The 115,343-nt window shown below is 42.1% G+C and carries 108 protein-coding genes, 4 tRNA genes and 1 other RNA gene (1 of these 113 only partly in view); 61 read left to right on the top strand and 52 right to left on the bottom strand.

Going from position 1 to position 115,343, the window contains the following annotated elements:
• From EHO59_RS03095 to EHO59_RS03085, 3 genes are all read left to right on the top strand, one after another.
• On the top strand, positions 1-2,773 hold the 3' portion of the coding sequence (locus EHO59_RS03095; RefSeq protein ID WP_135584632.1) for a SpoIIE family protein phosphatase. It extends 413 nt beyond the left edge of the window; the window shows 2,773 of its 3,186 coding nt (coding positions 414-3,186); its start codon lies beyond the left edge, outside the window; it ends in the stop codon at positions 2,771-2,773.
• Positions 2,770-3,705 (top strand): hypothetical protein, encoded by a 936-nt coding sequence (locus tag EHO59_RS03090; protein ID WP_135584630.1) that lies wholly within the window; start codon positions 2,770-2,772, stop codon positions 3,703-3,705. The genes EHO59_RS03095 and EHO59_RS03090 overlap by 4 nt, the downstream gene beginning before the upstream one ends.
• A gap of 188 nt (positions 3,706-3,893) precedes the next feature.
• Complete coding sequence (locus tag EHO59_RS03085; protein ID WP_135584628.1) at positions 3,894-7,085, top strand: SpoIIE family protein phosphatase; 3,192 nt, start codon at positions 3,894-3,896, stop codon at positions 7,083-7,085.
• 15 nt (positions 7,086-7,100) lie between these two features.
• On the opposite strand, the gene dcd is transcribed toward EHO59_RS03085, so the two are convergent.
• Both dcd and EHO59_RS03075 read right to left on the bottom strand, forming a co-directional pair.
• Positions 7,101-7,631, bottom strand: coding sequence for a dCTP deaminase (gene dcd / locus EHO59_RS03080; RefSeq protein WP_135584626.1), 531 nt, complete (start codon positions 7,629-7,631; stop codon positions 7,101-7,103).
• A gap of 71 nt (positions 7,632-7,702) precedes the next feature.
• On the bottom strand, positions 7,703-8,476 hold the full coding sequence (locus EHO59_RS03075; RefSeq protein ID WP_135584624.1) for an enoyl-CoA hydratase/isomerase family protein: 774 nt from the start codon (positions 8,474-8,476) through the stop codon (positions 7,703-7,705).
• Between the two features lie 125 nt (positions 8,477-8,601).
• Here EHO59_RS03075 and EHO59_RS03070 point away from each other — a divergent pair, with 125 nt between their 5' ends.
• The gene (locus tag EHO59_RS03070; RefSeq protein WP_135584622.1) at positions 8,602-9,336 is read left to right on the top strand and encodes an LIC10067 family putative lipoprotein; all 735 of its coding nucleotides are present in this window, start codon (positions 8,602-8,604) and stop codon (positions 9,334-9,336) included.
• Between the two features lie 68 nt (positions 9,337-9,404).
• Complete coding sequence (locus EHO59_RS03065; RefSeq protein ID WP_135584620.1) at positions 9,405-9,605, top strand: hypothetical protein; 201 nt, start codon at positions 9,405-9,407, stop codon at positions 9,603-9,605.
• 83 nt (positions 9,606-9,688) lie between these two features.
• Here the strand turns inward: EHO59_RS03065 and EHO59_RS03060 are convergent, their stop codons facing one another.
• The 3 genes from EHO59_RS03060 to EHO59_RS03050 form a co-directional block, all read right to left on the bottom strand.
• The gene (locus EHO59_RS03060) at positions 9,689-10,060 is read right to left on the bottom strand and encodes a VOC family protein (protein WP_135584618.1); all 372 of its coding nucleotides are present in this window, start codon (positions 10,058-10,060) and stop codon (positions 9,689-9,691) included.
• 115 nt (positions 10,061-10,175) lie between these two features.
• Positions 10,176-11,339 (bottom strand): hypothetical protein, encoded by a 1,164-nt coding sequence (locus EHO59_RS03055; protein ID WP_135584616.1) that lies wholly within the window; start codon positions 11,337-11,339, stop codon positions 10,176-10,178.
• A complete protein-coding gene (locus EHO59_RS03050; protein ID WP_135584614.1) occupies positions 11,339-12,943 on the bottom strand; it encodes an NAD(P)-binding protein in 1,605 nt (534 codons plus the stop codon). The genes EHO59_RS03055 and EHO59_RS03050 overlap by 1 nt, the downstream gene beginning before the upstream one ends.
• Positions 12,944-13,060: 117 nt before the next feature.
• On the opposite strand from EHO59_RS03050, the gene EHO59_RS03045 reads away from it, so the two are divergent.
• The gene (locus tag EHO59_RS03045) at positions 13,061-13,816 is read left to right on the top strand and encodes an HAD family hydrolase (protein ID WP_135584612.1); all 756 of its coding nucleotides are present in this window, start codon (positions 13,061-13,063) and stop codon (positions 13,814-13,816) included.
• A 119-nt stretch (positions 13,817-13,935) separates the two neighbouring features.
• On the opposite strand, the gene EHO59_RS03040 is transcribed toward EHO59_RS03045, so the two are convergent.
• The gene (locus EHO59_RS03040) at positions 13,936-14,796 is read right to left on the bottom strand and encodes a class I SAM-dependent methyltransferase (protein ID WP_135584610.1); all 861 of its coding nucleotides are present in this window, start codon (positions 14,794-14,796) and stop codon (positions 13,936-13,938) included.
• A 153-nt stretch (positions 14,797-14,949) separates the two neighbouring features.
• Between EHO59_RS03040 and dapF the strand changes: the two genes are divergently transcribed.
• The gene (gene dapF, locus EHO59_RS03035) at positions 14,950-15,819 is read left to right on the top strand and encodes a diaminopimelate epimerase (RefSeq protein ID WP_135584608.1); all 870 of its coding nucleotides are present in this window, start codon (positions 14,950-14,952) and stop codon (positions 15,817-15,819) included.
• Here dapF and EHO59_RS03030 read toward each other — a convergent pair whose 3' ends face one another.
• From EHO59_RS03030 to EHO59_RS02990, 9 genes are all read right to left on the bottom strand, one after another.
• Complete coding sequence (locus tag EHO59_RS03030) at positions 15,820-16,530, bottom strand: lysophospholipid acyltransferase family protein (RefSeq protein ID WP_135584606.1); 711 nt, start codon at positions 16,528-16,530, stop codon at positions 15,820-15,822.
• A gap of 18 nt (positions 16,531-16,548) precedes the next feature.
• On the bottom strand, positions 16,549-16,830 hold the full coding sequence (locus EHO59_RS03025; RefSeq protein ID WP_135584604.1) for a hypothetical protein: 282 nt from the start codon (positions 16,828-16,830) through the stop codon (positions 16,549-16,551).
• 401 nt (positions 16,831-17,231) lie between these two features.
• Positions 17,232-17,717 (bottom strand): WbuC family cupin fold metalloprotein, encoded by a 486-nt coding sequence (locus tag EHO59_RS03020; RefSeq protein ID WP_135584602.1) that lies wholly within the window; start codon positions 17,715-17,717, stop codon positions 17,232-17,234.
• Complete coding sequence (locus tag EHO59_RS03015; RefSeq protein ID WP_135584600.1) at positions 17,701-17,880, bottom strand: hypothetical protein; 180 nt, start codon at positions 17,878-17,880, stop codon at positions 17,701-17,703. The genes EHO59_RS03020 and EHO59_RS03015 overlap by 17 nt, the downstream gene beginning before the upstream one ends.
• A 262-nt stretch (positions 17,881-18,142) precedes the next feature.
• A tRNA-Arg gene (locus EHO59_RS03010) sits at positions 18,143-18,219 on the bottom strand.
• Between the two features lie 10 nt (positions 18,220-18,229).
• Entirely contained in the window at positions 18,230-18,661 is a 432-nt protein-coding gene (locus EHO59_RS03005; protein ID WP_135584598.1) for a hypothetical protein, read from the bottom strand.
• On the bottom strand, positions 18,615-19,061 hold the full coding sequence (locus EHO59_RS03000) for a hypothetical protein (protein ID WP_135584596.1): 447 nt from the start codon (positions 19,059-19,061) through the stop codon (positions 18,615-18,617). Before EHO59_RS03000 ends, EHO59_RS03005 begins: the two co-directional genes overlap by 47 nt.
• Positions 19,062-19,102: 41 nt before the next feature.
• Positions 19,103-19,191 (bottom strand) — tRNA-Ser (locus EHO59_RS02995).
• Positions 19,192-19,203: 12 nt separating this feature from the next.
• A tRNA-Ser gene (locus tag EHO59_RS02990) sits at positions 19,204-19,289 on the bottom strand.
• 54 nt (positions 19,290-19,343) lie between these two features.
• Between EHO59_RS02990 and EHO59_RS02985 the strand changes: the two genes are divergently transcribed.
• The 5 genes from EHO59_RS02985 (at position 19,344) to EHO59_RS02965 (ending at position 24,916) form a co-directional block, all read left to right on the top strand.
• Positions 19,344-20,594: a class I SAM-dependent RNA methyltransferase gene (locus tag EHO59_RS02985; protein WP_135584594.1), complete on the top strand. Its 1,251-nt coding sequence runs from the start codon at positions 19,344-19,346 to the stop codon at positions 20,592-20,594.
• Between the two features lie 122 nt (positions 20,595-20,716).
• The gene (locus EHO59_RS02980) at positions 20,717-21,721 is read left to right on the top strand and encodes a patatin-like phospholipase family protein (RefSeq protein ID WP_135584592.1); all 1,005 of its coding nucleotides are present in this window, start codon (positions 20,717-20,719) and stop codon (positions 21,719-21,721) included.
• Between the two features lie 87 nt (positions 21,722-21,808).
• The gene (locus EHO59_RS02975) at positions 21,809-22,744 is read left to right on the top strand and encodes an ABC transporter ATP-binding protein (RefSeq protein WP_135584590.1); all 936 of its coding nucleotides are present in this window, start codon (positions 21,809-21,811) and stop codon (positions 22,742-22,744) included.
• Positions 22,741-23,808, top strand: coding sequence for an ABC transporter permease (locus EHO59_RS02970; protein ID WP_135584588.1), 1,068 nt, complete (start codon positions 22,741-22,743; stop codon positions 23,806-23,808). The genes EHO59_RS02975 and EHO59_RS02970 overlap by 4 nt, the downstream gene beginning before the upstream one ends.
• Positions 23,809-23,818: 10 nt before the next feature.
• Positions 23,819-24,916 carry a quinone-dependent dihydroorotate dehydrogenase gene (locus EHO59_RS02965; protein WP_135584586.1) on the top strand — a complete coding sequence of 366 codons (1,098 nt, stop codon included), beginning with the start codon at positions 23,819-23,821 and terminating at the stop codon, positions 24,914-24,916.
• Positions 24,917-24,998: 82 nt separating this feature from the next.
• On the opposite strand, the gene EHO59_RS02960 is transcribed toward EHO59_RS02965, so the two are convergent.
• Positions 24,999-25,673 carry a hypothetical protein gene (locus EHO59_RS02960; RefSeq protein ID WP_210413017.1) on the bottom strand — a complete coding sequence of 225 codons (675 nt, stop codon included), beginning with the start codon at positions 25,671-25,673 and terminating at the stop codon, positions 24,999-25,001.
• Between the two features lie 78 nt (positions 25,674-25,751).
• On the opposite strand from EHO59_RS02960, the gene EHO59_RS02955 reads away from it, so the two are divergent.
• A complete protein-coding gene (locus tag EHO59_RS02955) occupies positions 25,752-26,246 on the top strand; it encodes a SixA phosphatase family protein (protein ID WP_135584584.1) in 495 nt (164 codons plus the stop codon).
• Entirely contained in the window at positions 26,243-26,785 is a 543-nt protein-coding gene (hpt, locus tag EHO59_RS02950; RefSeq protein WP_135584582.1) for a hypoxanthine phosphoribosyltransferase, read from the top strand. Before EHO59_RS02955 ends, hpt begins: the two co-directional genes overlap by 4 nt.
• Positions 26,786-26,895: 110 nt before the next feature.
• Here the strand turns inward: hpt and EHO59_RS02945 are convergent, their stop codons facing one another.
• A complete protein-coding gene (locus EHO59_RS02945) occupies positions 26,896-27,510 on the bottom strand; it encodes a hypothetical protein (protein WP_135584580.1) in 615 nt (204 codons plus the stop codon).
• Here EHO59_RS02945 and EHO59_RS02940 point away from each other — a divergent pair.
• Positions 27,497-28,600, top strand: coding sequence for a hypothetical protein (locus tag EHO59_RS02940; protein ID WP_135584578.1), 1,104 nt, complete (start codon positions 27,497-27,499; stop codon positions 28,598-28,600). The two genes, EHO59_RS02945 and EHO59_RS02940, sit on opposite strands and share 14 nt — an antisense overlap.
• A gap of 5 nt (positions 28,601-28,605) precedes the next feature.
• Here the strand turns inward: EHO59_RS02940 and EHO59_RS02935 are convergent, their stop codons facing one another.
• Positions 28,606-29,829 (bottom strand): citrate synthase family protein, encoded by a 1,224-nt coding sequence (locus EHO59_RS02935; protein ID WP_246052627.1) that lies wholly within the window; start codon positions 29,827-29,829, stop codon positions 28,606-28,608.
• 99 nt (positions 29,830-29,928) lie between these two features.
• On the opposite strand from EHO59_RS02935, the gene EHO59_RS02930 reads away from it, so the two are divergent.
• The gene (locus tag EHO59_RS02930; RefSeq protein ID WP_135584573.1) at positions 29,929-31,062 is read left to right on the top strand and encodes a citrate synthase/methylcitrate synthase; all 1,134 of its coding nucleotides are present in this window, start codon (positions 29,929-29,931) and stop codon (positions 31,060-31,062) included.
• 47 nt (positions 31,063-31,109) lie between these two features.
• On the opposite strand, the gene EHO59_RS02925 is transcribed toward EHO59_RS02930, so the two are convergent.
• Complete coding sequence (locus EHO59_RS02925) at positions 31,110-32,225, bottom strand: M23 family metallopeptidase (RefSeq protein WP_135586453.1); 1,116 nt, start codon at positions 32,223-32,225, stop codon at positions 31,110-31,112.
• 89 nt (positions 32,226-32,314) lie between these two features.
• Positions 32,315-33,241 (bottom strand): alpha/beta fold hydrolase, encoded by a 927-nt coding sequence (locus EHO59_RS02920; RefSeq protein WP_135584571.1) that lies wholly within the window; start codon positions 33,239-33,241, stop codon positions 32,315-32,317.
• Positions 33,242-33,634: 393 nt separating this feature from the next.
• Between EHO59_RS02920 and EHO59_RS02915 the strand changes: the two genes are divergently transcribed.
• The 6 genes from EHO59_RS02915 (at position 33,635) to EHO59_RS02890 (ending at position 39,054) form a co-directional block, all read left to right on the top strand.
• Positions 33,635-34,171 (top strand): flagellar protein FlgN, encoded by a 537-nt coding sequence (locus EHO59_RS02915; RefSeq protein WP_135584569.1) that lies wholly within the window; start codon positions 33,635-33,637, stop codon positions 34,169-34,171.
• A 27-nt stretch (positions 34,172-34,198) separates the two neighbouring features.
• The gene (gene flgK / locus EHO59_RS02910; RefSeq protein ID WP_135584568.1) at positions 34,199-36,109 is read left to right on the top strand and encodes a flagellar hook-associated protein FlgK; all 1,911 of its coding nucleotides are present in this window, start codon (positions 34,199-34,201) and stop codon (positions 36,107-36,109) included.
• A 33-nt stretch (positions 36,110-36,142) separates the two neighbouring features.
• Complete coding sequence (locus EHO59_RS02905; protein ID WP_135586451.1) at positions 36,143-37,408, top strand: flagellar hook-associated protein 3; 1,266 nt, start codon at positions 36,143-36,145, stop codon at positions 37,406-37,408.
• Positions 37,409-37,505: 97 nt separating this feature from the next.
• On the top strand, positions 37,506-37,955 hold the full coding sequence (gene fliW / locus EHO59_RS02900) for a flagellar assembly protein FliW (protein ID WP_135584566.1): 450 nt from the start codon (positions 37,506-37,508) through the stop codon (positions 37,953-37,955).
• Positions 37,956-38,216: a carbon storage regulator CsrA gene (gene csrA, locus EHO59_RS02895; RefSeq protein ID WP_135584564.1), complete on the top strand. Its 261-nt coding sequence runs from the start codon at positions 37,956-37,958 to the stop codon at positions 38,214-38,216.
• On the top strand, positions 38,167-39,054 hold the full coding sequence (locus EHO59_RS02890; protein WP_135584562.1) for an SHOCT domain-containing protein: 888 nt from the start codon (positions 38,167-38,169) through the stop codon (positions 39,052-39,054). Before csrA ends, EHO59_RS02890 begins: the two co-directional genes overlap by 50 nt.
• Positions 39,055-39,126: 72 nt before the next feature.
• On the opposite strand, the gene EHO59_RS02885 is transcribed toward EHO59_RS02890, so the two are convergent.
• The 3 genes from EHO59_RS02885 to EHO59_RS02875 all read right to left on the bottom strand — a co-directional run bounded on the left by EHO59_RS02885 (position 39,127) and on the right by EHO59_RS02875 (position 44,653).
• The gene (locus EHO59_RS02885; protein WP_167882056.1) at positions 39,127-40,296 is read right to left on the bottom strand and encodes a hypothetical protein; all 1,170 of its coding nucleotides are present in this window, start codon (positions 40,294-40,296) and stop codon (positions 39,127-39,129) included.
• A gap of 507 nt (positions 40,297-40,803) precedes the next feature.
• The gene (locus EHO59_RS02880) at positions 40,804-41,688 is read right to left on the bottom strand and encodes a M48 family metallopeptidase (protein ID WP_135584560.1); all 885 of its coding nucleotides are present in this window, start codon (positions 41,686-41,688) and stop codon (positions 40,804-40,806) included.
• Positions 41,678-44,653 carry a DUF2339 domain-containing protein gene (locus EHO59_RS02875; RefSeq protein WP_246052625.1) on the bottom strand — a complete coding sequence of 992 codons (2,976 nt, stop codon included), beginning with the start codon at positions 44,651-44,653 and terminating at the stop codon, positions 41,678-41,680. Before EHO59_RS02875 ends, EHO59_RS02880 begins: the two co-directional genes overlap by 11 nt.
• 227 nt (positions 44,654-44,880) lie before the next feature.
• Here EHO59_RS02875 and EHO59_RS02870 point away from each other — a divergent pair, with 227 nt between their 5' ends.
• The gene (locus EHO59_RS02870) at positions 44,881-48,807 is read left to right on the top strand and encodes a PAS domain S-box protein (protein WP_135586446.1); all 3,927 of its coding nucleotides are present in this window, start codon (positions 44,881-44,883) and stop codon (positions 48,805-48,807) included.
• Between the two features lie 3 nt (positions 48,808-48,810).
• Here the strand turns inward: EHO59_RS02870 and EHO59_RS02865 are convergent, their stop codons facing one another.
• Entirely contained in the window at positions 48,811-50,622 is a 1,812-nt protein-coding gene (locus EHO59_RS02865) for a methyl-accepting chemotaxis protein (RefSeq protein WP_135584556.1), read from the bottom strand.
• A gap of 57 nt (positions 50,623-50,679) precedes the next feature.
• Between EHO59_RS02865 and EHO59_RS02860 the strand changes: the two genes are divergently transcribed.
• Together EHO59_RS02860 and EHO59_RS02855 are read left to right on the top strand one after the other, a co-directional pair.
• Positions 50,680-52,041 carry an alkaline phosphatase D family protein gene (locus EHO59_RS02860; RefSeq protein WP_425460200.1) on the top strand — a complete coding sequence of 454 codons (1,362 nt, stop codon included), beginning with the start codon at positions 50,680-50,682 and terminating at the stop codon, positions 52,039-52,041.
• Positions 52,038-52,895: an alpha/beta hydrolase gene (locus tag EHO59_RS02855; RefSeq protein WP_135584554.1), complete on the top strand. Its 858-nt coding sequence runs from the start codon at positions 52,038-52,040 to the stop codon at positions 52,893-52,895. Before EHO59_RS02860 ends, EHO59_RS02855 begins: the two co-directional genes overlap by 4 nt.
• Here the strand turns inward: EHO59_RS02855 and mtnP are convergent.
• The 5 genes from mtnP to acs all read right to left on the bottom strand — a co-directional run bounded on the left by mtnP (position 52,886) and on the right by acs (position 59,988).
• Positions 52,886-53,749, bottom strand: coding sequence for an S-methyl-5'-thioadenosine phosphorylase (gene mtnP, locus EHO59_RS02850; protein ID WP_135584551.1), 864 nt, complete (start codon positions 53,747-53,749; stop codon positions 52,886-52,888). The two genes, EHO59_RS02855 and mtnP, sit on opposite strands and share 10 nt — an antisense overlap.
• A gap of 79 nt (positions 53,750-53,828) precedes the next feature.
• Positions 53,829-55,430 (bottom strand): methyl-accepting chemotaxis protein, encoded by a 1,602-nt coding sequence (locus EHO59_RS02845; RefSeq protein ID WP_135584548.1) that lies wholly within the window; start codon positions 55,428-55,430, stop codon positions 53,829-53,831.
• 133 nt (positions 55,431-55,563) lie between these two features.
• Entirely contained in the window at positions 55,564-57,159 is a 1,596-nt protein-coding gene (locus tag EHO59_RS02840; RefSeq protein WP_425460215.1) for a methyl-accepting chemotaxis protein, read from the bottom strand.
• 67 nt (positions 57,160-57,226) lie between these two features.
• On the bottom strand, positions 57,227-58,024 hold the full coding sequence (locus EHO59_RS02835) for a cobalamin-binding protein (protein ID WP_135584544.1): 798 nt from the start codon (positions 58,022-58,024) through the stop codon (positions 57,227-57,229).
• Positions 58,021-59,988 carry an acetate--CoA ligase gene (gene acs / locus EHO59_RS02830; protein WP_135584542.1) on the bottom strand — a complete coding sequence of 656 codons (1,968 nt, stop codon included), beginning with the start codon at positions 59,986-59,988 and terminating at the stop codon, positions 58,021-58,023. Before acs ends, EHO59_RS02835 begins: the two co-directional genes overlap by 4 nt.
• A 237-nt stretch (positions 59,989-60,225) precedes the next feature.
• Between acs and EHO59_RS02825 the strand changes: the two genes are divergently transcribed.
• The gene (locus EHO59_RS02825) at positions 60,226-60,927 is read left to right on the top strand and encodes a lysophospholipid acyltransferase family protein (RefSeq protein WP_135584540.1); all 702 of its coding nucleotides are present in this window, start codon (positions 60,226-60,228) and stop codon (positions 60,925-60,927) included.
• 3 nt (positions 60,928-60,930) lie between these two features.
• On the opposite strand, the gene folE is transcribed toward EHO59_RS02825, so the two are convergent.
• Entirely contained in the window at positions 60,931-61,482 is a 552-nt protein-coding gene (folE, locus tag EHO59_RS02820; RefSeq protein ID WP_135584538.1) for a GTP cyclohydrolase I FolE, read from the bottom strand.
• 146 nt (positions 61,483-61,628) lie between these two features.
• On the opposite strand from folE, the gene EHO59_RS02815 reads away from it, so the two are divergent.
• On the top strand, positions 61,629-62,768 hold the full coding sequence (locus EHO59_RS02815) for a glycosyltransferase family 4 protein (protein ID WP_246052619.1): 1,140 nt from the start codon (positions 61,629-61,631) through the stop codon (positions 62,766-62,768).
• 35 nt (positions 62,769-62,803) lie between these two features.
• Here the strand turns inward: EHO59_RS02815 and EHO59_RS02810 are convergent, their stop codons facing one another.
• The 4 genes from EHO59_RS02810 to rocD form a co-directional block, all read right to left on the bottom strand.
• The gene (locus EHO59_RS02810) at positions 62,804-62,995 is read right to left on the bottom strand and encodes a DUF1289 domain-containing protein (protein WP_135584534.1); all 192 of its coding nucleotides are present in this window, start codon (positions 62,993-62,995) and stop codon (positions 62,804-62,806) included.
• A gap of 7 nt (positions 62,996-63,002) precedes the next feature.
• Complete coding sequence (locus EHO59_RS02805) at positions 63,003-64,778, bottom strand: cation:proton antiporter (protein WP_135584532.1); 1,776 nt, start codon at positions 64,776-64,778, stop codon at positions 63,003-63,005.
• 138 nt (positions 64,779-64,916) lie between these two features.
• Positions 64,917-65,246, bottom strand: coding sequence for a hypothetical protein (locus EHO59_RS02800; RefSeq protein WP_135584530.1), 330 nt, complete (start codon positions 65,244-65,246; stop codon positions 64,917-64,919).
• 27 nt (positions 65,247-65,273) lie between these two features.
• The gene (gene rocD / locus EHO59_RS02795; RefSeq protein ID WP_135584528.1) at positions 65,274-66,509 is read right to left on the bottom strand and encodes an ornithine--oxo-acid transaminase; all 1,236 of its coding nucleotides are present in this window, start codon (positions 66,507-66,509) and stop codon (positions 65,274-65,276) included.
• A 145-nt stretch (positions 66,510-66,654) separates the two neighbouring features.
• On the opposite strand from rocD, the gene EHO59_RS02790 reads away from it, so the two are divergent.
• The 3 genes from EHO59_RS02790 to EHO59_RS02780 are packed head-to-tail and all read left to right on the top strand — an operon-like array spanning position 66,655 to position 67,941.
• Positions 66,655-66,981: a TRL domain-containing protein gene (locus EHO59_RS02790; protein WP_425460214.1), complete on the top strand. Its 327-nt coding sequence runs from the start codon at positions 66,655-66,657 to the stop codon at positions 66,979-66,981.
• Positions 66,978-67,571 carry a hypothetical protein gene (locus EHO59_RS02785; protein WP_135584524.1) on the top strand — a complete coding sequence of 198 codons (594 nt, stop codon included), beginning with the start codon at positions 66,978-66,980 and terminating at the stop codon, positions 67,569-67,571. The genes EHO59_RS02790 and EHO59_RS02785 overlap by 4 nt, the downstream gene beginning before the upstream one ends.
• Positions 67,552-67,941 (top strand): DUF423 domain-containing protein, encoded by a 390-nt coding sequence (locus tag EHO59_RS02780; RefSeq protein ID WP_135584522.1) that lies wholly within the window; start codon positions 67,552-67,554, stop codon positions 67,939-67,941. Before EHO59_RS02785 ends, EHO59_RS02780 begins: the two co-directional genes overlap by 20 nt.
• 16 nt (positions 67,942-67,957) lie before the next feature.
• Here EHO59_RS02780 and EHO59_RS02775 read toward each other — a convergent pair whose 3' ends face one another.
• Entirely contained in the window at positions 67,958-68,605 is a 648-nt protein-coding gene (locus EHO59_RS02775; protein ID WP_135584520.1) for an NADPH-dependent F420 reductase, read from the bottom strand.
• 174 nt (positions 68,606-68,779) lie between these two features.
• Between EHO59_RS02775 and EHO59_RS02770 the strand changes: the two genes are divergently transcribed.
• Entirely contained in the window at positions 68,780-69,598 is an 819-nt protein-coding gene (locus tag EHO59_RS02770) for a PhzF family phenazine biosynthesis protein (RefSeq protein WP_135584518.1), read from the top strand.
• A gap of 48 nt (positions 69,599-69,646) precedes the next feature.
• Here EHO59_RS02770 and EHO59_RS02765 read toward each other — a convergent pair whose 3' ends face one another.
• A complete protein-coding gene (locus EHO59_RS02765) occupies positions 69,647-70,297 on the bottom strand; it encodes a TetR/AcrR family transcriptional regulator (protein ID WP_135584516.1) in 651 nt (216 codons plus the stop codon).
• A 119-nt stretch (positions 70,298-70,416) separates the two neighbouring features.
• On the opposite strand from EHO59_RS02765, the gene EHO59_RS02760 reads away from it, so the two are divergent.
• From EHO59_RS02760 to EHO59_RS02745, 4 genes are all read left to right on the top strand, one after another.
• Entirely contained in the window at positions 70,417-70,842 is a 426-nt protein-coding gene (locus tag EHO59_RS02760; protein ID WP_135584514.1) for an ABA4-like family protein, read from the top strand.
• Positions 70,829-71,623: a hypothetical protein gene (locus tag EHO59_RS02755; RefSeq protein WP_135584512.1), complete on the top strand. Its 795-nt coding sequence runs from the start codon at positions 70,829-70,831 to the stop codon at positions 71,621-71,623. The genes EHO59_RS02760 and EHO59_RS02755 overlap by 14 nt, the downstream gene beginning before the upstream one ends.
• A 132-nt stretch (positions 71,624-71,755) precedes the next feature.
• Complete coding sequence (locus tag EHO59_RS02750; RefSeq protein ID WP_135584510.1) at positions 71,756-72,304, top strand: DUF1801 domain-containing protein; 549 nt, start codon at positions 71,756-71,758, stop codon at positions 72,302-72,304.
• Complete coding sequence (locus EHO59_RS02745; protein WP_135584507.1) at positions 72,304-72,630, top strand: YnfA family protein; 327 nt, start codon at positions 72,304-72,306, stop codon at positions 72,628-72,630. Before EHO59_RS02750 ends, EHO59_RS02745 begins: the two co-directional genes overlap by 1 nt.
• Before the next feature lie 8 nt (positions 72,631-72,638).
• Here EHO59_RS02745 and EHO59_RS02740 read toward each other — a convergent pair whose 3' ends face one another.
• Together EHO59_RS02740 and EHO59_RS02735 are read right to left on the bottom strand one after the other, a co-directional pair.
• On the bottom strand, positions 72,639-72,977 hold the full coding sequence (locus EHO59_RS02740) for a hypothetical protein (RefSeq protein WP_135584505.1): 339 nt from the start codon (positions 72,975-72,977) through the stop codon (positions 72,639-72,641).
• Between the two features lie 3 nt (positions 72,978-72,980).
• Positions 72,981-74,507 carry a carboxypeptidase M32 gene (locus EHO59_RS02735; protein WP_135584503.1) on the bottom strand — a complete coding sequence of 509 codons (1,527 nt, stop codon included), beginning with the start codon at positions 74,505-74,507 and terminating at the stop codon, positions 72,981-72,983.
• A gap of 62 nt (positions 74,508-74,569) precedes the next feature.
• Here EHO59_RS02735 and EHO59_RS02730 point away from each other — a divergent pair.
• A tRNA-Gly gene (locus EHO59_RS02730) sits at positions 74,570-74,641 on the top strand.
• 200 nt (positions 74,642-74,841) lie between these two features.
• Positions 74,842-75,567 (top strand): endo alpha-1,4 polygalactosaminidase, encoded by a 726-nt coding sequence (locus EHO59_RS02725; protein WP_167882054.1) that lies wholly within the window; start codon positions 74,842-74,844, stop codon positions 75,565-75,567.
• Here EHO59_RS02725 and EHO59_RS02720 read toward each other — a convergent pair.
• Positions 75,564-77,357, bottom strand: a complete 1,794-nt coding sequence (locus tag EHO59_RS02720) for a monovalent cation:proton antiporter-2 (CPA2) family protein (protein WP_135584499.1) — start codon at positions 77,355-77,357, stop codon at positions 75,564-75,566. The two genes, EHO59_RS02725 and EHO59_RS02720, sit on opposite strands and share 4 nt — an antisense overlap.
• A gap of 227 nt (positions 77,358-77,584) precedes the next feature.
• Between EHO59_RS02720 and EHO59_RS02715 the strand changes: the two genes are divergently transcribed.
• Entirely contained in the window at positions 77,585-78,976 is a 1,392-nt protein-coding gene (locus EHO59_RS02715; protein WP_135584497.1) for a porin, read from the top strand.
• On the opposite strand, the gene EHO59_RS02710 is transcribed toward EHO59_RS02715, so the two are convergent.
• Entirely contained in the window at positions 78,966-79,319 is a 354-nt protein-coding gene (locus EHO59_RS02710; RefSeq protein WP_135584495.1) for a thioredoxin domain-containing protein, read from the bottom strand. The two genes, EHO59_RS02715 and EHO59_RS02710, sit on opposite strands and share 11 nt — an antisense overlap.
• 239 nt (positions 79,320-79,558) lie before the next feature.
• Here EHO59_RS02710 and EHO59_RS02705 point away from each other — a divergent pair, with 239 nt between their 5' ends.
• From EHO59_RS02705 to EHO59_RS02695, 3 genes are all read left to right on the top strand, one after another.
• Positions 79,559-80,044: a glutathione peroxidase gene (locus EHO59_RS02705; RefSeq protein ID WP_135584493.1), complete on the top strand. Its 486-nt coding sequence runs from the start codon at positions 79,559-79,561 to the stop codon at positions 80,042-80,044.
• Entirely contained in the window at positions 80,041-80,490 is a 450-nt protein-coding gene (locus tag EHO59_RS02700; protein WP_135584491.1) for a MarR family winged helix-turn-helix transcriptional regulator, read from the top strand. Before EHO59_RS02705 ends, EHO59_RS02700 begins: the two co-directional genes overlap by 4 nt.
• A gap of 68 nt (positions 80,491-80,558) precedes the next feature.
• Entirely contained in the window at positions 80,559-80,921 is a 363-nt protein-coding gene (locus tag EHO59_RS02695) for an LIC13410 family lipoprotein (RefSeq protein ID WP_135584489.1), read from the top strand.
• Positions 80,922-80,990: 69 nt separating this feature from the next.
• Here the strand turns inward: EHO59_RS02695 and EHO59_RS02690 are convergent, their stop codons facing one another.
• Complete coding sequence (locus tag EHO59_RS02690) at positions 80,991-81,767, bottom strand: LIC13411 family adhesin (protein WP_246052618.1); 777 nt, start codon at positions 81,765-81,767, stop codon at positions 80,991-80,993.
• A gap of 277 nt (positions 81,768-82,044) precedes the next feature.
• Here EHO59_RS02690 and EHO59_RS02685 point away from each other — a divergent pair, with 277 nt between their 5' ends.
• Entirely contained in the window at positions 82,045-84,465 is a 2,421-nt protein-coding gene (locus EHO59_RS02685; protein WP_135584487.1) for a 1-acyl-sn-glycerol-3-phosphate acyltransferase, read from the top strand.
• An 18-nt stretch (positions 84,466-84,483) separates the two neighbouring features.
• On the opposite strand, the gene purT is transcribed toward EHO59_RS02685, so the two are convergent.
• Positions 84,484-85,647, bottom strand: coding sequence for a formate-dependent phosphoribosylglycinamide formyltransferase (gene purT, locus EHO59_RS02680; RefSeq protein ID WP_135584485.1), 1,164 nt, complete (start codon positions 85,645-85,647; stop codon positions 84,484-84,486).
• Between the two features lie 140 nt (positions 85,648-85,787).
• Positions 85,788-86,933, bottom strand: a complete 1,146-nt coding sequence (locus tag EHO59_RS02675) for a FecR family protein (protein WP_135584483.1) — start codon at positions 86,931-86,933, stop codon at positions 85,788-85,790.
• 179 nt (positions 86,934-87,112) lie between these two features.
• Between EHO59_RS02675 and EHO59_RS02670 the strand changes: the two genes are divergently transcribed.
• Complete coding sequence (locus EHO59_RS02670; protein ID WP_210413016.1) at positions 87,113-87,844, top strand: hypothetical protein; 732 nt, start codon at positions 87,113-87,115, stop codon at positions 87,842-87,844.
• A 4-nt stretch (positions 87,845-87,848) separates the two neighbouring features.
• Here the strand turns inward: EHO59_RS02670 and EHO59_RS02665 are convergent, their stop codons facing one another.
• The gene (locus tag EHO59_RS02665) at positions 87,849-88,784 is read right to left on the bottom strand and encodes a glycosyl hydrolase family 18 protein (RefSeq protein WP_135584481.1); all 936 of its coding nucleotides are present in this window, start codon (positions 88,782-88,784) and stop codon (positions 87,849-87,851) included.
• Between the two features lie 115 nt (positions 88,785-88,899).
• On the opposite strand from EHO59_RS02665, the gene EHO59_RS02660 reads away from it, so the two are divergent.
• From EHO59_RS02660 to EHO59_RS02635, 6 genes are all read left to right on the top strand, one after another.
• A complete protein-coding gene (locus tag EHO59_RS02660) occupies positions 88,900-89,796 on the top strand; it encodes a fructosamine kinase family protein (RefSeq protein ID WP_135586440.1) in 897 nt (298 codons plus the stop codon).
• 66 nt (positions 89,797-89,862) lie between these two features.
• Positions 89,863-90,552, top strand: a complete 690-nt coding sequence (locus EHO59_RS02655) for a TetR/AcrR family transcriptional regulator (protein ID WP_135584479.1) — start codon at positions 89,863-89,865, stop codon at positions 90,550-90,552.
• Positions 90,549-91,211, top strand: coding sequence for a rhomboid family intramembrane serine protease (locus EHO59_RS02650; RefSeq protein ID WP_135584477.1), 663 nt, complete (start codon positions 90,549-90,551; stop codon positions 91,209-91,211). Before EHO59_RS02655 ends, EHO59_RS02650 begins: the two co-directional genes overlap by 4 nt.
• Positions 91,212-92,795 carry an MDR/zinc-dependent alcohol dehydrogenase-like family protein gene (locus EHO59_RS02645; protein WP_135584475.1) on the top strand — a complete coding sequence of 528 codons (1,584 nt, stop codon included), beginning with the start codon at positions 91,212-91,214 and terminating at the stop codon, positions 92,793-92,795.
• Between the two features lie 34 nt (positions 92,796-92,829).
• Positions 92,830-93,297 (top strand): NUDIX hydrolase, encoded by a 468-nt coding sequence (locus tag EHO59_RS02640; RefSeq protein WP_135584473.1) that lies wholly within the window; start codon positions 92,830-92,832, stop codon positions 93,295-93,297.
• Positions 93,294-94,340, top strand: a complete 1,047-nt coding sequence (locus tag EHO59_RS02635) for a hypothetical protein (protein WP_135584471.1) — start codon at positions 93,294-93,296, stop codon at positions 94,338-94,340. The genes EHO59_RS02640 and EHO59_RS02635 overlap by 4 nt, the downstream gene beginning before the upstream one ends.
• A gap of 8 nt (positions 94,341-94,348) precedes the next feature.
• Here EHO59_RS02635 and EHO59_RS02630 read toward each other — a convergent pair whose 3' ends face one another.
• Positions 94,349-95,449 carry a hypothetical protein gene (locus EHO59_RS02630; protein ID WP_135586438.1) on the bottom strand — a complete coding sequence of 367 codons (1,101 nt, stop codon included), beginning with the start codon at positions 95,447-95,449 and terminating at the stop codon, positions 94,349-94,351.
• Positions 95,450-95,472: 23 nt separating this feature from the next.
• The gene (locus EHO59_RS02625; RefSeq protein ID WP_135584469.1) at positions 95,473-96,096 is read right to left on the bottom strand and encodes a hypothetical protein; all 624 of its coding nucleotides are present in this window, start codon (positions 96,094-96,096) and stop codon (positions 95,473-95,475) included.
• A 40-nt stretch (positions 96,097-96,136) separates the two neighbouring features.
• Here EHO59_RS02625 and prfA point away from each other — a divergent pair, with 40 nt between their 5' ends.
• Both prfA and EHO59_RS02615 read left to right on the top strand, forming a co-directional pair.
• A complete protein-coding gene (prfA, locus tag EHO59_RS02620; RefSeq protein WP_135584467.1) occupies positions 96,137-97,201 on the top strand; it encodes a peptide chain release factor 1 in 1,065 nt (354 codons plus the stop codon).
• A 77-nt stretch (positions 97,202-97,278) separates the two neighbouring features.
• Positions 97,279-98,778, top strand: a complete 1,500-nt coding sequence (locus tag EHO59_RS02615; RefSeq protein ID WP_135584465.1) for an aminotransferase class I/II-fold pyridoxal phosphate-dependent enzyme — start codon at positions 97,279-97,281, stop codon at positions 98,776-98,778.
• A gap of 22 nt (positions 98,779-98,800) precedes the next feature.
• On the opposite strand, the gene EHO59_RS02610 is transcribed toward EHO59_RS02615, so the two are convergent.
• Positions 98,801-99,694, bottom strand: coding sequence for a hypothetical protein (locus EHO59_RS02610; protein WP_135584463.1), 894 nt, complete (start codon positions 99,692-99,694; stop codon positions 98,801-98,803).
• A gap of 216 nt (positions 99,695-99,910) precedes the next feature.
• Here EHO59_RS02610 and EHO59_RS02605 point away from each other — a divergent pair, with 216 nt between their 5' ends.
• Positions 99,911-100,840, top strand: coding sequence for an alpha/beta fold hydrolase (locus tag EHO59_RS02605; RefSeq protein WP_135584461.1), 930 nt, complete (start codon positions 99,911-99,913; stop codon positions 100,838-100,840).
• A gap of 21 nt (positions 100,841-100,861) precedes the next feature.
• Here the strand turns inward: EHO59_RS02605 and EHO59_RS02600 are convergent, their stop codons facing one another.
• A complete protein-coding gene (locus EHO59_RS02600; protein ID WP_135584459.1) occupies positions 100,862-101,488 on the bottom strand; it encodes a TetR/AcrR family transcriptional regulator in 627 nt (208 codons plus the stop codon).
• 45 nt (positions 101,489-101,533) lie between these two features.
• Positions 101,534-103,681, bottom strand: coding sequence for an MASE1 domain-containing protein (locus EHO59_RS02595; RefSeq protein ID WP_135584457.1), 2,148 nt, complete (start codon positions 103,679-103,681; stop codon positions 101,534-101,536).
• 210 nt (positions 103,682-103,891) lie between these two features.
• On the opposite strand from EHO59_RS02595, the gene pabB reads away from it, so the two are divergent.
• From pabB to EHO59_RS02570, 5 genes are all read left to right on the top strand, one after another.
• On the top strand, positions 103,892-105,568 hold the full coding sequence (pabB, locus tag EHO59_RS02590; RefSeq protein ID WP_246052615.1) for an aminodeoxychorismate synthase component I: 1,677 nt from the start codon (positions 103,892-103,894) through the stop codon (positions 105,566-105,568).
• Complete coding sequence (gene thpR, locus EHO59_RS02585; RefSeq protein WP_135584453.1) at positions 105,565-106,101, top strand: RNA 2',3'-cyclic phosphodiesterase; 537 nt, start codon at positions 105,565-105,567, stop codon at positions 106,099-106,101. Before pabB ends, thpR begins: the two co-directional genes overlap by 4 nt.
• Positions 106,102-106,103: 2 nt before the next feature.
• Complete coding sequence (aat, locus tag EHO59_RS02580; protein WP_135584451.1) at positions 106,104-106,799, top strand: leucyl/phenylalanyl-tRNA--protein transferase; 696 nt, start codon at positions 106,104-106,106, stop codon at positions 106,797-106,799.
• A gap of 81 nt (positions 106,800-106,880) precedes the next feature.
• Positions 106,881-107,156 (top strand): hypothetical protein, encoded by a 276-nt coding sequence (locus EHO59_RS02575; RefSeq protein ID WP_135584449.1) that lies wholly within the window; start codon positions 106,881-106,883, stop codon positions 107,154-107,156.
• Positions 107,157-107,360: 204 nt separating this feature from the next.
• Complete coding sequence (locus EHO59_RS02570; RefSeq protein WP_135584447.1) at positions 107,361-109,418, top strand: AMP-dependent synthetase/ligase; 2,058 nt, start codon at positions 107,361-107,363, stop codon at positions 109,416-109,418.
• Between the two features lie 59 nt (positions 109,419-109,477).
• On the opposite strand, the gene EHO59_RS02565 is transcribed toward EHO59_RS02570, so the two are convergent.
• A complete protein-coding gene (locus tag EHO59_RS02565) occupies positions 109,478-110,332 on the bottom strand; it encodes an MBL fold metallo-hydrolase (protein ID WP_135584445.1) in 855 nt (284 codons plus the stop codon).
• A 110-nt stretch (positions 110,333-110,442) separates the two neighbouring features.
• Between EHO59_RS02565 and ssrA the strand changes: the two genes are divergently transcribed.
• The 3 genes from ssrA (at position 110,443) to EHO59_RS02550 (ending at position 111,459) form a co-directional block, all read left to right on the top strand.
• Positions 110,443-110,789, top strand: a transfer-messenger RNA (tmRNA) gene (gene ssrA / locus EHO59_RS02560).
• Positions 110,790-110,804: 15 nt separating this feature from the next.
• A complete protein-coding gene (locus EHO59_RS02555) occupies positions 110,805-111,104 on the top strand; it encodes a nucleotidyltransferase family protein (protein ID WP_135584443.1) in 300 nt (99 codons plus the stop codon).
• A complete protein-coding gene (locus EHO59_RS02550) occupies positions 111,097-111,459 on the top strand; it encodes a HepT-like ribonuclease domain-containing protein (protein ID WP_135584441.1) in 363 nt (120 codons plus the stop codon). Before EHO59_RS02555 ends, EHO59_RS02550 begins: the two co-directional genes overlap by 8 nt.
• Before the next feature lie 26 nt (positions 111,460-111,485).
• On the opposite strand, the gene EHO59_RS02545 is transcribed toward EHO59_RS02550, so the two are convergent.
• On the bottom strand, positions 111,486-111,842 hold the full coding sequence (locus tag EHO59_RS02545) for a transmembrane 220 family protein (RefSeq protein ID WP_246052614.1): 357 nt from the start codon (positions 111,840-111,842) through the stop codon (positions 111,486-111,488).
• Positions 111,843-111,897: 55 nt separating this feature from the next.
• Positions 111,898-113,835: an adenylate/guanylate cyclase domain-containing protein gene (locus EHO59_RS02540; RefSeq protein WP_135584439.1), complete on the bottom strand. Its 1,938-nt coding sequence runs from the start codon at positions 113,833-113,835 to the stop codon at positions 111,898-111,900.
• A gap of 100 nt (positions 113,836-113,935) precedes the next feature.
• Between EHO59_RS02540 and EHO59_RS02535 the strand changes: the two genes are divergently transcribed.
• On the top strand, positions 113,936-115,201 hold the full coding sequence (locus tag EHO59_RS02535; RefSeq protein WP_135584437.1) for a pyridoxal phosphate-dependent aminotransferase: 1,266 nt from the start codon (positions 113,936-113,938) through the stop codon (positions 115,199-115,201).
• Positions 115,202-115,343: the final 142 nt, after the last annotated feature.

Below are 115,343 nucleotides of genomic sequence, written 5' to 3'. Positions count from 1 at the left end.
TGCCCATCACTGGGATTTTAATGCGTTCGACGCAAGTCGCTATCTCGCTATCGTGATCGCTCTATTTTGCTTTATCGGATTTATCATCGTTCCTGCTTGGAGAGCGATCTTCACTAAGGATAAGAGAAGACTTGCTCTTCTCATGTTCACGATCGGATTTTTAATAGCAGCGGTTTATCCGAATATCTCGAATTTCTTAAGTAGAGATGGAGAGATGGAGCGTTCGACGTACATGACCTCGAACGTGATCTCCTTCGTTACGGCCTTCTCCTTTATGGTGATCGCGTTCATCAATAACAGCGCCGAACGCACCACCTTTATGGTAAAGATCGTTGGGATCACTCTTTTTACTATCTGTTTGATCATGCAAGCCCTCGTTTATATTTCCAGCCAAGAGAAGGATGCGGAATATGATAGCTTACGCATGGTAAATATAGAAAGAGCCCTCGAGAACGGAGTAAAATCTCAGGACATAGAATACACATTTCATTGGAAGGAAAACAAGGATGACTTGGATACTTCCGAATATGATTCCAAAAAAGAACTGAATCTAAGACAGGTAGAAGCGGACTTACAGAACGTAACCATCTACGAAGAAATTAAGAATCTAAAAGATTCGAACTTCAGAGGATCCGTAAATTCTTTATTAAATAAAAGTCATACATACTTCGGCGGATACAAACGTTTTATCCGTGAATTGTTGGATGCAAATCCTCAACTTTCTCCTGCAGAAACCAAGGCGCTGATCATAACAAAAGCGGAGAATTGGAACAAGAGAGCGTTCGTAACCACCAACAAATTAGAAGGTTTAGTCGGTGGCTCCTTCTGTAAGAAGGGCCGCGCCTTCCTCAATGGGCTGGGCAGCGCTGAAAAAGGCTTTAAGGACGAGATATTCTCCCATTGGTCCGAAGATTGTCTTTGGGACGGAAGGGATCTTAGCGATGAGGAACTCCGTGCAGAGATACTTTGCTATTTCCGATATTTCAAGCCGAGCGAGACCAGGCACTACAGAAGAAGCAAAGATGGTCTAGGGCATTATGTTGCCTTCATGAAATTCATACCTGAGAAGCAGGAGATGAGCGAGGTAGGATTCTCTTACAGAGTGTATCGAGAATTCATGCACCCTACTGCGGTGAAACAGACTGCGATCTTACTCATCGTGATCTTCGTGGTCCTCGCATTATTCCCTCTATTCTTTAAAAACAGCTTAGTGGATCCTTTGAATAGCTTACTCTCGGGGGTGGAGAAAGTGAACAAAGGAGACTTGGATGTGGTCGTGCCGGTTAAAGTAAGGGACGAGATCGGATTCTTGGCTGACTCCTTTAACGCGATGGTGGCTTCCATCAAGCAAGCTAGGAGAGAGTTGCAGGATTACGCAGAAAACCTGGAAGAGAAAGTTCGAGAAAGAACTAGAGAAGTACAGGAGAAAATGGAAGAGGTCCAACGCCTCAAAGTGCAACAGGACGGTGACTACTTCCTTACATCCTTGCTTGCGAAGCCTCTTTTCTATAATGCGAATAAATCCAAGCTGGTAAAAACGGAATTTATCATACATCAGAAGAAGCAGTTCGAATTCAGAGGAAAACATTCAGATCTAGGTGGCGATATATGCGTTACCGGTAATTTACGTTTGGGTCGTCCGGATTCGTTCAAGAGATACACAGTTTCCATGAACGGTGATGCAATGGGTAAGTCCATGCAAGGAGCGGGTGGAGCTCTTGTTATGGGAGTCGTGATGAACTCTATTCTCGCTCGTTCTGCCGCTAATAATAGGATTTTGGATGCTACACCGGAGCAATGGTTAGCAGAGATCTATAATGAGATCCATGCAGTCTTTAAATCCTTTAACGGATCCATGGTGATCTCCGCTTCCTTATATCTGATCGAAGACGAGACGGGAATGTGTTGGTACTTCAACGCTGAACACCCGTATTCCGTACTTTATAGAGATGGAAAAGCAAGCTTCATCGAAGACGGTCTTACTCTACGAAAACTCGGCTTGGATTCCGAGTTTGAATTTAAAGTCCACAATTTCCAATTGAAGAAGGGTGATATCATCATCCTCGGTTCGGACGGAAGGGACGACGTGGATCTAACTCCAGAAGAAACGATCCGTACGATCAACGAAGACGAAATGCAGTTCCTTCGTCATGTCGAAACCGCTAAGGCAAATCTAGAAGATATCGAGATTGAGATCCGCAAGACAGGAGAGCTTACGGATGACCTTTCGTTATTGAAGATAGAATTCCAAGGCGAGCCTAAGAAGGACGAGATCGAAGATATTTTCGAGTCTTCCGATCATATAGACAAGGCACTCAATACCGACTCTGTTTATGAGGAAGCTAAGAAGATGTACAAGACCGGTCGTTTGGATGAGGCCTTGGATCTTCTCAAGACGGGCTACTTGCATGATAGCGCTAATCAAAGGCTGAACAAATTGCTGGGTCTTTTAAGTTTCAAAGGCAAAGATTACGCAACTGCGGTCGAAGTTCTGACCAATTACCTTGGTATAGATCCAGATCTGCATGAGTATTGGTTCTATCTTTCCATCGCAAACAAGAAGATGGGTAAGTACGACCAAGCACTTGCTGCCAGCTTGAAACTATTGGAAGTAGATCCTAACAATCTCTCTAATTTGATCAATCTTTCTGATATTTATCGTTTGATGGAAATGTATGATCGTGCCGAAGAATACGCTCGCAAGATCATGCAGCAAGAACCTGCAAACGAAAACGCTCACAAATTGATCCGTTTGATCGAGAGAGATCGTTGATATTTTTCAGAAAACCAAAGGTAGGACAGATCCTGGGGATTCTCGGGATCTGTTTTATCCTGACGATCTTTGTCCTTCCGACCTTTTCTCAAGCAAATAAGAAATCCCAGACAAAATCCGTTCAAAGCAATTTCCCTTTAATCTTAAGAGGAGGAGAAGTTCAGGTAGTCATCCGCAACGAGACCTCGGAAAAGGATTGGAACCAATACGCTTTCGAAAAGACCAAAGGCCTTTTAGACGCTTACGAATCTTTTATTGGAGTAAGTTTTCACCAAGCTGCGGCTCCGATCTATAAATCCCTTCCCGAACCTGAAAAGAACAAGGTCAAACTCATCTTGAAAGAGGCAGTCTTTCTGAATGGAACTCGGATCGGAGGATATAATAATGTCTCCGGGGATTTGGGAAAAGATCTAGGAATTTTTATGGAGCCTGGAATCGTTCCTCGAGGTTACCCAGCACTTTTACTACATGAACTCGGTCATTTCTATTTCACGGAACCATCCTGGTTAAGCGAAGGGATCGTTTCCTTCTTGCCTTATCTTTTAACTAAGAAAGGAACTTTGAAGCTCGATTCAGAAGAATTATCAGCAGTCATGGACGAATGGAGTTTAGAAGAAGCAAGACCTCCAAAAGACCTTCCTTTGTCTCAAGATTTTCGCACTTTGGATCCTTCTCTGGGGCTTTGGTTTTATTCCAAGGCAGTTAGAACTCAGATGATCCTATACAAGGAACTTGGAAATGCCGGATATAAGAGTTTTCTGAAACAGGTTACTCTTGCAGAGACTTTGAATACGGAAGGAGTTTTTAAAATCTTGAATAAGATCCAAAAGAAGAATTGGGATCATATATTGCAAGGTTGGGTCCTGGCGGGACCTTATGCTGTTTATCCGGTGAATTCCTTTTTGCAACTGAAAGAAATTGATAAACTTTAGACTTGCTTTTTACATTGCACGTGTTATACAAAAAAGGCGATTTGGCAGGAAATTCTTTTTTCGTTTGATCGGATTGGTTCCAGCTTTAATATAATCCATTTATAAGAGCCTTTTCTTGGTCCGATCCATTTCACTAACAAAATGCGCTCGGCCGAATCGCTATCAGGACCGATCCGACTTTTAAGCGCATGGAAATTCTATCAATCTTACAAAACGACGTACTTCTGAACTATTACTCTTTCGGAAGCTTGTTATCGATCCTCGCATTCCTATTTACTTCTCTCTTCTTTCTTTTTGTTAAGGAGAAGACTCCAAGTACATTTCACCTTGCTTTGGGTGCGTTATTCTTCTCCTTCTTTTGCACCGGATATTTCTTTGCCGCGTTCTTATATCATCCGAACGGAGCCTACCATCGATGGTTAACCGTAGGTTTTATTCTCCCTGCACTGACTCACTTAGGACAGTTCATGTCCAGGTATCCTCAGAACGCTCATCCTAAGTTTAATCGAAACTTATTGATCGTATTATATTCGATCATGGTGATTGGAGTTTCTTACTTCTTTTATATCACATTAAACGCTCCTAAGAAGTATCACTTTACCGCACATCATTGGGACTTCAATGTAGAGGCAGCGTCTAGAAACGTCGCTATTCTGATCGGGATCTTTGTCTTGGTCTGCTTTTTGATCGTTCCGGTCTGGAGAATGGTAAAAACTTCCGGAAGCATTCGCTTTGCAATCGGCGGGTTCATGGGTTCGCTTTTGATCGGAGGGGTGATCCCGGCCGTTACGAATATTCTTAGCCGAGACGGATGGATCGAAAGATCTACTTACTTAACCTCTATTGTACTTTTGATGACCTTGGGTCTTTTCTTGATCCTTGTGATCTTCTTGAATTTCAGCGAAGAAAAGACCACTTTCATGGTCAAGATCGTAGGGATTACTTTCGTAACTTTGATGCTGATCATGCAGGCACTTGTCTTTATTTCTAACCAGGATAAAGAAGCAGAGTATGATACTAAGAGTATCGTTAATATGGCTCGAGTCCTAGAAGGTGGAAAGAAACCGTCTGAATTGGAATACGTAATCAACTGGGCCGGCGGTTCGAACAGTCTCGACTACTCTCAATATGATAATAAATTCGATCTTCGCCTTCCTCAATTAGAGATAGACTTTAAGAATACGATTATCTTCGAGCATATCAAACTTCTTCCAGAGGATACTTTTAGGGAATCACTGAAGAAGACCCTTGCGGGGACTCACGAATATTTCAGCGGATATAAGACTTCCATCCTTAAATTCCTGGAGAGAAATCCGAATCTAGAAGGCAAAGAATTAAAGACCAAGCTATTCGATTATCTTACTTCTCTGAATACCGCTGTCTTTGTGACTTCGAATAAATTGGATTATATCTTTCCTAAAGAATTTTGTGTCGACGGAAGAAAATTCCTAAAAGGTGCGAGCGGCGACGTTTCTTATTTTAAAGATCACCTTCTCTCCAAATGGAAGGAGAAAGACGGAAGTTGTACTTTCGATGAAAAGGATCTTCTCATCGGTCATCTGAAAGCGGAAATACTTCTCTACTTCCGCCCCTTCCAGCCTGCGCTTTCCAGACATTATAGAAAGAGCTTAGACGAATACCAACATTTCGTTACTTATATAAACTATGATGTGAAGAAGGATATCGTAAGCGAAGTAGGTTACTCGTATCGCAAGTATAGAGAATTTATGCACCCAACTGCAGCAAAGCAAACTCTCATCCTGGGAGTAGTGCTTGTGGTTGTCTTCTTAGTATTCCCGTTATTCTTCCGCCAAAGTTTGGTTTCTCCTTTGAACCGTCTTCTCTCCGGAATGGAAAGAGTGAACGAGGGAGCTTTGGATGTGGAAGTCAAGGTGGACCTAAAAGACGAGATAGGATTCTTATCCGATTCCTTTAATAACATGGTGGCTTCTATTCGCAAAGCAAGAGGAGAGTTGCAGGACTATGCGGAACACCTTGCTACAAAGGTGAGAGAAAGAACGAGAGAGCTTTCCGAAAAAATAGAAGAATTACAAAGATTGAAAGTACAGCAAGATGGAGACTACTTTCTCACGTCTTTGCTTGCAAAACCGTTATTCTATAATGCGAACAAGTCCACTAAGGTAGGAACTCAGTTCATTCTTCGCCAAAAGAAACAATTCGAGTTCAAAGGTAAGAGCGCGGATCTAGGCGGGGACATTTGCGTCACAGGAAATCTTCGTTTAGGAAAACCGAACGACTTTAAGCGCTACACCTTTGCTATGAACGGTGATGCGATGGGAAAATCCATGCAGGGGGCCGGTGGTTCCTTGGTCATGGGGGTCGTGATCAATTCGATTCTAGCGCGTTCTGCCGCAAATGATCGTGTATTAGATACCACTGCTGCCGATTGGCTAACAGAGATCTATAGAGAGATGCAATCCGTATTCAAATCCTTTAACGGATCCATGGTAATCTCCGGAACATTCGTGATGGTTGAGGATGATACAGGTAAAGTCTGGTACTTCAACGCAGAGCACCCCTTCTCCGTAATGTATAGGGACGGAAGAGCAGGTTTCTTAGAAACAGGATTAACTCTTCGTAAGATTGGTTTGGATTCGGAATACGAATTTAAAGTCCATACCACTCGATTGGAACCTGGAGATGTATTGATCGTCGGTTCGGACGGTAAGGATGATCTGGACCTGACTCCGGAAAAAGAAGTCAGAACGATCAACGAAGATGAGATGCTCTTCTTGCAACTCGTGGAAAAAGGCCAAGGTGATCTTACCAAGATCGAAGAAGAGATCATGAATTCAGGAGAATTAACGGACGACCTTTCTCTTCTTAGAATAGAATATTTGCCTATCAATTCTCCTGAAACGGATTCTAAGCCGGATTCTCTCTCTGATCCTATCGATTGGAAATTCATCTATAAGAAAGCAAAAGAAGATTATATGGGCGGCCGCTTGAGCGAGGCATTGGTTTCTCTCGAAGGATTATATAAATCAGATCCGCAGAATACCAAGGTCACTAAACTCCTCGGACTTCTTAGCTTTAAAGGAAAGAACTACGCAAAAGCAGTAGAGGTATTGAACAAATACTTGGGTGCCGATCCGGATCTAGTGGAGTATTGGTACTATCTTTCCTTAGCAAATCGAAGGATCGGAAGAATGGACGAGGCTATTCTTGCCGCTAAGAGAATGGAAGAGTTGCAGCCGGACAACCCTATGAACCTGATCAATCTTTCGGATCTATATCGCCAAACCGAGCAATTCGAATTAGCTTTAGAATACGCTCACATGGCCTTGGAAAAAGATCCCGAAAATGAAAATGCTCAAAAATTAGTAAGATTGATCCAGAGAGACAGCAGAGCTACTTAAAAGTATTATAGATTCTTAATACTTTCCGTTCTCGAAATCTTTATAAAGCATCGAGGTCTGAATCCCTTTGTTTCCTTGGTATTTGCCGGATTTATATTCTGTGATCTCGCCTTCGACAGTGTGGTAGAATATCTGACAGATCTCTACATTCGGATAGATAACAAGAGGCTGGATTACGGAAATCTCCAAGGTCCAGAATCCTTTGAAGCCCACATCACCGAATCCTGCAGTCACATGCACATACATTCCTAATCTTCCGATAGAGGAACGCCCTTCAAGCATAGGAACTAGATTATGAGTTTCAGTATATTCAAGGGTGCGTCCCAAATAAAGAACGCCCGGTTGCAAGAGTAATCCGTTCTCCGGGATGATTAGGTTTTCGGACGGATTGGACTTCTTCATGTCCAAAGGAGTTTCCGTATAGCGAACCAGCTCGTTATGAAGTCTTAGGTTATAAGAGTTCGGATTCAACCTGTTATCGGAATAAGGCTCGATGACTATGTCCTTGTCTAATCTATTCTTAATTTCCTTTCCAGTTAGAATCATTCGATTTTCCGATGCTTAGTTTTTTCCTATTTTTGCGGCCCAGCTTTGGGTCGCTTCCATTTTTCGAATTTCTATCTTCCCTTAAATTCGGGTTTTCTCTTTTCTTTGAAAGCCTTTAAGGCCTCGATCCTGTCCTCGGTTTGCAAGGTCTTATTATAATGTTTTCTTTCTATCTTTAAGGCTGTCTTGATATCTTTACCTTCTCCTTCGTTGATTGCTAACTTGGCCAGCTTCAAAGAAATGGGAGCCTTTTCAGAAAGTAGCAGTGCAAGCTTCTTTCCTGCAGTGAAGGCAGAATCATGCCAAACTGAATTTGCAAGTTGGATCTCTAACGCAGTCTCTGCATTGATCACCGAGGCAGTGAGGATCAGTTCTAAAGCTTTAGTTCTTCCGATTCTTCTCGGAAGTCTTTGAGTTCCTCCCGCACCTGGAATAATTCCTAAACCGGTTTCAGTGAGTCCCACTTTGGCTTCGTGGCTCATCAAAATGAAATCGCAACAGAGTGCCATTTCTAACCCGCCACCATACGCGTCTCCATCCAAGGCTGCGATGGTTGGAAAAGGGAGATTTTCCAGTGCCTGAAAACAGACACCTACCTCATCCAAGAAACGATGTACTTCTTTCTCGGACATGTCCGCTCTTTCCTTCAAATCGGCTCCCGCGCAGAAAACGGAACCTTCTCCTGATAAAACCAGTGCACGTATTTTCGGGTCTTTGTTTGCCTTTTCAATACAAGACATAAGTTCTCGGAGCAATTGCCTGGAGATTGCATTTCGTTTTTCGGGTCGATTTAAGGTAATAATACATGTATAATCTTCGATCGAATAAAGAACGGTTTCGCTCATATTTGCCTGCTGGAAAAATCTTATTCCCGGACGAAGTATTTCTTCCGATAATTGGGTAGATTGTCTGGTTTTTCTAAATCGGCAAGCAAAACCGGTCGGCTCGAGCGGTTCTAGGTTAAGTAAAAATGCGGTCTTTGATGCGAGCTCTTATTTTCATCCTGCTCATTTCCATACTTGGGGTCTATTGTTCGAATAGCAAAAGCACGGATTTGGCTAGCGAGTTGGGGATTGGGGATCCAGTCATCACCTCGATCGATCCTCCTTCCGGAGCGCCTCCCATTGGCACGAGTCCAGGCACATCCATAACTATAAACGGAAGGCTTTTCTCAGCAACTGCGAGCAATAATACGATCACATTCAATGGAGTATCCGGAACTGTATTGACTGCGACCTCGACCGAGATCACGACTGTAGTTCCGTCGGGAGCATCCTCAGGGACCTTATTCCTTTCTAAATCCGGTTCCGGTCCTATCGTCTGCGATAAGAATAACAGCAGCAGTGCAATGAACTGCTACGGCACTCCCTTCTATATAGATTGTTATAAGTCGTTTAATAACCAGTACGGAGATGAGATCGGGGTTACTTATCCGAACTCAAAGACATTCGCAATTACGGGTCAGACTGGAACAGTCGCTCTCAGGATCGATTTGAATACTGAGGGAGCCACGAATGTTAAATTAGGTTGTGATACCTATCTGGTGTATTCCAAGTTTTCCAAGTCTTGTGGAAGGACGGATGTGGGAGATCCCAACAATACAGCCACTTGGATCTACCAACCTACGATTACTTTCCCGAGTTATTATACCGTTCAGATGTTCGTTACAGCGGGTAAGGGAAACTGCGAAATCTCTTTTCCTTAATATAAGGGCCAAAAAAATACTTGGTTTATTCTTAATATTGGTTTAGCATTCGGTTAAGGGAGGATCAAATGAGCACAATTACTGCAGCATTTCTTGGATTACCGGACAAGCCTTCCTCGGATCCTCGCAAGATGCCTAAAATGGAAGGAGTTGCTAATAAGCCTTATGAGAATAAGCAAGCAGACACCTTCGATCAAAAGGCTATGAATCCGAGTTATGCGGGTGATATCTATAAGATCAAAGGCGCTTTTGTAGATAAGCTTTCCTAAACGATCTCAGCTTTATATAGTGAGCCAAATAAAAAAGCCCGGGATTGCCGGGCTTTTTGCTTTTATAGATTAGATCTGAAAGATCAGTCTTCTTTATAATTGATCTCGAGAATGTTTCCGGATGGATCCAAGAAATGGAGAAATTCTCCTCCGTCTCTAGCTTCTGGTCCTCTTACGATCTGAACCGACTTGGACTCGAGCTCTACGATTGCTTCAGTGAAGTCATCCACATCCAAAACGAAGCTTAGAACAGGAGACTTTACTTCGGTCAGGGAACTTTTCGCACCATTCGTATTGAGGAGTTTGATATTCACTGAATCGAGGCCGATGATCGCGAACTCGTTTCCTTTCTCCTCTAAGGTCTCGAAATCGAAGAGTTCGGAATAGAATTTAACCGAAGACTCGACGTCCCCTGTAGGTATTACAATATAATCAATTCCTTCTACGATGATCATTGAGGTAGATCCTGTTTTCCTTTTTCGTCATTATGAGAAGAAAACCGGGCTTGTCTATCGGAAAACCGTAGTAAGGCTGTTTTTCAGTCCTAGGAGGGGATTTAGAGCATTCTGATTAAGAATCGAGTTTTTGGAAACCCAAGAAGTCTCTTAACTCGTTATTGTCCTTACCTCCCTTCCACAGGAAGCCATCTAGAATATAGTGAGTAAACTGAGGAAGGAAGAAGAGAGGAACAAGGATGAATTCGAAACCCAGTCCCAATTCGGATCGTATTACGGATTTGTTTCCAAAAAGATCCGAATGTTCTCTCCAAACAAAACTATCCCAAAGCCATTCCTCGGAGAATGCCAATAAGACCAGAACGAATACAAACGGAAGAAGGACCAAAATGCCCTTTTGGAATGCGGAATAAAATAAAGAAGGAAGGCTCTTTCTACGAAAACTGGAATAAGCGAATACCAAGGCTATATAGGGAACACCGTGGTTGATTACGTTTGTAAGAGTGAAAGCGAAATCGTCATTTAAGAATACAATTCCCACATACCAAACCGAAGAGGTGTTCACTAAGAGTAAGATCTTTCCCCAAGAGATCTCTTTCTTGTTCAACAGAAAGTATACTTGGCTCAAGGAATATAGGAATACCCAGATCCAAAATAGAATATGGACAGATCTTGCTAAAATCTCATTCGGAAAATAGAAGAAGTCACCTTCCATAAACCATTCGAATCTTCTTGTGTCTGGAGTGAGGTGCCAATATAGAACAGGAAGAATAGTTACTGCATACAAAGTTATCTTATCCCAAAGAATAGAAATGCCTTGGGTGTTTTTTTCTTTGCGAATATACAGAGATAGAAAGCCGTACTGCTGTCGGATAAAATGAAATACTGCTAAGTAGGCGACCGCGCTCCAAAATACCAACTTTCCAAAAGAGTAAAGAATCAGTGCAAATACGAAACAGAACAAAGGAGTTAAGGTGAGAAGTGTCTTCTTACGAGTCCAAACCTCTCTATCCAAATATGCTCTAAATAAAGTGGAATATACATGAGACACATCCACTCCCGGAATCAGCAAGAGCCATAACCAAGGAGGTAATGCTTTTCCGTCCGTTCTTCCTGAACCTGGAATCACTTCTTTGGGAAAATCAAATTGATGAGCGATTAGAACAATAATTATGCTAACGAGCCCAGGAGCGATAAGCCAACTTAGATCATAGTTGCGAGAGATGATCCATTTTCCCTTCTTCTCTTCTTGCAAATTCACTTTTGAATTTTGATCCATCAGATCCTACTCTGAGTCTGTACTTTCTTAGAGGCTTCGAATCCTCTGTACAATGCTTCTTCGAAGATGGAGATCCCGCTTAGATCGCAATGAGCAAAGTGAATCCCCGATACTGACTGGGACAATTTCTCTCTTTGCCCGCTCCAAAGAAAACCTGGAACAGGACGGATCATTGCATGAGCATGGGTCATGATATCGATTCTTGAAACCAGTTGTTCTATATTTGGATGAGGCCGTTTTAGATCAGATAGGATCTCTTCCTTCCAATTTTCCCAATTCTTAGGAAGCATCGCTCTTCTCGCTGCGAGCGTATCCTTCTCCGCAAATGCAAGATAGTAAGTCAAAACCGATTGAGGCCGGAGAGCACGTAGATCTTGATGAGTAGACACAACATATCCAAGAGATCGACTTTTATAGATTACATTTTCCCAAGCGGGAGGATGACCTTTTCCTTGAGGCAACTCATCCACAAATAGATTTGCAACCAACCAAGGAGAATATTCTAAATTTTGAAGAAAGCTTTCCTTCTCTCCTAAAATATACTTTCGAGTAAACGAAGGAAGAGCATAGACCACCTGTTCCGCTTCGAATACAATATCTTTGCGCTCGTTCACATCGTACGCATTGATCTCCCATCTGTTTCCTTGCTTTCGAATCCGTTCTACCAGCGTAGAAGTTTTGATCTTTCCTTGAGAAGGTTTTTGTAGGAGTTCCAACAGGAAACCGTTTCCTTCCGGCCAGGTAAGCACGGGAGGAGATTCTTCTTCGTATCGTAATCGAGAACAGAAATAGTGAAGCCCTGCCCAAGCAGAAATAACGTCGGAGTTCCCACCGTAATCGTCTCTGGTGCAATAGTCTGCATACCATAACAGCTCAGGAGATTGGATCCCTTGCTCTTTCAAGTATTGGGAGAAGGAAACACGATCCAGTTTCAATATCTCAGGATCTCTGGAAGAAAGATCGATCGGAATGCAAAATGCCTTATGACCATCTCTCCCGATTCGATTTTGCCAATGATTGATGATCTTTCTAAATAGGAGTTCTTGTGCATCTGGTTCTCCCGACCTGCGAGGGACGAGGCCTGCCTGCCACCTTCCTTGATAATACAATCTTTCTTCTGGATCGAAACAGAGATATCTTTCCGGATAGATCGGATTTCCTTGGGAGTCCTTTCCTTCTACAAGTCCATTCTCTTCTAAGAATTTTCGGACGAGCACACTCTCCGGTCCCGGCTGGGGAAGATAATGTGCGCCCCAAGGATACTTGAGTGAATTGGTTTCAGAGTAACGAGAATTTCCTCCCGTTTGCTTTTCTAAATCCAAGATGAGATAGTCTTGGATTCCAAGCTTGGAGAGATAATAGCCGCAGGAAAGTCCTGAGATACCGGCGCCTGCAATGAGGACCTTTGTTTTAGTTCTTTCACCCTGAGGAGAAAAATCAGTTCTCGCAAGCCTGAGCCTGTGCCCTGTTTCTCTATCTGGTCCAAGTATAGAACCGAGGACCTTTTTCTTTCTCCAGCGGAAATAAGAACCGATCCCAAGCAATGCAAAGCAAAGTCCAAGGACTGAGAGAAATATCTTTCTAGAAAAACGATCTTCCTGCATAGAAAAGCGAATTGCAGATTAGTTTTTGCGGAAGAAGAAGCAAGGAAAAAGAAATTTACTTTTGGATTTCTAAAGCATTCTCCTTGGCTTTTGCACCTGGATCTGAATATTCATCCTATGGCAGTTCTTTTGGATTTAGACAATACCCTTTTCGATTCCAGCAAAATCTACGAGGCCACGATACGCAGTATGGAATTGAATGCTAAGTCCTTAGGCTTTTCTTCCGGAAAGGAATTCAAAAAACTTTATGATTCTGTACGAGCAGAAGTGAAGAAGGAACTCCCTGAGAATCCGGTCAATCGATTGAGGATCTTGTATTTCAAGAAGATATCCGAATTGCTGCACAGCGGGATCAACCCGGCTTTTATCTTAAAATTGGATGCTGCTTATTTTCGTTTTTTCTTGGAAGGCATCAAAAACTGGAAGAAGGAGAATTCTAAAGAGTTCAAAAGAATTCTTTCTTTGCTTAAAGAATTGCAAGCAGTACAAAACATCGTTCTGATCACAAATGAGTCTCTAAGAACTCAAGTACTGAAACTCTCTGTTCTGCTTCCAAAAGAGATTCGGTATAGCCTTGTAACTTCAGAAGAATCAGGAGCAGAAAAACCTTCGCCCATTATTTTTCAAAAAGCACTAAAGGGAGAAGATCCTAAAAAGTCATATCTGATCGGAGACTCTCTGCAAGATGATATTAAGGGAAGTTTATCACTCGGGTTAGAGACATTTCATTTAGAAGCTCCGATTGCTTCCGGCAAAAAAAGATCTGTTCTCGAAAAGAAAAGCTTAGATGGAAAATCGTACTGGCAATCTCCGGATCTGGCTTCGGCTTTGAATTATATTCTGAGCTTAGAGAACGGAAACTTGGTTCTTTGAGCTTGAGATTTCTTTAATACTCAAAACTTCAATTAAGACGCTATTACGTTTAGGTCTAAAACGGTTTTCTTTATTCTCTTCAGAAACCAGATCGAGTGATCGTATAAACGCGATTCTTATTACTTCTTTCTCAATAGAGCGAATAGAGTCAGATTCAAGTTTATCTGTTTAAATGTAAGATACCAAAGAAGAAGAGTTCCATAGTAAAAAGACTTTTTTAGAAAGATCCCGAGCTTTGCTTTCGGGCCGGAAACTCCTGAAACAGAAGCAATCGGTTTCAAGATCGAAAACTCCACAGAAGAGAAGCCGCATTGTTTTGCGAGAAGTTCTAGAGTCTTTTCTGTATAATCGTTTATATGATCTTTTGCTTCTAAGTAATGTCCGCCTTCTTGCATTCCTTTCATGGCGACTTTCAGTTTTGCTTTGAACAACTGAACTGGAAAATTCGGAGTTTGAACGAATAGGAATCCGCCTGGCTTTAATAAACCGAATAAATACTGAATGAGGCTATGAGGTTTAGGAATATGTTCGATCACATCCCAGAGAGTGATGATATCGAAACTCTCTTTCGGCAATCCACTGTCTTGCACGATGCCTGGGAATACTTGCTTCAGGCCGTTTTTTTCTCTCGCAAATTGGACCGCTTTTTCGGAGATCTCGTAACCGATTGCCTCCCAACCAGGGCGAGTAGTTCCCACAGTCTTTACAAAGAAGCCTAGGCCACAACCCACATCCAAGATCCTGCCTTTAGGAGAGTGGATGAATTTTTGAATGAAGTCTTGGTAGATATCTCTGTGAGCCACATCCCACCAGTCTAAATCATAACCGGTCTCGTCGTCCCAATATCCTTCATAATGTTCATCTTGTTCGTATGTGGAGAAGGCGTGGGTGCAATTCAGGCAACGCACGATGGAGATGCCGTTTTCGATGAAGAGTGTTTTGTTTTTATCGCTGCCGCAGAGGTAACAGATCTGGTTCAAGAGGGGGTCCGTTTAGGAGATGAGGTTTATCCTTGGGCGGTCCCGATCTAAATTCCAGTAAAAAACGAAGGCCTTTTGGGGCTTTTTGGATTTTCGAGGATGGGTTGGGCGAAAAGCATGGAACTAACCTCTTCGATTCGCAAGGAGAAATGTTTGGCTAAAGTACAGTTCACAAAAATGGAAGGGATAGGGAACGACTACGTATATGTAGACGCGACCAAAGACGATTTGCGTTTGAGCGCGGATCAAATCCAAAAACTTTCAGATCGTAATTTTGGGATCGGAGGAGACGGAGTCATCTTCATTCGTTCTTCTCAGAAAGGCGATTTCCAAATGGATATGTACAATGCGGACGGATCTTCTTCAGAGATGTGCGGGAATGGGATCCGTTGCGTAGGAAAATTCGTGTACGATCATGGTCTTACTAATAAAAAGCAGCCTAAGATCGAGACTGGAGCTGGGATCCTAGAATTGGATCTGAAAGTAAACGGTTCCAATAAGGTAGAACAAGTTTCCGTAGACATGGGCAAACCGATTCTTGTTCCTTCTCTCGTTCCAGTAAAATGGGAAAATGAAAATCCAATCGTGGATCAACCTTTGGCTTGGCTCACAGAGCAGCCTGGATATTCATCTTATCATTTAAAATTCAGCGCGGTCAGCATGGGAAATCCTCATTGCGTGATCTTTGTAGATGATCCGGATTCTTTTCCTGTGAGAGAGATCGGCCCTATGATAGAAAATCACACGGCATTGTTTCCTCGCAGAGTGAACGTGGAGTTCGTAAATCTAAGAGGAAAGGATCATCTTTACCAAAGGACTTGGGAAAGAGGAGCCGGAGAAACTTTGGCTTGCGGAACAGGTGCCTGTGCAGTCATGACAGCTTCTCATCTTACCGGCAGAACAGGAAAAGATGTACGCATTGATCTAAGAGGTGGAACTCTAAGAGTGCAGTGGTTGGAATCAGGGCATGTGCTGATGACTGGACCAGCAACAGAAGTATTCAGCGGAGTGATAGAAGTTTAATCAGGCTTCTGCGTAGCTGCCTTCCAGGAGTTTGGTCATTCTATCTCGGACCACTCCTGAAAGTTGCTTCATATTCTCGTCCAAAGAACCGGAGAGAAATTCTCTGTGGTCCACTTTCTCTCCGTAGACCACTTTTACCTTTTTATAAATAGAACGTTTCTTTATATCACAGACTTCTTTGGGCATTCCCATAAAACTGCGCACGATAGGCGGGATCGGAATATCGGAATAGTTTTCTTCCACAGGAATGATAACTGAGGGAAGAATATCTACCTTATTGCGGATTGAGAACGCTGAGAATCCGGTATGAAAGTCTACCATTCCCGATTTAAAATCGTTTTTGACCATATAGTCATGGCCTTCGGGGAAGATCCCTAAAACGTCTCCACGTTTGAAGACTTGTTGGATCATCTTAATGGAGCCGATGGAAATATTTCCGTCGATAGACATAGGAATACCTCCAGCGATCTTTGCCAAATCCTTGAAGATAGGAATTCTAAAAGTGTATTCTGCAGCGATCCAAGAAATGAATCTAGGAAATGTATAAGAAAGAATGAATGGATCCATATCGGATCTATGATTGCAAGTGAGGATGAGTTTTCCGTTGTTTACGATATTCTCGGTTCCGTACGCACTTATATTCACCGCCATTCCGATGAAGGGCGCTACGAAGTTTTTGATCCGAAGATATGTCTTTGCTTCTTTCTCCACACTAAGAACCTCTTCTTGCTACTCGCCTAAGAAAACGCTCCACCATTTTTTATCTTGGTCACCCTGCTTCGGAGAATTCGGTTCCGATCCGGAAACATTCGTCTCCGTTCTGTTAGGTCTTCCGTAATCTCTTTGTTTGCGCTTCGGTTGGACATTGGAGAGATTCTTTTTGATCTCTTCGTATTCCTTGGAAGCGTTAGAGTTCGAGCGTATATAATTTCGAATATCGTCCCATTCCGGGTCGTCTTCATTGCCATAAGCGGCATAGTTGAACAGATCGATCTGATCGAATTCAGGCATACTATTCCTTTCCGTTAAGGGGAGGTCCAAATAGATTTCGAGTAAAACGGCTTTTTACGCAATTCTACTCAAACCATTCGCATGTTTGCCCGGGAAAATACTATGGCAACAGTTTTCGTAAATTTCAAACCGGATTTTCGAGTTCGGATTTTAAAAAATCTCTCAATCAGAACTGAATTTGAGACTTTCACTTTCCGAATGATTAAGTTATGGAGAGAGAAAATCTCCCCCCTTTAAACAGACATAATTATAAAGAATCGGAAGACGATAGAGATACGAGTACGGCGACGAATCGGGGAAGAGTGATCCCATTTCCTTCTCCACCTGGAAGAAATTTGAAAAAGATCCGGGAATTGTACGAAATACTTTTCGATCCAAAGCGCTAGGACCGAGTTCTGATCTTAGAAAATCTCGAAGAGAGTTCTGAGATAGTTCAGATATTCGGTTTTCTCGATTTGATTTTCGGAAGGAGCCCAAGACGCAAACTCCTTGTCGGTGGCCGGATCATACGGTCCCGATTTTCCTTCGAAGCAAATGCAGGTATCCGAAAGGCATACTAGGGTGTGGTATACTCCCGGGCTCAGATCTATTCCGTAGACCGGTCCTTCGGATGAAAGAAGATGTTTTTCTCTGATGCTTCCATCCTCTTCGAAGAGAATGAATCCTAATTTTCCTTTTAGTACCAAAAAGGTCTCGGGTTTAGGTGGATTTCGATGTCGATGCGCTTGTACGTACGTGTCACGAGTCAGAACGTTTAGAAATCTTTGGTACGGTTCGTGTAGTTCGTGAAAATTGTGATTGGTCCTTCCTCTAGGAGAAGAGGAAGCGATTGGAAGGAGTTTTTGGAATAACTCCTGGTCTATGAGTTGTTTATCCGGCCGCGACAAGTTGTAGGTGCTGCTCACAATACGCGATCAGATAGTCTTTGCAAGCGGTGCAGGTGTCTGCGGCTCCGCAAGCCTTGACTACTTCGCGATAGTCTTTTCCTTCTTGTTTAGCAGTCTCTACGATTCTTTCAAACGTGATTTGAGCGCAATGGCACTTTTCCATTCGTGATTCCCGGTCTCTATTTCTAATACTATCGTTTTTGAGACTCATTATTAAAGTCAAGTTTTCTGGAGTAAAATTCAGGAATATTTTCATCCCTAAAGAGACATAATTTTATTTGAGATTTTATGCGAAAGAGATCGAAGCGTTATCCTGCGATGCGACAAGCAGGAAAGAAGAAGTTTCCGATTGGAATTGAGGAGTAGCTTGGTGCTTCGCAGATTTAAGCGGAGAGCTCGGTTCTCGCGAAGCGAGAATTCGCCAGTGGCGCGCCCAGAAGGATTCAAACCTCCGACCTTCTGATCCGTAGTCAGACGCTCTATTCAGCTGAGCTATGGGCGCGAGTTTTGGCTTAAAATAGCCTTTGTTCCAGTAGAGCTAAATGCTTTTCCGGAAGTTTCGGGACCAGTTTTTTTCCCTTAGTGTAATTGTATAGCAGGAAACCGGATAGGCCAAGATAGATAATCACTCCTGCAAGATGAGCCAAGTTTGCAAGCCAAGGGCCGGCAACTGGGATCATAGAGAAGAGCCAGGACAATATTAGAAATGAGATGAAGTAAAGAACGTTTAAGAATGAGAGTTTGGAATGTCTATATACTTCTGCTTCTTTGGAGAAGAAGGTAAAGCCTATAAGCCAATTTCCGAACAGAGGAAGAGTGACTAGATAGACTCTAAAGATCTCGGTCCTTGTAAAATCAACGGCTCGTTTCCAATAAGGAGAAACAAGTCCTAGGAGTTTAGCTTTGAGATCCGCGAATTTTGCTGAGTATTTTTCGAACTTCATTCTCTATTTCCGGAAAGAAAGGTAATACGAATAGTTTGCCTTGGTATGCTTGAAGGGCTCCTAAGATCCCATAACCCAAGAGGGAGAGCCAAGCGACATAGCTGATAAAATCCGTAACGACAGGATTCGCATGGATCCATCTAAGTATGGTGCTCAGAATAGGAAACTCTCTTAAGAACCAAACTAGAAGATATAAGAACACAAAACCGGAGTTGAGCTTGATGGCTTGGATTGCATGGAACTTGCAAATCTCTTGGCGTCTTCTGAAAAACCAAGGAAGAGCCCATCCGAAAAAAGGAATATAGGATATTGCGGCAAAAAGATTGGGATAATCATCCCCTTCTAACAAGCGCTTTGTCTCTTCCAGGAATTCCCGGGTATTGAATCTCTGGTCAGACATTCTTTTTTGTTCCCGCGATCAGGTTCTGTTTTGGAAATTTTCGGAGACGCAGGGATTCGAACCCTGGGTACAGGTTACCCCATACGACAGTTTAGCAAACTGCTCCTTTCGACCGCTCAGGCACATCTCCATGATTTCCAATCGGAGAAGGTAGGATTCGAACCCACGGTGGGAGTTACCCACGACGGTTTTCAAGACCGCTGCCTTAAACCACTCGGCCACTTCTCCGGTTAAGGATTACTTTACTGACAAGATGGGGGACCCTGTCAAGGTGATTTACCTATGGGTACGGAAAAGAACCGTGCGAAGAAGTCGGGGATCGGAAGAAAGAGATCTCAAAATTTTCACGCCAAGGTTTTTCAGTCTCGAGAAATTTCAGGACTCAGGCTGGAGAAATGGGCGAATCTAGGTACTTCTATTTCTCATGCGGAAGATAAAACCGTTTTTGTAAAAGCAGGAATTCCCGGCGAGACTGTCGATGTTCGGATCGATAAAGAAAATTCTAAACTGATTTGGGGAAGAGTGACTTCTGTCGAAAAGCCTTCTCCGCTTAGGATCGCATCCGATTGTTCTTCTTTTCCTGAGTGTGGAGGTTGTTCGTATCGCCACATTACTTACGAAGAAGAGCTTCGTATTAAAAAAGAGCTCTTGCTCGAAACTTTTTTACGAGCACTCAAGATTTCTAAGAGCGATATTCCTTCGATCGAGATCCTAAGTGGGCCGTCGGAAGGTTATAGAAATACTGCTCAGATCAAGATCCAGAAAACAAAAGGCAAGATCCAAGCTGGATTCTTTCAGGAGAATTCCAATTCTCTCGTTCCTTTTCCGGAAGAAGGATGTAAGAATCTTCCGAAAGAAATGAACGAATTCATTCATAAGAATTTGGAGAAGAGAGGATCCGTTTTCGGTTCTAAGGATTGGAAGCTTAGATATTCTCTGGGTACGATCTTGGAATATGATAGATCCGAAGTGAAAATAGGTCCCTTCTTGCCTGAAAATTTAGAATGGGCCATTCCTGCGGAAGGTTTTACTCAGGTGAATCGCTTTCTCTTGGAAGATTGGATGAAAAAGATCCGCTCTTGGATCCCGGAGAATACCGGCAAGGTTTTGGAATTTTATTGCGGAGCCGGTTTGATCAGTTTGGCAATCGCTTCTCGAGTCGGGGGCTTGGCAGGCTTCGAGTTATCTAAATCTTCTGTAGAAGCAGCAAAGAAGAATTCCGAGAAAGCAGGCTTTTCTCACTTGGAATTTACCGCGATGGATTTGGATTCTACTTTGCCTAAAGAATTGTCCGGATCCGGTTCTAAGCTTTGTATCTTGAATCCTCCTCGGGCCGGTGCGTCTGCTAATTTATTAAATTTCTTTAATAATCTTAAGCCGAATCGGATCATTTACTCTAGTTGCAATCATACTACCTTAGCTCGAGATCTGAGCCTTTTGGAAAGCTTCGGATACAGATTGAAAGAGATAGTTCTAACGGATTTTTTTCCGCGGACACAGCATTTCGAAGTTTTGGTTCTATTAGAGCTTTGATCTCTCGGATTTGTTTAGCTGAAGAAATAGAAAATCGCGCTTGAGCCTTGCACTTTTTTATTTTCGGAGCTTTTCCGTTCAAAAGAAATTGACTATAGATGCTATGCGAAGAGAAGAATTATATGCCCATCCTGGATGATTACGAACTTCCTTCTCGCAAACCCGATCCCACTTCTAAAATCGAAGGAGTGTTCCAAGGAATTTGGTTGGAGAATGAGATTTGCTTTGCGATCGCCGGCGGAGGTTGTAAGGCATTTTACGGTTTGGGTTTCGGTCATGAGTTGAAGTCTTGGGGGCTAAAGCTCAGACAGGTTTCCGGAGTTTCTGCCGGGGCCGCCATGGTACTTTGTCTTATTTCTGAAACGGAAGAAGAGACTGTTTCCTTCTTTGAAAGAATTGTTCGCAAGAATCCTCGCAATTTTTATTTCACTCGTTTCTTCAGAGGAGAGAGAGCGTTTCCTCATGAGGAAATGTATCGTAAAACAATTCGATTCGGGATGGATTTTCAAAAGATCATTCAATCCGGCGCAAAAGTTTTCATTCATACGATCAAAGCATTTCCTAAGGACGATGCGCATAAGAATACATTTCGTTTAGCAAGACTGATTGCAGAAACCGGCAAGGCGTTTATAGAGGACGAAAGGGATAGAGGCAAGGGTTTGCATACGGAGAGGACCTTTCGTGTTCTGAGAAATTGGAACATGAAGGAAGTATTATTTACCGAAGCAGACTTCAGGGATCCGACCGTGATCGAGCAGATTATCATGAATTCTTCTTCTCTTCCTCCTATCGTTTCTTTTCAAAACCATGGAAGGGAATATTATTTGGACGGCGGTCTTACGAATAACTTGATGTTGGAAGCCTTTCCTCCGAACGCAAAAGTGATCGGTATTCATTATGAACAAACCACTCTTGTAGGAAAGGATCCACATCTCTTGGATCGTTGTTTTTTGGTGACTCCTTCTAAACCTCTTCCGATTTCTTCTTTTGATTATACGAACGCAAAAGGAGTGAGAGAAGCTTACGAGCAGGGCAAATCGGATGCGTTTCGAAGTAAGGAAAGAATACTTGAGTATCTCAAAAAGGATTGGGTAAAGAAAGCGGAGAAACTTGCTCGTCCTTCCTGATTTCTAAAATTAAGATAAGGGAAGCTCTTCCCTAAATTTCTTGAAACCGAAAGCGCATCTCTCATTCTAAGCATTGGGTAGAGAACAGTGTCTGATCCTTCTTCGATTATATCCGTTAAAAATGTTACAAAAAAGTTCAAGGACGTGATTGCTGTCAGCGATCTCTCTTTGGAGATTCGCAAGGGAGAATTCGTTGGTCTTTTGGGACCGAACGGAGCTGGTAAAACCACTCTCATTGAAATGCTAGAAGGGATTCAAACTCCTGACTCTGGCCAGATCACTCTTTTGGGAACGAGTTGGTCCAAGAACGAAAAGTATTTACGTAGCAATATAGGCTTGGCTTTGCAAGAGACTCGATTTATGGATCGAGCTACTGTTTGGGAAACTTTGAAATTATTCGGAAGTTTTTATAAGGCTCCCGAATCCAGGCTTCATGAAATTTTAGAACTCACAAGATTAACTGAAAAGAAACAATCCTTCGTAAATAGTTTATCCGGAGGACAAAGACAGAGATTGGCTCTGGGTGTTTCTATTATGAATAAACCGGAGATCCTTTTCTTAGATGAACCTACTACCGGTTTGGATCCAGGAGCCAGAAGAGATATCTGGAAGATCCTAGAAGATCTTCGCGCGTACGGAACTACTATGATCCTTACCACTCATTATATGGAAGAAGCCGAAGTTCTCTGCGAAAGAATCATCGTAATGGACAAGGGAAAGATCTTGGACCAAGGAACTTTATCGGATCTATTGGGAAAATTAGGAGGAGGAGAGATCGTTCGCTTCTCCTTAGAAAACGGAGCAGATCCAGTGGGACATCTTCCCGAAAAAGGAAGATTCAAATTCACTTGGAATGGCGAATCAAAGGAAGGAAGAGTCTTCGTAGAAAGGATCACGGATTATCTTCCTGCTATGTTGGATTCCTTTTCCAGATCGGGGATCGTTTTAAAAGAATTGGAATGTCATAAGAAGACTTTAGACGACTTATTCCTTTCCATGACAGGAAGAGGTTTGGGAGAATGAAACAGATCTATCATTTAGTCACGATCCAATTAAAGGAATTTTATAGAGAACCCGGGATTCTGTTCTGGGCGTTTATTTTTCCGATCGCGATTGCGGGAGTCTTAGGACTTGCATTTGCAAATAAGGGAGTTCCTCTCACTAGAGTTGCGATTCTCTCTTCTTCTCATCATGCTGACCAACTTTCTTCTCGAATCGAGAAAGCATTCGCTCAATCTGTAGGTGGGAACTCCGACGGATTAGGAGTCATTCTTCCGAACGTACTGCAAGAAGAAGACGCAATCAAGGCTCTCAAGAGAGGAGAGATCAATCTTTTAGTAAAAGAAGATGCAGATGGAAATTTAGAATTTTCCTTCGATCCAAGTAATGCGAATGCACAGAGAGATTACCTTCTTCTTTCAAACGCTTTATTGTCGGAATCAGGTTCCGAGAAGAAGGTTTCGAATATTAAAAAATTAGATTCTAAGGGAACAAGATACATCGATTATCTAGTCCCTGGAATGCTTGCTATGGGAGTCATGAACTCCTGTCTTTGGGGAGTGGGTTGGAACCTGATCGAGATGAGATTGAAAAAGCTTTTGAGAAGGATGTCAGCGACCCCGATGAACAAACTTGCTTTCGTTCTTTCCTTCTTCTTTACTCGATTGGTAGTCACTATTGTAGAATCGATTATCTTCTTAACGTTTGCATTTACGGTCTTCGATACTGCATTCTTCGGATCGCCAATTGCAGGATTCTTGGTTTTTCTGACAGGTAATTTTGTGTTCGCCTGTATCGGGATCTTTGTGGGTTCGAGAGCGCAGAGTTCTCAGGTTGGAAACGGTTTGGTGAACGCGTTTACTTTTCCGATGATGGTGCTCTCCGGTATCTTTTTCAGTTATAAGAATTTTCCGGACGTGGTGCTTCCTGTTATCCGTCATCTTCCTTTGACTTTAATGGCGGATTCTCTCCGAGCGGTTTTCATCGAAGGTTCAGGACTTGCTGAGATCGTTTATCCATGTTTATGGATGATACTCATCGGTTTCGGTTTCTTGGGATTGGGACTTCGTATTTTCCGTTGGTCTTAAAGGAGAAGAAATGAATTCCAATTGGAAACAATGGGTCTACGAAAAAACTGCAAAGCCTTTATTCTTAAGTATTGATCCTGAGACCGCGCACTATCTGGCTCAGGGTTTGCTTTCTCTAACGCAAAGAGTTCCATTTGTATTTCCTATTTTAGAAAGCTTAACTTCTTATTCGAGTGAGAGATTGAGATCCAAGGTTGCCGGAATCGAATTCGCGAATCCGGTGGGTCTTGGTGCAGGATTTGATAAAACGGGAGAATTGTATCCTTTCTTATCCAGGCTTGGTTTCGGTTCTATAGAAGTGGGAACAATTACCGGCCAAGGACAGCCGGGAAATCCGAAGCCTAGGATCTTTCGCTACCAAGAAGACCAAGCGTTGATCAATCGAATGGGTTTCAATAATCCAGGAGCCGATCTTGCTGAAGAAACTCTGAAGAATCAAAAGAAGAACTCTGTTCGTGGAATCAATGTAGGAAAAACGAAACTAGTTTCTGAAGAAGATGCCGTACATGATTACGTTTATTCTTTGAAGAGACTCACTCCATACGCAGATTATGCTGTGATCAATATTTCTTCTCCCAATACTCCTGGCCTTAGAAATTTCCAAAAGAAAGAAAATCTAATACAGCTCATGCAAGGCATTCGAAGCGGTTTGGGTGGGAAGTTCCCCATTCCAACATTCGTGAAATTTGCACCTGATATGGAAAAGGAAGAGCTAAAGCCTTTATTAGAACTTATGCCGGAGCTTCAGCTTTCCGGGGTAATACTCACAAACACAACGATAGATAAGACTGTGCTTTCTCGTTATCCGAATGTGGAAAAAGAAGGTGGAGTTTCCGGGCGACCTTTACGTCAAAGATCCACTGAAATGATCCGTTATGGGTATTCGATCTTAAAGGGAAGTATTCCGATTATAGGGGTCGGAGGAATCGATTCGGGAGAAGCTGCTCTCGAAAAGATCCTGGCAGGAGCGAATCTTATACAAGTGTATACCGGTTACGTATATAACGGGCCGCTATTGCCTGTAAGGATCTTAGAATATTTGGATAAGACGATGAAAAAGGCAGGAGTGAATTCTATCTCTGAATTGGTAGGAAAGGATCGGATCTGAAATCCTTCGCTCTGCCTTGCTGTACGGATTTCTATTTTAAGAAAAAAGAATTTATTAGAGCAGAAAATCTCTCAGAGCGCTATTATTCGTCTGCGGATTTGCATCTTCCTCTATCATCCCATTCTGCCTTCCAATTTGCCGAGCCCTGATCTTTTACGAGTCGGACAACTATATCAGTGCAAATGGTTTTGTTTGTGTTTTCGGAAAACTCATATTCTCCTTCATAACGAAACCAGAATTGCTCTTTTGTAGGAGTTAGGTTCTGTCCGAACTCAGGCTCTTTAAGTCGAATCGCTTCAACTGTTTTGGATTTTCCTTTTTCTTCTAGGATCGCTTCTTCGACTACTTGGTAGACTTCATCCTTAGATGGAGGTTCTTTGCCAGGCTCAGTGACGACTACAGATCTGGCCATTCCCATATCTGCGAAGACCCAACCTCTTTCTCTAACGAATTGATAGATGACTCCCACTGGAGTTTTGGTGGTCTGTCCTTCTTTCTTACGACTTGTAACAAAGAATGAGAATTTATAACGAAGATCTGGATTGCCGCTTTCTTCGTTGGAAGCCTTTTCGATTAGTTTAGGTTTTCCTGTTGCTTGCACTTCCAGGATTTTGTCTCCTGGGAATTTCTTAGACCACTGGATCTGTAACTCCTTCTTAGCCTTTTCCTCATCCGGAGTACCTGCGATTTGGGCAAAAATACTGGGGCGGCAAATGAATAAAAGGATTACCCCGATTGCAAGATAGATCTTTGCCATAGATCCTGTGTTTTATCTCCGAGAAAGATCCTTGTCAATGAAATTCCAGATTAGATCTTATTGGAGGAGGTTCTCGGTTTGAAACAGATTCATCTCATTCGTCATTCTAAATCGGATTGGGAAAATTTATCTCTCAAAGATAAAGATCGTCCTTTATCTAAACGTGGTAGAAAGAACGCACGATTTCTTGCTAAATATATGGATAAGGTTTCGTTTTCGACGGATCTCGCCCTTGTTTCGCCATCTAAGAGAACTAAAGAAACTTTGCATATACTTGAAGAATCTAATTCTATTTCTAAAGAAACTCATGTAGTAGATGAGATCTATGAAGCGGATTACTCGGATCTGCTTCGCCTAATCAGAGGAGTCGATCCGAAAAAAGAAAGCGTTCTATGTATCGGTCATAATCCCGGATTCGAAGATCTGGCAAATTTTCTGTTACTTAAGGATCCTGAATCTTCTCTCTTTGAAAAATTTCCGACTTCTTCTTTTATTAGTCTCGTTTCCGATGCGGAATCTTGGGAAGATATCGGTATCCAAAAATGTAGATTGGTAAGGTTCTGGATCCCATGAAGGAAGATTCTTTACATTTAGATAATATTCCCTTTAGAGTCTTGATCGGAAAGCAAGAGATCGACGCAAGAGTTTCGGAAATGGGAACCCGGATCGGAAGGGATTATGAGAATAAGGATCCTCTTTTCGTATGCGTTCTACGAGGAGGAGTTTACTTCTTCTCCGATCTTACAAAGTCTTTACCATTTTCCGTTGAGCTGGATTTCATTCAGGCAAGATCCTACCAAGGAACGGAATCAGTAGGAGAAGTCGAATTGGTCAAAGATCTGGATTCAAATATAGAAAACAGACATGTGATCATTGTGGAAGATATTGTAGATACAGGAAAGACCCTGAAGTTTTTGATCTCTCATATTCTTTCTAAAAACCCCAAGTCATTAGAAGTTGCTGCTCTTTTATTTAAAGAAGGAGGAGAAGCAGTCGGATATCCAATTAAATACGTTGGTTGGTATATCGGTAAGGAATTTGTGATCGGTTACGGCTTGGATTACGACGGTAAGTTCCGAAACCTCCCCGGTATTTATCTATTTCAGGAATAAGCCTAAGTTAACTTTTAATAAGAAGCTAGATCTGCCAGAAGCTTGCATTCTTCATTTGCGAATTGTTTGATTCTGAAGAAACAGCGTACGGATAGATCGTCTTATTCTTTCTATTCAGAATGACCTGGTTGAATTCCCGATTTCTGGATCAAGGTCTTTAAGCCTGCAATAGATTCTTCTAGATCTTTTATCTTTGGTAAAAATCTTTCTCCATCTACGAAGCTTTTGGTTTCGTTTTTACTTAGATCGGAATAGATCTCCGCAGACAATGTATGATACGCCTTTTGCAAACTCTCAAATGAATATTCTAGGTTTTTAGGAGAAAGAGCTCTTTTCTTTGTACGGTATCTTCTTCCCCAAGAAATCATAAGTTTTACTAAGACAAAAAAATATGCGGGCAGAAGGAGCAAAATCGCCGTCTTGGAAACTGCAAATAGGTTCCAAGTTTCGGATATCGCGTGGCTTAAAAATGACCTCAGCCCTGAAACGAAAACGACAGCAATCGTATAATTGATCCTGGGCGAAGAGGGGGAGAGAGTATTGATGATATAAAGCAGGGGTATGGAAAGTATCAAAACCAAGATCAAATCGACAGGAAAGAGATTTGAAATCAGATCCAGAAAATGAACGATGGCGTTATAGGTTTTCACCAGATCGTCGACGGATTGGTTTAACCTGTCAAAGTCCGCCTTTAGATTGGAGAAAAACTGGGTGATCTGGTTCATTAATTTACTCCGCAAAATTCCAGGTTGGGAAAAGGGAACTGCTGCACTTCATAGGCTGCAAGAACTTTCCTTAACTCAAAAGCTCTTCCTTGTTTATTCCGTTTTTGCGATCTATTTCCTACTCTATCACGAGGCCCATCTTCCTCTTTTTTGGATGATCGGTCTTGCATTCGTGGGCTATATCGCTTCCGGGATCTTGTTTTGGGGAATCGTATACGCCTTCCGTAAATTGGAGACTAAAGTAGAGTTACCTGCGATTTTTGCGGAAGTTGGTATCGCTCGTCCTACTACCAAATTCGTTCCTTGGATTGAGGCATCTTTCTTTTTAATTCCTGTCCTGGTTTGCTTTTTGACAGGCTTTTTCGAGAATAGATCGGGGATCTTATTCTTAGCGGTTTATGCAGTCGGCGTCCTACTGATCCGACTGATCGAAAACAAAGTATATTATAAAATCGGATTATTAGGGATCTTGATCCTGGCTGCGGGCCTTTCCAGCTTTAAGGCGCTTCAATTGACCGAGGTTTGGGTTGCTTATATACAATTCAAACCTTCTTTCGAAGAAAAGGATTTGTCTAATTGGACATTCGATGAGCCTTCTCGCACTCTAAGTAATCCGGATTTGAAATTAAGTGTGCATCTTCCCGAAGACTTTTACTTTCACAATCCCAAGAACTTGAATTTAGAAAGTAAAACCGGTATAGGACAGATCGCAGGGATTATTTCTTCGAGCGATACGGATCCGAGTCGTTATCCTTCTATTCGGATCTTCTACTTTCCTCAGAGATTCGAAGATGATACTCAGTTAGTGAACGATTTCAAAAAATTCTTGGATTCACTTTTAGAAAGAGGGGATATACAAGAAGTTAACGAACTGGAAAGAGAAAGTTTCGAAGATCGATATTACGGAAAATTTTGGACCTTTTACGATGTTCTTAGACCAAGATACGCGAAAACAGGGATCTTTATATTAGAAAAACATAAGGAACCTTATACTCTTGTTTTTCTGATCTCTGAAAGCTTGATCAAGGGAAGAAAACACGAAGAAGCCGTAGAAAAGATACTTTCTAGCCTAGAAGTTCATAGCGAGTAGAAATCTTAATCCTGAGGCATTTTGCCGATGTACTTTGCTCGGGGACGAATTAAGCTCCCCGAGTCGTATTGCTCCATTGCATGAGCTAACCAGCCTGCACTTCTTGCAATCGCAAATATCCCGATCCCAGCTCCTTTAGGTAATTGTAATGCTTTGGAGGCTAAGGCAAGTCCTGCATCTACAGTAGGATAATCATCAATCAATTCTGAAATTTGCTGCACGAATTGTAAATGGATCTGTACATCTTCTCGGTCCGGAAAGAATCTCTTTACAAGATCTATGAGTTTCTTTCCTCTCGGATCTCCTTTCTTATATAGAGGATGCCCGAAGCCTGGAATACTTTCTCCGTTTCTTAGCTTTTCTTCTAAGAACAATCTGTCCTTTTTGGCAGAGCCGCTTGCTTGAGACAAGAGTTGGATCGCCTTCTCCGTTAACAGTCCATGCTTTGGTCCTGATAAGGCAGCAAGTCCTGCAAGAACTACTTGGTAGAGGGAAGCTTCGCTAGAGGCCACGCATCTTGCAGTAAAAGATGATACATTCAATTCATGATCAGCGGAGAGAATGAGGGCCGCTTCTAAGAGTCGGATCCTAGAGGAAAGATCCTTGGGCTCTTTAGATCTTTTTGAATCCGACCAACTCGAGAGTAGTGTCTCCGAAATGGATCCGGAAGAATAAGTCTTATCAGAAGCGAATAGGCTTAGGTATCTTAGGATGCTTGATCCTGTCTTTCGAAATGTTTTTGAATCTTTTCGAAATGCTTTCGGGTCTTCATATTCCAAAAATGGAATTAAGATCCTACATCGATCCAATATGGGCCGATCAGAGATCAGATTGATGATCTTTAAACATTCCGGAGAAAGGCTGGGCCATTCTTGCTGAAAGGGAGAAATATCTTCTGCCTCCCATAGTAGAGTAGCCGTTTCTTCGAAGCTGGAAGTCTCTGACAACTGAAGAGCGTCCTTGCCTCTGTAGAATAATGTTTCTTCTCCCAATAACGTGATAGAAGACTCTAAGACAGGTTGGCCTAATGAGAGAGCCGTCTTGGCAGTCTTTCCTGGTTGGCTTCTTTCTTCTCTACGTAGGAGCAATTGCTCTACATCTTCCCTTCTATAGCGTTTGCTTCTGTCCTTATTTCCCCCTGATTCAGAATGGAGCAAGCCGCGACTAACGTAAGCGTATATTGTTTGGATTTCGACACCCAAAACGGACGCTACTTCCTCTGCGCTCAAGAAAGGTTTTTTGAGAGAAAAACTCATATATTGACAATATAATCAACATTGACGAAGTAGTGTCAATCCACTAAACTCAAGGTAAAATAGGAGGAAACCATGATACTCTCTGAACAAGAAAAAGAGAAAATCTATAGTCCAGGTCTGGACGGGATCCCTGCTGCGAGGACCAAGCTTTCCTTAGTGGATGGCAAGGCCGGCAGATTGATCATTGCAGGCTATGATGTGGATGAGTTTGCAGGAAAGGCAGTCTTTGAAGAAACCATCTTCACTCTCTGGGATGATAGAAGGCCGAAGCCTACAGAAGTAAGCTTATTCGCAGAAGAGCTTAGATCATCTAGAAGATTTTCTAAGGTGATACGGACTATCATCGAGGAAGCTGTGTATGCGCATCTTCCCTTGATTGATATCTTGAGAATAGGCTCTGCAGCTCTTTCTTTAGGATCCGAAAAAGAAGATCCTAAAAAAGATGCGATGGCGGTGCTTGCTACTTTCCCTTTGATTGTTGCTTGGGCATTTCGTTTGAGCAAGGGAATGGCACCTATATTGCCGAGACAGGATTTAGATATAGCTGCAAATTTCCTATACATGTTGAAGGGAGTCGATCCGGATCCAAGAAGTGTAAGAGCATTAAACACTTACTTAAATACTGTTTGCGATCATGGATTGAATGCTTCTACCTTTGCGGCAAGAGTGATCATCTCCACTCAATCGGATATGATCTCTGCTGTGACCGGAGGATTGGGGGCCTTGAAAGGACCATTGCATGGAGGAGCTCCGGGGCCTGCGTTAGACACCGTTTTCGAGATAGGAACGCAGCAAAATGCGGAGAAGGTCCTGAGAGAAAAACTGAAAACGGGAGATCGACTCATGGGATTCGGTCATAGGATCTATAAGATGAGAGATCCTCGAGCCGACGTTTTGGCAAAGGCTTCTAAGATTCTATACGATACGGATGAGAAGAAGGATTTCTATGATCTGGCGATGCATGTAGAAAAAACTGCATTGGCCTTATTAAAGGAATATAAACCGGATCGAGTCTTGCAAACCAATGTGGAATTTTATACCGCTTTGCTTTTGCATGGATTGGATTTTCCTACGGAACTTTTCACACCGATATTTGCTATGGCAAGAGCTGCAGGATGGACCGCACATTGTTTCGAGCAATTGAAAGAAAGGATTCTCAGACCCGATGCAATCTATATCGGAGAAGAAGGAAAACTTTGGAATTGAAAAAATGAAGAAAGAATATTACGGACGAGTAGATATAAACTCGTCCGTTACTTCTTTACTGGCGCAGGTTTAGAACCTAATAACTCGGTTTGGACCACTGATAAAGGATCGATCATCGTTCCTAAGACTCGCAAGCCTAAATGCAAATGAGGTCCAGTTGACATTCCGGTGGATCCGATCTTTCCGATCAAATCTCCCTTTTTAACCTTGTCCCCTTGCTTTACCAATAGTTCTGACTGATGCATGTATAGAGAATACACTTCGAGTCCGTGATCGATGACAGTAAAATTTCCTTCATAGTACATGGATCTTGCAAGGATCACAGTGCCATCGTTGATCGCGTAAATAGGATCACCTACGCCACCCTTGAAATCCGAGCCTCCATGAGGACGACCCTTCTCTTTGTTATAGATCCTACGTTTATAAAATGGACTGTTTAAGATTGGATTTTGAACCGGATAAGCAAAATCCGAATCGATCTGAATTTCAGACTTGGATTGAAACGCTTTAGCCTTTGCTTCGGAACAATCCTTGATAAATGACTTTGTTTCCTCGGACAGCTCTTCTGTAGTATATTGTTTATCCATGGTAAGATGAGAAATCTTAGAAGTCGCGAAATTCGTCTTTTGAACAGGGATCTCATACTTCTTGGAATCGTTCTTGGAGAATAAATGTCTTTCCGTTAATTCTAAAACTCCGGTAGGTTTGGAGAACTCCGGAGAGATCGGAATAAACACTAAAAGATAACCATCTTTTTGAGAGAATGGGAGCTCAGTGCCTTCCCAAGTAATTTTAAAGTTTCCTAATTTATCTAATAATCTCGCAAGAGGTTTGATCTTTAAAAACAGAAGTTCACCTTGCGCAAATTTTCTGCCGGATAGAACGAAAGAAAAGAGCTCTTCTTTCTTCTCCACTTCTTCTCCATGAAGACGTTTTGGTCCTTTCTTACCGGCGCTTACTTTTTTTGAAGCGTTTACGGGCGGTTTTTTCTTTTCATCCTTCTTTACAGAAGAAGTCTTTTTAGCAGAGGAGATCTTTGGTAGAACCGAAGATTTTTTAGGCTCTTCTTTCTTTTTGGAGGTATCTTCTTTTGCATGAGAAGATAGGGAGAAAAAACAAACTAAGAATATACTAAAGATCGTTTTCAAAGAATAAGAGGACATACAAGAAGCGGACGGCAATTCAGATCTCATTCGCATAATGGAATAGGACGTTTATAGGTACAGAAATATTTTTCCTTTCTATCCAGAAACTAAGTTTCGTTCAAAAAGGATAATAGTTCCGGATTTAAGATCTCAGGGATCTCATGATGGATCCAATGAGTCGCTTTGGGAAAGAAACGGACTGATCCCTGCGAGAGCAGAGGAAGTGTTTCTAATGCCATTTCCTTGGATAAGAATCTATCTTTTTCACCCCAAAAGATCCGAGTAGGAACTTGGATCTTTCTGCTTCGAATGAGTTTGGGAGGATTCTTTGTCATGGCTCGATACCAATTCAACATGGATCTCACGCAATCCGGTTGGGACCAAGCTTCCTTATAAATAGAAATCTCTTCCGAACTGAAGGCTCCTTTTATAGAAGTCTTTGTCAAAGACCGTTCCAATTTTCGAAAGTTCTTTCTAGAAAGTAAGAATTCGGGCAACCAAGGAATACGAAAGAATAAGATGTACATGCTCTTCTTTCTTTGGGACTTATCTGAAAGTATTTTTCTCTTCATCACTGTCGGATGAGGAAGATTCAATACACATGCCTTTGTAAATCGATCTGGGAATTTTGAGATGGTCCAATACGTGACGGCTCCTCCCCAGTCGTGACCGATAATATCAACTTTGGAAAATTTATACGCATCTAAAATTGCTATCACATCTTCCGATAGACGATCCAGGCTATAGTCTGAGATCGATTTTGGTTTGGAACTTCTTCCATAGCCTCTTTGGTCCGGAGCGATCACGAAGTATCCTTGGTTAGCGAAGTATGCGATTTGGTGCTTCCAAGCGTAAGAGAATTCTGGAAATCCATGCAGAAGCAATAAGGGTCTTCCTTCTTTTTTTCCGGACTCTAACAAGAAGAATTTTTGTCCGTTCGCTTCAATATATTTCGAACGAACTTCGAATTCATTTTCTTGAAAAGGGAATTCGGGTAAGGATAAATTATGATTATTTAATGTACTGGTTTTCATTTAAAGCGATTTATGATACGTCTTGTAATCAGGAAACGCAAGTTTAAATTGAACAAAGTTTTGTAAACGTGTGTTCAAAGAATTTTAGAGAACAAACTTTTACATCTAATTCTAGACGAAAGCAAGGGGAATGAATTCAATTTAGAACTCTGAATTTGTACCTTTCTATAGGAGAGGGATCTTGGTTTTGGGAGGAGAAGGCGAAATTCAGGATTTGAATTCTTTTGGTAAGATATAAAAATTATGTCTCTTAAAACTTCTCTATTTTATCCGGAATCGCCTTTCGGTTAAAACATTCTCTTTCTTGAGAACTGTTCCGGGAAACTCTGCATTTTCAAAAAAACCCCTTATAAAAATCCGGAATCCGCCGAAACAAAGAACAGGGACCGGACAATGACATCAAACAAAGAGGAATGGTTGGATCGGATATGCTTTCTTTTCGAAGAAGAAATCCGTCTGTACTCCGAAATCCTGGAGTTAGAAAAAAATAAAACGGAAGCGGTGACCAAGGCTGACGGAAAGTCCTTGGAAGCCATTTCTAAAAAAACGTACGAGCTTATCGTTCATGCGAGCGAGTTGGAAAGAGTTCGTATGGTTGCCATTCAAGACGTTTACACTTCAAGTAATTTAGGAATTCCTAAAGAAGGTGAACTGACTCTAACTGATTTTTTAAATAAGATAGACCGTGATTCCGAGCACAGATTGAAACAGCTCGGCATGGGATTGAAAGACACGGTGCATCGGTTGAAAGACCGAATCAAGGCGAACGACAAGTTGATTCGCACCAGACAGGAATTTTTGACGGCTACCATAGACGCAATGCGTAACAACGCAAATAGCGGAGAAGTGGCTGTTTACGAGGATGAAAATTCTACTTCTACAAGAGGAAGAAAGAAACGTTCGTCTGTCCTCATGAACGCTTCGGCGTAACGGCATTTTGGATAGGAGGGAGATAGTATGGGATCCACATTCTCCGGATTAGAAATAGGCAAGAGAGGCTTAGCTGCGCATCAGCAAGCTTTGCAAACTACTGGTCACAATATTTCAAACGCGGACAATAAACATTATTCGCGTCAGAGAGTGGTATTGCAAGCCACGGATCCTCTCTATGAACCTTCTTTAAATAGAGCTCATCTTCCTGGTCAAATCGGACAAGGTGTTGAGATTGCTTCCATCGAGAGAGTCAGAGATTCTTTTATCGACGATCGTATTATTGAAACTTCTGGTGTGAAGGATTATTGGGCAGCTAAGAATGAATATCTGTACCAAACGGAGAATATCTTTAACGAGCCGAATGGTACGACTCTCAGAACCTTGATGGATAAATTCTGGTCTTCTTGGGAAGAATTAGCCAATTATCCGGAAGACAATGCACATCGTTCCGTGGTTTTAGAAAAGGCACAAGGCCTTGGAAGCAGAGTAGAAGATGTGTATCGCAAACTTTCTCAACTTCGCGACCAAGCAAATAGAGAGATAGAATCTCATGCGATGCACTTAAATACCATCGGAGAGAATATCCGTACTTTAAACGAAAGGATCGCAAAGTCCGAGGCTCTCGGAGATAAGCCGAATGATCTCTATGACAAAAGAGATTCTCTTTTGCAAGAGTTAGCTAGTCTTACGGACATCAATATAGGTAGAAGTGACGAAGACGAATTGATGGTCTTTATCGGTCAGCAGATCCTTGTGCAAGGCGGTAAGCTGAACAAGATCGATATATTAGGAAATCCTTCTAAAGACGGATTACTCGATCTGTATTGGCATGTTACAGGTGATCCTGTACTTCTTAGAAAAGGCCGCTTACAAGGTTTGATCGAGGTAAGGGACAAGATTCTTGGTGAAAAGATAGACCAAGTAGACTCTCTTGCAGTCAACGTGATGGATGTAATCAACGAGATCCATAAAGACGGATTTGGTTTGAATGGAAATACGAACCTGAATTTCTTCGATATTCGTTCTTTGTCCTTGAATACTTTTGGAGAATACGACTCTGACGGGGACGGACAAAACGATATCTCTGCGATCTTTAGGGTGACAGGAAAGAATACTTTGGATCCGGATCGTCCGATCGGGATCAGTGGGACCATGACTTTTCTACGTCCTGACGAAAAGGAAACTCCTGTTCTAGTTCCTTATTCTGCGAATGATACTTTGAACGGTATTATTAAGAGAATCAACGCTTCAAAGGTAGGCGTCGTGGCGTATATGAATCACGACAACCAGCTTGCTCTTAAGGCGACTGTTGCTGAAGATTCTCCTAAAAAGAATTTCGTTCTTAGACACTTAGAAGATTCAGGAGATTTACTAGTAGGTCTGACTGGGATTCTAATGGCTTCCGGTCCTTCCGGTGCTTATGATTATAAGCGATTGGGTGAGATCACTAAATTGCAGTCCAAGCCGGAAGACATTACTCTAACACCTCATTTTCATCCTTCTTCTCATTTTAAAATCAATGAGCATATAGCGAATAACGTGGCAAATATCGCTGCGGCTCGCGGTAAAGATGTGGGTGGAACAGGAGATTATAATTCTCCAGGCGGCCATAAGGACGGTCGCAATGCTCTCTTGGTAGCTTCTTCTCTTAGAAACAATCCTGTGATGGTGGATTATTCCAAGACCACGGATGATTTCTATAATAGTCTTATCTCTAAGTTAGGAACCGAAGCTAGAGAAGCAAAACAAGAATGGGGAATCCAAACCGATCTCATGACTGAACTAGAGAACATGAGACAATCGGTTATGGGTGTAAGCCTAGACGAGGAAATGGCCAATATGGTCCAATTCCAACATTCGTATAACGCGTCAGCTAAGATGATCAATACCATGAATGAGATTCTGGATACGATCATCAATAGGTTGGGCGCTTAATTCCGCGGGGAATAGCAAGGAGGCGAAGCCATGATGCGGATCACTAACATGATGCAAAATAACAGTCTGGTGAGGACTTTAAACCGTCACCAGGTGGCTATGGATGAAACCCAAAACCAATTGGGTACTGGACAAAGGATACGAATTCCTTCCGACGAACCTGGAAGAGCTACGAATCAAATGTTCTTTCGTTCTCGTTTGAATGAGTTGGATACTTTTCAATCCAATATAGACGACGGATTCGGCAGACTTCAACAGATAGATGGAGAACTGGATAGGATCGGAAATCTTTTCCAAAGAGCGAGAGTTCTTGCGGTCCAAGCTTCTAACGGTATTTATCAAGGTGATAAGGGCTTTGAATTGGAAGTCGCCGTGGGTAAGGAAATCGACGAGTTGCTTCGTGCGTTAGTCGATATTGCCAATACCAGAGATGCTACTGGAAGACCTTTGTTCGGTGGACATGTGATCGAAAGACCTCCGTTCGAGCCGATCGAATCCAAAATCAAAGGTCTCCAAGGTTTGGAATTAAAGAACCAATACATCGGTGTAGAATATCGCGGAGATATCGGAGAACAGATCCGAGAAATCGAGAAGGGCGAATATATTCCTGTCACTATTCCCGGAAATAAGGTCTTCTGGGGAACCAACATGAGTGTGACCAGCCGAGTAGATAACTCTGGCTATGTAGCAGTTTCGGATCAAAAGTTCAAAATAGATGGAGTAGAGATCCAAGTTTCAGCTGGAGATACGATCGATGATATCATCGACAAGATCAACAATTCTCCGATAGAAGCGAAGGCAAACAAACTAGCTCAGGATAATATCAGCTTAAGTTCCACTGCGCCTCATCAGATCTGGTTAGAGGATGTGGATGGAGGAACTGTACTCAGGGATATTGGTCTCATCGATCCTGCAAATTCCGAGCCTCCAAATAATTATAGCAAGTCTGCAACTGTAACAGGACTTTCTGTGTTTGATGTGCTCATCCAATTCAGGAATGATTTGATCCAAAAAGACCAAGAAAGGATCTCCGGAAGAGATATCCAAGATTTGGATCTTGCGCTGGAGAACATTCTTCGTTACAGATCTATTGTGGGTGCGAGAATGAATCGGATGGAAGAACATTCTCAAAGAGTTTCCTTTGATAAGTCTTATATGACTGAGTTGCTTGCTAAGAATGAAGGCATCGACTTCCCGGAGACGATCATGAATATGAAATGGTTGGAAACAATCCATCAGTATGCGCTTAACGTAGGTTCCAAGGTGATCAAATCCACTTTGATGGACTTTTTAAGATAAACCGATTTCCCGGCGGCAATTCTGCCGGGGAATTCTTGTTGTAGAGAATTGAAAAAGCAATAAACTAAGGGCGCTCTCGGCGCTAACAGGTCGGTCAATGGTTGAGATCCAAAGCAAACCTTTCGGGAAAATACAAGTTTCAGAACGACAACTTATTAAATTTCCTGAAGGACTCTTAGGTTTTAGCAATTATAAGAATTTTGCCTTAATTGAAGAGGACGAAGAGTCCGTATTCAAATGGCTTCAGTCGGTGGATGAAGTGGATCTTGCTTTCGTCGTCATCCCCCCAACTCTTTTTAAAAAAGAATACAAACCCTTGCTCAGCTCGGAAGAGATTTCTCAAATCGGGTTGCAGGATGTTTTAGAAGCGCTGATATTAGTCATAGTGACCATCCCGAACGACGATCCGGCTTCAATGACTGCGAATTTGCAAGGACCAATTCTGATCAATAAGCAGGATCTAACAGGTCGTCAATTCGTCTCTCGTAACGAAGTTCATTCGGTAAGAGAAAAGATCTTGGAAAGTGCCACTGTGGAGATGTCCTAAGTGCTCGTACTAGCTAGACGTACCAATGAATCCATAATCATCGGCGACGATATTGAGATCGTCATTGTGGATATCAAAGGAGACCAAGTAAAGATCGGGGTCAAAGCTCCCAAAGAAGTTTCTGTACACAGAGCCGAAGTGTACAGAGAGATCCAAGCTGAGAATAAGAAAGCAGCGGGAGCGAAAATTAAGCCGGAGGAATTGGGCAAAATTGGCAGCATGCTTAAAAAATCCGATTCGGGCAAAAAAGAAAAGTCCTGATCTATTTTCTTTCCTTCTCGTATTCGCATTCATAACGACCTCATGCCTTTCTTTGCAAAAGAAAGAAATGGCAAGTTCTTCCGACACGATCGTTCTCTTCTATTTAAAGAAGAGTCCCGAAACTCCTCTCTTTTTAGAACCTGATACTTGGTTGCCAATTGCGTCTACTGTTCTTACGGGAGCTGCGTTAGACGCTACGGATAAAACAGAATTCATATCTCGCTGGCAAAAGCTTTTTAAGTTTACTGGCATCCCCGAAACAGGAGTCATCTCCAGAGATCCGGTCAGAATTCTTACGGAAGAAGAGACTGCTCAGCTAGGCGAGTTGCTGTTTAAAGCGGAGGCTGATATTCCGGATGGCCTTCCCCACGCATATCAAGTTATTATAAAGAGAGAAGATCCTATTCGTCCAGGTCTTAGGATTAGAAGGACTGTATTCTATATCAGAAATCGTGCAGATGGTCTTATCTTAGAATTCTCGGAGATAGGACAGGTCTTGGATTTTCAAACTCCTTATTCGTTTAGGGAATGGACCTTGGTCCCTGTCATGAAACCGGAGACTTCTACCAGAAATGCAATTTACTTGCCCGAAATTCGTCCAGAAGGTTTGGACTTTCTTGTTTTCCCTTCGGGCCAAACGCAAGAGGCGAATCGCATCAGCGTGAAGCCTGGCTTTTGGACTTCTCAGGTGTTAAAAGATACAACAAATGAACCTAAGAAATCTTATCCAAAGACTGTCGAAGATAGGTTGAAGACCTTAAAAGAACTATTGGACAAGAAGTTGATCTCTAAGCCTGAATACGAAAAAAAGAAGGCCGAGATCCTAAAAGATCTATAATATATCAAAATTTTATAAAATTCCATAAGAAGAAATTCCTGAAATAGAACTTCTTCTTATGGAGAAAATGTATTAGAAGTTTTTAACGAGACCGAAGGTGGCTCCGAAATTCCCTAATTGTTTATTGTCTAGGGTAGAGGAAAGATTCTCTACTGAACCGATTTCAACCGGAGTGCTTCCAGGTGCGACATTGTATCCTTGAACGGAACCTACGCTGAAAGTACTCAACTGATAAAATCCTCCAACCCTAATTCCAAAGGTGTTAAAGATGCGGATCACGAAGCCTGTTTCAAAGCTCCAGGTAAATCCGCTGAGTCCTTCGAAAAAACCGTCCTTAGATTTGAAAATGGTGGCCTGAGCTGGAGCATAAGATCCTGCCGTGACTCCGGTGTCGGCGCCCGCCTGAAAAGAAGCCATACTCATATTTCCCCAGAACATAGTGAAGTCTCCGCGAAAATACCAGTTCAACCAGTCCCACATAGGAATAGCGACCCCATAATCGATTGAGAAATTTCGAATATTATATTTTAACTGTCCTGCCGCAAGCGCGTATCCACTGATCCCGTCAGAAGTTCCGCCCGAGATACCAGGAAGCTTTAAACCGATATTGCTATAATTTCCTGTCGTAGAAGAACTTCCATATCCGATAGAAAATTCATAGCTGAAGTCATTTCTAGTGAGAAGGTTCAACGGACCCCAACCGTATCTGATCTTCCATTCATTGGTAGTAGGTTTGATCGTATCTTCAGTGAAGCGGTTTGAAGTGCTTGTGGTAGTCGTCTTTGTTACAGATTTCTCCCCTAAGGAATAATTGAATCCTATGAAGGTATTATCCGAAAGCTGTTGGCTCAATCTGATCTTTGGAGTAATAGTTCCCACAGGAGTGGTAGAGGAGCTTTCCTTAAAAAATTCAGGCGCATCGCCGAGCACGCTGTTTGCAAGACGTACACTATTCAAGATCCCATTTACAGATTGAGGTCCTCCCTTTTCAAGTCCGCCACTCACTGCATCTAATTCTAAAATCGTTAACAATCCCGAATAGGTACTGCTCGAATCGTCGTTAGAAGAATTTGAACTCGAACCCTGATCGTTTGCATTCTGGATCGGAGGGTTGTTTTGATTCTGAGTGTTTTGGTTATTTGGAGGGTTTTTCTGAGGTTGCCGGTTTGGTCCTCCCGCTTGTGCGAAGAGAGAAATACCGAACAGGTACATTGCCAATATAGCTAATTTTCTTTTTTTCATTCTCATTCCTGAGTAATAATTTTTTTCCTAAATCATCAGGAAGAGGAGTTGAGAGCAAGAGAAAAACAAAAGACCGGAGCGGCCCCCGAAGAGGCCGCTCACGTAGTGAGAATAGTGAAGAGAATTGGATATATGTTAACTAACTACCGGTTATGGTACTTAGGTAACATTCCATAAATACCATACCTATAAAACGGGCTTAAAATACAGACCTTTTTCAATAAATTGCAGTTTTTTTAATAAGAAGCATACAAAGGAGAACTAAGCTCTTTGTATTAAGTTGATCTAAACAATTTCCTTAAATTTAAGGCCTAATGCTGAAAGAATAGAAGCGATTTCGTAAGAAATATTTTGAAAACGATGGTTCGGCCGTTTTAAATAAATTATTTCCAAGTGGTTGTCTTCGCTTAATCTTAAGATCCACACCTTCTTAAACAAAGTAACAGTGTAAGACCTTTCCGATTGCGAAAAAATTCCGTTTCAAAAACGTAATTTTACAAAGTTTGCTTAACGTTTTACGAATTCTTCTTCGTATTCATGCTCGTATCTAGACGAACGCTCGTTTAGGTTTTTTGCACCAAGATAATAGCTTCCCTCTTCTTCCTTTTTTGCCATTTCAGTAAACTTCTCTGAGCGATGTTCCAGATAGGGATGAGTCATAAAGTATTCTTCGATCGGAGAAAGAGTCCCTTCCCCGCTACCGGTGGCTTCTTTTAATCTTCGAAAGGTCCTACCCATAGCATAGGGGTCATATTTTTCTCTACGCAGAAGTTCATAACCGTATTGATCCGCTTCATCTTCTTGGTTTTTTCCGAAAGAAGGTTTTATGAAGAGTCCTACCGCGATATCTGCGAATTCTCCCAAGCTTGCAGCACCTATCTTTCTTGAGAGAAGCTCTCCTCTGACTCCATCCATGCAATGGGACAATTCTACGTGGCCAATCTCATGACCAAGAATAGCAGCAAGTTCGGCTTCGGACTTTACCATAGACAAAAGGCCCTTGGTCACGAATAGGACGCCTCCCGGCATAGCGAATGCATTCGGAGAAGAAGTATCCATTATAAAAACTCTATATTCAAAATTCTTGGAATTTCCTGCGCTCAGGTTATCGACTAGATTCTTTAAATAGATCTGGTCCGGATTTGTCGGATCGGAATAGGATTCATATCGTAAAGCGATTGAGTCTCCCAGCCGTTTTTCGTCCAGATCATTGATTGGAAGAAGTTTAGTTAAAGAGCGATCGATCGTTTTGATCGGCTTTCCTAACAACTGAAATGCCGAAGAAAGAGTGGCAGGCATTTGAACCGTCGCCTTGCTTTTAACGGCAAAGAAAGAAAGTAGGGCTCCGGAAGCCAAAAGAGATAGAAAGAAAAAGAGTCTGTTACGCAACATCGGATTTCTCCCTGTTTTTGAATTTTCCGTAAAGTGTATTCATTAAAATTAATATTCCTCCGACTCCCAGGAATACCAAGGCTCTGGTGATCGTAGATGATTTAGAGAGATCCCAAAAGATCAATCGTACCAGACAGATGATCATAGAGCCGAGAGAGACATATCTGAAATGTTCCTCTCTTAAGACTAACCCGATTACGAATACAATAAAGACTTCGACCATCCAGAGTAATGTAAGAAGGGAAGAATCGAAACTCCAATAAAGGAATAGAGCGACTGCGGCAAAGAGAGGATAGAAGATCACCACGTTGAATCTAGGCGATAGCTTTTCTGCAAGCTGTTGCACTTGGGCAGGAAATCTTTCCGTTTCCGAGGACTTGTAAGAAGGAAATTTATAAACCCTCACTAGATAAGCAGTTAATAGAAGAATAGCAATTAGTCCGCTCAACCATTCTTGGTCCGCCCAGTAGGAAGAAGGACTTGTGTTCGAACTTGAAACGAATCCTACGTGGATACAGGAATACCAGAAGAAGCAAAGGGAATAGAATCTGAATCTGGAAATCCTAGAAGAGAATTTATAGCCGAGCAACTCTAAGAAGAATGCCCAAAGGATCCAAGCTACTGCTAACCATTGATTCGGAATCTCTAATGCGATTGCGATCGTAGCAATAATTGCACTCAATTCCCAGAAGAAAGGAAGGATCTTGTTCCAAATTCCAGTGAATATCTGTGTAGAAGACTGACTGGTTGACCAATACAGAAAAACAGCGATTGCAAAAAATTGGATGAGCAATCTGATCTTAAATATCCCGAAAGAATATTCGGATTGAAGATGCACCAGGATATGAGCTCCCAAAAACAAAGCAACGAAGGAGATCGCAAATATTGCCCATATATTCTTGCTCGCGATAATAGAAGCCTTCCAAGAGTTCTGCCAGATATCTTCCTTCTTCTCAAAGAAAACTTTGGCTTCTAGATAGAAGACGGAAAGAAGAAGCCACAAAATTCCCGGCAGGAATGGAGAGATAGGATTCGTAACCCAATAGCTCAAGAATAGAATATGAGAAGAAAATAATACTGCTCCTGGCTGTGAGAAATACAAAGACTTGTCCGAATCTCTTTTGACTTTGGAAAGAGGAATGCAAAGGAAACTGAAGGCGATCGCAGGCAGATCTCGAAGTAGTATCTCCCATGGTTCTAGATGAGAGATCCTATAGATGACTAAAGAGTGTAGAGCGATTAAGAAAGGAAATAGCCCGATGCCGAGACCGCTCCAATTCCTGTTCTGGCGGATTGCTAATAATACGATTCCGAAAATAGGAAGATAGAATTCAGAATACTGCCAAGGAAATGCTAAGAAACAGATCGCAGAGGAAAATAGACCTATAAACACCCCAGACGGAGATATTTTATGATCTTCTAAAATACCGTAGATATCATCGATAGCTCTCGACGAATCCTTGTTTCGAACCGAGTCGTAGACTTGGATTGCGAATGAGAGCAATAACATTCCTAGGCAGCTTGCTAACGTAGAGAAGAATCCTACCTTATTTTCGGTGGACTGGTCTTCCATCAAAAGAAGTAGAAAGAAGGCCCAGGAGAAATGTAAAAGTCCCGCGCCTACTTTTTTCAAGAAGTCTTCCTTCTCTTCGGAAGCTACGATAAAGAAGATTGTGAACAATAGAGAAGAAAAGACTGTGATCGCAAATTTGTCGATCTCCAGACGGCTCAGAAGTAATACCCCTATGAACGCAATCCCGAGGGACACCAGACTATCTGTAAGATAGAGCCAACGAATCTTCTTCTTTTCTCTTGCAGTCCTTGCCCAAAAGAAAAGTACAACAGAGCTTACGATCAGGATCGGAGGATTCCAAACGGAACCGGTGGAATATAAGGCGAGCCCTAAACCTATTCCCGCCCAAGAGAATATATGAGTTATAAAAGGAAGAGTCTCGAATTTTTCGGAAGAATACACTTTTCTGTAATGAACTAATATGGAAGTGATTCCTACGAGCAAGGTTCCGAGTATTCCCCAAATCCTGGATTGATCCGAATTCAAGAGAGGACCTTGGATGGAGAAATGGGTCTTATAAATAAAGTTCAAAACTAAGAAGGAAAGCACCGTTTGTAAGAGATGAAATTCCCACTTGGCTCTGTATGCTAGAATCGCACTGAAGAAAGAAACTCCGACTCCCAAGAAAAAGATCAAAGTGCTAAAAGGTAGTATCGCAAGAGAGACTAAGCTCAAGATAATATGCAGACTCGCAAATCTTTGTTTAGAAGAGAACCAGGCCAACGTTAGGTTGATCGCTACACCTATCAGAATGAAGACTAACGCTAGAGATTCGCTTTGGATCCATTTCATTCCGGGAACGGACGTGGATGCAACGCACGCAAATAATACGATCGCTCCGGATCCGCTTCTTAACCAGTAGCCGATCTGTTCCCAAAAATCTTTTCTTACTAAGAAGACCGATGCTCCGAAGAGTGCGATTGCGATTCCAAGAATCATTAGGAATCTGAAAAAGGGAGACATATTCAGTGCGGCATAAATTCCTAAAAAGCCGACTCCCATCACTAAGATGATGGTTCCTAAGATACCGGTCCAATTTTCCGCAATCTGCTTTTCGAATCTTTGCCAAGCCTCTGATTTTTGCGCAGGCTCCGCGATCTTTGTGACTTTCTCTTGTTTCGGTGGGGAAGGGATTGGAGTAGCAGATGCAGCTGGTGCAACTACTGTCTTTGCAGTTTTTGGAGCTGCCTCTCGCACTTGGATTGGCTTCTCTTCTTTAGGAATCTGCTTTTCTTTTTCGATCGGGCGAGAAGGCGCAGGTTTCGCCTCTCCTTCTCCCAATCTTGTTTCTAATTCTCGAACCCTTTCGGTTAGCTCGCGAATACGAGAACTTAATATAAAAGGGAAGATTAAATAAAAAATGGCCGCGAGGATCCCAAAAAAACCGAGCATTTCCAACATAGGCGATTGAGTTCATCAGAGCCTGTCTCGATGTAAATTTATTTTTCAACCTCTTATGGGTTATAATTAAGGCGAATATTGGGCTAGGTGACGTTAAGTTAGCCGCTACCTATTAAAAAAACCTTTCTGATCGAAAAAAAAGAAAGAAGAAGAAAAATAGTTTCTACAGTTCTTGAGTCGATTAGTATTTGAAGGCCTCCTGGGTGCTGGTCAAAAGCTTGGAATCTTCCACTTCAAATCTACATTTTTTAAAGCAGTTTTTCGACCGAATGGAAGACGGTATTTTTGCGTTTTCTGGATCTGGAAAGCTGTTAGATCTAAATCCCGCTGCAGCCGAGCTTATAGGTTATACTCCTCAGGAACTTTTGAAGATCAGTTTCTCCAAGGTTTCCAATGTTGCGAACTCACTTCCTGAAAAACTGAAATTAAAGGAAAGAACTGAATGGTTCTTGGATACTTTCTCTTGCAAAGACGGAACTTCCAAGACGATGTTTTGTCAGGCCTTTCGCATCAAGGGAGAAGAAGGGCAGGAAACTTCTTACTGGTTGCATGTTCGACTTCCAAAATCGAGTGAGACTTCTGAAGTTCCCGGTTTAGGAACCGAGATCGGTTGGGAAGTATTGGAAAGATTCTTCGATATGAATCCTCTTCCGATGGCAATCACCGAGATAGAAACCGGAAAGTATCTTAAAGTAAATCAACAATTTTGCATACAGGTAAAGTATTCCGAAGAAGAGATCCTGGGCAGGTCAGGCGTGGATCTTGGATTTTGGTCTTCTCTTGAAACAAGAGATGAGGTCATGCATACGATCAAGAAGAAGGGATTTGTACGAGATTTAGAGATCCAATTTATGAATCGATTGGGAGAAGAATTTTGGGGCCTACTTTCCGCTCATCCTATCGAGTTCGGAGGATCTTTAAAATTATTAACTGTAACTGTTCCAATCACAGATCGAGTTAAGGAAGAATTCGAAAAACAAAAACTGTTAGAAGAATTCAAAGAAAACGAAGAGATCCTGACTCAGATCATTCGATTGAATCCCACAGCAATCACATTATCCAGATCCGATGGAACTTATCTGGAAGCAAACGATCTCTTCTTGGAGTTTGTAGGCAAGACGAGAGAAGAAGTGATCGGAAAAACTCCAGTAGAACTAGGTGTTTATTATGATCTAGAAGATCGAGAATTGATCCGAGGACTTCTGAGCCAAAAGGGATTAGTAGAAAATCTAGAAGTAAAGATGGGCAGCCCAGAAGGCAAGATCCGATCCATTCTATTTTCTGCACGTGTTTTGGAAACGGGAGGAGAAAGAAAGATATTAGCGATCGGACATGATATTACTCATATTAAAGAAGCTCAAGAAGATCTCAGAGACCTCGCTTCGGAATTGGAAAAGAGCAAAGAGTTATTCCAAAAATTATTCCAATTGATTCCTTCCTACGTTGTGCTCACCGATCTGGTCTCCAAGAAGGTCGTGGATGTAAATGAAAGATTTATGGAATTCGTCAAGGTCACTCGAGAAGAAGTGGTGGGTAAGGAAACGATAGAGCTTCCGGTCTGGAATAACGATCCGGAAACAAGGGCCAAGATCTATCAGCAACTTCTCGAGAAGGGAGAGATCAATAATATAGAGACCATATTCACTTCAACTGACGGTACATCGATACCTGTACTTTATTCCGGAAGGGTAATCAATCTGAATGGAAGACCACATGTGATCTCTTTGGGTACCGACATTTCAGAAAGGACCAAGGCAGAAGCCGAGGCGCAAAGATTAAACGAAGAGGTGCAGCATAATAAAGAACTCTTCGAGAAGATCTTTCATATGAATCCCGCGGCAGTTTCCTTATCGGATCTGGCAACTGGAACGTATATGCAGGTCAACGAGGCCTACTGCGAACTGATCGGTTATACAAAAGAGGAGATCATAGGCAAGACTTCATTTCAATTGGGAATATGGAAAACCAATTTGGATAGAGGTAAAATCCTTAAGGAGCTCCAAGAAGTGGGTTGGTCCAAGAATGTGGAGGCCGCGATCAATCATTCTGACGGTACCGAAAGACATGTGATTTCTGGAAATAGAGTGTTTATGGTCGGAGATCGAATGGTCCTTCTTGCACTTCTTATCGATATTACCGACAAGAAGAAGGTTGAATCCGAAAGGGACCAATACCTCGCTCAATTAGAAGAGAGTAAGGATCTCTTCGAAAAAGTGTTCGATATGAACCCAGACACAGTCACTATTTCTGATCTGGAAACGGGAAAATACATCAATGTAAACTCGATGTTCCACGATTTAATGCAATACAATAAGGAAGAAGTGATCGGCCGAACCGTTATGGACCTGGGAATTTGGGCCGATCCGGAACAAAGAGGAAAGCTCGTTAAGCAGCTCCAAGAAACAGGGATCCTCAGGGATATAGAGGTTACATTTAAAAAGAAAGATGACAGCACCATAGACACGATCTTCTCAGCAAGGACAGTGAATTTATTAGGAAGACCTGCGTTAGTCGCAATATCTAAAGACAATACCTTAGCGAAAGCAGTCGCGAGAGAAAAAGAAGAGGAAGGCAAAAGACTTTCCGAGCAAACTAGAATGCTCCTGAATATGGCAACCGACTCGGACTTCGCTTCCGGGAATATGGAGTCAGGACTCAAGAATATCGTGCAAATGTGCACGAAAACTCTGGATTGCGATCGTGCTTCGGTTTGGCTCTTTAAAGGTAAAGAAAGGGAAACTCTTACTTTGGCGACAGGCTGGGACAGAAAGTACAACGAATTTATGGAACCTTCTTCCTTGGATCTTTCAGATTGCCCTAGTTATTTCTCGGCGATCACAACGGAAAGATTCGTGGATGCGATGGATGTGATTCATGATCCTCGCACTAGCGAATTTGCGGATTCATATAGTATTCCATTAGAAATAGATTCTTTATTGGATTCTCCTATCTTCTTAAGAGGAGAATTGCATGGAGTAATTTGCTTAGAGCATAGAGGCGGCAAAAGAAGATGGAAAGGTTACGAACAACAATTCGTGGTTACTGTAGCCGAGCAGGTCACTCAGCTAACTCTTAACTCCGAAAGAAGAGAAGCCAAAGAAGAATTAGAAGTGGCAGTACGTACAAGGACTTCGGAGCTTGCATCTGCATTAGATAATTTAAGAAAGACCCAGGACCAATTGATCCTTTCCGAAAAGATGGCTGCCTTAGGACAGTTAGTGGCAGGTATTGCACATGAGATCAATAATCCGTTAGGCGCTATTTCCGCATTGAGCGGCGAAGTGAGAGCTTATCTGGATTCTTCTCCGGAACGTTTGCAAAAGTTAGGGCCGCATTTTGCGGGTGCCGAGCCGAGCTTTATTAAGAGGCTCGTCGAATTCATGCGAGAGGGCAATCGGAATAAAGAAGCTGCCGTATCTAGAGAAGAGCGAAGATCTATTCTAAAGCGTATGAAAGATCGTTTGAACCAAATCGGTTTCGAGAATCCTTATGACCTTGCGGATAGGTTAATGGATGTGGGAATGTATACTTGCATCGATGACTTTCCGGAGATCTTTCAATCGAATTCTAATATAGCTCTTCTGGATTTTGCGATCGAAGAAATTCAAAATTACAAGAATGCAGCGTCGATCCGCTTGGCTGTGGACAGGACTTCTAAGATCGTATATGCTCTTAAGAGTTTTTCCCATATCGATTCCAGTGGAGGAAAGATCGATACCGATCTCGCAGAGAATATCGAAACTGTTCTTACTATCTATCACAATCAAATCAAGAATGGAGTAGAGGTAGAGTTGGATTTTCAAGCGAGACCGATCATTCCTGCGTATCCGGATGATTTGATCCAGGTCTGGACGAATTTGATCTATAACTCTTTGCAAGCGATGCAGTTCAAGGGAAAGATCAAGATCGCAATTCAAGATTCGGACTCGGACGTATCCGTTTTGATTTCGGATAACGGGCCGGGCATACCTCCCGAGATCAAAGCTAAGATATTTGATCCTTTTTATACCACGAAAGCTCCGGGAGAAGGAAGTGGGCTCGGACTGGATATCTCTCGCAGGATCGTTTTAAAGCACGGAGGAAGAATAGAATTCTCTTCCAAGCCGGGTAAGACCGTATTTAAGGTAATCCTTCCAAAGAGTTGATTTCTAACTCTTTTCAGTTCTAAAGAATTCTACTTCTTTTTTCAAGGAGCTAGCTTGGATTGCCAACTTCTCTGCGAGAGAATCTATATCGTTTACGACTCCGTTCAGGAATTCGGTTGCTTCCGAGATAGATCCAATCGTTTTAGAAAATTCTAAAGAAGTCTGGGACTGTTCTTTCGTATGATTTCTAATTTCCTCTGCGGATCGGATCAGTTCGGAGAAGGCATTCTTCACTCTTGCACTCGCTACTAATTGAGCCTCGGACAAGGAAGAAACATTTAGGATTCTTTCAGAAGTATTTAAAGCTGTATCGCCGATCCTTCTGAAAGCGACTTCAGTATTTCCTATTACTTCTCTTCCTGAGTTTGTAGCCTTGACTGCTTCCGCCAAAGTTGCTCGAATCCGTTTTGCATTTTCTTGGGTTTGTTCTCCCAGTTTAGAGATCTCTTGCGCTACTACTGCGAAACCCTTTCCGGCTTCTCCTGCTCTTGCTGCCTCGATAGCTGCATTCAAGGAGAGCAATCCGATCCTATCGGTGATCTCATGGATTACGTTTACGCTGGCTTCCATTTTTGCAGTGTTCGCTTCGATCTCAGCCATTGCATTTCTGGTGCTTGAAAGAGCAGATTCTCCATTAGAAGTTTCTAATCTCATTCTTTCTGCGTCGTTCTTTGTTTCTAAGAGAGAAGTATGCACATTGCGAATTCTATCTTCCAATTCAGCAAGTGAGGTGGTAGCCTGCTCCACTGTAGAAGACTGGCTATCAGCTCGTCCGGAAGTAGATTGTATGGAGGCAGCGATCTCTTCTACACCTGCACTCATTTGTTCTGTAGAAGCAGCCTGTTCTTGCATCTTCATCGCTAGATTTTTAGTTCTTTCTTCTAATGCTTTTGAACTTTGAGATAGCTTTTCGGATTCTTTGATAACTGTCTTCACTACGATCCGCAAACGTTTTACGAAATCATTGATCATTCTACTACTTCTTCCGAGTTCGTCGGTGGATATCATAGGAAGCAGGATATCTAATTCTCCTTGAGACATTTCCAGGAATGCTCCAGACATATTCTTAGAGTTCCTACGAATACTCGCTGCGAGTAATAGAGATGCTACAACAACAGTGATCAGAAGAAACATCATGGTGAGAGCTAGAGTGATCCGTACATCTCCCAATTCGATCCAACCGGAGGTTTCCTCCACCAATAGATAACCGATTACAATAATGGGAAGGGACGTGATAGAAGCGATCGTCGCTATGATTCGGGTGAACAAAGAGACTTTTCGGACTGATTTCTCTTCGACAGGCATTCCGATGAGTTTATCCGATTCTAATACTTCGGACAGTACCGATTCGGTTAGAAAGAAATGAGAAACGCCTAAGATCGGATAAATGATCAGAGGCAATACCATGAACGGCACGGATTCTGACAAATTGGGAGTGAAGGAAAAATGAAGCATTTTCCAAGCTGCAGGAACTCCATACGTCCATTGCACAATATAGAATATGCTATTTAACAAAGGAAAGTTTAAGAGCTTAGTTTTAACTAAGGACTTTCCGTTTGTGTTTAACGTTTCCCATTTTTCCGGTTCTAAAGAAGATAAGATCCTTCCTAAATAAAGAAAACGGATCGCTGGAATTACATAAGAAGTACATAAACTAACAGTCGAAGTAGCTATTAAAACGAGCGATTTCTGAAAATCGAAACCACCTGCTACAATTATGAATAACACCGCAAGAGGTACAGCTAAGACGGAGGTCAATAGCTCCAGCCCGAGAGTTAATCTCCATCTTATTTTTCTAGATTCCCCTCTATTCATCCTAATCTCACCTTTTTTTATTTGAAAGAAGTTAGCCCTTCGGCATATTTCTGGACAATGAGACGCAATAAGCATTTATCATCCAGCCATTTGTTCATTTTACTGTTTGGATTCTTTTACTGCTATTTGTCAGTATTTGGAAAAAGTCCTATATCCGACACAGGTTCGCCTTCTCCCATCCGATCGGGTCCTATGCTTGGATACTCCACTCACAAAGAAGTAAAGATCTGGGTTCAAACAAAAATGCCGGCAAAAGTTTATGCCGAGTATTTCTTATCAGACGACTCGAAGAAGAAACATCTTACTCAAGAAGTTATTTCGGAACATAAGAATGGGAATGTTGCTCATCTCATTGCGGATGAGCTGGAGCCTGGAAAGAGCTATGATTATATAATTTATATAAACGGAAAATACCAAGAGCCTGGATCTGTTCAGAGATTTAAGACCCAACCGATCTGGATCGGCAAAGCTTCTGGACCTCCTGAGATAAAATTCGCCTTGGGAAGCTGCGCTTTCGTAAACGATGCAAAGTATGATACGCAAACAAAACCTTATGGAGGGGAATATTTCATCTATAAGGCAATTTCTTCTAAGAATCCTGAATTCATGCTTTGGATGGGAGATAATATATATTTGCGAGAGCCGGATTGGGAGTCACGCACCGGGTTTATCTATCGATATACAAACCAAAGGGCTCTACCTGATTTGCAGCCATTACTTGCGAATGTGCATCATTATGCAATCTGGGATGACCATGATTGGGGCCCGAATGACGGGGACGCATCTTTTTGGATGGGAGCCACTGCGGAGGAGATGTTCAAACTCTTTTGGGCCAATCCTAATTATTCAAAAAAAGGAATATACGGTTCCTTTACTTGGGGAGACGCTCAATTCTTTCTGACAGATGATCGCAGTTTTCGAACAGCCAATGATAATAAAACTGGAGAAAGATCTTATCTAGGCAAAAAGCAATTGGACTGGCTTGTTAACGGACTCGCTTTCTCCAAGGCGACGTTCAAGTTTGTGGTGGTAGGCGGGCAGGCTTTGAACCCACTTGCAGTCTTTGAAAATTATTCCACCTATGCAGAAGAGAGAAATCTATTACTCTCTAAGATCCAAAAGTTGAAATTGAAAAATGTGATCTTCTTAACAGGAGATAGACATTTTACCGAATTATCATATTTAGAAGAAGGATACGAATATCCTCTTTATGATCTTACGGTCTCTCCTTTGACATCCTCTACTCATCCTCCAATCACCGAAAAGAATCCGATTCGTGTAGAAGGAACCTTGGTGGATGATAAGAGAAATTTCGGTACCATCGAGATCGCAGGACCTTTGAAGCAAAGAGCGTTGACCTTTCGTATATTTGATGCGGAAGGAAAGGAGCTTTGGAACAGAGAAATCAAGGCAAAATGAAATTTCTTAAGGCAATGCTTTATCTCCTTTCTGTCATTCTGCTTCTGTTTTTGGGTTTGTTAGGATTATTATATTATAATCAAGACAAGCTCATTTTCTTTCCGGAGCTATTGCCTGAGGAGTATACATATTCCTTTCCATATCAGTTTGAAGAGATCCAGTTAGATCAAGAAGATGGAGAAAAGATTTATGGGCTCTTCTTTCCTGCAAAGGGTCCGTCAAAAGGGACGGTTCTATACTTTCATGGAAATGCAGGAAGCCTCAGATCTTGGGGAGGAGTAGCAGAAGATTTCGTACCCAGAGGCTGGGACCTGTTAATGACCGATTATAGGGGTTACGGAAAGAGCCGGGCCAGATTGACTGAAAAGGGAATGTATGAAGATGCAGAAAAATGGTATTCGTATCTGCAAACTCATAAGGCTAAAAAAGAAAATGAGATACTGATTTATGGTCGTTCCATCGGGACAGGTGTGGCACTTGATTTGGGCACTAAGACTTATCCCGCTTACATTCTATTAGAAACTCCTTATACATCTATAGCTGATCTAGCTCGAGAGTTTTATCCTTTTGTCCCATCTTGGTTTTTATCCTTTGCTTTAGATTCTAAGAAGAAGATAGAAAAAGTTAAATCTCCGATTACGATCTTTCACGGAGATCAAGATGAGATCGTTCCATTCGAACAAGGTCAGGCATTATTTCAAATTGCGACGCAGGCAGGAAAAGATGCTAAGTTCGTTCGGATAGAAGGAGGAAATCATAATAATCTTTCCTTCTATCCGAAATACCAAAAAGGACTTTCAGAGATTTTAGATTCGGTTCACGCGAACCGAGGAAGAACCAACGCTCAGAGATAATCTGGAAATAGCACCTTCAGCTTGGAGACTGCGTCCGGATTTCTACGTTCAGGCGCAGTAATGATGGAGAACTTGGTACTGTTCTTAAGAGTAAGATCATCTCCGTTTCCAAGATCAGGAATAAGAGAAGCCAAAAGTTTTTTAGCGGTGTCTGCGTTCTTGCTTAGGTTTCCCATTACCATTTCCGCAGTAACAGCTTCTTCATTTTCTCTCCAGCAATCGTAATCAGTAGACATACAGATCATCTGGTAAGCGATCTCCGCTTCTCTTGCGAGTTTAGCTTCCGGAAGAACGCTCATATTAATAATGTCCGCTCCCCAAGAACGATACATATGAGATTCGGCTCTGGTAGAAAAGAGTGGGCCTTCCATACAAACCAAGGTTTTATTTTCATGGATTGGAAGTTTGATCTTATCTGCAGCTTTCTTAATTCGATCGCTTAGATTTTTAGAAAACGGATCTGCGAATGGAGCATGGGCAACAACTCCCTTTCCGAAGAAGCTGGATTCTCTTCCTCGGGTTCTATCGATGATTTGAGAAGGAAGAACGAAATCCATAGGCTTGATCTCTTCTCTCAAACTTCCTACGGAACTGAAAGCAACGATCTCTTCGACACCCAGGATCTTTAAGGCGCAGATATTTGCCTTCATAGGAACTTCATGAGGCATTAGAAAATGTCCTACGCCATGTCTAGGAAGGAATGCGATCAGTTTACCTTGGATTTTTCCGATCTTGATCGTATCGGAAGGTTTGCCCCAAGGTGTTTCCGGAAGGATTTCTTCAACGAGTTCCATTCCATCAAGACTGTAGAGACCCGTTCCTCCGATTACTGCCGCTTTTACTTTGGTCCCCATTCTTCTTCTCCTGATCGGGATTTATAAATTCCATAGAAGGAAATACCCGTCGCCTTGTAAAGAAGAAGGAGATAAACGTCTAGTTGGAATTATTACTGAGCACTCTCAACTCGGAAGCTTTGGATTTGATCTTCTCGATCTCCGAATTTAAATTGCCGGAGTCTTCGTTGATCTCGTTGATATCTTTCTCCAATTGAGACATGGTGCGAACCATTTCCTTTTGGCCCACGGATTGCTCTTTTTCAGACTCGTAGATCTCGTTCGAAACCGACTTAATGCTTTCTAGCTCGCTCAAGAATCTTCGGATAATATTTCTTTGCTCAAGATAAAGAGCATTCATTTGCACTATTCTGTCCGAAGTGTCTAAAATCTTAAACTTCTGTTTTTCAGTTAGATCTCCCGTTTCCGTCGAGGCTGTCTTAGCTTCGCTGATAAAACTCTGGGACTGTTTCACGATGATTGAAATGGATTTTGCATTTTCAGAGGTAAAGTCTGCGAGCTTACTTACTTCGTTTGCCACAACCGCAAACCCTCTTCCTGCGACACCAGCACGAGCCGCTTCGATAGATGCGTTTAATGCGAGAAGATTAGTTTTATCCGCGATCTCTCCCATGATCTGATTGATCTCGTCCACCTTATTAAACGAATTCGTAATATCGACTAGATACGATTTTGTTTTTTCGGCAGCGATCGTAACATTCTCCATATCCTCTTTATTGTCTTTTGCAAAATTAGAAAGCGCGGAACTATACTCAGTGATATTCGAAACGATTCCTTCCAGTTTTTGTGAATCCTCTACGAGTTCGTTCAAACTTATATTCTGACTTTCAATCGATCTAGAAGTATTGGAGGAAGCCGCCGAAAGTTCCTCTAATACCGCATTTACTTGTTCCAAGGCGGCTGCTTGGGACTCCATCTTCTCGCTTGTACGATTGATGAATTGAGCAAACTTAAAAATGGAATCTTCTAACCCTTCCGCGGAGCTATTGATAAAGACTTGGTTTTGTTTAAGTTTTTCTAACAAGACTGCTGAATCCGAATGGAGCCTGTTCCCTTCTGTAGTTAATTTTAAGAAGAGCCTCATGAGCTGTGCTAATATCACGCTCGCAACCATGATGAACGCAAGTTTAATGATCTCGGTGGAAGCGCTGAGGTTATAAGGTAATTTTGCAAGCTCGGGATCCATCACGAAGCCTACTCCGTTTTTAATGGCATAGACTAACGCTATAGCTGCTCCTGCAGTAGAAACGAACCCGACTACAAGTACAAAGTTCTTCTCTCCTAAAAGGCAAGAGTAGATCATAATATAAAAATAGATGAAGAATAAGACCACATTCTTGAGAGCTCCGGCCGCAATGTCCGGACTCACGAAACAATCCAGGATTAAAGTAATACTCAAAACGTTTACATCAAGGAGCACCAAGGTTTTATGAAAACCTACGGACATTGTCCTCTTTCGATTCAAAACAAAATTTAGAATACAATAGAATCCCATGAAAGCGGTGCCACCTACATGAACTATGAATTGAAGTGACTCAAAACTTTTGTATGCTCCCGCAAGTGAAACAATGAAAAGAAGTATTAAACCAAGACGTATGCGATTGATTACGATCGCTCCGTTCTTCCAGATCTGAAGGATTGTAGAGTCGGCAGTGCTTGCCTTATGTTTGGAGAATTCCATTCCTATTCCTCTTATAGCTAAGTTGGAGGAATATGTTTCTATATATTTAGAATCCTCCGGAAAGCTCGGTCAGTGGACCGCCTTTCCGAATAGACGGAAATTTATGTTGGGACCTACGATCTTAAAGGAAACTTTAAGTAGAAGACTGGCCGCTCAAGACTCTAAGCTCGCTGGCTTGCGTTTTGATCTTATCAATCTCCGAATTTAAATGCCCGGAATCTTCGCTGATCTCGTTTATGTCTTTTTCCAGCTGGTCCATAGTTTTGATCATCTCGTTTTGGCCCACTGTCTGTTCTTTTGTGGATTCCAAAATATCGGTCGAGGCTCCCTTGATATGATCCAATTCAGTCAAAAAGCGTTGTAGGATGGACTTCTGCTCTTTATAGAGGTCGTTCATTTTTATGATCCGATCCGTTGTCTCGATCAGTTTGAATTTTTGTTTTTCGGTAAGATCTCCTGTTTCCGCAGATGCGGTTCTCGCCTCGTTAATAAAACTCTGAGACTGTCTTACGATAGTCGAAATCGATTTTGCATTTTCTGAAGTAAAGTCTGCGAGCTTACTTACTTCGTTTGCCACAACCGCGAATCCTCTTCCTGCGACACCAGCGCGAGCTGCCTCGATAGATGCGTTTAATGCAAGAAGATTGGTCTTATCTGCGATCTCCCCCATGATCTGATTGATCTCGTCCACTCGGTTGAATGAATTAGAGATATCGACTAGATACGATTTTGTTTTTTCGGCAGCGATCGTAACATTCTCCATGTCAGCCTTATTATCTTCTGCAAATGCAGAAAGAGCTTCGCTGTATTCGGTGATGTTTCCGATGATACCGCCCAATTTTTGAGAATTGCTAACTAGTCCGGAAAGGCTTTCGTTTTGGCTTTCAATGGATTGGGTATTATTGCGAGAAGATGCAGAAAGTTCTTCTAATACGGCGTTTACTTCCTCCAAGGCGGCCGCCTGGGACTCCATCTTCTCACCGATTCGCGAAATATAGTCTGCGAATTTATCGATTGAATCTTCTAAGTTCTCAGCAGAATTGCGGACTATATTTTGGTTACCTTTGATCTGGTTCAAGAAGACCTTGGTCTCATCATAGAGACGAGATCCTTCCGAAGTAAGATTCTCAAAGAGACGCATCAATTGGTACAAGATCACGCTAGCAGTGATCATGAAACCGATCTTAACGATCTGCACAGAAAAAATAAGAGTGTCCGGATCCTTTGACTTGGTTGCATTTTCTGTAAGTACTAAACCGCTTTTCCATCCTACATACAATGCAATCCCAACACCTATCGCCGTAAGAAATCCGATCAGAAGAACAAAACTCTTCTGTCCTAAGAGTGCAGAATAGATCATTATATAAAAATAAATAAAGAATAGGATCATATTTGCCAAAGTATCTCTGGCAACGATTGGACCAATGCTGCAATCAGCGGCCATGATTGCGGAAAGTATGATCACGTCCAAGATGACCAATGTCTTTTGGAAAGCGATGCCCACTTTCCCGCTTTTCGCTAAGAAGAATTCTATGATGCAATAGAGAGCCATGAATCCTGTCCCGACTGAATGGGCGATTACTTGGGTGGGATGGTTGGTCTTAGAGACCCCGATCAGAGTCAGCACGAATAGAATCACCAAGCCTAGGCGGATACGGTTGATTACAATCGCTCCGTTCTTCCAGATTTTTGTGATAGATGATTCTTCCGAAATTCCTGAATTTACGATGGAACTCATTACCTGACCTTCCGACTAAAATATTGTTTCAGTTTTCAAATTCGCGAACGGATTTTCGCTACGCGATAGATTTCCTGGCTTCGTCCAGGATCCTTTCCAATTCCAGAATGCCTTCTTCAAATAAGGCGGGACCGGGCTGAAGAATAATCGCCGGGTCCATTTCGAATATAAGATTTTTCTTAATTGCTGGCAAGTCTTTCCACTCTTCTCTGGAGCGAACCCAATCAAAGTCGACCGGTTTTCCACACCAACTTCCTACGATCGCATCCGGCTTGGAATCTGCAACATCGTGCAAGGTCACGATCCTGTCTTTCGCCAATGATTTTTCTTTTAAATGAGAGAAGCAATCGTCAGCTCCTAAGATTTCTAACAGCTCTGAAACCCAACGTATTCCGGTGATAATGGGTTGGTCCCATTCCTGGAAAAAGATTTTTACCTTAGGTTTGGAAGAAGATCTAGAACGGATATCTTCTAATTTTTGTCTGTAACCTTCTACTAATCGGATCACCTCGTTCGATTTTCCGACTAGACCGCCTACCATCAGAATGGTTTGAAATATTTCTTCCAGACTTCTTTGATTGGTGACTAATACATTCAGACCTTCTTTTACGAGGTCGTGCGCTAGTTGGGCCTGTATATCCGAGAAGCCGATCACAAGATCAGGATTCAGATCTTTGATACGCTTTATATTTCCGTTAATAAAGGCAGAGACCCTCGGCTTTTCTTCTTTAGCTCTAGGAGGACGGACAGTGTACGCAGAGATCCCTACGATTCTGTCCTCTTCTCCCAGAAGGTAAAGAAGCTCGGTCGTTTCTTCCGTTAAACAAACGATTCTTTCCGGTCCGACGCGATTCAACTGTGATACTTCTTCTTGTCCTCTATTAATTTTTCGACCACACTTGGATCTGCTAGAGTTGAGATATCACCCAAGCCTTCGAACTCTCCTGCTGCAATTTTGCGTAAGATCCTTCTCATGATCTTTCCGGATCTTGTTTTGGGAAGACCAGGAGCCCAATGGATCACATCCGGTCTCGCGATCTTACCTATGATCTTTTCTACAGTAGCGATCAGTTCTTTTTTAAGTGTATCATTCGTAGTCACTCCTTGTTTTACAGTAACGTACGCATAGATCCCTTGGCCCTTGATATCATGAGGAAAGCCAACCACTGCGGCTTCGGCTACGGATTGGTTCTCCACAAGTGCGCTTTCCACTTCGGCAGAACCTATTCTATGACCGGATACATTGATCACATCGTCCACTCGGCCAGTGATCCAATAGTAACCGTCCTTATCTCTCCTTGCTCCATCCCCAGTGAAGTAGTATCCTTTATAAACGGAAAAGTATGTGTCGTAAAATCTTTTCGGATCTTTGTACACACCTCTCATCATAGATGGCCAAGGAGATTTGATCGCTAAGTTACCGGACACTTCTCCCTTTGCATTGATCTCTTTACCCGCATCATCCAATAATACTGGTTGCACTCCAAAGAAAGGAAGAGTTGCTGATCCTGGTTTTTGCGCGATCGCTCCCGGCAAAGGAGAGATCATAATTCCCCCAGTTTCTGTCTGCCACCAAGTATCCACGATCGGGCATCTCGATTTTCCTATATTTTCAAAATACCATTCCCAAGCTTCTGGATTGATCGGTTCTCCTACCGAGCCGATCAGTCTTAAAGTCTCGAGACTTCGTTTCTTGATGAGATCTGTTCCTTCTCTCATTAGGGAACGGATCGCAGTAGGTGCCGTATAGAAGATGGTAACTCCATGTTTATCGATCACGTCCCAAAATCTTCCTGCATCGGGATAGGTAGGAACTCCTTCAAACATAAGTGAAGTGGCTCCATTAGAAAGAGGTCCATAAACTAGATAGCTATGACCAGTGACCCAGCCTATATCTGCAGTACACCAATATGTATCCGTCGGCTTAATATCGAAAACATAATAGAAGGTCATATTTACTCCGAGAAGATACCCGCCCGTAGTATGCAGAACTCCCTTCGGTTTTCCAGTGGAACCGGAAGTATATAGAATAAAGAGAGGATCTTCCGCATTCATCTTTTCCGGTTCGCAATAAGCAGGAAGTTCAGGATCATTCATCAGATAATGCCACCAATGATCTCTACCTTCTTTCCAGTTGAGATTGGTTTCTTCTCCCGTTCTTCGGGCCACGATCACATCGTTTACTTTTTCCTTCGTTTGATCGAGTGCAGTATCTACCGACTTCTTCAGATCCAGGCTCTTTCCGCCTCGATAACCTCCGTCGGAAGTAATGATGATCTTAGGCTTGCAATCTTCTATTCGGCTCACCAATGCTTCCGGTGAAAAGCCTCCGAATACTACTGAGTGAATTGCGCCGATCCGAGTGCAGGCAAGAATGGAGATGGCGAGTTCAGGGATCATAGGAAGATACACCATGACCACATCTCCTTTCTTAACACCAGTCGCTTTGAGAACATTTGCGAACTTGTTCACTTCTCTGTATAGATCGTGATATGTATACGTCTTAGATTCTAAAGGATTGTCCCCTTCCCAAATCAAGGCGGCTTTGTTCTTGAGAGGAGTGTTCAAGTGTCGGTCCAAACAATTGTAGGAGACGTTTAGCTTTCCTCCCTTGAACCATTCCACTTTCGCGTTCTTGAAATCGTGTTCTAGGACCTTATCCCATTTCTTGAACCAAGTGAGTCGATTTCCCGCCTCTCTTGCCCAAAACTTCTTAGGGTTCTCAATGGATTCTTTATATAATGTTTTATAATCTTTTAGAGTAATATTCGCCGTTTTCTTAAAATGAGCAAACGGTTGGACGATTCTTTCTTTTGCCATCGTTCTCCTCCGCAAAATCAAGTAAGATGTAAAATAAAATCTAGCTGTCCACTCATTCTCTTATTGGAAGCTCGGATTCAGAATATTGATAAAAGCCGGATATGATAGATTCAGAGAGCAATTGTTTCAAAATACTTCTGCTTTGTCCCGAAATTTGATCTTCTTATTTTTAGGAATCCTTCAAAGAATTCATAAATAAACGTGCCCCCCGACCGTGTTATAATATTTTCGCCGATAATGTCTGCTAAATTGGACCCGGCGATGCCGGATAGTTTTAAGAGAAAAATCCTTGTTTGGTTGGTGCCTACACTCGTTGTTCTTTTGCAAAGGTTCGTAGGTCTTACGTCGCGAAAAGTGGAGTTAGGAAAGGAACATTTCAATGAACTCTTTCCTAAGAATAAACCATTCATTCTTTCTATTTGGCACACGAATGTTCTGTATTCTCCTTACTTGAATAAGAACAGAAAGTTGGCCGTGCTTATTTCCGAATCGAAGGATGGAGACTTCATTACAGGAGTAGTCCATCGTTTTGGAAACGGTAGCATTCGGGGAAGTTCTTCGAAGGGAGGATCCAGAGCCTTGAAAGCTATGATTGTGCATCTAAGAAAGAATTTGCCCGCTGCATTTACGCCTGATGGACCTAGAGGTCCGGCTTGGATTGTGCAGCCTGGATTAATCGCAGCCGCTCAGGTATCTCAAGTTCCAATCCTTCCGTTTCATTACGAATGCACTCGGCAATGGGTCTTAGAAAAATCCTGGGACAAACACAGAATCCCAAAACCGTTTACTACATTTGTGATCTCGTACGGAGAACCTATTTTGATCCCTAGAGATTTAGATGATCAAGGATTCGAAAGAGAGCGGCTCCGAGTAGAAGCCGCTATGTTGGAAAACAAAGATCGGGCAGAGAGAAAGGCTGAAGAACTAAGAGTAGGATAACTCTCAGGTAGACCCGGTGCGGATCAGATCTAAAAATTCGCTACGGGTCACCATATTGGTCTTAAATTCTCCGAGCATGCAGGACGTGAAAAGTTCCGAGTTCTGCTTTTCGACTCCTCTCATCATCATGCAAAGATGTTTAGCCTTGATGACTACAGCGACTCCAAGTGGATCCAATACTTCCATGAGAGCATAAGCGATCTGCTCAGTCATTCTTTCTTGGACCTGCAGCCTTCTTGCAAACACGTCTACGATCCTAGGGATCTTGGAAATCCCTATGATCTTTTTATTAGGAATATAACCTACATGTGCCTTTCCAAAAAAAGGAAGAAGGTGATGTTCACAAAGGGAATACATTTCTATGTCTCGAACAAGAACCATTCCCTGGCTATCCTCTTCAAAGATAGCTCCGTTCACGATCGAGTTCATGTCCGCTCTATAACCAGAGGTTAGGAATTCGTACGATTTACGAACTCTCTTGGGAGTATTTAAGAGCCCCTCTCGAGAAGGATCTTCTCCAATCGCCTTCAATATATTTGTGACTTCTTGTTCCAAGTGTATCTCCGTTCTGAGCCAGGAAAATATTTTTATTTAGACTATGATCTGGACAAGTCTCAGCGGTTTAATCCTCTTTTCAAGGGAAAAGCGATCGAACGACTTGCCATTCCGACTAAGTTCTACACGATGGCCTTTAAAGTTCGATGGTTCAAAATTGGATTAAAATAGGTTTGGATGCAAGAATGATCGCCCATTCTGGGATCGGATCACGTATCAAAGGCGTCTTAAACGAATTAGCTGCACCTGCTGCTAAGAAGAATATAAAGATCACTCTTCTAGGAGATCTCGAGCTACTTAAGAAAAACCTTTCTCCGAAAGTTTTGAAGCAATACGAAATTTTGGAATATAAGGCGGGCATCTATTCACTTTCTGAATGGAAGGGAATTCCGGAGATGCAGAATTTCGATCTATTGGATATTCCACATTTCAATGCTCCTTTGCGTTACATGGATCGTTGCATAGTAACCATTCACGATATCATTCCATTTAGAATGAAGCAGTTTCATTCTTCTCTTTTGAAACAGATTTATCTTAGGCTTGTCTTCTCTAAGATTAGAAGAAGCTCCGCTGCTGTTCTCACTGTTTCCGATTTTACTGCAAAAGATGTGCACGAGGTATTCGAGTTTTCTTATGATCAGATGAGAACCGTTTACAATGGTTTGGACAAAAATGTATTTTATCCCAGAAGCAATTCGGAGAAGAGGTCCTTCCTTAAAAAGTATGATTTAGAAGCTGGATATCTTCTCAGCGTAGGAATAGGAAAAGAGCATAAGAATCTGGGATTTATTCTGAGATCCTTTAAGGCACTTTGGACGGAGAAGAAGCTGAAACAGAACTGGGTGATCGCAGGCGCCGGAGGAAAACTTCCGGAGTATCTAGCCCAAGAAGCAAAAGGCTGGGAGCATAAGATCAAAGTGCTTCCTTATTTGTCCGAAGAAGAGTTGAGTGTTTTGTATTCTGCGGCGGGAGTGCTTGTATATCCTTCTCTTTACGAAGGATTTGGTTTTCCTCCAGTAGAGGCTCAGGCTTGCGGATGTCCTGTGTATTCTTCGGATGCAAGTGTACTGCCGGAGATCTTGGGTAGTTCTGCCTTTTATTTTAATCCGACAAATTCGGCTGAGTTTGAAACGGATTTGCTTGGACTGCTTTCTTCTCCTAAGAAGTTGAGCTCTAAAGTTAAATCGGGCCTTCTAAATAGCAAACGATTCGATTGGAAAAAGTCTGCGAACCAAATTGTGGACGAATATCTTAGGATTGCAAAAGCGAAAGGGATTAAACGCTAAACTCCGCGTTTGTGCCGCAGACAGCGGATCTTATTTTAGGAATTTCTAAAATAGTCTTTTCCGAGAGATTCTTTTCTCTCATCTATTTTAATTCGGATCGCTTTTCTTTCTTCTTCTGTGTAAATTACCCAGCGACCTATTTCTTCTAGGGTGCGAAAGCAACCTTCGCAAAGCCCTGTTTCAGGATCCATAGTGCAGATTTTGATGCAGGGCGAACGAACGATCATAGAAAAACTATTTGGCTTTTACAGCCTTCTTCTTATTGGACGAAGCCTTTTTTGTTTTAGGCTTCGCACTTTTCTCCAAGTTTATGAGACCGCTGTTTTCTACCATTCCTCTCAGTTCAGTAAACAAGGAAAGTCCGGACAATCTGCCAGGTACAATTACATGGGCCGCGCCGTTATTTCTAAGAACATCCGCTTCTTTTGGATCGTCGGTGGTGAGAATGATCTTAGGTTGATGATGTCTACAAATGCTTTTTAAGGATTCCAATAGTCTTCGATTGGTTGTTCCTTTTAAGATCATATCGGAAACAGTACAGACTACATATCTAGCTTCTTCAATTCCTAAGTGATGCAAGCTTTCCGGATTCGCTAAGTCTCCGTACGCCCAACGAACTCCTTTGGATTCTAAGGTTTGTCTATAGATTGGATTGAAGTCTACTACCAGAATTCTCTTTAGCCAAGAAGGTCTGTCTTTTTCGATCCCTTCTATCAAGCCCTGAGCGATCCGGAAATATCCTAAGATGACGATATCTCTTTTGGTCTCGCCGGTCACTTGAGATTCTAAAGGCTCACCTTTTTCTTTTACTCCGAATAAGGAGACGAATGCCAAGATGCCTCTCGCAATTCTATCATTGAACAAGATCACGTATGTCGAGATAATCGAAGCAATGATCATAGAAGTAAGCACGATCGCTTGTAGCTCTTTTCCGATATGTTCTTTTTGTACTCCCAAGGCAAGAATGACCAAGGAGAACTCGGAGATCTGAGCAAGGTTTAATCCAGCTACGATCCCAGCTCTCAATCCTTTGCCCGAGAAATAAACTGTAGGAGCAACGATCAATACTCTACTGAGTAAAACGAATCCGACTGCTAAGAATGCGAGTCCTAGATCTCCGGAACTTGGGGCTTGGACCTTCATTCCTAAAGCAACGAAGAATAAGGTAATGAAGAAGTCTCTGATCCCCGAAAGTTTACTGATCACATCCGCTCCGTAAGGAAAGGCTGCGATACTTACTCCTGCGATCAATGCACCCATTTCTTTAGAAAGTTCTGCCTTTTCAGCTACACCGCATAAGAAGAAACACCAAGCGATAGAAGTGATGAGTACTAACTCCGGTTTGGCAGCGGCAAATAGGAAGAGTCTAGAAAGAACGTAGCGGCTGATCACGAATGCAATCAATACAAGAGCGCAACCTTTTGCTAAGGAACCAAGTACGTTCCAGATCTGAGGATCTTGCAGATCAGGTTGGATCCCCATGAATAAGATTGCCCAGATATCTTGTAGCACTAAGACTCCGATAGTCAGCCTTCCTGCTACAGTGCTGATCTCGAATTTATCATGAAGAAGTTTGACCACGATCATGGTGGAGCTTAAAGACAATGCGATCGCAAAATAGAGAAGATCGAAATTGCCCGGAGCAGGAGGGAAGAACGTCTTGAACGCAAACCAGGCTGCTGCAACTCCCAAGAAGAATTGCAGTACTCCTAGCGCGAACATGGATCTTCCCATGCGAGCGAGTTCTTTCAGATCGATCTCGAGTCCGATGATGAATAGTAAAAGGATGAGCCCGATCTCGGAGATCAGTTCGATGCTGTCCTCGCTATGAACATAGCCTATATGAAGTTTCGAATCTATATAAGGCCCGAGTAAGGGGCCGATAAATAATCCCGCGATCACGTAGCCCAGGACAAGAGGTTGCTTTAGTGCTTTAGCGATATGGGAGAAAAGCGTAGCGAATATAATACTGAGAGCGATATCTGTTAATAGGCTGAGCGAATGTTCCATCTGATCGGTTCGAATTCTCCCTTCGAATTAAATTAGATTTTATGATATTACAAAAAGAAATAATTCCTGGAATCAAGTCCATTCACTTTCTTTGATTTTCGGAGCGCTTTCCGATAAGCGAACTATGCTTTTAAGATCTCAATCCTGAGATTTGAACAGATCCTTTACGGCATCCTTAGCCTTGGATAGAGTGTAATCTTCTCTATCAATCAGGATAAAGTCCAGATTCTCTTTTTCGATCCTTGCTAGGACCTTTGCGATATCGCCCGCAGATTTGAGATTCGTAGCCAAGTATTTGAATTTAGTCCCGCATTCTGGACAGGATTTGTCCTTTGTATAATTCAAGCCAAGATGCTTACATTTTCCGCAAGTGCCATACAGATCATCTATGATCATCAATTGAGAAGAAACTTCGGAGACGCTTAGCTTCTTCCATACTCTGATGTATTTTTTGTCGTCGGCTTGCATGCTTTCAAAAAAACGAATTTTGAAAGATTAGTCAAGGGTTTTACGAATGGAGGCAACGATCAAAGAGGCTGCTTCTTCTAACTCTTCTTTGGTAATGCAAAGTGGAGGAGCGAAACGTATCGTATGATCATGAGTTTGCTTAGCAAGTATTCCCGCATCTAAAAGCTTGTAACAGATCTTCTTTCCTCTAGGACCTGTATCGTCCGGAAAGAATTCTACTGCGTTTAATAAGCCCTTGCCTCGGACCTCTTTGATCTTGTCCGGATATTCTTCTTTGATTTGCCCGAGTATCTTTCTGAATTCGATGCCTCGATTCTCTGCATTCTCGGAAAGGTTTTCTTCCAATAGGACTTGCACTGCAGTAGTTGCAACTGCAGCCGCTAGAGGATTTCCTCCGAAAGTAGAACCGTGGGTTCCTGGCTTCAAAGTAAGAATCACTTCATCAGAAGAAAGAACCGCAGAGACCGGTAAGGTTCCGCCGGAAAGAGCCTTGCCTAAAACAAGTAGATCTGGCTTTACTCCTTCATGATCTGCAGCTAGAAGTTTTCCGGTTCTTCCTAAACCTGTTTGTACTTCGTCTAGTATTAATAAAACATTATGTTCGGAACAAAGCCTACGAACTTCTTGTAGGTATCCCGGTTTGGGAACGATGACACCTGCTTCTCCTTGGATCGGTTCCAGCATGAATGCAGTCACGTTCGGATCCTTGAGTTCCCTCTTAAGTGCATCCAGATCGTCGAAAGGAATGAGGGAGAATCCAGGTACAAAAGGACCGAAATCCCCTCTGCTATTCTCGTCTGTAGAAGCGGAGATTGCGCCTATGCTTCTTCCCCAAAAATTTCCGGAAGCGAATACGATCTTTGCCTGGTCTTTCGGGATCTTCTTCACTTGATAACCCCAGCGCCTTGCAAGTTTAACCGAGGTTTCTGCTGCCTCGACTCCTGTATTCATGGGAACCATTCGATCGAAACCGAAGGTCTCACATAAAAATTTCTCCATAGGACCGAGTTGATCGTTATAAAAGGCGCGAGAAGTTAAGGTTAATTTTTCGGCTTGGGATTTGAGAGTGTCGATGATGCGGGGATGACAATGTCCTTGGTTCACCGCGCTGTAAGCGGAGAGGAAATCGAAATACTTTTTGCCTTCCGTGTCCCAAAGAAAGATACCTCTTCCTTTTTCTAGAACGACTGGAAGAGGTTCGTAGTTAAAGGCACCGTATTCCTTTTCGATATCCAGATAAAACTGTGAGGATTGTGTCCGCATCAATACTTCATTCTTCTTTGCTAAGAGAGGCACAAGGAGATTTCGGTATTTTACCTTGACTTTTGTGTTTCAACTCGTTGAAAATTAGTACATGCAAAATTCGTTTCGAAGAGTTTCGATCCTAATCCCTTTATTTTCTGCGATTATGTTCCTTACGAACTGTCTTTATACCAATATCAAGTCTCCAGGCTGGTACTATTCTCAAAGTTATTCCGACGTGAGGGGAATGGAACCCATCGGTAAATTAGAAGGAGTTTCCTGCGGCACGAGCTGGTTGTGGGCGGTATATACGGGAGATGAAAGTTACGAGGCGGCTGTCCAAAATGCCATCAAGGATAAAGCGGATCTTCTCTTCGATGTGCAAACGGACTATAGTTATAAATCCTTTTTATTCGCTCTCTATTTCGAAAAATGTACTCGAGTGAGCGGAATAGGAGTCAAGCTTCCTCAAAGACTCCTGAAGAAAGAATGATATCTGTAAAGAAAAAGTTTCTAGTTCTTCTATTGGCTTTCGCGGAATGCGCGAGCCTGAATTTCTGCGGTCCTATGATGGAGAACCGGGCTCTTGTACGAAGAAATCCGGAACCTTATCCTACAGGTTTGGGAATTCCTCCTGACAATGATGTGAGTATTAATGGAGTGAACTTTCGAGATCCTTCCATTCATTTCGGTGCGAGTTCAACCAAGCTCAAGACAGGTGTGTTTGACGGTTTCATCCGAGCCACTACTTCTTTGCCTCATAAGGATATGTTCCATGCTTCCTTGGACGGCTGGGATTGGTCGGAGCATCGGATCGTACGCTTCGAAGGAGAGAGCAAGGGTTGCCAGTTTGGGGTTCGATTATTCTTACCAGTTAAACAAGGTTCTAACGACTCTTTCATTCCAATTCATTTCGTCTTTGGGCAAAAGAGTTTTTACGAAGAGTTACAGGATTTGATGCAGGAACATTCTATCCAGGCATTATTCGATAGTCGTCTGGACGTAGAAAATACGATGTATATCTTTGGATTATTCAGAAGGAAATGTCTTCGGTTTCACAGTTATGGTATCCAAAAATTCTAATTCTAACTTACTCTTTTTCGCAGGACTTCTAGGCTTCTTAGGAGTTGCATTGGGGGCTTTCGGAGCTCACGGATTAAAATCAATTTTAACTCCAGATCTAATGACCATCTTTGATACGGGATCCAAATATCATTTGATCCATTCTGTAGTTTTACTCGCTCTTGCATTGAGTGAGAAAACTACAGAATCCAAACCTCTAAGAGTCGGATTCTGGTTTATCTTTGCAGGAGTTCTGATCTTTTCTGGATCTCTTTATATTCTTTCGATCACCGGAATTAGGATCCTAGGAGCAGTTACTCCTTTTGGAGGAGTTTCTCTATTGATCGGATGGTCCTCCATCGCTTATTCCGCGTTCATTAAGAAAGATTAAAGCTCTTCTCTTAGATCTATTTTACGATATGGAAATTGAAGTTTGCATGTCCATAGATCCCGTATAATCGGACCCACATAGGCAGGAGCATCTCGGCAGCTCTTGCTCCCACTATATCCCCAAGATCTATAATATTGTTCCAACCGAAGTCTTTTGCGAGAAGGTTAGAGATCGTTTTCTTTGCTTCGGCATCATTTCCGCAAACGAAAATATCATGTTCTCCTTTGATCAAAGAAGCATCTACCATGATGGAACAGTTCGTAGTGTTTAGAGTCTTGACTACTTTTAGATCCGGAAATTCCTTCTGGATCATTTCTCCCAAAGAGTTATGACTATCAGTAAGCAGACCTGGAGGTCTTCCTTTGGAGAAGTCGAGAGCGTTCGAAACGTCGGCTAGTATTTTGCCTTTCAGATTTTCAGCACCAGCTTGACGAAGTACTTCTAGGCTGACTTCTCCTTTCGTACAATTGAACAAGATCTCACCGAATGTGGCTGCGTCCTTAAAGGTTCCTTGAGAAGCCTTGCTTCCGGACTTTGCCACCCATTCAGCAGCCTTTTCGTTTTGTGCAGAACGAGAACCCATTTTGACTTCGTAACCTTTTTCAATTAACTTGGATCCGATCGTGTTTCCGACCATTCCAGTTCCTAATATGCCGATTTTCATTTCCTTCTCCTCAAATCCTTCCGAAGAAGAATATCAATGCACTGATACATTGCGTATCATGTCCTTAGACATTTCTTTGCAAACAAGGTTTGTCTATAATTTCTGTATTGGAAAAAAGAAAGGAAACTGTAACTGTATTCTTTCGAAAGAAAGAGTTATCTTCCGAGTTAAAGTATGATTGAAGAATATAAGATCTATCAGATTGATGCATTCGCGGATTCCCTCTTTAAAGGAAATCCTGCTGCAGTGGTGCCTTGGAAAGGAGAATGGCTTTCCGATACAGTTTTGCTTCAGATCGCCGCCGAGAACAATTTATCCGAGACTGCATTTTATAGATCCAATGGAAAACCTGGAGAATTCGATCTGAGATGGTTTACTCCCGGAGTAGAAGTAGATCTTTGCGGACATGCAACACTAGCTTCTGCTTTTGCAATTTACGAATTGGAAGAAGGGGCCAATACTCTTCCTTCTTCTCTTCGCTTTCATACTAAAAGTGGGATCTTGGAGGTCTTTCGAGAGAAGGATCTATATTATCTAGATTTTCCTTCTAGGGCTCCGGTTGTGTTAGAGCAATCCTTGCATGATTTCGCGGAATGTTTCGATATCCTTCCCAGACAAGTATGGAAAGCCAGGGATATTCTTTTTCTTTTCGAGAAGGAATCTGATGTTCGTAACCTTGTTCCAAATTTTGAGAAGATCAAAGAACTTCCTTACTTTGCTGCGATAGTAACTGCTCCCGCTGACGCAGGAAAACCTTATGATTTTGTATCCAGATTCTTTGCGCCTGCAAAAGGAGTTCCTGAAGATCCGGTGACTGGGTCCGCGCATTGTACTTTGATCCCGTATTGGTCTAATAGGATTGGTAAAAAATATCTAAGAGCCTACCAAGCTTCGAAGAGAGGTGGACATCTTCTTTGTGAGGACAGGGGAGAAAGAGTTCGGATAGGAGGAACTTGTAAACTCTATTTGAAAGGAAGTTTTTATCTAGAATAGGCTCAGTGTTTATATTAAGCACGATATTCTTTTGGATTGAGATGCGAACTATTTTGTATTTCTCTTCATTAAACCTAAATTTAAGATCTTCAATATTTTCTCCGCCTCTTGCACAGCGTTCTTCTTATTGATCTGCAAAAGAGGATTCTCCATTTGACCTTCATTGATCAGAACGGAGTAACCATGTACTATAGACCAGCTTGCCGCTGCCATTTCTTTGGGAGAGAAACCTGAGTTTCCCTCTGCCTCACAGCTTAAGATCGTATCCCATAGTTTTAAAAAAGATTGTTTCCCTATTTCCTGTAACTCGGTTAGATCTTCCATGGATCCTAGATCAGTATGCCACATTGCTCTGTAGTATCCTGGATGCTGAATGCAAAAACGAATGTATGCAAGGCCTAGTTTTTGAAGCCGATCAAACGGATCATTTGCAGAAGCCGATCTTTCTGCCAGAGTAAATTCTTCTGTGATCTTTATAAAACCTTCTTTAGAGATTTCTGCAAGTAGATCGATCCTAGAGGGAAAATGTCGATAGGCCGCAGCGTGGCTCACACCTGCTTCTCTTGCGATCTCTCTTATTGTAAAAGCGGAATCTTTGCTTTCTTCCAAACGGTTCAAGGCCAATGATTTCAGGGTTTCCGCTAAATTTCCGTGATGATAGGCGCCTTCCGGTTTCTTCGTTTTTTTCTTCGCAGGCATAAAATATTTCCAAAAAATGTTGACGTTGGTAACATTTGGTGTTACCAATAGTAACATATAAGGAGCCTTTCCTTTTAGCAAGTAAAACCTCTTCCCACATAAGAGGTTGGAGAGATTTTATGAGTCCAGAGTTGATTTTTACGATAGCGAGTCGATTTGCGATCCTAGGTTGGATCTTGCTCGCAGTTATTCCGAAGCAAAAGATTACCAGGATCTTAGTGAGAAGCGGAGCTTGGTCTGCGGCACTTTCCCTTTTATACTTAATCGTATTTGCCTTTCATATAGGTGGGGAAGGGAATTTTCAGACCTTGCAGGGAGTAGCTCAGTTATTTTCCAATCCTTGGGTGCTTCTGGCAGGCTGGGTTCACTATCTGGCGTTCGATCTATTCTTAGGAGTTTGGGAAACCAAGGAAGCGGAAGAATTGGGAATTTCTAAATGGATCTTAATCCCATGTTTGTTCTTCACTCTTATGTTTGGCCCAGTTGGATATCTATTCTTTCAAGTGGTTCGCTGGATCAAAGGAGGAGACCGTGCAAGTATCTAATACTTTAAGTGAGAGCCGTTTCTTCTCTCATTTAAGAAAGAACCAGGCAGCCACTTTTTATACGGGCCTACTTTCTTTAGTGGCAATCCCAGTGTATCTTCTTTTGTCGGAGTTGGATCCAAGAACTCTTCTAGGCTTGAACGTTTGGATTAAGCCGATGAAATTTGCGGTCTCGATTTGGATCTTCTTATGGACGATGTCTTGGTATTTAGAAGAGCTAAGAGAGTTTCCTTCCTTTGTAGGCAAGCTGGAGAAATACTTTGTAGTTTCTTTGATGGTAGAGTTGGTGCTAATCACCTTGCAAGCGGCAAGAGGGGTCACTTCTCATTTCAATCAGAGCAGCGCTTTAGATGGGGCAATCTACTCCATCATGGGCCTTTTCATCTTTCCGATGATACCCGTTGCTATTCTCATGGATCGAAAATTCAAACTTCTTTCTTCTGAGATTGATGAGAGAATGCTAGTCGGCATTAGATTTTCCTTATGGATTTTTGCGATCGCTTCTATTTTCGGGATTGTGATGTCCTCGAGGTTGGCTCATTCTGTTGGAGTTCCTGACGGGGGACCTGGGCTTCCTTTTGTGAATTGGAGTAGAAATGGAGGAGATATTCGGATCGCGCATTTTGCGGGAATTCACGCTCTGCAAATACTTCCGATCTTCGGTTTTATTTCGATCAAACAGAATTGGGGAAGAATTCCAATGTTCGCGGTATCGATCGGATATTCGCTTCTTGTCGCAGCGGTCTTTATCAATGCAATGTTAGGAAGACCTCTTTATTAAAAAAATAAGATCCTGGATTTGTCATATTTCGAACTGATCCAGGATCTTTATCCTGAAAAAACAATTCCTCGTTTTCTCACTCGTCTTAAAAATTTTGTTTAATAGATTTCTCTTTTATCTATTGCTATAGTCATGGTCGAAAAAAATTCTCCGGAAAAGAACCTTCAGATCATTCAGGAAATATTGAAGCCTATGCCTGAGGGAATCTTAGAGATAGTCGACAAACTTCGAAAATCCATTCGATCCTATTTTCCGGAATTAGAAGAGAAAGGTTATCCAGTTTGGAAGGCAATCGGCTATCGAGATAAAAATTCTGGATACGTTTGTGGTATCTTTCCTTTTCTGGAAAGAGTACAGCTGATATTTGAATGGGGGATCTTATTTCAAGATCCGAAAAATGTTCTATTGGGTGAGACTAAACAGATTCGATATTTAGAATATACATCCTTAGAAGAAATACGATTTCCTTTGATTCGAGAATTTATTTTGCAGGGTTTATCCTTGCCTCAAGGAACCAAGGACAAGAAATTTTTAGCACAAGGAATTCTCTCCAAGACAACAACTGCAAAATCAAAAAAGATAGAGGCAAAGAAGCAATTGGCAAAAAAAGATTCTATCAAGAAGGCTAAAGCCAAAACATCTATAGAAAAGAAGTCTGTTAAACGAAAAGGAAAACCTTAATGGAATATTTTAAATCCATAATTATCTTTATCTTGGCCGGAATTTGCGAGATCGGCGGCGGTTACTTGGTCTGGCTTTGGTACAAAGAATCCAAATCCGTTTTCTATCTAATTTTTGGCGGAGCGATACTTGCCTTATACGGAATTGTTGCCGCATTTCAACCTTCTTCTTTTGGAAGAGTATATGCGACGTACGGTGGATTTTTTATCGTAATGTCCTTACTCTGGGCTTGGAAGGTGGATGGATTTCAGCCGGACAAGTATGATTTAATCGGATCTGCTATTGCGTTGTTCGGAGTAGCGATTATCTATTATGCGCCAAGATAGAACTTCTCTCAGCCTCTTTCTGTTCCAAAGTAGAACTTGCCTTGCTTGCGGATGAGATTCCGGCTGATCAATCCATCTGCGATAATGAGAAGACCTTGGACCGCAGCCTGCTTCTTCTCATCCGAAAAATCGTTTTGCTTTGCCATGAGTTCGTGTACGAAAGCTCTTCTTTTAGAATCCATAACACCTAGCATGGATCCACAAACTTTTTTATCTCCAACCAAAAAGGCGAGTGCAAGAGTCTGGGGAGGAGTCTCATTGCAAAGATAAAAGAGTGCAAGATTATCGAAGAAGGATAATTCTTCGAATGATTTGAGAGTTAATTCTTCTTTATCGTCACCGCTCATTTTCTATCCTTGTTCCGCGATTTTAGAGCCAAGATATTCGATCAGATACTTTGCATTGGGTTCTTCTCCCGTTGCTTCTCGGATCAGGTCCTTTGCTTCTATACTTCTTCCCTTGCTATGAACATTTTTTCGAAGCCACCTTAAGAGAGAAGAAGTTTCTCTTTTTTTCAACTCTTCGGGAAACTTAGGATGTTCCTTTAGAAAAGCCGAGTAGAGCTGTGCTGCGTAAATATTCCCCAAAGAATAGGTAGGAAAATAACCGAAGGCTCCTCCACTCCAATGTACATCTTGCAAATATCCTTTGGGGTCGTCGGGCACATCTATTCCTAGTAAATTTTTCATTCCTTCCTTCCAAGCCTGGGAGATCTCTTTTACGGAAATTTCTTTTTTGAAGATGGCTCTTTCTATCTGGAATCTTAAAATGATATGAAGATTGTATGTGATCTGATCCGCTTCGACTCGAATGAGAGAAGACTTGGATTTATTTACGAACGAATATAATTTTGAGAATGGTAAAAAGGACTCTGAAAGCCCGAGTTTCTCTAAGAAGATAGGATACATTCCTTCCCAAAACTCCTTAGATCTTCCTACTTGATTTTCCCAAAGACGGCTTTGAGATTCATGCATTCCCAACGAAACGGAATCTTTTAAAGGAGACGGATCTCCATGAATTAAAGAGATACCCGATTCGTATAGAGCATGACCGGTCTCATGCAAAACGGAATATACGGAAGAAAGAGGATCAGATTCTTCATAGCGAGTGGTGATCCTTTTGTCGGAACTTCCAAGAGAAGTAGAGAATGGATGTGCGCTTGCATCTAATCGAAATCCTTCTTTAGATAAACCTAATAGAACAGGCAGTTCTTTATTGAAAGGTTCTTGCTGAGAGATCGGAAAATGTCCCAAAAAAGGAAAATCTGCGTCCTTAGCTTTTGCAAGTAAAGGAACCAAGGACTTTCTTAGGTTAGAGAATAGCTCCTCCAAGTCGGAAGCCTTTGCGCCAGGTTCATATTCATCCAAGAGAGCATCGTATGCTTCCGTTTGAAATCCGAAGAACTGAGTTTTTTGAAAACTAAGATCTATGATCTTTTCTAAAACTGGAAGAAAGGAACTAGAGTCGTTCTTCTTTCTGGCTTCTGCCCAAACGGAGTGGGCTTGGCTTGTGACCTTGGAGAATTCTTCCACCCAGGAGATGGGCAAACAAGAAGAACGATCCAAGTCTTTGAACAAAAGATCCAATTCTCTTTCTCTCAGTTGTTTTCCCGGAAGATCGAGTTTTGAATTTTCTTCTTTGGCCTTTTGTGCAAGAGAACGAAAAGAATCGGATACGAAAGATTTGTGAGCCAAGCCAGAGAGCAAACTCAACTGGTCTCCTCTTTCTTCCTGTCCTTCGTGAGGAATGGTAACTTCCATATCCCAATGAAGAACTCCTGCAATATTTCGAAGATGATAGATTGTCTTAAATTCGTCCCGATACGCTTTGAACGCCGGAAGTTCTTTTTCCCAATTGCTTAGCTCTGATTCCCACATACAAAAATCATTCTTTTCGATTGACTTCCGTGCCTCCAATCAAAAACTGACTCTATCCTATCGCGGGCATGGTGTAATGGCTAGCACCGTAGCCTTCCAAGCTTCTAGTGAGGGTTCGAGTCCCTCTGCCCGCAAAAATCAAACTCATCTTTCGAATTTAATTCTTGGAGAATTTCCAAAATTATATTCCTCTAATTACTTAGTCGAGGTCACTGCGGCTAAAACTATGTTCTTCCCCCGAATTCTTTCCTTCTCCCTTATATTCTTTGCTTTCAGTTTGAGTTCCTGTAAAGACTCATCTAACGGAGAGAAGGAGGGAATATTATTCTACCTCTTGACGAAAGTTTGGATTCCAGCGCCGGGAACCACATTTCAGATCCAGTTCAGTGGAACATTAGATGAATCTGTCGATGCAAACGTTTTCGATATTGATTCAGATCTGACTGATTCCGATCCAACTGTTATCGATAGATTGCATGCAAACGGAAAGAGAGTGATTTGCTATATTGATGTAGGTTCGTACGAGAATTACAGATCAGATGCGAGTAAATTCCCGCCTGAAGTTTTAGGAAATGCATACGCAGGTTTTCCGGACGAACAGTGGTTGGACATCAGAAGGTTGGATATTTTAGGTCCCATTCTTTCTGCTCGTTTTGATAAGGCAAGAAACCAAGGTTGTGACGGGATCGATCCGGATAATATGGATGGATATCAGAATAGTACGGGCTTTCCTTTGACTGCCGAAGATCAGCTCCATTTTAATAAATGGGTAAGTAACTCTGCTCGATCTCGGGGAATGTCTGTCGGCTTAAAAAATGATCCGGATCAAATCTCAGATCTGATCTCTCATTTTGATTGGGCAATCACTGAGAGTTGTTACGCGGATGGATGGTGCTCCGAAGAGGCCGCGTTTCCAAGTAAGGGCTCTGCAGTTTTTCAGATCGAATATACGGAGAATGGAACGAACAAGAGCGATTTCTGCCCTCAATCTTCCAGTCTCCGTTTATCAGGTTTTCTGAAACACCAAAGCTTGGACGCGTATAGGGATCCTTGTCCTTAAGAAGCTTCCTTCTGCAACATGTCTGCTGCGAACGCATCTTCTAACTGACGGATTGCATTCCTGGAGAATGCAATCAGCTCCTTCTCGTTATGACGGAGTTTGTATTGCTGTTTGACCATTGCCTCATCATATCTTCTAAATTTATCAATGAAGTACTGCACTTCGGAAGGTAAGAAGCCAAGGTCCTTCAGTGTTTCCTCAGCGAGTTCTAAAGAAGAAGCAAATGTGTCCCTTCGTATAGTTTCGATTCCTAGTTCTAAAAGATCGAAATAATGGGCTCTATTTCTCGCCCTAGCAATGATCTTCAAGTTCGGGAAATTTTCCTTAGCTATAGTCGCGATCTTAATAGAGAGTTCCATATCCTGAACCGCTAAGACCAGAATCTCGGCCTGGGCCGCTCCAGCAGCAGTCAGTAAATCCAGACGACTCGCATCTCCGTAATAGATCTTATGCCCGAATTTTCGAGCGGCATTCACTTGGTCTGCATTATGCTCCAAAGCAGTAAATCCTATCTTATGTAGATAGAGCATACGAGAAATGATTTGCCCAACCCTTCCGAAACCGGCGATGATCACTCTGTTTTGTTCGTGGATCGGATCGGCTGGTCTTTCTTCTTCTTTGTTTAAGTAAGGGTTTATTAGCTTTTCCTTAAATATTCCGAAGAAAGGAGTGAGCATCATAGAAGCGGTTACAATCACGATCGAATACTCTGCGATCTCCTTGCTTAGCACGTTTAATTGAGAAGCCACATTTAGAATTACAAATGCGAATTCTCCACCTTGAGAAATGCTCACCGCAAGATTGATAGAAGAATCCGAATTTAACTTTGCTACCCTTCCGATCACGAATAATACGATTCCTTTGATCGCCATGAGTCCGAGGGCCAAACTTAAGATTAAAAAAGGATGATTGATCAGAAGCTCCAAGTTCATGGACATTCCCACTGCCAAGAAGAATAGTCCGAGCAATAGTCCTTTGAACGGTTCTAGATTCGCTTCTAACTCGTGTCTGTATTCCGAGTCGGCGAGAAGAACTCCTCCTAAGAAGGAGCCCAAGGCCATGGACAGTCCTACTTTCTCCATGGCCAGCGAAACTCCCAATACGAGAAGAAGGGAAAGCGCCACAAAGATCTCGTGGTTCCCGGAAGCGGCTATCAATCTAAATAAGGGACGCATTAAGAAACGCCCGCTTAGGATCACTAAAAAGATCGCTAATGCTGCAGTTCCCAATTTATAAAAATCTAATCCGTTTACATCCGAGTTTTCAGGAGTGAGTGCAGCCATAGGTAAGATGGCCATGACCGGAATAACTGCCAAGTCCTGGAAGAGTAGAATGGCAAAAGCGGATCTCCCATAAGATGTCTTTAACTGATTTTTTTCCGCTAAGGATTGGAGAGCGAATGCAGTCGAAGAGAGGGACAAACTCAAGCCCAGAATAACGGAGGCTAAAAATCCCAAATGGAAAAGATAACCGATAGTTACTGCAAGTAAGAAGGAGGTCAAAGCCACCTGCACTAGTCCCATTCCGAATACCGGTTTTCTTAAGACCCAAAGAGTTTGAGGACGAAGCTCAAGCCCGATCAAAAATAAAAGCAATACTACTCCGAATTCGGCAAAGTGAAGGATCTCCGTCCCTCCTGTGACCAATCGGATCCCATGCGGCCCGATAAGAATTCCTCCGACCACGTATCCTATGATGGATCCGATCCCTAGTTTCTTGAAGACAGGCACGCATAGAACGGCCGTAGTGAGTAGAATGATTGCGGTAAGTAATAGACTTTTTTCTTCCATCAATGCGGTTCCTTTGTGTAGGGATTAATTTTAATTAGACTTTTTTCAGAAGAAGGTTCACTCTTTCCTCTCGCGATCGAGGCTAATCTTGCGGAAATTCAGTGCCATTCTTATTTTTTCTTTGAATATCGTTATAAACGTCTATCGGATCGTTAAGGTTCCGTAAAGAAAATTTACCCTTTCGAAAATTGATGGATTCGATGTTTGTCCTGAAACGATTGGAATCGATGAAAAATAAATGCGTCTCGGTGATCCTCATCGCGGTGGGATTCTCTCTTCCCGTCTCAGAAACGGAAGCAGAAGAGAATTCGATTGCTCAGAAACCGTCCAAGGTCTTTACCCAACAGACTTCGGCGGGGGTCAAAAACCCAAATGAAGGATCGACCGAGGAAAAAGAGCCGAGCCAGGAACCGGATTTGAAGAAAGGAGATCAGCCTTCTAAAGAGAAGGATAAGTCGTCGTCTTCTTCTCAAAATAAAAAAGAGAATGAGGAAGAAGAGGAGACTTTTTCCAAATCGGAAGAATTGAATCCTAAGAAAAAGGAAAACGCGGTCATCCCGGTCCAATTCGGATTTTTCATAGATGGTTATTATAATGCCAGTTTGAATCGCCCCGATTCTAAAGAATTATCTTATACGACGCAAGCAACTAGAACCAACGAGTACAATATCAATCTAGCTTATATAGATGGAAAAGTAGAAACGGATAAATATAGAGGAAGGTTAGCTCTTCAATTCGGGACCTCGGTAGTTGCAAACTATGTGGGAGAAGGTACCACAGGCAAAACTTCCAATGAGTTTTCGATCCGTAATATGCAGGAAGCGTACGCTGGAATTAAGTTGGGCAAGTCTACATGGCTGGATGCTGGGATTTATTTCGGTCATCTAGGATATGAGTCTTGGATCTCTCATGAGAACTTCGTTTATACAAGAGCGTTTTCTCTAGATTACGTACCATATTACGTTTCCGGTTTTCGATTGAGTGGAAAGATTACGAATAAACTCTCCTATCAATTACACTTGGACAATGGATACCAAGTCGTGACGGATAATAATAAGGACATGTCGGGAGGGTTTCGCTTAGAATACAACCCTCGTCCGAATATTATGCTTCGTTGGAATACGTTCATGGGAAATGAGCAGCCAACTGCAGTTCCCAAAGAGACGAGATACTATAATAACTTTATCGCCGAATGGAAGCCGACTCACGCACTTACTTTCGCCTCTTCCTTCGACGTTGCTTACCAAGAAAGAGCGAGCAGTCAGAATCTTGTGTACACTCCGGATCGTTCTTATTATGTGCGAGGCGATAGTAACGCTTACAGACAAGTGTATGTAGGAAACCTTTGGGTCGCGTACAGATTCTTGCCTGATTGGAGAATCGGAGCTCGTTTAGAAAGATACTTGGACAGGGATCAGATGATCGTAGTAACCAATACTAAGGATGGATTCCAAACAGGAGGAGCGACCGGAACCTTGGATTATAATCCTGATCCTGCGATCTTACTTAGATTTACATACCAATACAGACGCTCAATGGATTCTATTTATCCTTACGAACACAATACCACTTCTAGATTGGATCGTATGTTTATCTTTTCTCTATCTCTTAAGATTTGAGATCGTTCAGTCCTTTCAAAACTCTTTCAGCAGAAACTCCAGGCGGAACGAGAAGGATGGCTCTTCCCATCTTTGAGAATCTGGTGCTTGTAATCGCGATCTTGTCTCTTTCGCATACGTCCAGGCAGGAAACTTCCATGACTCTTACGTTGCGAACTCCTTCAGAGCGAAGAGTATCTTTTAGTTCCGACCTTAATCTTGTTCTTCCGTTAAAGAACTCTCCTCGGAATTTAGAAGCACATTTTGTACATACTAAGATAGCTTCTTCCCAATCGGATTGAACTGTCTCCATTGGCGCATTGGGATCGGATCCCTGTGGGTGAAATAATGTGTTAAATCTCATTTTGTTTTTCCTCATCTATTACGTTGTGCCGTTAGAGAAATCCTTGGAAAAATTTATGAGTCTTTTTGAAAAAGATCTCGTTTCTCTTCCTTCTTTCATCTTCAAATCGCCTAAAACCGACCCGAGTCTCGGAGTTTTACTCAATGGAAATAGAAAAAGATTTTAGAAATCAGGTAAAAAATGATTGAACAAAATTAAATTGTATACAATCTATTTTGTAAACTAGGAGGTACTAAGACGTGGCTCAGAATTTATACGAACTAACTGCTACTCTAAACAACGGAACCGAAAAAAAATTGGAAGACTATAAGGGAAAAGTTTTACTGATCGTAAACACTGCAAGCCAATGCGGCTTCACTCCTCAATACAAAGGTCTCCAAGAAATGTATGAGAAATACAAGTCCCAAGGATTAGAAATTCTTGGCTTTCCATGCGACCAATTTGGTCACCAAGAGCCTGGAACTGATTCGGAGATTCAAAACTTCTGCCAAGTGAATTTCGGAGTGAGCTTTCCTCTTTTCAAAAAGATCGAAGTGAACGGAGAAGGAACTCACCCTATATATCAATTCTTAAAGAAGAAGGCTCCAGGTCTCTTCGGCAAGTCCATTAAGTGGAACTTTACTAAATTCTTAGTCGATAGAAAGGGAAATGTGATCAAGAGATTTGCAACTCTTACTCCGCCTGAAAAAATTGACAGCAAGATCCTGGAACTCTTATCCACTTGAATTACGAATCTCTAAAGTTAGAAAAGCAGCTTTGCTTCTCTCTTTATGCAACTTCCAGGGCGGTAACGGCTTTGTACCGTCCGCTTCTGGAAGAAATGGGCATAACGTATTCTCAGTATTTGGTGTTACTTGTTCTCTGGGAGACGGATTCTATTCCTTTGAAAGAAATAGGAGATCGTCTCTTCTTGGATTCAGGGACCTTGACTCCTTTATTAAAGAAGATGGAAAAGAATGGGTTCTTGACAAGGGCGAGATCCGAAGAGGATGAACGCAATCTTGTTGTCCGACTGACGATCAAAGGCCGCAACCTACGCAAGAAGGCTCTCTGCATTCCGGAACGTTTACTGGAAAGTTCTGGACTAGTGGTAGAGAAGGTGGTCGCTATGAAAAAAGATTTAGACAAACTTATGCTTCATCTGGAGGAAAAAGTAAGAAATTCGGCGTGACAAATCCGTTTTATCGAAAACTATAGAGCCGCTTTAAATGGCGCCTACTCGCGCTGAGGAGTTTTAGAATGAAACGAATACTTTCTGCGATTTTATTTGTCGCAGTTCTTCTTATAGGAGCTTGTTCCTCCGAAGAAAAAAAATCCGAGCCGGCATATCAGCCTAATTCGGATATTCGCACTATCGAAGCCAGCATGATCAAAGAAGGAGACAAAAGGATTAAGGCCGAAGCGGTCTTAGGAACTCCTACTGTCGAAGAAAATACCCAAGACGGATCTCTGCTTGAGTGGTATATGGAATCTACCACGTATCAAAAAAATTCGTACAAGACCCTTGCTGAGAAACCTTCTCGCATCAATGAGAACACCAAGTTCATCAGAGTGATCGTTGATAAAAAAGGCGTGATCAAAAAATACGAATACAAGCTTTAATCGAATTTTTCGAACTAGTTTGAAAAGGCCGTGATTTGCACGGCCTTTTTTATTTCTTCTTTAAGACTCTTAAAGATCGTCTTCCATCAGATCCAATCCGGTAAATCCTAGCAGAAAGTCCACGAATTCGCCGATATTGAAGCCTAATCTGAGTCCGTACTTAACAGAAATATAAAGTTCTATTTCGAAGAGGAAACCCAGTGGATAATCATCTTTGCTTCTGGGGTTTTGGGTCAGATACGTTTGGATCGCTTCGTTCTTTTTTTCAGGATCCAAGTGTTCTAGGAATTTTTTAAAGAATAAGACCTTCTTAGCCTTCCTTCTTTCTTCTACAGGATTATTATAAAATTGTAAATATCGTATCTCAAAACTTTTAGTGTTTTGTCTCTCATTCGCAAGTTCCGGAGTAGGATTCGGATCTTCTTCATTTTCGGGAGAATCGGGTAATAGTAAAAATCCAGGAGAGCTAGGATCCTGAGCTGATGATTTTGGCTCTGTCTTTGGACTAGGCGCCACAGGATCCGGAGTGTCTGGAAGAGAATGAAATTTTTCCCCGCCTAAGAATCCGAACACGAGTTGTTGGGACCTATAAGATCCGTAACTTCCACCTCGTAATCCGTAGCCGGTTCCAAGATCTCTTTTGCCGGGCGCGCTCTCTCCTCCTTGGAAGATGAATCCGGTAGCTAAAGGTCCGATCCTAAGTCCTACACCATAACCGGGAGTCTCTACTCCTGCGGTAAAGACATCAGCAAGATCGTTCTTTCTATGAGCCCAATAAGTTGAACAATCGATCACTAAGAAGCTGAGAAGAAAGATTGAATAGAAATAAAACCGTTTTGTAATCAAAGAGCTTCTTTTTTCAATATGGAAAGCAGATGTGCTTTTTATTCTTCCAAATCGCGAGGATAAGAATTTAAAACTGGAATTTCTTCGAAAAATTGAGTTCAATGTTTCATTCATTGCGATGGTTAGAAGATTGCACTTCGTAAGAAGATGCTTTACCGCTACGCTTTCGGTTTAAACAGGAAACGCAATCGCAAAAGTGTGCGAATTTTATTGGTTTTCTTCCCTTCTTCGATTGGGAAAGTATCCGGAAAAATAAATATTAAATTGGAACGAGTTGATGATTGATTTGGAAGAAGTTCCGCCCCGCTTTAAGAACATAGCAATTTTCGGCGGCGGGCCCATGGGAGTTCATCTTTCCGTGTCTCTTTCGGAAAAGACTGAAAATCTTTTTCTTTGGTACTTTGATAAGAAGAATGCGGATCGCATGCAGAAGGATAGAACTACGGAGTTTTTGGACGATCATGTCCCTCTTCCGAACAATATTCAGGTAGTAAGCGATTTTGAATTTTTATCCAAAGGATCTTGGGTCATTATCATTGCAGTTCCTTCTCGACAGACTGAAAACGTGGTCGATCGAATCTCTTCCGTTCTTTCGCCCGACGAAGAACATACGATGGTCGCGTTTACGAAAGGCCTCGTTTCCACTTCCACCAGAAAGAAAACGAACGCAGTCACATTCTCCGATTATGTTTTAAAAGTCAGAGAGATAAAGGATAAGCTGGATCTTGAATATGTTGCAGTCGCCGGTCCAAATCTTCTTTCTGAAATGGCAAAGGGAAAGCATAGTTTCTTTTCTATTGCATCGTCTGGCGAGAGGGGTTCCGAGGTAATCGAAGGACTTTTTTCAGGCCCTAGAAATCATATTAAAACTTTTGAAGATATCCGTTCCTTAGAACTAGTCGGAGTGATGAAGAATCCGATAGCAATCGCTTGCGGGATCTTGAGTGGGATCCCGGAATGCGGTTCTAATTTTGAAGGAGAGCTAATCAGTTTAGGTTTTTCTGAAATACTTAGTTTATTGAACGCGTTGGATCTTCCTGCAAAACCTGCTATGGAATTCGGATTGGCGGACCTAATCACTACAGCTACATCCAGATCGAGCAGAAACCGCGCTTACGGACAAAGATTTATTCGAAAGCTGATCTCTGGAGAAGATTCTCCAAATCTGTTGGAGAGAATCGAGTTATTCTTCAATCCAAAAGAATTCATCCAAAAGGAAATGAGCCAAAGCGAAAGTCATGTAGAAGGAGCTTATTCTCTCTCTACTATTCTTGATCTGGCGGAAGAGAAGAAAGTCGAACTACCTTTATTTACGACTCTTTTCGAAGTTCTTACTAGAAAGGTTTCTCCTACGGAGATGATCCGTTTCGTTTCTAAATCTACAAGTGATGAGATACGAAATATTTCCCGTACTGCGCGCAAACGTTTTGGATTGACTCTCGCTTCCGGAAAGGAATTCCAACAAGCGCTTAGAAGAAGAGTACTGCGTCATGTTCATTCTCAGCCTGGAATGGCGGATCGTATCTTAAAACAAGCAGGCCTTCAGATCAAATCCTTGGAGAAGAGATACGCTGAAGCGGTGGAGAATGAAGCAGGCACAGATCTTTTTCTTCTTCCGAAAGAGATCGTTCTTTGGCAAGAAGCGGAAGAAACGTATGAAAAGAAACATACTCGGAATTTGGAAAGGTTAGTTGAGTTCTATGTTTCTGAGATTGCAGATGAATACAGTCCTTTCTTCCGTGAATCGCTTATCCATTTAGTAGCTCCCGCGCGTTTTGCGATCGGGGGATTCAAGCCTGGAGGAGGTTTGCCTAAGATCGGAGGACAGATTAAGGAGATCAAAGCGTTAGCTTCCCGTTATGATATTCTTTATACTCCGACTCATAGATCTCATTTGGATTCTATAGAAGTCGCTTTCGGTCTGCGTTGGTTAGGTCTGCCTGTTCCCAGATATGCAGCGGACAAGAAGGTGATGGCAACTCCAGGACTCGCTCGGGTTCTGAAATCGCTCGGCGCCTATATGGTAGATAGAAAAAGGAACAGAAATCTTCTCTATTTAGAATGTCTGACCCAATATTCTACCATGATGTTAGAGGCAGGAATTCCTACATTGGTATATCCAGAAGGCACTCGCTCTAGAACCGGCGGAATTATTCCGATTAAGACCGGAATTCTTTCTACTTCTGTCGAAGCTTTCAAGCATACTGGAAGTGAAGTTCTTGTAGTTCCAATCGTTCTGTCTTACGAAAATGTTCCGGAAGATGTGGAATTTACCGGCAAAGATATTCATTTGTCCTTTAGAGATTTCTTATTTAAGAGAACGGAAGTATATATGGATCTCTGCGAACCTATTCCGGTTTCTCGTTATATCCACGAGGATGATCCAACACTTTCTATCTCCATGGAGATTTCTAGAGAATGGCAGGCGCATCATAGGATCCTGCCGAACCATCTAGTTGCAAAACTTCTAATGGAAGCGGGAGGAGAGATCAGTCTTTCCGATTTGGAGAAGATGATCGCAGAAAGGATACTGACCAGAAAGGGAAATTATCTCACCAAAGATACTGGAGAAATCCTGAACCGAGGACTTAAGGTTCTTCAGTCCAGAAAATTCATCCGGAAAGAAGACGAGATGATCAAGGCCCTTGATGGGGACCTTCTACAATATTATGCGAATATGGTGCCGGACCCGACTTAAGAGTCCGGCGCTTATTCTTTAATTTACTTTTATTTTCGAGGCGATCAGAGTCGCTCTCTTACGTAGCATAGAAATGGATTCGTCCTTATTTGTATAAGTAAGGGCCACTCCCATTCTTCTATACTTTTTAGTGATAGGTTTTCCAAAGATCCTAAGATCCGATTCAGGCATCTCACAAGCCTTATCGATCCCTTGAATATTCGGGATATTTCCTTCGGTCTCGGAAAGGATCACTGCGCTTGCGCCCTTGCGAACTAGAACGATCTCAGGTATCGGAAGTCCAAGTACTGCTCTCAAATGCAATTCGAACTCATTGAAGTTCTGGGTTCCTGCCAAGGTAACCATTCCAGTATCATGAGGACGAGGAGAAAGCTCGGAGAAATAAACTGCGTCTGTAGCTAAGAAAAATTCAACTCCCCAAATCCCAGAGCCGCTTAATTCTCTAGTTACCTTATCCGCCATATCCTGTGCAGCCTGTAGTTGAGTCTCTGAGATCTCAGTAGGTTGCCAGCTCTCTTGATAATCTCCTCTTTCTTGCCTGTGACCAATCGGTGGACAGAACAAAGTGCGGCCGCTCTTTTGGGTAACCGTCAAGAGAGTGATCTCGGATTCGAATCGGATAAATTCTTCTACAATGATTTCAGATGCTCCCGTTCTTCCTTTCGTTTGAGATGCGATCCAAGCGGGCTCTATGTCTTCTGTAGTTTTGATCACAGACTGACCTTTTCCGGAAGAAGACATCAATGGCTTGATCACGCAAGGGATCCCGATGGTTTCGATCGCTTTCTTCAATTCATCCAAAGTGGAAGCGTATTCATATTTCGCAGTTTTCAATCCGAGAGTCTTTGCAGCCAGGTCTCGGATCGACTTTCGATTCATAGTGAAATTCGCTGCTTTTGCACTCGGAACTACTTGGTATCCTTGCTTTTCATATTCGTAAAATCGCTCCGTGCGAATTGCTTCGATCTCTGGAACGATTAAGTCCGGCTTATGCTTTGCGACTACTTGGTCCAGGGCATTGCCATCCAACATATCTATAACTTCTTTTTCGTGGGCCACTTGCATGGCCGGTGCTCCATCGTAACTGTCGACGGCGATCACATACTGTCCTAGCCTTTGGGCCGCGATCACGAATTCTTTGCCTAGCTCTCCCGAGCCTAGTAGAAGGATTTTCTTTTTCATGGTTCTTGGGAGAATTTCTAGACGCAAATAAGGAAGGGAAGGAAAAAATAAAAGGCTCCATTTACATTCTAAGGAAATGAGGCCTTCTTTTCGATCTATCAGGACTGCAAAGAATAGTCCGGACGAACCTTGTCTAAGATTTATTTTTTCTTCTTCTTAGTAACTAGATCAAAGTTCTTGTATTCAATATATTTGATCTGAGAGGTATTCAATCTGAAGATCCCTTCTGTAGAATGTAGTAGAATCGTATCACCTACTTGTGTTACTACTGCTCCGCTGAGTTCCGTATCATCCACCTTGCGGACCGTCTCCAGGACGCTATAATACTTTTGGATCTCACCCTCCGATTCCAAGTTTTGGTCCTTTGCTACACTCTCTATCTTATCGAAAGCTTGGTTTAATTTTTCGGACTGATCCTTTTGGATTTGAGAAGAAACCTCTACGCCTTCTTTCTTTTCAAGATCGGAATCGATCAGTTCTTCTTTTACTTTCACTAGGGTTTGGAGATCTGCTTCTTCTTGAGGGCTGATATTGAAGTTCTTTTTAGAGACCGCTTTTTTAAGCACATCTTCTTGAAACTCGTTTATACTTTGCTCAATTGTTTTCTTGTCCACCTGCGTGAGAATGGCTTGGATCAATTCTTCATAAGCTGGTTTCACTACTGCTTCTTCTTTTTCGGAGATGATTACTTCGTTCTCTTTTAAGAATTGTTCGAATCTTTTTAAATTCGGATTTTTGGCGATGTCTTCGGCAGTAATCTCTTTGCTGATCGGAGATTTCAGAGTCATGGCTACCATTCCCTCATAGACCTTGATCCTCGGCAGCGTTCCCTCTACTACTTCGAATGAGAATGCAGTTCCTCGTACGGCAGCGATCGCAGTAGGAGTAGAAACTCGGAAGCTTTCCTTAGAGCTGAGTTTGTTTGCCTTGATCAATAATTGTCCTGTTTTGACTGCAAGAGAAGTCTCTTCGTTCAATTCTCCATGCAAGGATTCAATGCTCAGTCTAGTGAAGGATTTCAATCGGATCGTATGGCCATAACTGCTTTGTAAATCGATGCTTCCATTATTGGTGATGATCTCATCATTCCTTTGTAAGATATCTCCGATCTTGATTTGAATCTTATTGCCTTCTCTTTGTACTTGAACTCCGCCGTTTACAAAGATGACTACCAGTCCCGGCTTGGATTTACTTGGACTTAAGATCTGTGAGATCTTTGAACAGGATCCTAAGACTATAAAGCTAATACAAAGGAGAAGATGGAGGGAAAGGATTTTCGATTTCATATAACATCGCTTTTCAATAGGGATTTTCAAATTTAAATAACAAACCTAAGTAAAAGGATTTTAGGAAAATGGGAAAAAAATTATCAAACTTCGAAAATTTAACTCTCTTACTAAATCAACCTAAGTGAAAAATTGAAATTTCAGATCCGCAGTCTTTGCAAGAGAGGATGACTCCGCTTATGTTTCAAAAGGTCTTGTCGATTTCTATTTTTACAATCCTTCTAAATGCGTTCCTTTCTTCTTTGCTGGGGATAGGATCCAAACAGGTCCGATTTACCGGCACAGCATACGATCTCGAAACGGGCAAATTATTATACAGAGATTACCATGAAGAGTTTTGGGAGAATGGAAAGCATACTCATTCTTTAGTTACCTATAAAGATCCCGAAGGAAAGACCTTTGCCAAGAAGAGGATTAGTTTCGTTAAGAATAGAAATGTTCCTGACTTTCAATTGGATGATGATAGGGACGGATATTTAGAAGGGGGAAGTTTTCTGGGAGGAGACTCAGTAAAATTATTCGCACGTCGTAAGACGGACCAACCGATTCAGGAAAAGGTGCTGGAGAATAACGGGCCGGCTGCTTTGGATGGAGGCTTTGATTATTTCGTAGAGGATCATTGGGAGGAATTAGTTTCGGGCAAGAAGCTGAGTCTTTATTTCCTAGTTCCGGTAGAGAGAGATAAGTTTCGTTTTACTGTAGAGAAGACCAAGGAAGGAGAATTTAACAGTAAGCCTGCCTTATTCCTAAGATTGAAAATAGATAGCGCCTTTCTTTCCGTATTCGTAAAACCAATCGATCTTGTGTACGATAAGGGATCCAAGAGGATCATGGAATACAAGGGCACGAGCAATATAAACGACGAGAATGGCAAGAGCCATCAGGTACGGATCGTTTATGGAGCACGATAATCTATCAAAATCCTAATCTCCAGAAAGCGAGCCCTCTTAACTTTAGATTTTTTGCATATTCTGACCAGAGACTAGTATCCAGGATTAAGCTTCCTTCTCCTGTTTTGGTTCGGATCAGATAAATTCCTTGTTTTTCCTTTCCGTTGTCCAAAGCGAATTTGCCGTCCTTGTAATATGTTAGGACTCTCGGGGAATCTTTATCCTTCTCCCAAAAATAACCGTACAAAGGAATTCCAAGCCAGACCTGATCCGATCTGTATGTTTTTAGAAGAAGATTCATATTCTTCTGCATCCAAGTATAATCGGTTACAGGTCCAGGTTTCGTTTTGGGGGAATGATAATCGTACGCCATGAGCACCACTTCATCCGCAAGATTTTGCCTATAAACGAAAGAGTGAAACTGGGCTAACTCGGGTATAAAATTCTCCTGAGGAAATAATGCCAGAGAAAGGATCCTCTTCTTTTGTTGTATTTTGGGATGAAGTTGGACTAAGAAATCTTTATAATGCGGCCCGGCACTCGGAGGCATTCCTTCAAAATCCAAATGAATGCCTTTGTAAATAGGATATTGATCTAAGAACTTTTCTAAATGGCGGATCAATTCTCTTCTTTGTGTAGGAGAAGAGAAGATCATTTCTCCTATCTTAGGCGAGGAGAAGCTGATTAAGGGGAACCAACGGACACCTTTTTTGTTCCCATTTACCAGAAGCTCGGTAGGAGGAGCATGGTGTTGTATTTTGGAATCAGAACTAATGCTCGTTCCCGTAAAGCAAATGGTCGTTCCTTGTTGGAATTCCTTCTCCCAGAACTTATCCGGTTTGCTATGCAGGTCCTTGCCTAGGGCATATTTCCAAACGCCGTTTTCTTCTGCGGATAAGGGACATAGAGAAATCAGTGCTAAGATGGTAAAACAGACTCGAGTCATTGGAAAGATATTCATTTCTTCGTCCTGTAATAATAGGGAAACCGATTGTTGATTTTTCTTCAATCCTGAAGACCCAGACACCGATTTTTAAAGGAGATCCCGGGTCGAAGAATTGGGAAGGATGCGAATGATGGCAATCACGAATACAGGCATGGAGGACTTGATCCGAGACGGATTGGACCGGCTCGGCATTTTATCCTCTACCAAGAAGGCAGAGATCAGCTTTCATTCTGCAAGCCTGTTCGAGCTATACCTTGCCAAATTGCCTGATGGTTCCCGCCTCGCAATCAAACTCATTCCCAAGAAAGAAATGGCTGAGACAGAAGCAGAAGGTCTCGAGCAATTATGCAGGCTGGGTGTCAGAGTTCCAGAATGCTTAGGAACGGTGCACCTCGGAAAGACTTCGCTACTTGCGATGGAGTTTATCGAGACCGGATCTTCTGCAGGTTTCAGACAGGACCTAATCGCCAGTTTAAAGAATCTTTATAGAACCGAATTCGGATCCTGGGGTTGGAAACGGGATAATTTTATCGGATCCCTTCCTCAGACAAACGGATGGTTTTCTACATTTTCCGAATTCTATTGGGAGAGAAGGTTAAAGCCTCAGATCGAATTGGCACAGTCCCGGAAATTATTAACCGATAAGGATTTCATTTCTATTCAAACGATCTTCCAAAAGTTTGCAGAAGAATGGGGGCTGGATCGTATACAGCCAAGAATGGTACATGGAGATCTTTGGTCAGGTAACGTTCTCCAGGCAAAAAATGGACACGCATACTTAATAGATCCTTCCGTTTCTTATTCCCATCCGGAACAAGATCTGGCGATGCTGCAATTATTCGGAAGTCCTCTCAACCTGGAGGAAATGCAAGAGATACTTGCTACCTGTGGTTTGGAAGATCCGGCAAATCTTAAGGATAGAATTCAATTTTGGCAATTGTATCCAGTGTTGGTCCATATTAATCTGTTCGGAGCTTCTTACTTAACCAGTCTCCGACATATACTTCGCTATTACGGTATGAAATAGTTTTCTTGAAGGAATCTTCGGGAACTGTTCTTTTGTAAGAATCAATCCGAGTCCGGGGATACTTCTTTGCCCAATACCAAAAAACAAAAAGGCGCTCGCGTTCCTGCTTCCCAGGACAAGCCGGACACATCCAATCTCAGAAAGTCTCCTTCTCAAAAGAGAGCGATCGAACGTGTGCAATATATTTTGGATATCGTTACCGGTCTCTTGGACGAAGTTGGGACCGAAGCGATCACTACCAATCTGATTGCTCAGAAAGCTGGAATACCGATCGGCTCTCTCTATCAATATTTTCCGAATAAGCATGCGATCATTAGCGCCGTTGGAGAAAGGCATTTGGCTAGAGTGAATGATATGGTCTTAAACTTTATCGACAGCAAGCCAGACATGTCGAACTGGGAATCCTTAGTGGACCAACTCATAGATGCATTTGCTAGATTTTATAAGACGGAACCGGGTTTTATTCCTATTTGGTCGAATAAGAATTTGGATCCTCAGCTGGTCAGTATAGATCGCGAAAATAACAGGGCGATCGCCGATTTTTTAAGTAATTTGTTTTTCGGTGTTATCCCTTGGATGAAAAAAAAAGAAGAGATGACCGTGATGTCAAGGATCATGGTCGAGGTAACTGATTCCGTTTTGAGTCGTTGGTTGAGAGAGCGCCAAGACCAAGCATTGGCGGACGGAATTCTTCAGGAATTAAAGACCATGTTAAAGGCTTACTTAAACTATTATATCCAAAGAGGTGAGAAGTGAGAGCATACCTGCTTGAATTTCCTCTTACCGCATTCTTTGTCGGGCTTATTTCCATTTCACAGTTCGTTCTTTATTTCTTGGTTCCCGAAGAGATTTTGGATGCATTCTTTATCAGTCGTCCCGGAGAATTCTATCCTTGGAAATGGGTGGGAATGGCCTTCTTGCATGCGGACTTCATGCATTTGTTTTGGAATATGATCTTCCTATTTTTTTTAGGAAGGATCGTAGAATACAAAGTGGGAAGATCTAAATGGCTTCTATTCTTCTTCATGGGAGCAATCGTTTCCGGCGGATTGGATTCTTTCGTAAGAGGAGTAATTCTCGGAGAACACCAACCTGCAATCGGAGCCTCGGGAGCGGTATCAGGACTCGCGGCAGTTGCGGCCCTTCTTTCTCCTTTTTCCATTCGAGTGAAAAAGAGAAACTATCCTTTTCCGGTATTTGCAGTCGCTTGGTTGATGGTATACTCGGATATAACGAATTTATTTTCCAAGGATCAGGTCGCTCATTGGGCTCACTTGGGAGGATTTCTTTCCGTAGTCTTTGCGGCTTATTTCTTGAATAATAAGATCAGAAGAGAATTGCATACAGGTTTCGTACTGAATGTTGTCTTCGTGATCTTATTACTGATTCTGGGGTTCTTTGTAGGAGCCAGATAATTGCAGTTTGTAAGTTTTACAGCCTTCGATTATAACTCGGATGATTCTTTTAGTAGATCCGTATATGAAATGGAAGGCTCCGAAGAATCCGGCTGGAAAATCCAGCGCAATGCTCTTCCTTACCTAGAACTTGGAAAAGGATATAGGCTCGTCAAAACGGAACTCTGCGGAATTTGTTCGACAGATCTGGATAGAAGATTTCTACCTTTTGCTTTGCCTCAAGTCATCGGACACGAGGTCTTGGTTTCCGACCCACTTACTCATAAGAAATACGTATTAGAGATCAATGATACTGTTGCGGCCAGAGGAGAAGAGACGGATCCGTTTTGCAATATAGGAATTCCCACTCATAGCCCAACTAGAATGGTGTTGGGAATAGATCGTCTTCCGGGAGGATTCGGTCCTTATATCTTAGCCCCTGTGGGAACTCTTGTAGAAACAGGTTCTCTGAAAGACAAGGAAGCAGTTTTGCTAGAACCATTTGCAGCTTCTTTGCATGGGGTAGAAGTTTCTTTGGATAGAAGAGGCAGAGATCTTCCTCAAAAGATTGCGGTTTTAGGAGCGAGGAGACTTGGATCTCTTGTAATCGCAGCATTGGATCTTTATCGCAAAAGAAAGAATCTGAGTTATGAGATCGTTTCCATTCTTAGACATGAAGATTTGAAAGAACTCTCCCTTTCGGTAGGCGCAGATAAAGTATTCTATTTTTCTAATTTAGGAAAGGAAGAAACCGAGATCGAAAAGACGATTGGTGCTGATACGAAGATGTTCGATCGATCCGAAGAGGCTCTGCTCGGAAAAGTATTTGATAGATCGAAGATAGAACCTAAAGCCATAAAATGGGCCGATTGCAAAGATGCATTCGATCTGGTCTTTGATACCACCGGTTCTGTTTCGGGATTGGAAACTGCTATGTATCTTACTGCAAAGGAAATCCATCGAAAGACAACGAATGGACAGGCTTCTTTGGGAATCTCTCATCTCACGGAAATGGTTGTGGATGAGATCTCTATCACTTATCTGAGATCGGATCTTTCTGATTTGATTTGGGGAATCCAAGAGACTTCTCCAACTTGGATCTATATATCTTCTCAAACGGAACTTACCAAAGAAGAGCAGATCTGGATCGATCAATTAAAGACCCAGAACAAATATAAATTCTTTGTAGGAAGTATCCAAGAGGCCGACGAATTTCTACATAGCACTGAGTTTGATGGAGCTCTGCCTCATTTCGATTTTGCCATTATAGGTTCTAGTTCTGAATTGGATCCTATTCTTCGTCCAAAGACAGGGATCGAAAGATCTTTGGTGAGGCCAAGAGGATCCGTCCTAATCTCTCAAGGTGCAAAGAAGGATCCGAATCCATTTGCTTTTTGGATTCTCTCCGGTGGCATTCTAAGTTCGAGTAGATGCGGTGACTTTCATAGAACAAGAGAGTTATTGGAATCCGAACCTGGTTTCTTACATACCGTTTCAGAAGCATTGATCAGTGGGGAATACGATTCTCAGTCCATCCCGGAAGCGTATCTCGCCGCTAGAAAATCGGAGAATATAAAAGTGATTGTCAGGCATGGAGCTTCCTGACCGAGTATTTAGTTACTTTTCGGAGCCGAGAATTTTGAGCAAACACGGATTCTTTCAAATTACGCAGAAGGTTTTTTTAAGAAAGGGAAAAGATATTCTTATCCTCAGAGATAAAAAGTCCGGCTTCGGGGACCTGCCCGGTGGCAGGATGAATGAGGATGAATTTTATGGAGATTGGTTAGCTAGTCTTTCCAGAGAATTGCAAGAAGAGATGGGAGATTCCTGCGAGATCAAGATCCATCCTAAACCGATCATGGTCCATAAACATAGAGTGAGTGATGGAAATCATCCTTGCGTGATCATCGGTTACCATGGCGAATTCCTATCCGGAGAAATAAAGATCTCCGACGAACATGATTATTTATCTTGGGTGGACGCAATTTCGTACGACCCGAACGGTTTATTCTTCGAATATATGTTGGATGCATTCAAACTTTATCAAAAAGAATACGCACCTCTTATGCCTGAAGGAAGACTGGAAGCGAAAGGATGGCTACTATGAGCCCATTTGTGAGAAACGCAGTTATCTCCTTTCTATTGCTTCCTATATTCTTGTTTATAGGTTGGATCCTTTCCGGGACAGGTCTGAGTGACGAAGATTTCCAAAACAGGATTTCTAAGAAGGAAACGAAAACAGTTACCTTAGGCTGGGACAGAAGGTCCGGAAATTTACTCTTAGTCCAGTTAGAATTCAAACCGGAATATTTTACTAGAGAAGATAGACTTAGAGCTTGGTTAGAAGAGCCTCTTCTTCTGGCAAAGGAGAAAGGCTGGTTGCAAAAGACCACAATCGTGGCCTATCCTCCCGAAATAGGAAATTACTTTTTCTTAATAGATTCTCGCAAAGAGATCTTGGATGCTGATAAGGAGCATTCTGCTTGGAATATGGCGGTCTTCTTTCAAAGGATCCTTCCTACGAATTTAGCCTCCTTTTCTATCGGAGAAGATACTTCTACCTTTCAGATTGCAGATTCTTCTAAAGAACGTTACCAAAGAATATTCAGCACTTTATCTAAGATCTATGGAGTTCAGATACTCGCCGGTTCGATCTGTCTTCCTTCTCCGGAAGTAAAAGAAGGAAAGTTACTGATTCGTCCTGGCAATTGGGAAGAAAGAGCTTATATCTTCGACTCGGAAGGTAAGTTCGCAGAAGGTTCTTTGCTTCGAACAAGATCCAGAGATATGGAGATAGAAAAGAATTCGCAAACGAATCCGAATGAAATTCCTCCAAATATCTGGGTCGCGAATCTTTCTTTTGGAAGGATTGGAGTCGTATTCACTGAAGATTTGAAATCTCCTGCTTTGGATGAAATGGTCAAGAAGACCTATATCAGCAAATGGATCGGCCTAGGTTCGGTAGAAGACGAGGGCAAGTTCAGAGAATGGATCAAGAATTCTAGTTTCGAATCCAGTGGCCAGGTACAGTTTTCAGGAAAGACTTGGGATTACGAATTTCCAGGAAAAAGTTTTGCTAAGACTAGATACGGATCTCCCGAGCCTTTAGAAGGACAAAAAGGAAATCTTCTTATTAATATCTTCTTCTGATCTTAGAGTTATTTATCTCTGGACTCTTCGTAGAGTTTAAGAATGGTCCAGTCTTCTTGCGGAAAGTCCAGGCCGGTGATATAGAATTCTTTCGTTTCATTCTCGCATAGAATTCTATTCTGATCCACTACCCAAATCCTCTCACACATCAAAGGAAGAACCTGACTCTTGCGAGAAGGTCCCCAAAGATGGACCTTTCCGGAATAATTAGAAACGAATTCATTCTTTGCAGGAAGTTTCCAAGGATTGATTTCCTTTCTACTCACTGTGAATAATTTATTCACGGAAGGTTTTCCCTTCCCGAACTGCAATCTTCTTAAATGAAGTCTTCCGATAGAACCACCGAGATAATAAGCAGCATCGCCCGTTCCATAATAGAGGAGAGGACTGATGATCTCCTGATCTATCTTCTCTGCGCTTTTCTTATCGGGTTGAACATAGTAAAGATAATAAGAGCCTGCATTTCCGGAGAAGAGTAGGAAATCTTTTCCGACCGGATATAAGAAGAAGCGAGCCTTTAAGTTTGGAAAAGGAGGAGCGATCTTATCTTTAGAAAGGATCATCTTAGGAGTACGAGGCTCTTCTGTCTTCTCCTCATAGAGTTGGTTGTCTACGAAGTAGTAGATCTTGGAACCGTCGTCAGCGATTCCTCCTCTGTTCCTACAAGAGATCTGAGCACCCGCTTCATAGTGAAGATCGTTGTTCTTGAGAGAGATCGCAAATAATCTGCAGCCGTTTGCCATCGGATATTCTGCCAGGGCAAAGTTTGCATTGGAAGAAACGGAAATCGAAGCAGGCACTTCGTCCAAACTTTTGGTTTCCTTATTCCCTTCTACCAAGTCTTTCCAAGTCAGCTTACTGTCTTCTAGATAGACTAATCTTTTTCTGTCATAAGAAAGTTCTACGATCCTTGTAGTCTCCGGTTTTTCCAAAGAAAGGATCTCATCGTCCGATTTTGGTTTCACCAAATAATCTTTGAGTTGAGAAGAAGCTTTTTCGTAGTTCTGGTCTTCCATCAGTTCGTTGATCTCTTCGATCAAACTTTCCTGTTTACTCTTACAAGAAATAAGGAACAGGAAGAAAAGGACGGAAATGGAAATGTATAAGATCGGTTTCAATCTAAAGGATCTGTTCAGGCAGTTTCCTCAGCCCAAGGCTCGTCAGAAGGGACGCTAATAATATCTTTTGAAAATAATTCCTGTGCACGGGTCGCGATCTGCCTTGTTTCAAAGAAGGAATAACCTCCGGAGAGCAAGGAACCGAAAAGAGGAAGCCAAAATCTTCTCTTTGGTCTTTCCAATTTTTTGCCTCGAAAGATTCCTCTTGCGATCTGAAAGGTAGCTTCTTCTAAAATGGTCCATGTTACCGGACGGATCAAAACTCTGGCTCCCAAGTCTTTTAAGAAATTCCGAAAGAAAGAAGTTTTATCTTGGAATAAGCAATAAGCCAGAAGCTCCGGATTCACTTGGTGTTCTTTTCCGTAAAGAGCTGCAATATCTTTTACTAGCTTGCCTTGGATCCTTAGGATCAGCACTGCTTCTGGAGCCAAAGTGACCGCTCCTAACTTTCCTTGGGGAAGGGAAAGAACGGCACTCGCTGCTCCGGTTTGGAGAGATGCCTTTTGCGTTAGTTCCTCGACAAAATGAGAAGGGGAGCCTATAGTTTTAGCGTAAGGACTGCGATACGAATTAAGACCAGACAATAGGTTTAGTATCTGATCGGAAACTGCGGAAAGGATCGAATTGTAGTTTTCCATGTAGAGGAGTAAGGTACCAAGGCAATGGGATACTGTTTCTATGTTAGACAGACTAGAAAAAATACAACAAAAATACCTTAAAATATCCGACGAACTCACAACGGCATCCAATCCGGAAGATTTAAAGCGCCTTTATAAGGAACGTTCCCGACTCACGCCCTTATTCGATAAGATCACCGAATATAGAAAATTACTCCAAGATAGAAAGGACGCAGAAGAACTTCTCAAGACCGAAAAAGACGGCGACATGCGTTCCATGTACGAAGAGGAAAAAAACGCTGCTTCGGACAGGATCGATTCTTTGGAAAAAGAATTAGAGATTTTACTTCTTCCCCCGGACCCGAATTCAGGCAAAAACATACTGATAGAGATCCGCGCAGGAACCGGAGGAGAAGAAGCGGGCCTTTTCGTTTCCGACCTATTCCGAATGTACACCAGGTACGCAGACAAGCAAGGCATCCGACACGAAATAGTCGATTCTTCTCCTACAGGAATTGGCGGACTCAAGGAGATCATCTTTGCACTTGAGAACGATAAGGCTTACGACATGTTTAAGTTTGAATCAGGAACTCATAGAGTGCAAAGGATTCCCGCAACCGAATCCGGCGGACGAATCCATACGAGTGCCGTAACTGTTGCCGTTTTACCCGAGGCAGAAGAATCGGAGATCAATATCAATGAGAACGATCTGAGAATAGATGTGTATCGTTCTTCCGGTTCGGGTGGTCAGCACGTAAATACTACCGACTCTGCTGTTCGTATCACGCATATTCCGACTGGAGTGGTGGTCGCTTGTCAGGATGAGAAATCCCAACATAAGAATAAAGCCAAGGCAATGCGTATCCTTAGCGCAAGAATTCTAGAGAAGCAAGCCGAAGAAAAAAAGGCAGTGGCCGACGCTATGAAGAAGCAGATGATCGGAAGCGGAGATCGTTCCGAAAGAATTCGCACATATAATTTTCCACAAGGTAGATGCACTGATCATCGTATCGGATTTACTAGTCATAATCTTTCGGCTATAATGGAAGGGGACTTGGACGATCTGATCAATGCCTTAACGGAAGAAGATAGAGTGAAGAGATTGGCTAACTCACAAGCCTCTTAGAATGATTTTAGAAATGGAAAAATCTTACCGATTAAGATTGATGTTTCAATCCCAAATTTTGCGATGGTATTGGTAGTATGATTCAAGAGATAGAACCGCATCGCAGAGTTTGCGGAGAAAGGATCCCTTTCGCAAATATACACGCAGTTTCGATGAGCCTTCCAGAAGTCGCCGATGTAGTCGGTTACGAAGAGAAAAGAGTAGAGACGCTTTCCCGTTTAAAGGCAGGTTATCCTCGCTTTGTAGCTCATGCTTATATCGAAAGAATTTTGGACTTCAATCGAGAGTCCAAAGGAGTAGAAGGTCCTCAGTTCATTCTTAACTCCAGAAAAGCAGCGGATCATATCGTTTCCTTGTTTCAGATCGAAGGTGCTATCATTCTTGAAGATGAAGGTATCATCACTCTCACTATTCCTCAAGACAAGGAAACCGAATCCAAGGTCTTATCTTTCATCCAACATACAGGTTGTCTAGTCTCTTCTCGCAAGGCAGAAGATTATCTCTACAAGAAAGGACTCATCGATTCCGTTTACGAAGAAGATTCCGTAAAACAGGATTCTTATAGTAATGTCATACAATCTCTTTCTTCCTTATATCCGAACAAAGGCTTAAGCGTTCATCTGGCAACTTCCGGGATGAATGCGGTTTATGCTGCATTCAAGGTACTGGATCAAATCAGAGAAGAAGAAGGAAAAAATATCTGGCTTCGACTTGGTTGGCTTTACGTAGATAATATCCGTATTCTAGAAAAATATTCCAGAGGCTCTCGTATCTTTCATGAAGTAAACGATCTGAAAGAATTAGAGGAATTTCTGGAGAAGGAAGGGGATAAGGTTGCGGCTATCCTCACCGAATCTCCTACAAATCCACTCATACAAGTTCCGGATTATCCTGAGCTTAAGAAATTATTAGCAAAATATAAAATACCTTTGGTAGCAGATATTTCCGTCGCGGGTTCCGCAGTGGTCGATCTAACTCCTTATGCGGATATCATTGTAGAGAGTTTAACCAAATTCGCATCCGGAAACGCAGATGTGATGATGGGAGCACTTTTCTTAAATCCTAGTTCCCCTTATTTCGAAAGATTAAAGCAGGAATGTCCTCAATATCTGGAGACTCCATATCGAAGAGATATCGAACGCATGGCATTCGAGCTTCAAGGATACCAGGAAAGAGTTAAAGAAATAGGACGAAATGCTGCTGTTCTTGCCGACTTCTTTGCAAAGCATCCTAAGATCAAGGCAGTGCATTGGAGCGGTTCCGAAGAAAATCATGGAAATTTCTCCAAGATTGCAAGGGACAAGGATCTTCATTGCGGAGTGATCACAATTGAGCCGGCAGTTCCTTTGGAGCCTTTTTATAATTCTCTCAATCTGTTGAAGGGCCCTAGTTTCGGTACAGAATTCACATTAAATATGCTTTATATGTATTTGGCTCATTATGAGTTAGTTTCTACCGAAGCAGGAAGAGGATTTTTAAAAGAAGTAGGATTGGATCCGAGCCTGATCCGGATCTCTATCGGAAGAGAGAATCCTGAGTTTTTAATCCAAGAATATAGAAGAGCCCTGGGCGATTAAATCCAGAGCTCTTGTTCTAAACTTAAGCGATCGAACGAGCTGTCTGTAGCTTTCTATCTTCTTCTTTTGTTTGCAGAACTGCTTTGTACAAAAGCGGAAAGATCCCGAACTTAGAAATTCCTAAGAGATAAATTCCTGCTATAGAAAACAGAGTTCCTAGGACCCATCCGAGTTGATGCAGGATCGCACTCGAGAGAATTGCAAGTCCCAGTGCTCCTACAAACACAGTCGCCAAGAAAGCAATTGTGGAAGAAATCGCAGATGGAGAATTTCGAACAGTAAGTTCTCCACTTCCTCCTAGTTCCCAACCTTCTTTTTCAATCTTCAATAATGTATAGATCAAGACTGGTACTAGGATCACTCCCATTGCATACAATGTGATGGCAACGTCTGAAAGCAGCCAGTTCCCCGCAGTATTCCAAGTCCAACCGTTTTGGAATTGATCCACAGATTCGGAAAAGAATCTTTTGTAACCAGTTCCGTCCCAGCCATGAACTAAGATAAAGAACATACCAAAGTATCCGAGTGGGATTTGCAGATAAGCTAAGAAGTTTTTTCCTGCTTTCAGTAGGGCCCAAACAACCCAAAAACCTAATATACCTTGGGAAACGTTCGTTAATCCGAACAGCGCCACGAGCCAACCTGGCATTCCTTTATCACCAGCATGCATCGTTTCCCAGCTTGTGAATTGCCAGACTAGGTAAAGTCCAGACGGTGCAAACAATAAGGAAAGATAGAGAAGGTTTGTAATGAAGTAAATATTTTTCCAAAAAGGAATTTTATCTTCTTCTTTTGTCACGGAAGGAAGGGAACCAGGCGTCTTCTCTCCGGATTGTAATTTTTTGATTTGGCGAGCCGCTGCCACTGCATAACCGGCTCCCAGGCCGTAGGCCCAAAATACATCCACTTGAACCATTGGATTTGATCTCCTCACCAGGGGTTGGATATAAGAATGACATGTCATTCAGTTTTGTCAACAGCAAAACTGACCAATGCGAAGCGAAAATTTGAGTTAAGAATATATTGATCGGTGTTCGTTAGAGTTTTTCTAAAATTCTCTATGCACCGAAACGAGAGGAAAGGTCTATGTTTCTGTTCCATAAGAGGAATAGAAACTAGTTAGGTTAGGAATATGAAAAAGATAGGATATGTTTTTCTGTTAGGGATCTTTCTCTTTCAGTCTTGCAGATTTCTGGGCCTCGGCTCGGATTCATTTGAAGAATTGAAAGCGAAGTATGCTAACGTAGAATCCAAGTTTGCACCGATCGGAGATCTTAATATTCATTATAGAGATGAAGGCAAAGGGCCGGTGATCGTTTTACTTCACGGGGTCAGTGCCTCTCTCCATACTTGGGATGCTTGGGCAGATACATTAAAATCTCATTATAGAGTGATCCGGATCGATCTTCCGGGACACGGTTTGACCGGACCGCCTAAGGATATAGAACGACTAGACTTGGGAGAAGGTGTAGAGATCTTAAATCGTTTCATGGAATCTTTAAAGATAGATTCTTTCTACTTGGTGGGAAATTCTATGGGAGGTTATATCTCTTGGAATTATGCGCTGAAATATCCGCAGAAAGTAAAGAAATTGGTTTTGATCGACGCTGCCGGTTACGCTCAGCCTCTACCTTTTATCATTGCTTTAGCGAGTCATCCATTGGTTAGCCCAGTTGCTCGTCACATGCTGCCTAGCTTTTTGGTCGAGAACAGTGTCCTGGAAGTTTATGGAGATTCTTCTAAAGTAACCCAAGCTACCAAAGATAAGTATGTGGATCTGTCTAGAAGAGAAGGAAACAAAGAAGCCTATAATTTTTTCTTCAGAACTGCCAGAGTGAAGTTTACTGATCCGAATGTTTCTGACCCGATCAAACAGGTCAAGACTCCGACCCTTATCATGTGGGGAACGAACGATCGTTGGTTAACGATAGAGTATGCTCAGAACTGGACGAAGGACATTCAAAATTCCAAGTTCATTGCATACGAAGGAGCGGGTCATATTCCGATGGAAGAGATCCCTGAACAGACTTCTAAGGATTTGGTACAGTTCTTAGAAAACTAAGATCGATACTTAGGATAATTATTATCGTTTGCCCATCCCTTCTAACATGAGGATGGGCATTTCTTCCAACCAACGTTTTGCGAATTTTGAATCTCCTTTAGAAGAAAGGCTGATTCTGATTCCTTCGAACATCATTGCGTTCACCGCTTGGGAGGCGGTCCTTGTATCCAATTCTTTGCGTAAGAATCCTTTTTTGACTCCGTTCTTAAGATAGAGTTCCGTAAGTCGAGCGCTCTTATCTATTCCCAATTGAACTTTTCTTTTAACTGTCTCATCTAGTGCCATTGCTTCAAAGAAAACGATCTTTGCTTGGCGTGGATCCTTGCTGAATAGCTGGAAAAGTTCCATTCCGATACTTTTGATCTGGGCCCTATACTCTTCTATGTTATTGGATTTTTCAGGACTTTCTTTTTTAACTACGTCGAGTAATCCGATCAGGATCCTGTCTACAAGGGCATGTAAGATATCCAACTTATTCTTAAAATAACGATAACAAGTTCCATGACCTATATTGAGTTTGTTTGCAATATCTGCAATACCGGCCTCGTGATAACCTTTCACGGAGAATACATCCAAAGCAGCTTCGAGTATCTGTTCTCTTCTGGCTTCCGCTCTGTTTGCGATCGGGCTCGGAGGCTTTGTTCTCATACGGTTCCTTCCTCCAATTTGGAGAAGGATACGCAAGAAATTTTCCTAATCCGGAAGATCAAAACGGATTTGGAAATTTGTGCCTGTTCCTTTTGAACCTGAAAAATCCAGTTTTCCCTTTAATTGTTTGGTTAGGACCTGAACTAATGTGAGACCGAAAGAAGGAGTAGAGATCTGATTCAATTCGCTAGAAAGTCCGATCCCATTATCTGAAACTTCCATGCTTATTGTGTTGCCGTTCTTTCTCAGTCGGACTTGGACGATCGGCCTTCCTTCTTCCGGTAAGAAATCTTTCGGAAAAGCGTACTTAAGACAATTTGTAAGTAATTCGTTCAAGATCAATCCGAGAGGAATGGCAAGGCTGATCTCCAAATGAATGATCTCGGAATAAATCTCCAGTTGGACTTCTCCACCTATCTTGTACGCGGCACGGATCTTTTCGGCGAGTCGTTTAGAGTATCCTGAAAACTCAACATTCCCTAGATCATTGGATTGATAGAGTTCGTCGTGGATAAGAGCCATGGTTTGGATCCTGTTTTGGCTTTCGGAGAAAGCATCGTGGATCTTCGGATCGTTTTCATACTCCGACTGAAGGCTGAATAAACTGGAAATCACTTGGAGATTGTTTTTTACTCTGTGATGGATTTCCTTTAGCATCACTTCCTTTTCTTTTAAGGAAGCTTTGAGTTGTCTCTCTGCCTGTTTTTTCTCGGTGATCTCTAATACTGTGATGATGACGGAAGAAAATGTATCTTCGAATTCCGGAGCGAGTGACCATCGGATTGCTGCTTCAAAAGGTTTTCCGCTACAAGTAAACAAAACGGATTCTGTTTCGAGTATTCTGCTTCCGAAATTCAATCTAAACAATAGCTGTCTAAAAAAAGTCAGGTTTTCATTTCTAAATAGCTCCACTGAAAGAGAAAGTACTTCTTCCTTGGACTTTGCTCCGAACAGTCGGACCGATTCCTTATTTGCATCTACAACACGAACTGAGTCGTAACACTCGTTAACGAATTGCTGATTTGCTTTTAAGAATCTGTTGAATTCTCTTTTAGATAGCTTGGGTAGGGTTTCTAACCTTTCTCGTACTGCTCTATAATCGCATTCGAAAATAGCAATCGGCACATTCTCAAATAAACCCTTGTAGATCGCCTCGCTTGTTCCTAAAAAATGATAGGATTGATCCAACTCTTTCGTTCTTTCGGCAACCAGCTTCTCTAAATCTTGATGGGATTGAACAAGTTCTTCTTCGACGCTTGCTCTTTCTTGCGCAACGGATAAAACAAGAAGAGATGCGATGGAAACGGCGGATAAGAAACTCTGTAATACTAGTAATGCTACTTCTTTAGAAGGAGCCACATAATGAGAGTTTCCCTTGATGGTTCCTATGATCGCAAGGATGGAAACCACGATCATTACTAGAGAAGATTCTTTTCCTCCGAATCTTAATGAGGTAAGTGCAATGATTACAATGAGTAAGTAAGAAAGAGGAAAGTAAGCCGGTATTTCATTGATCTTAAAAAAGTAGAATGTCCCTCCGCCAAGCAAAAGCAAAAATGAAACTAATCCGAGACTTTCTTTCCAAGAATGAGCCCTGAATCTGGCTATGTTCGGTCCTAACCAGCTTAAGAAAAACGGAAAGTAAACGAATACTCCTAAAGAGTCTCCCATCCACCAAATAATCCAGGTAGGCAAAATGGAATGGATGTCCACCACTCCTACTAAGAACAAACATGTGTTTGCAATAGTGGCGGCAATGATGCACACTAAAGTTTCGATCCAAAGAAAACGTACTACAGAAGAAGTTCTTTGAGTTAGATCCAGTTTAGGAATGAATTTTCTATAGAGATATGCTCCCACACCCGCTTGGATCGTACTTCCGAATGCGATAATTGCTGCGACTGAAATGAATTTCCATGCTTCCGGTTGAAACAGAAATTCAGATTTGATATGAGTGTTGTAGATCAAGGAACCAAGAAAGATTCCTGGCAAAGAGATTCTTCCCCAAAGAAGAGTTGTGACTAAACTCCATCCAGAGGCAGGCCATATTGGTGAAGCGTAATCTGAAAATACGCTCAGACCATGGCCTAGCCTTCCCAATAAGAAATATACGATTGCGACCAGACAGATTTTGGCTAAGGCGACTGAAATTTTTTTGGACTGTTCTAACATTAATCCCCGAAACGTTTTCATTTCGCTTTTAGGATTCGGAAGCAGGTGAGAACAAGGTACTCAGACCCAATCATGATTCCGGATCTCCATCATTATCCCGATCGACCATTTGTATTTTTAGGAAGCGGGTTTTCGTCGGAAGGCTTTTCTATTCTAGCGGAGCCAAATGAAATCCTTACTACTAATCGACGAAGCGAAGTAAGGAAAATACTACTAGAAATTCAAGACAGATTGAACAAAGGAAAATATGCTGCGGGGTGGATCTCTTACGAGGTCGGAGAACTGTTCTTAAGCGACAATTATGAGAAGGACACGCAGCTTCAAAGTGAGCCTTTGCTCTGGTTCGGCGTTTTTCAAGAATACCATGTTGTAACTGAGGAAGAACTGAGAGCTTGGGAGGAAAAGTTTCAGAATCATGGCTACTCTGCGGAATTAGATCCTGGACTCCACCAAACGGATTATATAGAAGCAATCCGAAAGATAAAAGAGTATTTATACAAAGGTGATGTATATCAAGTTAACTATACCTTTCCTCTAAAAATCAAACAGAGAGGTTCTCTAGAAAAATTCTTTTTCGATATTCGCAAAAATCAATCCGTTCCCTACGAAGCTTGGATCAAAATGGGAAACTCCATCTCAGGGGAACGAAGAGACATACTTTCTTTCTCGCCGGAATTATTTTGGGAGAGAAATGGAGCGGAAATCCGTACAGTTCCTATGAAAGGAACCAGAGCGAGAGGAAGGGATGAGATCGAAGATGAAAAACTGAAATCAGAGCTTCTTTCCTCTTTGAAAGATAGAGCGGAAAATTTAATGATCACCGATCTTCTTCGCAATGACTTAGGAAGGATTTCCGAACTTGGCTCGGTGCAAGTTTCCAAATTATTCTCTGTCGAGGAATATACAACGGTGTTCCAGATGACAAGCGAAGTACGTTCTCTTCTTCCGAAAGACGCAAATTGGATGAGAGTGTTGGAGGCATTGTTTCCTGGTGGCTCGATCACAGGAGCTCCCAAAAAAAGAGCAGTGGAGATTATCCAGGAATTAGAGAATCTAAGAGGAGTTTATACCGGGGGAATTTTCTTCCTTTCTCCCGAAAAAGAAACTGCTTCGATTGCGATACGCACTTTGGAGCTTACTGAGATTTCTCCCGGAAAAAGAGAAGGTAGAATGGGAGTTGGCTCAGGGATCACGATAGAATCCGATGCGGAGATTGAATGGAAGGAATGTTGGTCCAAAGCAAAATTTCTAAGAGATCCGATCGAATCTGGAAACAGCTTTTTTATTTTTACTACAATGCTCTGCAAAAGGGGAACGATCTATTTTCTAAAAGATCATAAGAAGAGAATGATGTCTTCGGCCTCTCAACTTGATTTTACATGGAAGGAAGAAGAATGGGAATCAAGCATCCGAAAGATCCTAGAGAAAAATCAAGCTAAGAAAGGAGAAGCTTTCCGCATCCGCATGCAACTATTTAAAGACGGAAGCTTACTGACCGAGATCTCCGAATTCGTAAAAGGTCCTAAGAAAGGAAAGGTCTTATTCTCTAAGACAAAACTGGACAGCTTGGATCCGTTCTTGTATCATAAAACAAATATCAGAGAGATCTATTCCTCGGAATATGAAAAAGCCTCTGCTAATGGTTATCTGGATGTAGTCTATTCCAACCAAGAAGGACATATCACAGAAGGCGCAATCCATTCCTTATTTTTATATCTAAATGGAGAGTGGATCACTCCTGTTTTGGAACAAGGACTTCTGCCGGGCATCGCGAGAAAAAGATGGATGAAGAAACTTCATGCGAAAGAAGGAATCATTCTAAAAAAAGATCTGGAATCTGCTAAAAATATTCTTCTCGTGAATTCGATCCGAAGAGCGAGAAGGGTCATAGGTGTGGACCAAGAATGAGAACTTTTCTGGGACTCTCTCTGCCGAATTCAGTACGAGAAAGATTGGAAGGAATATGCTTTGGCCTAGAAGAGATTCGCTGGGTTTCTCCTGAAAACTTCCATGCGACTCTTGTATTTTTAGGAGAACTGGATCGAGAACAAATAGAAACAGTTTCAGAGATCAGTTCAGATACCAAGCATGGACCCTTCTCTATTGAGATACAAGGCATAGGAGTTTTCGGACATAAATCACCGGAGATACTCTATGCTTCCGTTTCTCATTCGGAAGAATTGTTTCGCTTGCAAAAATCATTGGATTCGTCTTTAAGAAGGGCTGGATTTAGCCTAGAAAAAAGGGATTATAAACCTCATATCACGATTGGAAGGTTTAAAAGGGACAAGGAGAAGAGATTGGAAATGTATCTAAAGGAATTCGATCAGTTTCATATTCCTAGTATAGAGATCCGAGAATTTCACCTTTTTTCCAGTCGCAGTGGCTCGAATGGTCCCATTTATTCTGTCGAAGAAACATATCCTCTTCTCCTGGAATGATCATGGAAAACCCGAAGCAAGATTCGTATTCCCCCATTGTCCGTGACTTTTCCGATTTCTTTGCCGATCCACGTACTAGCTTAGAAGAAGTAGTCGGCATAGGAGGAGACCTTAAACCGGATCGTCTTCTCTACGCTTATACCAGAGGGATCTTCCCTTGGGCGGACAAACCTTTGCTTTGGTTCTCTTTGGACCCGAGAGCAATATTCGATCTGAATGTTCTTCATCTTAGCACTCGAGTAAAAAGAAGAATACGTCAAAAGAAATTCACGGTTACATTCAATCGTGCATTCGAACAAGTTATGCGTTGCTGTTCTTATAGAACCGAAGAGCAGACTTGGATCACAGACACCTTCTTAAAAGGATTCACTCAATTTCACAGAGAAGGTTATGCTCACAGTGTTGAAGTTTGGGACGAAGAAGGAAGATTAGGTGGAGGGGTCTACGGCATAGCAATCGGTAAATTTTTTGCCGGAGAGTCCATGTTCTCTTTTTTGCCCGACTTCGGTAAGATAGGACTCTTTTTTCTATTCGAGGCCTTGAAGAAGGACGGGTTCACTTTATTCGACACACAACAGATGAACCCGGTCACGTTGAACTTAGGAGCTTATGAAATTCCCAAAAATAAATTTCTAGACCGTCTTTCTGAAGCAGTTTCGGTCCCTAACAAATGGGTCCCACCTATCGATGAAATCTGATTTTTCTTTAAAATGGATTTGATTTGCCTCACATAATAATAAAATTACGACACAAATCATCGTTAGTATAGGAAGACCATAATGAACCTATTCAAGAAAATTCTTGTTACCCTTTTAGTGTCTGCGATCGCTCTGTTCGGTTTCACCGGAATCAGCGCACAAGAAGCAGGCGGAGAAGCTCCTGCAAAGACTGAGGACTCTGCTGCTAAGCCTGAGAAAAAAGAGAAGAAACACAAGAAAAAGCACAAGAAACACGGCAAAAAGAAACATAAGAAAGAAGGCAAAAAAGGAAAAGAAGAAGCACCTAAGTCTTCTGCTCCTGCTGCTGAAGAAGGCGCTGGCGAAGAGCAACAATAATCTCGCTTAACCTTCTTTGAAACTCCGTTCGAGAATTACTCGAGCGGAGTTTTCTTCTCTCATTACATTTCTTCATTTCGATTTTGCACCGCACCTACGAAGCCTTCTTCTAAAATTTAGTTGACGGGTCACACAATCACATTAATTTAAACGCGCTTTATCTCATAAGCGTAATATACCCCTTCTTCTCAAGGAATAACCCCAATGTATAAGAATTTAGCAGACATGTACCTTAAGGCCGCCGAGTCCTTTGGGGAAAGGCCCGCCTTCTGGTCGAAAGACGAAACAAAAGAATATAAAGCGACTACCTTTAAACAACTCGTAGATCTTGGCTTAGCCTTGTCCGAGGCTCTTATTGACTTGGGTGTGAAGGCTAAAGAGCATATTGCTGTACTTGCCGATAACCGTTTAGAATGGATTATAGTTGATGCGGCTGTTTTATTTTCCGGATGCGCAAACGTTCCTCGTGGAACTGATGTTACCGACGCGGAAATGGACTATATCTTAAATCACTCCGAAGCATCCATCGTCTTCTTAGAAAACGACAAGATGTATGAAAAGTTCGTTAAGAACAAATCCAAGGTCAAGGGAGTAGAGACTCTTATCATTATGGATAAGGACAGTAAGACCAAGGCGAAAGGAGTCTTACATTTATATGATCTTATCGAAAAAGGAAAGCAACTCAGAGCTAAAGGTGGGCATAAAACAGAGAAGAGAATAGATGCGATAAAGCCTGAAGATCTATTTACTCTTATCTATACTTCCGGAACTACTGGAATGCCAAAGGGTGTAATGCTTATGCATTCCAACATGATTCATCAGATGGAACATGTTGTTCCTTTGATCCTGAAAAAATCCATGATCAAAGAAGACGACAGTATGCTTTCCATTCTTCCTGTTTGGCATATTTTCGAGAGGGTCGTAGAATATTCTGCAATCTCTTTAGGGATCGCTACCTTCTACACTAAGGTTTCCGATCTACGAAATGACCTTGCTAAAGCGAGACCTTCCTTTATGGCGTCCGCTCCTAGGGTTTGGGAAAGTATCTATACCGGGATCTACAACAGAATCAACGATCCTAAGCAGACTCCTCCGGTCAGAAAATTCCTGTTCAATGCAGCATACTTCTTCTCTAAAAACTACCATGCGGGAGTTCGTTTCCTGAGTGGAAGAGAAGTAGATTATGCGAATCGCAATATCTTACAATCTTTAGGACTTGCTCTTAAGGCAATTGCTCAGGTGCTTTTAACGGGACCGTTTACGATCTCTTTCCTATCTGCGGTAGCTTATTCTTACATTAAGATGTACGAGCCTGGTTTGGGATTCTTATCTCCAGTCCTATTGACCATCGCAATTCTGGCGTTGATCTTTAACTACAAGACCCTGGATGCAGTGGTTCTTGCTAAGATTCGTCAGGCAACTGGTGGACGTTTGAGAGGAACTCTTTCCGGCGGTGGCGCTCTGCAACGTCACGTAGACAATTTCTTCAATGATATCGGACTATTGGTATTAGAAGGATATGGAATGACGGAAAGTGCTCCGGTAATCTCTGTTCGCCATTACGATTATCCTATCATCGGATCTGTGGGTTATGTTGTTCCTAAAACCGAGCTCCAACTCAGAGATGAGAACGGAAATGTTCTGACTCATATCAACGATCAAAAGCAAATCCTTGCTGGTAAGTTAGGAGTGAAAGGGATCGTTCATATCAAAGGACCTCAAGTAATGAAAGGATACTACAAGAACCCCGAAGTTACTAAGAAGACCATTGTGGACGGTTGGTTGAATACTGGAGATATCGGTTTCATCAATTACAAATACACTCTTACATTGACTGGAAGAGCTAAGGAAACTGTAGTTCTATTAGGTGGAGAAAACGTGGAACCGGTTCCTATCGAGAACCGTATGGACGAGTCTCCTTACATCAAACAATCCATGGTATTTGGCCAAGATCAGAAGGTGCTCGGCGCTATTATCGTTCCGGATATAGATGTATTGAAACCTTGGTTGGAGCAAAACGGAATTGCTGCTAAGGATCTGAAAGATATCATCGAGAATCCGAAAGTGATCGATTTCTATAAGAAAGAGATCCGTGAATACAATAGTACTAAGCACGGATTCAAATCTTTCGAATTGATCCAACATGTTGTGATTGCTCCTAAACCTTTCGAGGTTGGAGACGAGTTGACCAACTTGTTGAAGATGAAGCGACATGTGATCACTGAAAAATATCAGAAACGGATCGATAAGGTTTATAAATAAGAAACCTTATCCTTTCTAGATGAGAAGAAATCCCTCGGTTGTTTACCGGGGGATTTTTTTTAGTATAGCTTGAAAATCCCCGGGAGCACTTCCTTTCCTTGGGATAAAACTTGGGGATCGTGCATCGTGAGGATCATACTTCCTTGAGAAGAAAGCACATCCACATAATCTAAGAATTCCTTGTTGTTCTGAACAGAGAATGCGGCCGCCTTGGGAAGTCCTTTGCCTTTCTTACAAGGATCGATCCAATAGCACTCATCTCCGGTAATCAAGAAACCTTTTCCAGGATGCAAGGACCATTCTACTGCGAGAGAGCCAGCGGTGTGGCCTCCGGTGAATAGGATTCTGAAATTCTGAGCTAACTCCAGACTGGAATCTAAGAGTTGTATCTTCTTTGATCTTTCTTTGAGTAGTAGTTTTCTTTCTAAATTAGGAAACCAATTCGATTTCTTTAATGCAGTCCAATCCTGGGCTCGGACATATATTTTTGCGTCCGGAAAAAGATCCAAGCCTCCCGCATGATCGAAATGATAATGAGTGAGTACAATTTCCTGAACGGACGAAGGAAGAATTCCAGCAGAAGAAAGAGATCTCTCGGGAGAGACCCAATCCTGCACTCCGAACTTTCTGACCGTTTCTTTAGAAGAGATGCCCGTATCGATCAGGATGATCCTGCTCCCTAATTTCAGAAGATAGAATAAGAGTACGATTTCCGATTCTCCTTCTTCGGATTCGGAATTCATGAGTTGGTTTGAATAGAGCAATTTTCCGTATCGGATCGCATATAAGCCATCGGATAAAAGCGAAGGATTCGCATTCGCAGAAACGAGATTCGGCTCCTTCTTCTCAACGGAAGAAGAGGAAGTGCATTGCGATAATAAAAAAAGAAGAAGAAAAATTCTAAATCGGAACAAGGTAGACCTTCTACGAAACGATTGCGTTTGATTTTAGGGATCTCGTACTTCATTTTTTCTTGCTTTCACATCCGGTAAAATCAAATCTAGAGTCTAATCGATAACACAACGGGGACGAATTTGGTTTCGACTGTTGTAGTTAAGGTGTGGTGGCATGTAGGGGTGAGGGGCCTCTTAAAAACCTTCAAAACATTAAACGCTAACAACGAATTAGCACTAGCAGCTTAATCTCTGCTTCGGAAAGATAGCTTACTCTCCCGGTGGCTTTCTCTCTGTCTCAAACGGGAGACTTCTTGGATCGGTTATCGGTTCCCGTTTTAAGGAGTACTTGGACCGGATAGAAAGGACACGCCTGCTTATGGGCTAAGGCCTTTCGAGATTTAAAACATAAGACAAACACGTAGAGGCCGCATTGAGACGCAATAGGACCCGGGTTCGAACCCCGGCGTCTCCAATTTTATCGGGTTTCATTATGTTCGTTCAAACTCGAGAAGAACTTCTGAAAAGCCTTAGAGAGGCAAAGCCTGAATTGGCACGTAAGTACGGGCTAATGAATATCTATGTATTTGGCTCTTTTTCTAAGGATAGTGCCGATCTCAACAGCGACGTTGATCTGTTGATTGATGTTCAAGAACCTAAGTTTGATTCAATAGCCGGAATAAAAATCTATCTCGAAGATAAATTGGGCCGATCCGTTGATTTAGTCCGCAATAGACCGAGCTTAAGAAAATCTTTTATAGAAAGAATTCGAAAAGATATGATACATGTCTGAAGAACTTCGAGATAGACTTCAATTTATACTTGAATCGATTCAGCTTGTAGAAAGCAGATTCAAAAGTATTGAGGCTGCAGAGGATTTCATTTCAAATGAAGAAGGCCAGATCCTTTTAGATTCTATCTCCATGAGACTGCAAACAATCGGAGAAAACATCAAATCTATTCACAAGCACCAACCGGATTTGCTATTAAAATATAATTCGATCGACTGGGCAAACATCATGAGAATGAGAGATATTATCTCGCATCATTATGAAGGACTCGATTATGAAATAATATATGATGTATGCAAAGAAAAAGTTCCTGGTCTCAAAGTAGCTATAGCGAACATGCTTCAATTCTTAGAATAAATAGTACAAAGATAATTCAGTTCGAATTATCTTTTTCTAAACCAAAGCCAGACAGCTACTGCGAGGCTGATCAAGGCTCCTAAGAATTCGCGGCCAAGCTCGATATAAGGCTTCTCAGCGCTCATCTTGGCTACGATTAGATTTTCATTTCCTGCCTTCAGCCAAGTAAAGAATCCGTTGGCAGTGATTGCGATCTCGATGCTCGCCATTCCCATCAATGCATAGAGTAAGGGAAGACTGTCTTTGCGAATTGCCGCGAGCACACAAGCAATCGCTGAGGTTAAGTACAATAACATCCAATGCAATGGATCCGGATCGTTGTATTGTAATCCGGCTGCTAATATAAAATAAGCTGCGAGAAGGATAGCGACAAATCGAAACATGATTTTCTCCAATGAGATTCTTTGATTATTTCAAATAGATAGATTGGAAAAAGATTTATTCGTCTTTCTGTTCCAAACCGTTAAACACCAATTTATAGGCCAAAGTTTCTTCATTGATCCAGCTTTGGTTGAATTTCACTCTTCTAACCTTCCAACCTTTTTCTGTCATTAGCTTTCGAAGTTCTTTGTCCTTGAATATGACTTCTGAGAATACGATCTCTTCTCCGTCGGCTATGGCTTGCAATTTGGCTGCAAAGTTCACCGTGTTTCCGAAGTAGTCAATATTGCTGTTCAGGTTTACTGCGAGGCAGGGGCCCGTATGCAGACTGATCCGGATCCGGATAGGAGTCTCCGGATTTTCATCTGAAAAGAATTCTTGTAGTTTAACGGAAGCTTCCACTGCAGCAACGGGCGAAGAGAAGGAAGCCATCACCGCATCTCCGATCGTTTTCACCACGGCACCTTGGAATTCCCTGACTACCTTATACACTTCTACGAAATGATATCTAACTTCAGAGAAGGCACCTGAATCGCCTTTATTATAATAGAATTTTGTAGAGCCTACGATATCGGTAAATAGGATGGTTTGGATTCCGATGTCCAATTGCAGATCTGTGGAGAGTGCTTCTTGGGAGAATAGATCTCTGAAATCCTGAAAATTGAATAAGTCCGACGGACGAAGGCAATCTTGGTCTTCTTTTCTTTCTTCAATGATGAAGCATCGAGGTGCTGAGGTTTCATTTTCCAGAATGAGATTTGGTTCGAAACCGGCTTCTATTTGCTCCGGCAATCCGTTCGGTTTCCATAGAAGAGAATCATTCTTTGCTTCGTCCTTGATTTCAAGAAGAGTATAATTTTTATCCCCATTTATTCTTAAACGATACACTCCGTTTTTCAGGAGCAATTTAGATTTATAGGATTCTCCGGGAGAAAGATATTTCTGAAATCGAATATGATTCTTAGTGGCGGGTTCCGCCGCGCAAAACATTCTCTTCTGCACTTCTCTAATAGAAGGATGCACGTGAAATGTTATCTCTATTGAATTCCATTGGTTCGCTTCAAACTGGATCTCGCAAACTTCGCAATTGTCTCTTGTAGGAAGATCTCCCAAATGTTGGGCTTCGGTTCTGACTCCTCTGCAATGCGGACAAACTACATCCCAACTGATCGTAAACAATCCGAGTCTACAACCATGCAAGAATACAAGAAGAAGATCTTTTTCCGAAATATCCCAGGCCTTGGAAAGCGCTTTGACTCGGATGCGGTAGAGATCGGATTCATCTGCATCCAAGATATAATTTAAAACCTTATCTACTAATTCTCGGGGTTGTCCTTCTCGAATGAAACCTACTCGGATCTGTTGCATTCTTGCTGGAAAGACAGGTTCTCGATTGAGTTTGGTTTCCTTTATGAAACCGAGTGCGCTTGGTCCGAGCCAGCTGAGATCCTTGGTCTTCTTTAGATCTGAAACGACTCCGTTCAATCCTTTCTGATAGGATTTATACATTTGCTTCATTCCTATCTGAAGAATGGTCTTGCCGATCCATCCTTTCGGAATCCATCCGAAATATACGAATAGCCTGGTCTTATTTTCTTCTAAGGGGAATAATAAATATCGAGTGCGAACATAGTATGCGAATCCTTTTGAATAGATCCTGGCATTATTCAATTGTTTGCAGTATTCCCATTCCCAAGGAACTTCTTCCCACTCCATTGGAATGCCTGCGTTTTTAGAAGTACCAAAAAGTCTTCCGTTGATCTCCTTGAATTTCATCTCAGGGATCTCTATTCTCTTATTGAAAGAAGAAGTGTCTATCAGCCAAGGCCAAAGTGCCGACGGAGAAGCATCCAGATCAAATGACCAAAGACTATCGATGGGTTCTGCTAATTCGGTCCACTTTTCTTCCCAAGGAAATCGAACCAGAAGCGAATCCAGATCCAAAGTGTTCGGATCGATAGAACTAGTTTCTTCGAGAGACTCAACCGGTTGCATTGCTTTCTCCAGGAAGGGTTTGGAAGAAGTGGAAAAAATTTCCTTCTCCTCTTAGATTATCTTTTCGGAAGTTTTGCCAAAAGAAAAGTGGAATTACATAATGAGCGAGAATTTCATTTTTTCAAGATTCGGTAGAAAATACGAGAATCAGACCGGGATCGGACAATTGATGGAAGACCTGGGCAATCTCAGGCCAGGCATGTCCATGCTCGGAGGCGGAAGTCCTGCATTGATCCCTGAAGTCGAGGAAGCATGGAGAGAGATTCTCTCTAAATTTACTTCTTCCAACTTTTGGGATTCCCTATTGGGAAAATATGAAACTCCTTCTGGAAAAGAAGAGACCTTAGAAGCTCTCGCTTCTCTTTTAAGTTCCGAGACTGGGACTAAGATCCATAAAGACCAAATCGCAATCACCAACGGTTCTCAAAGTGCGTTCTACTTATTATTGAATTTCTTCTCCGGTCATTTCGAAGACGGAAGTTTTCGTAAGATCTTTCTTCCTGTTCTTCCGGAATACATTGGATATCTGGACCAACCTATATATTCGAATTCCTTTGCATATTCACTCGGACAGGTTAAAACTACCGGAGAAGATACATTTCGTTACGAGTTAGATCCTTCTTCTTTAGAGAATTGGGATGATGAAAAAAATCCGTTAGGCTGTGTTGCCTTATCCAGACCTACAAATCCGACGGGACGCGTCGCTAGCTCAGAAGAGTTGGAAAAGATACTCAGCTTTTCTCGCAAGAGAAACATTCCCTTATTCTTGGACAATGCGTATGGATATCCTTTTCCAGGAATTGTTTACTCGGAGCAAGGTTTGTTTCATAAGGAAGGAATGATCCAAGGCTTCAGTCTTTCCAAGATAGGATTGCCCGGAGTTCGTACAGGCTTCGTATTAGGAGATCCTGAGATCATAAGTGCATTAAATAAAGCGAATGCAGTTTTGAACTTAGCTAGCGGAAATCTCGGCCAATTTATAGCTCTTGAGTTCATAAATTCAGGAGAATGGCTTAGACTGAGTAGAGACATAGTCAGGCCATTCTATCGGAAAAAGAGAGACCTTGCGATTTCCTGTATTAGAAAAGAATGGAAGAATAAGATAAGATATTCTTTGCATGAGAGCGAAGGCGCCTTCTTTCTTTGGGCAAAATTTTCCGGACTGAATAGGAAGATCTCGGAACTTTATCCGATCTTAAAAGAGAACGGAGTGATCATCGTTCCTGGAAAATATTTTTATCCGACTCCAGTCTCCCAGGAACCTTTCGCAGAAGAATGTGTTCGGATTAGCTTTGCTCGAGAAGATCAAGAAATCCAGGAAGGAATTCACAAAATAGGGAAGGTCCTTAGCTCATTTGCAGAGTGAATCCGGCAAGTTTCGGATCGAAAATGGATCTATTTGTCAAACAATGAGGTTTTTACTCGCGTATAAAATAGTTTCATTCTCTCTTTCCGTTAGGGATTCTGGTCGGAAGGAAACAAATAGAAATTTTCCTTCATTGGATTGT

Source organism: Leptospira semungkisensis (assembly GCF_004770055.1).
In the GTDB taxonomy this organism is placed as follows: Bacteria; Spirochaetota; Leptospiria; order Leptospirales; family Leptospiraceae; genus Leptospira_B; species Leptospira_B semungkisensis.
This window is presented reverse-complemented; position numbering and strand designations above follow the sequence as displayed.

Bases quoted from the DNA above. Each gene is read 5' to 3' on its own strand.
- EHO59_RS02550 (WP_135584441.1), top strand. From the start codon at position 111,097: ATGTCTGAAGAACTTCGAGATAGACTTCAATTTATACTTGAATCGATT.
- EHO59_RS02845 (WP_135584548.1), bottom strand. From the start codon at position 55,430: ATGGAATTCTCCAAACATAAGGCAAGCACTGCCGACTCTACAATCCTT.
- mtnP (WP_135584551.1), bottom strand. From the start codon at position 53,749: ATGGGGACCAAAGTAAAAGCGGCAGTAATCGGAGGAACGGGTCTCTAC.
- EHO59_RS02780 (WP_135584522.1), top strand. From the start codon at position 67,552: ATGGTATCCAAAAATTCTAATTCTAACTTACTCTTTTTCGCAGGACTT.
- EHO59_RS03000 (WP_135584596.1), bottom strand. From the start codon at position 19,061: ATGTCTGACCAGAGATTCAATACCCGGGAATTCCTGGAAGAGACAAAG.
- EHO59_RS02945 (WP_135584580.1), bottom strand. From the start codon at position 27,510: ATGAACCAGATCACCCAGTTTTTCTCCAATCTAAAGGCGGACTTTGAC.
- EHO59_RS02540 (WP_135584439.1), bottom strand. From the start codon at position 113,835: ATGCAACCGGTTGAGTCTCTCGAAGAAACTAGTTCTATCGATCCGAAC.
- EHO59_RS02985 (WP_135584594.1), top strand. From the start codon at position 19,344: ATGGGTACGGAAAAGAACCGTGCGAAGAAGTCGGGGATCGGAAGAAAG.
- EHO59_RS02875 (WP_246052625.1), bottom strand. From the start codon at position 44,653: ATGCTCGGTTTTTTTGGGATCCTCGCGGCCATTTTTTATTTAATCTTC.
- EHO59_RS02925 (WP_135586453.1), bottom strand. From the start codon at position 32,225: ATGTCCTCTTATTCTTTGAAAACGATCTTTAGTATATTCTTAGTTTGT.
- EHO59_RS03085 (WP_135584628.1), top strand. From the start codon at position 3,894: ATGGAAATTCTATCAATCTTACAAAACGACGTACTTCTGAACTATTAC.
- EHO59_RS02810 (WP_135584534.1), bottom strand. From the start codon at position 62,995: ATGATCGTTCGTTCGCCCTGCATCAAAATCTGCACTATGGATCCTGAA.
- dcd (WP_135584626.1), bottom strand. From the start codon at position 7,631: ATGATTCTAACTGGAAAGGAAATTAAGAATAGATTAGACAAGGACATA.
- EHO59_RS02860 (WP_425460200.1), top strand. From the start codon at position 50,680: ATGAGACGCAATAAGCATTTATCATCCAGCCATTTGTTCATTTTACTG.
- EHO59_RS03070 (WP_135584622.1), top strand. From the start codon at position 8,602: ATGCGGTCTTTGATGCGAGCTCTTATTTTCATCCTGCTCATTTCCATA.
- EHO59_RS02555 (WP_135584443.1), top strand. From the start codon at position 110,805: ATGTTCGTTCAAACTCGAGAAGAACTTCTGAAAAGCCTTAGAGAGGCA.
- EHO59_RS02735 (WP_135584503.1), bottom strand. From the start codon at position 74,507: ATGTGGGAATCAGAGCTAAGCAATTGGGAAAAAGAACTTCCGGCGTTC.
- rocD (WP_135584528.1), bottom strand. From the start codon at position 66,509: ATGCGGACACAATCCTCACAGTTTTATCTGGATATCGAAAAGGAATAC.
- purT (WP_135584485.1), bottom strand. From the start codon at position 85,647: ATGAAAAAGAAAATCCTTCTACTAGGCTCGGGAGAGCTAGGCAAAGAA.
- EHO59_RS02625 (WP_135584469.1), bottom strand. From the start codon at position 96,096: ATGGAAAACTACAATTCGATCCTTTCCGCAGTTTCCGATCAGATACTA.
- EHO59_RS02760 (WP_135584514.1), top strand. From the start codon at position 70,417: ATGAGTCCAGAGTTGATTTTTACGATAGCGAGTCGATTTGCGATCCTA.
- EHO59_RS03060 (WP_135584618.1), bottom strand. From the start codon at position 10,060: ATGATCATCGTAGAAGGAATTGATTATATTGTAATACCTACAGGGGAC.
- EHO59_RS02535 (WP_135584437.1), top strand. From the start codon at position 113,936: ATGAGCGAGAATTTCATTTTTTCAAGATTCGGTAGAAAATACGAGAAT.
- EHO59_RS02720 (WP_135584499.1), bottom strand. From the start codon at position 77,357: ATGGAAGAAAAAAGTCTATTACTTACCGCAATCATTCTACTCACTACG.
- EHO59_RS02545 (WP_246052614.1), bottom strand. From the start codon at position 111,842: ATGTTTCGATTTGTCGCTATCCTTCTCGCAGCTTATTTTATATTAGCA.
- acs (WP_135584542.1), bottom strand. From the start codon at position 59,988: ATGGCAAAAGAAAGAATCGTCCAACCGTTTGCTCATTTTAAGAAAACG.
- EHO59_RS02855 (WP_135584554.1), top strand. From the start codon at position 52,038: ATGAAATTTCTTAAGGCAATGCTTTATCTCCTTTCTGTCATTCTGCTT.
- EHO59_RS02745 (WP_135584507.1), top strand. From the start codon at position 72,304: ATGGAATATTTTAAATCCATAATTATCTTTATCTTGGCCGGAATTTGC.
- EHO59_RS02770 (WP_135584518.1), top strand. From the start codon at position 68,780: ATGATTGAAGAATATAAGATCTATCAGATTGATGCATTCGCGGATTCC.
- EHO59_RS02595 (WP_135584457.1), bottom strand. From the start codon at position 103,681: ATGAAAACGTTTCGGGGATTAATGTTAGAACAGTCCAAAAAAATTTCA.
- EHO59_RS02715 (WP_135584497.1), top strand. From the start codon at position 77,585: ATGAAAAATAAATGCGTCTCGGTGATCCTCATCGCGGTGGGATTCTCT.
- EHO59_RS03015 (WP_135584600.1), bottom strand. From the start codon at position 17,880: ATGGAAAAGTGCCATTGCGCTCAAATCACGTTTGAAAGAATCGTAGAG.
- prfA (WP_135584467.1), top strand. From the start codon at position 96,137: ATGTTAGACAGACTAGAAAAAATACAACAAAAATACCTTAAAATATCC.
- EHO59_RS02600 (WP_135584459.1), bottom strand. From the start codon at position 101,488: ATGAGAACAAAGCCTCCGAGCCCGATCGCAAACAGAGCGGAAGCCAGA.
- EHO59_RS03055 (WP_135584616.1), bottom strand. From the start codon at position 11,339: ATGGATCAAAATTCAAAAGTGAATTTGCAAGAAGAGAAGAAGGGAAAA.
- EHO59_RS02775 (WP_135584520.1), bottom strand. From the start codon at position 68,605: ATGAAAATCGGCATATTAGGAACTGGAATGGTCGGAAACACGATCGGA.
- EHO59_RS02785 (WP_135584524.1), top strand. From the start codon at position 66,978: ATGATATCTGTAAAGAAAAAGTTTCTAGTTCTTCTATTGGCTTTCGCG.
- EHO59_RS02610 (WP_135584463.1), bottom strand. From the start codon at position 99,694: ATGGTTCAAGTGGATGTATTTTGGGCCTACGGCCTGGGAGCCGGTTAT.
- EHO59_RS02960 (WP_210413017.1), bottom strand. From the start codon at position 25,673: ATGGCAAAGATCTATCTTGCAATCGGGGTAATCCTTTTATTCATTTGC.
- EHO59_RS02970 (WP_135584588.1), top strand. From the start codon at position 22,741: ATGAAACAGATCTATCATTTAGTCACGATCCAATTAAAGGAATTTTAT.
- EHO59_RS02930 (WP_135584573.1), top strand. From the start codon at position 29,929: ATGATACTCTCTGAACAAGAAAAAGAGAAAATCTATAGTCCAGGTCTG.
- EHO59_RS02865 (WP_135584556.1), bottom strand. From the start codon at position 50,622: ATGAATAGAGGGGAATCTAGAAAAATAAGATGGAGATTAACTCTCGGG.
- EHO59_RS02880 (WP_135584560.1), bottom strand. From the start codon at position 41,688: ATGTTGCGTAACAGACTCTTTTTCTTTCTATCTCTTTTGGCTTCCGGA.
- EHO59_RS03025 (WP_135584604.1), bottom strand. From the start codon at position 16,830: ATGCCTGAATTCGATCAGATCGATCTGTTCAACTATGCCGCTTATGGC.
- EHO59_RS03075 (WP_135584624.1), bottom strand. From the start codon at position 8,476: ATGAGCGAAACCGTTCTTTATTCGATCGAAGATTATACATGTATTATT.
- EHO59_RS02675 (WP_135584483.1), bottom strand. From the start codon at position 86,933: ATGAAATCGAAAATCCTTTCCCTCCATCTTCTCCTTTGTATTAGCTTT.
- EHO59_RS02710 (WP_135584495.1), bottom strand. From the start codon at position 79,319: ATGAGATTTAACACATTATTTCACCCACAGGGATCCGATCCCAATGCG.
- EHO59_RS02980 (WP_135584592.1), top strand. From the start codon at position 20,717: ATGCCCATCCTGGATGATTACGAACTTCCTTCTCGCAAACCCGATCCC.
- EHO59_RS02670 (WP_210413016.1), top strand. From the start codon at position 87,113: ATGTTTCAAAAGGTCTTGTCGATTTCTATTTTTACAATCCTTCTAAAT.
- EHO59_RS02905 (WP_135586451.1), top strand. From the start codon at position 36,143: ATGCGGATCACTAACATGATGCAAAATAACAGTCTGGTGAGGACTTTA.
- EHO59_RS02685 (WP_135584487.1), top strand. From the start codon at position 82,045: ATGATTGATTTGGAAGAAGTTCCGCCCCGCTTTAAGAACATAGCAATT.
- EHO59_RS02920 (WP_135584571.1), bottom strand. From the start codon at position 33,241: ATGAAAACCAGTACATTAAATAATCATAATTTATCCTTACCCGAATTC.
- flgK (WP_135584568.1), top strand. From the start codon at position 34,199: ATGGGATCCACATTCTCCGGATTAGAAATAGGCAAGAGAGGCTTAGCT.
- EHO59_RS02575 (WP_135584449.1), top strand. From the start codon at position 106,881: ATGAACCTATTCAAGAAAATTCTTGTTACCCTTTTAGTGTCTGCGATC.
- EHO59_RS02615 (WP_135584465.1), top strand. From the start codon at position 97,279: ATGATTCAAGAGATAGAACCGCATCGCAGAGTTTGCGGAGAAAGGATC.
- EHO59_RS02740 (WP_135584505.1), bottom strand. From the start codon at position 72,977: ATGAGCGGTGACGATAAAGAAGAATTAACTCTCAAATCATTCGAAGAA.
- EHO59_RS02790 (WP_425460214.1), top strand. From the start codon at position 66,655: ATGTTCCTTACGAACTGTCTTTATACCAATATCAAGTCTCCAGGCTGG.
- EHO59_RS02605 (WP_135584461.1), top strand. From the start codon at position 99,911: ATGAAAAAGATAGGATATGTTTTTCTGTTAGGGATCTTTCTCTTTCAG.
- fliW (WP_135584566.1), top strand. From the start codon at position 37,506: ATGGTTGAGATCCAAAGCAAACCTTTCGGGAAAATACAAGTTTCAGAA.
- EHO59_RS03005 (WP_135584598.1), bottom strand. From the start codon at position 18,661: ATGAAGTTCGAAAAATACTCAGCAAAATTCGCGGATCTCAAAGCTAAA.
- hpt (WP_135584582.1), top strand. From the start codon at position 26,243: ATGAAGGAAGATTCTTTACATTTAGATAATATTCCCTTTAGAGTCTTG.
- EHO59_RS02815 (WP_246052619.1), top strand. From the start codon at position 61,629: ATGGTTCAAAATTGGATTAAAATAGGTTTGGATGCAAGAATGATCGCC.
- EHO59_RS02695 (WP_135584489.1), top strand. From the start codon at position 80,559: ATGAAACGAATACTTTCTGCGATTTTATTTGTCGCAGTTCTTCTTATA.
- EHO59_RS02800 (WP_135584530.1), bottom strand. From the start codon at position 65,246: ATGCAAGCCGACGACAAAAAATACATCAGAGTATGGAAGAAGCTAAGC.
- EHO59_RS02915 (WP_135584569.1), top strand. From the start codon at position 33,635: ATGACATCAAACAAAGAGGAATGGTTGGATCGGATATGCTTTCTTTTC.
- EHO59_RS03065 (WP_135584620.1), top strand. From the start codon at position 9,405: ATGAGCACAATTACTGCAGCATTTCTTGGATTACCGGACAAGCCTTCC.
- thpR (WP_135584453.1), top strand. From the start codon at position 105,565: ATGAGAACTTTTCTGGGACTCTCTCTGCCGAATTCAGTACGAGAAAGA.
- EHO59_RS02750 (WP_135584510.1), top strand. From the start codon at position 71,756: ATGGTCGAAAAAAATTCTCCGGAAAAGAACCTTCAGATCATTCAGGAA.
- EHO59_RS03050 (WP_135584614.1), bottom strand. From the start codon at position 12,943: ATGCAGGAAGATCGTTTTTCTAGAAAGATATTTCTCTCAGTCCTTGGA.
- EHO59_RS02660 (WP_135586440.1), top strand. From the start codon at position 88,900: ATGGCAATCACGAATACAGGCATGGAGGACTTGATCCGAGACGGATTG.
- EHO59_RS02885 (WP_167882056.1), bottom strand. From the start codon at position 40,296: ATGAAAAAAAGAAAATTAGCTATATTGGCAATGTACCTGTTCGGTATT.
- EHO59_RS02665 (WP_135584481.1), bottom strand. From the start codon at position 88,784: ATGAATATCTTTCCAATGACTCGAGTCTGTTTTACCATCTTAGCACTG.
- EHO59_RS02805 (WP_135584532.1), bottom strand. From the start codon at position 64,778: ATGGAACATTCGCTCAGCCTATTAACAGATATCGCTCTCAGTATTATA.
- EHO59_RS02825 (WP_135584540.1), top strand. From the start codon at position 60,226: ATGTCTGCTAAATTGGACCCGGCGATGCCGGATAGTTTTAAGAGAAAA.
- EHO59_RS02965 (WP_135584586.1), top strand. From the start codon at position 23,819: ATGAATTCCAATTGGAAACAATGGGTCTACGAAAAAACTGCAAAGCCT.
- EHO59_RS02765 (WP_135584516.1), bottom strand. From the start codon at position 70,297: ATGCCTGCGAAGAAAAAAACGAAGAAACCGGAAGGCGCCTATCATCAC.
- aat (WP_135584451.1), top strand. From the start codon at position 106,104: ATGGAAAACCCGAAGCAAGATTCGTATTCCCCCATTGTCCGTGACTTT.
- EHO59_RS03045 (WP_135584612.1), top strand. From the start codon at position 13,061: ATGGCAGTTCTTTTGGATTTAGACAATACCCTTTTCGATTCCAGCAAA.
- EHO59_RS02570 (WP_135584447.1), top strand. From the start codon at position 107,361: ATGTATAAGAATTTAGCAGACATGTACCTTAAGGCCGCCGAGTCCTTT.
- EHO59_RS02635 (WP_135584471.1), top strand. From the start codon at position 93,294: ATGAGCCCATTTGTGAGAAACGCAGTTATCTCCTTTCTATTGCTTCCT.